This window comes from Pseudomonas sp. xss_4, assembly GCF_043104125.1.
Taxonomy (GTDB): domain Bacteria; phylum Pseudomonadota; class Gammaproteobacteria; order Pseudomonadales; family Pseudomonadaceae; genus Aquipseudomonas; species Aquipseudomonas parafulva_B.
In genome coordinates this window covers 1-115,343 of the sequence record NZ_JBICKJ010000038.1, presented here as the reverse complement: position 1 = coordinate 115,343, position 115,343 = coordinate 1, and the positions used below count along the sequence as shown (strand labels likewise).

Below are 115,343 nucleotides of genomic sequence, written 5' to 3'. Positions count from 1 at the left end.
CCCAGCATCATGGCCGGGCTCAATCAGTCGGTGATGATGGCCCTGTCGATGGTCGTGGTCGCGTCGATGATTGGGGCGCGAGGGCTGGGTGAAGATGTACTGGCAGGCATCCAGACGCTGAACGTCGGCCAGGGCGTCGAGGCAGGGCTGGCCATCGTGGCACTGGCCATGGTCATCGACCGGATCAGCCAGGCATATGGGCGTGGACGGCGTTGAAAGGCGTTAGCCAGACCGGTGGGACGGGCATGGCCAAGCGGGTGTCCGGCCGGTAGTCTGTGCAACGTACCCGGCCACGGATCTGTCTCCATGCTGCATGTGCTGTTGACCACCCTGCTTCCGATCATCCTGTTGATCGCCCTGGGCACGCTGCTGCGGGTGCGTGGCTTCGTCGCGCAGAGCTTCTGGCCAGGTGCCGAGCGCCTGAGCTACTACGTGCTGCTGCCCTCGTTGTTCCTCCATGGCCTGGCCACTGCCAACCTGGACGGGGTGCCGGTGCTGGGCATGGTCGCGGTGCTGATGCTCTCGACCCTGTCCGGGGCATTGCTGCTGGTGCTTTATCAAGGCGTTCGCCAGCACGACGGCGCCGACTTCACCTCGCTGTTTCAGGGTGGCATCCGGTTCAACAACTACATCGGCGCGACCCTGGCCGCGGGCATCTATGGCAGTGCGGGTATCGCCTTGGCAGCAGTGGCCAATGCAGCCATCGTGCCACTGGTCAATCTGCTCTGCGTGCTGGTCTTCGCGCGCTTCAGCGCCCGGCACAGCTCGCCGCTGGCGGTACTGCGGGCAATCCTGGCCAACCCGCTGATTCTAGGGTGTGCGGGGGGCATGCTGTTGCGGGTGACGGGGCTTGGGTTGCCAGCTGGTATCGAACCTACCCTCGGCGCGCTGGGCCATGCCGCGTTGCCGCTGGGGTTGCTGTGCGTTGGTGCGGCACTGGGTGGTGCACGTATCGGTGATCAGGCCCAGCCATTGATAGCGGCTTCTGTGTTCAAGTTTCTGGTAATGCCAGCGACGACATGGGGCTTGTGCCGCCTGCTCGGTCTCAATGGCCAGGCCGCTGTAGTGGCGGTGATTTTCCAGGCGCTGCCAACGGCATCGTCTTCCTACGTCATGGCCAGGCAAATGGGCGGCAACGCGCCCCTCATGGCAACCATCATCGCGGTACAGACGGTGGTGGCGGCGGCCACGCTTCCTTTGGTCCTTTCATTGTTACTGGGCTAACCCCCGCGCAAACCCAGCATGGCCCACGTCATGCTGGGTGCAAGTCGGGCCCAGGCCCGCCACGCGCTTACTACCAACGTTTGGCCTGGACATTACCGCACTTTTTGCCCGGGCTGCGGTCTACTCTCCCTTACGACCGACAATGATTGCATGCGTTTTCAATGCGTTGCACAGCTCGGGTCAAAACCATCGGGCTTGTGTAGGATAGGCAGCGCCTACTCGCCGCTGCCAGCCTCAGGGAGAACCATATGCGCGTCCTGTCATCTGTCGCTGCCTTCACGCTTGGGCTGATCGTTTCGTCCCAGGCGCTGGCTGTCACGGGCGAAGAAGCACAGCTGATCGCGTCGATCAACGCATACCGCAGCCAGGCGCAGCCCTGCGGCGAGCAGGCTTCGCTGGAACTACCGCCGCTTAACAGCGACACTCGCCTGGCGCTGTCTCCCGAAGGCACCCGTGACCTTCAGCAGGCCATGACCCGCGCCGGTTACCCGATGGTCAATGTGCAGGCGATCAGCCTCTCTGGTCCCCGTGATGCACGCGCAGCCATGCACGCCATCGAAGAAAGCTTCTGCCAGGTGGTGCTCGACCCTCAGTTCGTCGACATCGGCGTCAGCCAGGAAGGGCGGGACTGGCGCGTTGTGCTGGCTCGCCCCCTGCTCTCTGGCCGCTTGGGCGACTGGCAAGCGGAAGGGCAGAAGATGCTCCAGGAAATCAACGCCGCGCGTCAGCAACCCCGCCAGTGCGGCGGCCAGCCCTACGCCGCCGCCCCTGCACTTGGCTGGAACACGATGCTGGCCGGGGTGGCGGCCAGCCACACACGGGCCATGGCCAACCAGAATTTCTTCGATCACATCGACAAAGAGGGCCGCACCCCAGGCGACCGGGCTGAGCTTGCCGGTTATCTGTACCAGCAGATTGGCGAGAACATCGCCGCCGGGCGCGACACGCCGCACAAGGTGGTTCAAGGCTGGCTGGACAGCCCAGGCCACTGCGCAATCCTGATGAGCGCCGACTTCCGGGAGCTCGGCGCAGCCTATGCCGTAGACCCGAAGAGCGATGCCGGCATCTACTGGACGGCCCTGTTCGGCTCGCCGCAGTAGCGCCAGCTTTCACCAGCAACAGCCAACACCCGCAGTGTTGGCCCCGGGCTTTTTGCAGGCCGGATCAGAAACCCAGCGTGGCGGACAGCATGTAGGTGCGTGGCGTCGACAAGGTCAGCCCCGGCTCGGCGTCATCCGGCGCGCCTGCTGAGCTCCAGTAACGATCATCGAGTACGTTTTCGACGCTGGCGCGCAGGGTCACCTGCGTGTCGTCCAGCTTGAACGCATACCGTGCCCCCACGTCATAGCGCTCCCAGCCGTCGATTTTCTTGCTGTTGTTCTGGTCCAGGTACTGGGAGCTCGAGTGCGTGCCACGTGCCGTCAGGGTCAGCCCCTGCACCCCCGGCACATCCCATTCGGCACCCAGGTTAACGTTGTACGCGGGCGTTGCAGGCGCACGGTTGCCATCGTAGGCACCTGCGACGGTATCGGTCAGTTCGCTGTCGATATACATCACCCCGCCCAGCACACGCACCCCTGTGGCGGGTTCACCGAACACGTTCAGCTCCACACCGCGGTTGTTGCGCTTGCCATTGGGGCCGAAGACCCGGGAGCCGGGGTTGGTTTCATAGGCAGGCTGACGGATTCTGAAGGCGCTGGCCGTAAACGCCACTTTGCCCAGGTCATACTTGGCACCCACTTCCACCTGGCGGCTGGTGAAAGGTGGGAATATCTGGTCCTCGTTGATCGACGTGGACGGTGCGATCTTGCCTTGGCTCAAGCCCTCCATGTAGTTGGCATACACCGACAGCTCGTCCGTGACCTTGTACAGCACGCCACCGGAGGGCGAGACCTTCTTCTCGTCATACGCCGTATCGCCTTTGACCCCATCACTCCAATCGTCCACCTGCACCCGCTGCCAGCGCAGCCCTAGGGTCAACAGCAATCGGTCATCGAAAAAGCCGAGGGTGTCGGACAACGCCAACCCGGAGAACCGGTTCTCGGTGTAATCCTTCGAATCGAGCCGCGTTGGGGTACCTGGCGTCGGCGTAGCCGTAGGATGGTAGAGGTTGCCGGGTGAGGAAGCGTAACGAGCCCCCCCATTGGTGAAGTCCATGTAGTAATACGTTGCAGCCAGGTTGACCTCGTGGCTGACCGGCCCAGTGTGTAACCAGGTCCTCAAGCCCGCCAAGGCGGTGCGCACCGATTCATCCCTGCTGAAATCGCGGGGCTGGATGGTGAAGTCGCCAGCATTGTTAATCAGAGAAACGTTATGGCGCAGGAAATCGTGCCGGCTCTCCCTGGCACCCACTGCGCCATAGGCCAGCACAGAATCGCTGAGATCATATTCGGCGTGCACTGCCCCGAAGGTATCGTTGGTACGCGCCTTGCTCCACGCCTGGGCGTAGTTGCGGTGCACACCGCCAGCACGCGGTACCTGGGCGCGGGGCCCAACCAGCACACGTTCCTGGGGGGCATCAGTATCACGCTCGGTATGCCCGAGGTCGGCCGAAAGCCGCAGGCGCTCGCCGCGAAAATCCAGCCCCAGCACGGCCATTTCGCGGTCCACTTGCTGGTGGTCCCACTCGGTATCGCCGGACTGTTTCACCGCATTCAGACGCATGCCGAACTGCTGCTGGTCGCCGAACCTTCGCCCTACGTCAACGGCCCCGCCTACCTGGCCCGCCGAGGCGTAGCTGCCGGTGAACTCGGTGATCGGCGTGTCACCGGCGCGTTTGGGTTGGATGTTGATGCCGCCGCCGACGCTGCCCCGTGGTGCGATGCCGTTGATCAGTTGGCTAGGGCCCTTGATGATGTCGACCCGTTCGGCCATCTCCATATCGATCGAGTAGGTAGGCAGCAAGCCATAGAGGCCGTTGTAGGACACATCACTGTTATACAAGCTGAAACCGCGAATGGTGAACTGCTCGAAACGCCCACCGGCCGGGTTGGTGGCACGAACCGAAGGGTCACTGGCGACCAGTTCGCTCAGGGTGCGCGCCTGTTGGTTCTTCACCAGATCGCTGGTGTAGCTGGTGATGCTGAACGGCGTTTCCATGAAATCGCGCGCACCCAGCAAGCCTTGTGCGCCCTGGCGAGCGACCTGACCGCCTGCATAAGGGAGCGCCTCGTCGGTGGTCGGTGGGCCGCCGACGATGCTGGTAGGGGCTATTTCCAGCGCGCCCCCTTGCTGCGGCGACGGCACGAGCGTAAAGGCATCGTGGCCCACAGGTACCCATTGCAGACCGCTGCCGCGTAGTAATTGCCTGAAGCCTTCATCGACGCTGTACTGGCCGGCCAGCCCTTCACTACGCAGGCCCTTGACCAGCGCCGGGTCCAGCGACAAGCTGACCCCTGCTTGATCGGCGAATCGGGTCAAGGCCGCCCCCAGGCTCGCCGCTGGCACTTGGTACGTGCGCCGGACTGGCTCGTCGGCCCAGGCGGGAATGCCCAGTAGCAGGCTCATGGCGAACAATGGGCGAGCTGCGCGCACCCATGGGCGCAGGTGAATGGACTTTACTGCAGGCATCGATGAGGCTCCCCTTTATGGTGTTCTACGGGTAATGACAGGCGAGCACGAAAAAAGGGGACAGCATCGCGTTGATATCACGTGCAATGCGCCGCAACGCAGCGCTCGGGTTCGAGCCTCAGGCAGTCGTTGTTCGCGGCACCAGCGTGATCCAATAGCGGGTACGGGCCACCACCTGCACCGGCAGGCTCGCGGCGAGCAGCGCCAATACCCGGTCGGTGTCATCCAGGCGGAAGGTGCCGGTCACCCTGAGCCTGTCCAGCGCCGGATCCCAGCGCAGCACGCCTGGGCGATAGCGGCTCAACTCCACCAGCAGGTCGCCTAGACGTTGATCGTCCAGGCGCAACACGCCATCTCGCCACCCCAGTCGCCAAGCTTGAAGAGGACCGACATTTCGCAGACCTGACGCCAGAACGGCAGCTTGCTGGCCGGCGGTGAGGCGCAGGCGATCTCCCTTCAGCGGCTGAACGTCTGCCCGGCCCTGGACAACTGCAACCTGACACCCTGGTTCGACCAGGCGGATGCACACCTGCCCCGGGCCAAGGGTTGCACCACCCACTGTCACCTGACCTGAAGGTACCTGGATGGTCAGGGGTTGAAGGCCAGGCGTGTCGACTGAAACTTCGCCGCGTCGCAACCACAGCCTGTGATTGGCAGCGTCCACGTCGACAGCGCTGTCGGTGTTCAACTGCACCTTAGTGCCATCCCCCAGCGTCATGAGCCGCCGTTCACCCACACCCGTACGCAGATCAGCAGCCCAGGCCTCAAGGGGCAATTCGCGGCTCAACCACCAAGCCGTAGGCACCAGCGCTGCCAAACCGAGCATTTGAACAAGCGCGGCACGTCGGCCGTGATCGGGACGGTCAAGGGTGGCCATGGCCAAACTGGCAGGCAACCCGGTAAAGCGCTCACGCAAGCGCAGCGCTTGCTGCCAGGCAGCCTCATGCACAGCGCTTTGCCCCCGCCACTGCTCAAGCCCGGTCAAGTCCGCCTCGCGGGTATCGCCTGAATCGATGAGCACCAGCCACTGGGCGGCCTCGCGCAACGCCTCCCGTTGGTGCACAGGCGGGCTCACTGAAGTTCGGCCAACAGGCAGTGCTCGTAGGCCTGCGCCATGTAGCGCTTGACCGAACGCTCACAAACACCAAGCCGGCTGGCGATTTCGGCGTAGCTCAGCCCTTCGAGTTGGCTTAGCAGAAAAGCCTTGCGCACGACCGGCTTCAAACCGTCCAGCAATTGATCAAGCGCTTGCAGCGTTTCGAGCAACAACCAGCGCTGTTCGGGCGAAGGCGCGTGCTGTTCGGGCAGGTGCACCAGGGCCTCAAGGTAGGCTTTCTCGAGGCTGCGGCGTTGGTGAAGGTTGCTTAGAAGTCGCTTGCCGACCGTCAGCAGGTAGGCGCGTGGCTCGCGGAAGTCGGTCAACGGCTGGGCGCTGGCCATCACGCGAAGGAAGGTATCCTGACTCAGGTCGGCCGCATCCCAGGCATTGCCCATGCGCCGTCGTAGCCAGCCTTCGAGCCAGCCACGGTGCTCCCGGTAAAGGTCAGGGAAGCTTTGCGTGGGCGGCGGCGCGGCTTCGAACATGGACAAGTCCCTGCGATGATGTAAATAGGATTAATTCTAATTTACATCTCATCGCAGGGCCAAGCCCTTTATCACCGCTTACGCAATGGCCGCATCCACCAGCACCTGGGCTTCCTGAACCAATCGTTGCAAGTGGGCTTCGTCGACAAAACTTTCCGCGTAGATCTTGTAGATGTCCTCGGTGCCAGACGGGCGGGCCGCGAACCAGCCATTAGCGGTGATGACCTTAAGACCGCCGATCGCCTGCCCATTACCCGGCGCGTGGCTCAGGATCTGCAGGATCGGCTCTCCAGCAAGCTCGGTAGAGGTCACTTGCTCAGGCGCAAGCTTGCTCAACAACCCTTTCTGGCGGGCGTCGGCCTTGGCCTCGACGCGGGTAGCGAACGGCTTGCCAAGCGCCTGGGTCAGCTCGGCGTACGCCTGGCTCGGGTTACGTCCCGTCCGGGCGGTCATCTCCGCAGCCAGCAAGGCCGGGATGAGGCCATCCTTGTCGGTTGCCCATACCGAGCCGTCGCGGCGCAGGAACGAGGCGCCCGCACTTTCTTCGCCACCAAAGCCCAGCGAGCCGTCGAACAGGCCTTGGGCAAAGTACTTGAAGCCCACGGGTACTTCGTACAGCTCGCGACCCAACCGTTTGGTCACCCGATCGATCAGGCCGCTGGACACGACCGTCTTGCCGACGGCCGCGTCGGTGCGCCACTGTGGACGGTTGCGGTACAGGTAGTCGATGGCCACGGCCAAGTAGTTGTTAGGTTGCAGCAAGCCGTCGGGCGTGACGATGCCATGGCGATCGTGGTCCGGGTCGCAGGCAAAGGCCACGTCGAAGCGCTCGCGCAGGCCGATCAAGCCCTGCATGGCGTAGGGTGACGAAGGGTCCATGCGAATCTGGCCATCCCAGTCGACGCTCATGAAACGGAACGTCGGGTCGACCTCGGTGTTCACCACTTCCAGGTCCAGTTGATAGTGCTGGGCAATGGCCGACCAGTAGCGCACCCCTGCCCCACCCAGCGGGTCCACGCCCAAGCGCAGCTTGGCTGCACGGATGACCTCGAAGTCGATGACGTTTTCCAGGTCTGCCACATAGTGGCTGATGTAGTCGTGACGATGGGTGGTAGGGGCCTGCAGCGCCTGGGCGTGGTCGATACGCTTGACCCCTGCCAGCCCGGCTGCCAGCAATTCGTTGGCCTTGGCTTCAATCCACTTGGTGACGTCGCTGTCGGCCGGGCCGCCGTTGGGTGGGTTGTACTTGAAGCCACCACTTTGCGGCGGGTTGTGCGAGGGCGTGATCACCACGCCGTCGGCCAGGCCGTCCTGGCGCCCACGGTTGTAGCAGAGGATGGCGTGGGACACCGCCGGTGTCGGGGTGTATTCGTCGTCCTTGGACAACATCACCTGTACACCGTTGGCAGCCAGCACTTCCAATGCACTCGCCGCGGCAGGCGCCGACAGCGCATGGGTATCAGCACCGACGAACAGCGGGCCATCGATGCCCTTTTCCTGGCGGTACAGGCAGATGGCCTGGGTGATGGCCAGCACATGGTGTTCGTTGAAGCTCAACTCGAGCGAAGTACCCCGGTGCCCCGATGTGCCGAAAGCGACACGCTGGCTCGCCACGCCAGCATCCGGCCGACCGGTGTAGTAGGCCGTGAGTAGGCGGGGAATATCGACCAGCACGCTGGCTGGAGCCGGCTTGCCTGCCAAAGGACTGAGCGTCATGCATTAACCTCGAGTTCAGCGAAATGTGGGGGTTAGAGCGTGCAGTGTACTGAGAGTTGCAAGTGCGCGCGATGCAGTGCACGAAAGAAACCGTGGGTATCGCTCAAGGGCAATTCGACGCCTACCGCCGTCGCTGCCCAGGGAGCGTATCGAGGCCCTGCCCATGCGGATCTTGGCACACGCCAGGCGGTCAGAAACCTTGTCGAGCACACCCCCTGCTGTGAGGCAACATGGCTCTCCATCGTCTAACGCGCACCCATCCTAGATTGAGCTTGGCCACAGGCGTAGGGTTGCTGGGCGCCTGGCTGGTCCCTGTCACTGACCCTGTGCAACGCCTGCTGGCGGGTTGGAACATTGGCGTTTGGTTGTACCTGATGCTGGTACTCTGGCTCAGCTGCACCGCAAGCCCTGCAAAGGTTCGCAGGGTGGCCCACAGCGAAGACGAAAACGCAGGCCTGGTGCTGCTTACCGTCTGCATCGCGGCAATCGCCAGCCTGGTCGCCGTGACGCTGCAACTGGTGTCCAGCCGCGGGCTGCATGGCAGCGCATTGACGGCTCACTACTTGTACACCGGGTTCACCGTCGCAGGCTCCTGGCTGCTGATCGGCTGCATCTTCAGCCTGCACTATGCGCGGCTGTTCTATGCAGAGACGGCCACGGCGCCGCCTTTACGCTTCGCCGATGGAGAAACCCAGCCGGACTACTGGGACTTTCACTACGTGTCGTTCACCATCAGCGTGGCCGTTCAGACATCCGACGTGGGTGTAGCCGGTAGAGCGATGCGGCGGGTGGTACTGGCCCACTCGCTCGTGGGGTTCGTGTTCAACACCGCCATCCTCGGTTTCACCATCAATATCGCGGCTGGATTGCTTGGGTGACCTTCCGCCGGTCGGATTTCACGAATTCAAGCCATACTAGGCCCATCAGGTTCCAAGAGCCGTCGCGCGTACCCACGCCGGGTCTGGATCAGGGCGCTCGGTGCGCTCGCCAGAGGGGCAAAAATGTGAAGATGCGCCTTGACCTGCTTCTGAAAGTCCTCTGCGCTGTGATGCAGATCATGCCCTGCAACATTTGTCACATTTGCAAGTGAGAATACCGTCAACCAGATGCTATGGTTACTTTCCCGGCAGCCACAGTACGCGGCCGCCCTTCACCAGCTTTCAGTCACGTACAAGGAGGCTCGGATGAACAAGATGACCTTCCCCAACGCCTGCCAGGTCATGCGCTGGCACTTCCATCCGCTGGGCTTCGAAGCCAACATGGATGCGCCGCGCAGCATGGTGGCGCGGCTGTTCGACAGAAGCACGGGCGAAACCTTGCTGGCCATAGCGGGCATCCCCTGCATGGCCATCATGGCTGCCAGCGATGTCGAGCGCATCATCGAAGCGGTCGAAGCCGAACTCGAAGCCTTCCAGCCCCCGCCCCTGCTGCGCAACGCCAGTTAACCCATGACCGGGCCCGGGCTCGACCCCAGCAACTGCTCGGCCGGCACGGGTCGGCCGAGCAGGTAGCCCTGAAGCGCATCGCAGCCCAGCCGCGTCAGGAAGGCTTGCTGACTTGAAGTCTCGACCCCTTCTGCGACGATTCGCAATCCCAGTGCGCGGCCCAACGCTACGATGGCCGACACGATGGCCGCATCCTCGCCCTCATCCTCCAGCTCGCGTACAAACCCTCGGTCGATTTTCAGCTCGTTGGCCGGCAAGCGCTTGAGGTACATCAGGCTGGAATAACCTGTACCAAAGTCGTCAATTGACAGGTCTACGCCCATGTCCGAAAGCTGCTGAAGGACAGTCAGGCTCACCTCCACGTCCGACATCGCCGTGGTTTCGGTGATCTCCAATGTCAGGCAGTTGGCGGGCACTGCATGGCGTTCCAGAGCGCGCGCCACGCTATCGAGCAGCCCCGCGTGGCAAAACTGGATGGCCGACAGGTTGACCGCGATCCGCCAACCCTCGATACCTTCATCCAGCCACAGGCGCATCTGGCGACATGCTTCGTCCAATACCCAGTCACCGATGGAAATGATCAGGCCGGTCTTTTCCGCAAGGCTGATGAAACGGTCAGGGCCCAAGAGCCCGTGCTGCGGATGCTCCCAACGCAGCAGCGCCTCGGCGCCGATCGGTTGACACTGTTTGGCGTCGAACTTGGGTTGGTAATGCAGACGAAATTGCCCCGCCGCCACTGCCAGGCGCAAATCCTGCACCAACTGCAACTGCTGCCGGGCATTGCTGTTCATCGAGGCGTCGAAAAAGCTGTAGCCATTCTTGCCTACCCGCTTGGCGTGATACATGGCAGCGTCGGCGTTGCGCAGCAGTTCGTGCTGGTCCTGACCGTTGCCGGGGTACAGGACGATACCCAGGCTGGCCGAAAGCTGCAGGTCATGCTCAGCCACCTTGAAAGGCCGCGAAACCAGGTTTACCTGTTTGATGGCAACGTTCATGGCGTCGCTCGGGTCTTGTAACTCGACCAACAGCACAAACTCATCCCCGCCGATGCGCGCCAGTGTGTCCTGGCTGTGCAGGTGCCCGCGCAATCGCGTCGCCACAGCTTTGAGCAGCAGGTCTCCGGCATGATGGCCAAAGGCATCGTTGACCGGCTTGAACCCGTCCAGATCAATGAACATCAGCGCAAAGCAACCGCCCTGCTCGGCTACCTTGGCGATGGCCAGTTCGATGCGGTCAGCCAGCAGGCTGCGATTGGGCAGGCCTGTGAGCGTGTCGTGCAATGCCAGCTGAGTCAGCTCCTGGTTGGCCAGGGTCAGCGACCTGGCCAGCGCCGCCGTGCGGGCCTCGAGGCGCGCGTCCAGTACGGAGGTCAGCAAAGCCACCAGCAGCACCGCAAAGGTCGTGATCAGGACAAGCGATATCAGGCCATCCCCCTCAAGGCCATCGGGCAGCGCACCGCAGAAACTGCCCTTGGGAAACCCAGCGGCCGCCATACCGGTGTAGTGCATGCCGACGATGGCGATCCCCATGAGCACCGCTGCCAGCCCACGGATTTGACGCACGTAGGGGGTCTGTCGGCGCAACCGGAACGCGATCCACAACGCCGCCGCCGAAGCGCCCACCGCGATCAGCAGCGAAGCCAGAAACAGGCTCGGGTCGTAGTCGATGCCGGGTGTCATGCGCAGCGCTGCCATGCCGGTGTAATGCATGCTGGCGATACCGGCTCCCATGATGAGCGCGCCGAGGGCAAGCTGCAGGGCGGGCAAGCTGGGCTGGCTGACCAGCCAGAGGGCGAAGCCCGAGGACAGCACCGCAATCAGCAGCGAGCATGCGGTCAACGTCAGGTCATAGCCCAGCTCGATTGGCAGTTGCAAGGCGAGCATGCCGACAAAATGCATGGACCAGATGCCGGTTCCCATGGCCAGCGCCCCGCCGATCATCCACAGGGAGGCGGCATACCCCCTGGCGGTGGCAATGCGTCCGGCAAGGTCCAGAGCCGTATAGGACGCAAGGATGGCCACGCACAAGGAAATCAACACCAGCGAAGAGGAGTAGCTAGCGGTCAGCATTTTGCGAAGTACCAAGGAGCCGGCAGAGGTAGGCACGAAAGGCCGACCATTGTACTCAAGCTTTGGTAAAACGCACGGTGTTTCGGCATATCAAATGGCCATGTCGACGGTAGGTCTGTACGTCGACATAGGTCAAAGGTTACGCATCAATCCTGGTCGGCGAACGCCCCTCGTGCATCCCAGCCACCGCCCAGCGCTGCCACCAATTGGACACTGGCAACCAAGCGGCCCTGCAACAGGTTGAGCACACTGCGCTCGTTGCTCAGCGCGGTGGCCTGAACATTGACCACATCCAGATAGCCGATCAAGCCGGCCTTGTATTGATTTTCCGTAAGCCGCAGCGATTCGCGGGCGGCCTCCAGGGCCTCCTGGCGCACCACGGCTTCGTCCCCGTACACCTTCAGTTGCACCAGCAGGTTCTCCACCTCCTTGAAACCATCCAGCACGGTCTGGCGGTACTGGGCGACCGTCTGATCATATACGGCTACGGTACGGTCCACCTCGGCGCTGCGCCTGCCTGCATCGAACAGGGTGAGCGCAAGCTGTGGTCCGACCGACCAGTAACGGTTGGGCAACTCGATCCAGTTGTTGAAGCTGCTGCTCGAGTAACCGCCGTTAAGGCTCAGGCTAAGATCCGGAAAATAGGCCGCGCGCGATACGCCGATATTGGCGTTGGCAGCCATCACATTGCGCTCGGCAGCGGCGATGTCGGGCCGCCGCTCGAGCAGTTGCGATGGCAGCGCCACCGGAATTTGCGGCAATGCAGGAATCGCCTGGCTGTCGGCCAGGGCAAATTGCGCAGGCGTCTTGCCCAGCAGCACGGCAATGGCGTTCTCGAACTGGGCGCGCTGCCAGATCAGGTCGATCAGGTCAGCCTCGGTGCTCTTGAGCTGGGTGCGCGCCTGGGCCACCGCGTCGGGGCCGGCGATGCCTGCGCGGTATTGGTTCTGATTCATCCGCAGCGAGCGCTCGTATGCGGCCACCGTGGCTTGCAGCAGGCGCTTCTGCTCATCGATGACGCGCAGTTGCAGGTAGTTCTGCACCAGCTCCGACTGCTGGCTCAAGCGCATGGCGGCAAGGTCGGCCAGGCTGGCCTGGGCACTGGCCTGGTTGGCATTGAGCGTCTCGCGCAACTTGCCCCACAAGTCGATTTCCCAGCTGACTCCCAACTGGGCGTTGTAAGTGTCCCGAATGCCGCTGCTGTTATTGGACAGGCTTGAGCTGGAACTGCCAGTGCCCTGGGCCGACCTGTTCTTGGCCACGCTCAGGTCGAGACTTGGAAACAGTCCGGCGCGGCTGCTGCGCACCAGCGCCTGGGCCTGGCGATACTGCGCCTCGGCTTGCGCCACACTCTGGTTGTTGCGATTGAGCTCATCGACCAGTGCGTTGAGTTGCGCGTCGCCATAGATCTCCCACCAGGCACCACGGGCGATGGCGTCAGAAGGCGTTGCCTGCGTCCAGCCTTCGGCATGCTTGAATTGCGCCGTGCCGGTCATTTCCGGACGGTGGTAGTCCGGGGCCAATGTACAGGCGCTGAGCAAGGCGGCCCCCAAGGCTGCCCCCAGCAAACGCGAGCCGCGAACACGGCTGAGCACTTGCAGGGCACGATGAAGCGGAGTCTGGGCAAAAGTCATAGCGGGTTTTCCAAGGCCGCGTCGGTGCGCACACCGCGCCAACGGTTGTAGCGGTGACGCAAGCGGTCCAGATACAGATAGACCACAGGCGTCGTGTAGAGGGTCAGAACCTGGCTGAAGACCAGGCCGCCGATGATGGTCAGCCCCAGCGGCTGACGCATCTCCGCCCCTTCTGCCTGGCTCAGCAGCAGCGGCAAGGCGCCGAGAATGGCCGCCAGCGTCGTCATCAGGATTGGGCGCAGGCGCAGCAGGCATGCGCGGCGAATGGATTCCTCAGGTGACAGCCCCTGGTGACGTTCAAGTTGCAGGGCCAGGTCGATCATCAAGATGGCATTTTTCTTTACCACCCCGATCAACAGGAACAGCCCCAGCAGGGAGATCAGGCTGAACTCGCCACCGGTCACATACAGCGCCAACAAGGCACCGACGCCGGCCGAGGGCAGCGTGGACAAGATGGTCAGGGGGTGGATGTAGCTCTCGTACAGAATCCCGAGCACCAGGTACACAAGCACCAGTGCGCCCAGAATCATGAAGGGCTGCCCCTGTGCGGTCTTGGTGAAGGCATCGGCGGTGCCGCCAAGCTTGGCGATCACCCCTTCCGGAAGGCCGAGCTTGGCCACGGCACGCTCGACTGCCGCCAGCGCCTGGTCGGTGCTGTAGCCTTCGGCGACGTCGAAGGCGATGTCCTCGGAGGCGAACTGGTCTTCGTGGCTGACCCGGTCGTTGGCCAGGCTGTTCTCATAGTGCGCGATGGTCGACAGCGGCACCCGTGCGCCCTCGGCGGTAATCACCTGCACCTGCTCCAGGGTACTGGGGTCCCAGGCGTATTTCGGGTTGATCTCCAGCACTACCTGATATTGGTTGAGGCTGTCATAGATGGTGGATATCTGCCGCTGGCTGTAGGCATTGTTCAGCACGGTGGTGACCATCTGCATGTCGATGCCCAGGCGCTTGGCCTGGTCGCGGTCCACCACCAGCGTCACCTGCTGGGTGCCCGCCCCGTCGCGTGCGTCGATGGCGGTCAGCTCGGGCAAGGCGCGCATGGCCGCGACGACCTTGGGGAACCACTGGCGCAAGGCTGCCAGGTCGCCGCTCTGCAAGGTATACAGGTACTGCGAGGACGATTGATCACGCCCGCCACCGCCCAGTTGCAAGTCCTGATCGGCCATCAGGAACAGCCGCCCGCCAGGCACCTTGGGCATTTCCTTACGCAGGCGTTCGATCACCTTCTGGGCATCGAGCTTGCGTTCGCTGATGGGCTTGAGCCTGACCAGCACCATGGCGTTGTTGGTACCGCTGTTGCCGCCGATGAAGCCTGCAACACTCTGTACGGCAGGGTCTGCCAGCAAGGCGCGCCGGTAGGTTTCCATCTTGGGCTGCATGACGCTGAACGACAGGCCGTCATCACCGCGGATGAAACCCATGAGCTGGCCGGTATCCTGCTGGGGCATCAGTGTCTTGGGCACCACGACGTACAGCGCCACGTTGACCGCAATGGTCACCAGCAGGCTGATCAGGGTCAGGCGCCGATGCCGCAGCGCCCAGCCCAGGCTGCGGTCATAGCCGGCAACCATGCGCCGGTGCACGGCATCGCTCCACCGTTGCAGGCGAGTCTGTTCGGCCTGGTGCGCAGTCAGCCAACGGGCACACAGCATGGGGGTAAGGGTTAGCGACACCAGCAACGAAACCATGATGGCGGCCGCCAGGGTGATGGAAAATTCCTGGAACAAGCTGCGCACGATGCCGCCCATGAACAGGATCGACACGAACACGGCCACCAGTGACACGTTCATCGACAGGAGGGTAAAGCCGACCTCCTTGGCGCCCAGGAAGGCCGCCTTCATCGGTGGCTGCCCGTCCTCGATATGCCGGGAGATGTTCTCCAGCACGACAATGGCATCGTCCACCACAAGCCCGGTCGCCAGGATCAGCGCCATCAGCGACAAGTTGTTGAGCGAGAAGCCGCACAGGTACATGACCGCGAAGGTGCCAACCAGCGACACCGGCACCGCCAGGCTGGGAATCAGTGAAGCACGCAGGCTGCCGAGGAACAGGTAGACCACCAGGATTACCAGCACCACGGCGATCAGCAAGGTATGCTCCGCCTCCTTGAGTGTGGCCTTGATCACCGGCGAACGGTCCATGGCCACGTTCAGCTCGACGCTCGCCGGAAGTAGCGATTGCAGGGCAGGCAACTGCGACTTGATCTGCTCCACAGTGGCAATGATGTTGGCACCTGCCTGCCGATTCACGACCAGCAATACCGCGCTCTGGTCATTGAAAAAGCCACTGTTGTAGCGGTTTTCGACGCCATCGGTGATGGTTGCCACATCCGATAGCCGAAGAACCGTGCCGTTCTCCTGGCGAATCACGAGCGGCCCGTAATCCTTGGCGCTTTCCAACTGGTCGTTGGCCCGCACCTGCCAATTACGCTCGGCATCTTCGACAAAACCCATGGGCCGGCGCTGGTTGGCATTGGCCACCGCGGTACGCACCTCGTCCAGCGCCAGTCCGTACTGGTTCAGCAACTGTGGCTCGACCGAAATGCGCACGGCCGGCAGCGAACTGCCACCGATCTGCACCTCGCCCACGCCCGGCACCTGGGCCAGGCTTTGGGACAGGATGGTATCGGCCAAATCGTACAGCTGCCCTTTCTGCAGCACACTGGAGGTCAGCGACAGGACCATGACCGGCGCCTGGGACGGGTTGATCTTCTTGTAGGTCGGCATGCTGCGCATGCCGCTGGGCAGCAGGTTGCGGGTGGCATTGATTGCAGCCTGCACCTCGCGCGCAGCGCCGTCGATGTCGCGGCCAAGTTCAAAGCCAATGATGACCCGCGTTGAGCCCTGGTTGGAACTGCTGGTCAATGTGGTAACCCCGGCAATGCTGCCCAGCTTGCGCTCAAGCGGCGTTGCCACGGTCGAGGCCATGACTTCGGGGCTCGCACCCGGCAGGTTGGCCGACACCACGATTACCGGGAAATCCATCTGCGGCAGCGGCGAGACCGGCAACAGACCGAAGCTGACCGCGCCCAGCAGCATGATCGCCAGGCTCAACAGCATGGTTGCCACGGGCCTGCGGATGAATGGCGCAGACAGGTTCATCGGGCCGCCCCTACTGAAGCGCTGCGCGTATTCATACCGGTTCCTGCGCCAGGTCGCGCTTGCCGAAACGACGCCCCAGCCGGTCGAAGTACAGGTAGATGACCGGCGTGGTGAATAGCGTCAGCACCTGGCTCACGAGCAGCCCACCCACCATCACCAGGCCCAGGGGTTGGCGCAGTTCGGCGCCGGACCCGGTGGCCAACATCAACGGCACGGCTCCGAACAGGGCCGCCAGCGTGGTCATGAGGATTGGCCGGAACCGCAGCAGCGCGGCCTGGTAGATGGCATCGCGCGGGCTCATGCCCTGGTGACGTTCGGCTTCGAGCGCGAAGTCGATCATCATGATGGCGTTTTTCTTGACGATACCGATCAGCAGGATGATGCCGATGATGGCGATCATGCCCAGGTCGTTGCCACTGATCAACAGCGCCAGCAAGGCGCCCACGGCAGCCGAAGGCAGCGTCGAGAGGATGGTCACCGGGTGGATGTAGCTCTCATAGAGCACACCCAGCACGATGTACATGGTCACCACCGCCGCGAGAATCAGCAGCAAGGTGCTCGACAGAGATGCCTGGAACGCCTGCGCCGCGCCCTGGAACCGGGTCTGGATGCCCAACGGCATGCCGATGTCCTGCTGAACCTGCTCGATCACCTGCACGGCTTTGCCCAGCGAGGCGCCCTGCCCCAGGTTGAATGACAAGGTGACCGCCGGGAACTGACCGATGTGAGAAATGGCCAGCTGCGCCTGGCGCTGCTCGATGCGCGCCAGCGCCGACAGACGCACCTGCCCGCCATCACTGGCCTTGACGTGGATCGACTCCAGTGCCTGGGGACCGATCACGGCCGCGTCTCGCGACTGCAGCACCACCCGGTATTGGCTGGCCTGGGTGTAGATAGTCGAAATCTGCCTCTGGCCGAAGGCATCGTAGAGCGCGTTGGTGATCTGCGACACGCTGACGCCCAGCCGGCTGGCCATGTCCCGGTCGATCACCAGGTACACCTGCAGCCCATTGGCCTGCAGGTCACTGGCCACATCGGCAAGCTCGGGGCGCAGGTTCAGGGCCTGGACCAGTTTGCCACTCCACTGCCCCAGCAGTTCGGCATCGGGCGATGACAATGTGAACTGGTACTGCGTACGGCTGACCCGGTCCTCAATACTCAAATCCTGCACCGGCTGCATGAACAGGCGGATGCCCACCAGCTTGTCGAGCTGGGGTTGCAAGCGCTTGATGACATCGCTTGCAGTGACATCGCGCTCCCCATGAGGCTTGAGGTTGATGAGCATACGGCCGCTGTTGAGGGTGGCGTTGTCGCCGTCCACGCCAATGTAGGACGAGAGGCTCTGCACGGCAGGGTCCTGCAGGATGACGCGGCTCAGGGCCTGCTGCCGGTCGCTCATGGCCGCGAACGAGGTGGACTGGGGTGCTTCGGAGATGCCCTGAATGACGCCCGTGTCCTGGACCGGGAAGAATCCCTTGGGCACCACCATGTACAGCAGCACCGTCAACGCCAGGCTTGCCACCGCCACCAGCAGGGTCAGGGGCTGGCGCTTGAGTACCCATTGCAGGGCGCTGGCGTAGTGCTTGATCAACCAGTCGATCCAGGCACCGCTGGCCCGGTAGAAACGGCCTTGCTCATCTGGGGTGGGTTCGCGCTTGAGCAGGCGCGCGCACATCATCGGCGTCAGGGTCAGCGAGACCACCAGGGAAATCAGGATGGCCACCGCCAGGGTGATGGCGAACTCCCGGAACAGGCGCCCTACCACATCGGCCATGAACAACAGCGGGATCAGCACGGCGATCAGCGAGAAGGTCAGCGAGATCAAGGTAAAGCCAATCTGCCTGGCGCCTTTGAGCGCCGCCTGCAGCGGCGTTTCGCCTTCCTCGATGTGCCGTGAAATGTTCTCCAGCATCACGATCGCATCGTCCACCACAAAACCGGTGGCGATGGTCAGCGCCATCAGGGTGAGGTTGTTGATGGAAAACCCTGCCAGGTACATGACGGCGAAGGTGCCGACCAATGACAGCGGCACGGCGATCGAAGGAATGATCGTAGCGCTGACCCGCCGCAGGAACAGGAAGGTGACCATTACCACCAGGGCGATGGCGATCAGCAGTTCATGCTGAACGTCGCGCACGGCGGCGCGGATGGTCTGGGTACGGTCGGTGAGCACGGACACGTCCAGGCCGGCGGGCAGGTTGTCGGTGATCGAGGGCAGCATGTCCTTGATGCGGTCCACCACCTCGATGACGTTGGCACCTGGCTGACGCTGAATGTTCAGAAGCACGGCGTGATTCTGGTTGGCCCAGGCCGCCAGCCGTTCGTTTTCCGCGCCGTCGACGATCTGCGCCACATCCTTCAAACGCAGCGGGGCGCCGTTGCTGTAGGCCAGGATGAGGTTGGCGTATTCCTCGGGCGAGCGCAGTTGGTCATTGGCGTCGAGCATCGAGACGCGTGTAGGGCCATCGAAATTGCCCTTGGGCTGGTTGACGTTGGAGGCCCCGATCAGTGTGCGGACATCCTCCAGGTTGAGCCCGTTGGCCGCCAGTGCATCCACATTGACCTTGATGCGCACAGCCTGGCGCTGGCCCCCTGCGATGCTGACCATGCCCACCCCGCTGGTCTGGGCCAGCTTCTGGGCCACGCGGGTGTCGACCAGGTCGTTGAGCTTGGGCAGCGGCATGGTCTTGCTGGAGATGGCCAGCGTCAGCACTGGCGTATCGGCCGGGTTGACCTTGTTATAGACCGGGGGGGCCGGAAGGTCGCTGGGCAGCAGGTTGCTGGCGGCGTTGATCGCGGCCTGCACTTGCTGCTCGGCCACGTCCATGTTCATGTCCAGGTTGAAGCGCAGGGTCAGGACCGACGCGCCCCCTGAACTGGTCGAGGCCATCTGTTCAAGGCCGGGCATCTGGCCGAACTGACGTTCAAGTGGCGCGGTGACGGCACTGGTCATCACCTGGGGGCTTGCCCCGGGGTACAGGGTCATGACGCGAATCGTGGGGTAATCGACCTGCGGCAGCGCGGCGACAGGCAGCATGCGGTAGGCGATCAAACCGGCCAGCACCAAGGCCAGCATGGTCAAGGTCGTTGCGACTGGCCGCAGGATGAACAGGCGCGAGAGGTTCATGCGCCCGCCTTGCCTGCGGTGCTATCAGCCTGGCCCGGCGCATTGCTTTCCTGGCCCTGCAAATGCTGGCCTGGCGTGGTGGGCACCTGGGCGCTGTCATCGACCACTTCCACCTTGGTGCCTTCACGCAGGCGGTCGGTGCCTTCGAGCACCAGGCGATCACCGGCCGCCAAGCCGTCGAGGATCACGCTGTTTTCACCGTCGCTGGGGCCGACCTTCAGCTTGCGCACGTTGACGGTATTTTCGCCGTTGATCACATAGGCGAACGTTCCGTCGTTACCGAACTGAATGGCGGCGGCTGGCGCCAGCACCACCTGCTTGAGCGTATCGGCAAGCAGGCGCACGTTGACGAACTGGTTGGGGAACAGGGCCAGGTCCTTGTTCTCGAAACGGCCCTTGAACTTGAGGGTGCCAGTGGCAGTGTCGATCTGGTTGTCGATGCTGCCCAGCACGCCGGTGGCCTGCAGCTTGCTGTCGCTCCGATCCCACGCCTCCACAGGCAGGCTAGCGCCGGTGCGATAGCGTTCAAGAACGGTACCCAGTTCGGTTTCCGGCAGCGTGAACGCCACGTTGATCGGCTCGGTCTGGGTGATCACCACCAGCGCTGTGGTGTCGTTGGCGGCCACCAGGTTGCCCAGGTCGAGCTGGCGCAGGCCGACGCGGCCGCTGATCGGCGCGCGAATCTGGGTGAATTCAAGGTTCAGGCGCGCATCGTTGACCTGTGCCTGGTTGGTCTTGACCAGCCCCTGGAACTGGGCCACCTGTGCCTGAGCGGTGTCCAGGGTTTGCTTGGCGATACTGTCCTCGGCATACAGCCCTTTGTAGCGAGCGACGTCGACCTGGGCATTCTTCAGTTGCGCCTGGTTCTGGGCCAGGGTGCCCTCGGCCTGTTGCAGGGCGATGCGGTAGGCACGCGGGTCGATTTCGGCAAGCAAGTCACCGGCCTTTACCTGCTGCCCTTCCTTGAAGTGAATCTTGACCAGCTCACCGCCTACACGGCTGCGCACATTCACGGTATTGGTCGCGGTCACCGTGCCAAGCGCCTTGTAGTAAAGCGGGAAATCGCCCACCCGTGCAGGTTCCACCCTCACCGGGACCGGGTCAGTAGACCCGCCGAAACCGGGCCGCCCGCTTTTGCCGCCCGGCCCTCCAGCAGCCTGGTCGGTGGCTGGCGTGGCAGGCCATAGCCACCAGGCCAGCACTGCGACCAGCAACACGATCAGCAGCGTGACGAGCCAGCGACGGGGAGAACGGGATTTTGGCGCTTGCATGGGTTGAACGAACCTTGTTCGGATTGACGATTCAGGAGGGTGAACGATAAGCACTGTCGACGGCCAAGCAAAGCGCCTTTACCAGAGGTTTACCTTTGCCTGACGTTGCCAAGACCCTGAACTTTAAACGAAAACGGCCCGGAAAAGCGTTCCGGGCCTTTACAGGTTATAGCTTGGAGCGATGGGCAGGCGGAAGGTTCGATCCCTGCCCGGCGCCGTCACTTCAATGCGGCAAGGGCTGCCTCGTAGTCGGGCTCGTCGGCGATTTCAGCTACCAGCTCGCTGTGCAGCACCTTGTCGTGCTCGTCCAGTACCACGACGGCGCGGGCAGCCAGCCCAGCCAAGGGGCCGTCGGCGATGGCCACACCATACTGCTCAAGGAACTCACGGCCACGCATGGTGGACAGGTTCTTGACGTTTTCCAGGCCTTCGGCGCCGCAGAAGCGAGCCTGGGCAAATGGCAGGTCGGCGGAAACGCACAGTACGACAGTGTTGGCCAGGTCATTGGCCTGGGCATTGAACTTGCGCACGGACGTGGCGCAGGTAGGCGTATCGACACTTGGGAAGATGTTCAGCACCTTGCGCTTGCCGGCGAAGTCCTTGAGCGACTTGTCGGCCAGCCCCTCGCCTACCAGGGAAAACGCCGGCGCCTGGGCGCCAACCTGTGGCAGCGAGCCATTGACCTGGACGGGGTTGCCTTTGAGAGTCACTTGAGCCATGACGAAATCCTCGATCTTGGGTTGGGAAAAGGATCACGAGTTAACCATGACGGCCAGCATGTGCCTATGGGGCAAGGTGAATTTGTTGCCGGTGTGGCAACGGCCCGCCCTGGCGCACTTGCCGGGCACCGGGGCGGGCCTGCTGCTGCAGGCTTAGGCCAAGAGGCCGTAGACGACCGAAGTCAGGGCGACCAGGCCGATCACGGTGACGAACACGTTCGACAGCGCCCCGCTGTACTTGCGCATGACAGGCACGCGGCGAATGGCATACATGGGCATCAGGAACAGCAATACTGCGATGATCGGGCCGCCGAGGGACTCGATCATGCCCAGGATGCTGGGGTTGAGCGTGGCAACGATCCAGCACACCACCAGCATCAGCGCCGCCACCACGCGGTCCAGGGCCTTGGCACCCGGGCGCGCGCCAGTCTTGCCGATGATGCCCTTGAGGCCTTCGCTGGCGCCGATGTAATGGCCCAGGAATGACTTGGCGATAGCGACGAAGGCGATCAAGGGCGCGGCAAAGGCGATGGTCGGGTTGCTGAAGTGGTTGGCCAGGTACGACAGGATCGACAGGTTCTGCGCCTTGGCTTCGGCCAGTTGCGCACTATCGAGGGTCAGCACGCAACTGAAGACGAAAAACAGCACCATGGCCACCATCAGCAGGTGCGCACGTGCCAGGATCTGGCCGCTGCGGGCGTCGGCATGATCGCCATAGCGGCGTTTCTGGTCGACCGCGAAAGCCGAGATGATAGGGGAATGGTTGAACGAGAACACCATGACCGGGATGGCCAGCCATACCGTGTGCAGGAAGGCCGAATTGCTGGGCACCGTGTGGGCGCTGTCGAGAATACCACCGGTCCAGTGCGGGATCAGGTACAGGCCCAGCAGCGCCAGGGCCACGATGAACGGATAGACCAACAGGCTCATGACCTTGACCGTGGCCTGTTCGCCGCAGCGTACGATCGCGAGCAGGCCCAGGATCAGCACGAATGACAGCAGCGCACGGGGTGGAGGTGCGATGTGCAGCTGGTGCTCCATGAAGCTGCTGACGGTATTGGTCAGGGCCACACTGTAAATGAGCAGGATGGGGAAGATGGCAAAGAAGTACAGGACTGTGATCAAGGCGCCAGCCTTGATGCCGAAGTGTTGCTCGACCACGTCGGTGATATCTGCCCCTTCGCGCCCCGAAAGCACGAACCGGGTCAGCCCGCGGTGGGCGTAGTACGTCATCGGGAAGGCAAGCACGGCCAGCACCAGCAACGGCCAGAACCCGCCAAGGCCGGCATTGATCGGCAGGAAAAGCGTACCTGCGCCAATGGCGGTGCCAAATAGTCCGAGCATCCAGGTGGTGTCCTGCCGGGCCCATTTGCCGAGGCTGGCGGCGGTCGTTTGTTCGTAACGCTGTTCTACGCTTGAGGCCTGCTCATTCATCCGGGTGACGCTCCACTCGCAAGACTGCAACAGGCTGAGAATGACGAAGCGTTGGCTGCGCCCTACTCAACCGGAAAAAGAGGGGCGCGATTGTGCACGGAAAGGTTGCACTTGCGAAGCCTTTTTCGGAGGGGCGGTTGCACTTGTCTGTACAAGCGGTAGGTGCAGCCGGGGGGCCCAGCACGCTCCGCGTGGAGAAGGCCCTGGCTGGCACAGGCGTCCGTGAGCACGGAATGCGGAAATGGAAAGGCAATCGCCGAAGCCACAGGGCGGCCTCGGCGAGGGTTGCTGCAAAACGTCAAGCCTGGGGTGCTTACTGATGTACAGCCGCGAAGGCCTCGGCAACCCGCTGCAGGTTCGCCGGCCGCAGGCCTGACATGCACACGCGGCCACTGTCGATCAGGTAAACGCCAAACTCATCGCGCAAACGGCGCACCTGCTCCACGCTAAAGCCGGTGTAACTGAACATGCCCCGCTGACGCAGCAGGAACTGGAAATCACGCCCCGGCAGCAGCACACCCAGCGCATCGACCAACGCCTGGCGCATGTCCAGGATGCGGGTGCGCATCACCTCTACTTCCGCAGCCCACTGGGCATTGAGGGCGGGATCGTTGAGCACGCCTGCGACCAGTTGGGCGCCGAAGTTGGGCGGGCTGGAATAATTGCGGCGCACGGTGGCCTTCAGCTGGCCGAGCACGCTCTGCGCCGTGGCTGCATCGTCGCAAACCACCGACAGGCCGCCCACACGCTCCCCATATAGGGAGAAGATCTTGGAGAACGAGTTGCTGACCAGGCATGGCACGCCTGCGCTGGCCATCTCGCGGATGGCGAACACGTCTTCGACCAGACCCTGGGCAAACCCTTGGTAGGCGATGTCCAGGAAGGCGATCAACTGGCGGGCCTTGACCACCTCTACCACTTGCTGCCACTGGCCCTGATCCAGGTCGGCACCCGTCGGGTTGTGGCAGCAGGGGTGCAGCAGCACCACACTGTTGGCAGGCAAAGTGTGCAACGTGGCAAGCATGCCCTCGAAGTCCACGCCACGGGTGGCCTGGTCGAAGTACGGGTAGGTGTTAACGGTGAAACCTGCACCCTCGAAGATGGCGCGATGGTTGTCCCAGGTAGGGTTGCTGACCCAGACTTGCGCCTGCGGGAAATAACGCTTGAGGAAGTCGGCACCGACCTTCAGGGCCCCGGAACCACCGACGGTCTGCACCGTCGCCACGCGACCGCCAGCAACCGCCGGATGGTCGGCACCGAACAGCAGGGCCTGAATGGCCTGGCGGTAGCTGGCAAGGCCTTCCATCGGCAGGTACAGCGAAGCATCGTGATCCTGACCTGCGATGCGCTTTTCCACTGCATCCACTGCAGCGAGCTGCGGCACTACTCCGGCTTCGTCGTAGTACAGGCCGATGCTCAGGTTGACTTTGTCGGCGCGCGGATCGGCCTTGAAGGTTTCCATCAACGAGAGGATCGGGTCGCCGGCGTAGGCTTCGACATGTTTGAACACAGCGTGCAGCTCCTTGGGATCAGGGCGAGTCAAAAAGGCAGCCAAGAGCATACCCGTACTGGCTGGGAATGGGCACCAACTATCGTGCAAGGGGGATATGCAACACTGCATGATCGGGCGCGGGTCCGCCTACCCTGCCCGGCCGCGATCAGGTGAGCAGATCGCGCAACGCCTGCAGGGCACTGGCGGTGATCGCCACCCCTTCGCGCTGCGCCCGCTCACGCTCCAAGTGCCGCCGCGCACCTGGCATGCGGCTGACACCGGCCGCCTCCATTTGCTCCAGCAGCAGGCGACTGCGCTGGGCGAACCGTTGACCTTGTGCAACCTGCGGGTCGATGACGATCAGCAACTGCCCCGTCCACGGCGTCTTGGCCCCGGGATGGCCGGACCAGTCGAACTCCCACGAAAAATGCCCGCCGGTGAGTGCAGCTGCCAGCAGCTCTACCATCATCGACAGGGCTGAGCCCTTGTGCCCGCCGAACGGAAGCAGGGCACCGCCGTCCAGGATCTTGGCCGGGTCCTGAGTCACCTGGCCCTGCCCGTCCACGCCTACCCCCAGGGCCACTGCCTCCCCGGCGCGGGCTGCCAGCTGCACATCGCCATGGGCCATCGCGCTGGTCGCCATGTCGAATACGATGGGCGGATGCCCTTCGCAGGGCGCAGCGAAGGCGATCGGGTTGGTCCCGAATACCGGCTTGCGTGCACCGTGAGGTACGACGCAGGTCATGCTGTTGACCACGCTCAGGGCAACCAGGCCCTGTTCGGCGAACGGTTCCACGTCCGGCCACAATGCGGCGAAATGGTGGGAATTGTGGATGGCCAGCACTGCGATCCCAGCAGCACGCACCTTGGCTACCAACAAGTCCCGGGCAGCCGCCAGTGCAGGCTGCGCAAAACCACCCCGCGCATCGACGCTAATGTAGCCGGCCGCCAGATCACTGATCTCGGGCGTAGCCTTGCCGTCCACCCAACCGCTGGCCAAGGTCGAGACGTAGCCGGGCATGCGGAACACGCCATGGCTATGGGCGCCATCACGCTCGGCGCTGGCACAGTTGGCGGCCAGTACCCGAGCCACTGCCGGTGTGCAGCCATGACGTTCGAAGATCGACTCAAGCAAGGCTTTGAGCTCAGCAAAGGGAACATGCACGACGGGCTCGCGGGTGGGAATGGCCATCAAACTATCCTTCTTCTGATCATGGAGGGTTGAGCTGCACCGCAACAGCTCAGCAGACTAACCCACGCATGCTGGCAGGGCCACGCGATCCGGTCAGATCAACCTCACAACCTCAACGGCTAGCACATGAAACCCGTGGATCATTGCGCCGCTGCAATGAGTCGACTGCGTCGTTAAGTATTATTGACCCTCGCCCCAGCCAAACCCACGCCGGCGCTGACTTATAGCCCGGTCGACCCCGCAATCCGGGCTTAGAGACCGGCTGCGGTCGTTTGACATATTGAACGGCTCTGGCAATCTAACACCAAGTCCCGACCGACATCGTCGACGCCGACGAGTCGGCAGTGCTCGGGGCCCCAGGTTGCACCAGCGCAGCGCGCCGTGCACCTGCACAACAACGACAGGTTCAACCTGTCCCAAGGTGACATATGTCCAACAGCAACATTGGCAACAAGCAACCTTCCCTGCGCAAACCCATCGTTCTGATGACCATGGGTACCCAAGAGCGCAAAGGCCATGACTACCAAGTCATGACCCACAAATACATCACCCCGCTGGTCGACTTCGCCGATTGCGTCCCGGTCCTGGTGCCCACCTGCTGTGGCACCGAGGCACTGGAGACCTACCTGGACATGGCCGACGGCGTGTACTTGACGGGTGCGGGCAGCAACATCGACCCAGCGCTGTATGGCCAGGAGAACGAGACCCCGGGCAAGGGCCAGGACAAGAACCGCGACCTGTTCGACATTCCGCTGGTCAAGGCCGCAATCAAGCGCGGCCTGCCCATCTTCGGCGTGTGCCGGGGCATGCAGGAAATCAACGTGGCGCTGGGCGGGGACATCTATCAAAAGGTCTACGCCGAGCCTGGCTTCAATGATCACCGCGAAAACCCCGAAGACCCTGTCGAGGTGCAGTACGCGCAGGCCCACAGCGTGAAGATCAAGCCCGGTAGCTGGCTGCGCGACACCCTTGGCACGGATGAGATTCGCGTCAACTCCCTGCACGGCCAAGGGCTGCGCAACCTGGGCAAGGGCATCGAAGCTATTGCCCACGCCGAAGACGGGCTCGTCGAGGCCATTCATGCCCCGAGCCTTTCGCCCTTCCTCTTTGCCGTGCAATGGCACCCAGAGTGGCAAGCTGCCAAGAATCCTGATTCGATCAAGATCTTCCAGGCGTTTGGCGATGCGTGTAGAGCGCACGTGCGCAAGGTACAGGGCAAGCCTCAACAGGCTGCCTGATCACTCGCACGCATCCGAGCAGTAAAGCATGGGGCGGCGCAAGGCCGCCCCAGTCGTTTGTGGATGCAACTGCCCAACCCTAGAGATACGATGACCTGACAGCAGAACCCGCTGTCCACGGCCCCTGCCGCACGCTATCACCCCGCCATGGCGAGTCATCGACGCCACCCTTAAATCAGCCCGACCAAAAAAACCTCCCTAAGGGACTGGTCTTGAAAGAGGTTGTACGATAACTTACCTCACATACACCGCATCACTCCCACCCAAGCGTCTGGATGCCTATAACAATGAACCCACAAGAACTGAAATCCATCCTCTCCCACGGCTTGCTGTCGTTTCCTGTCACCGACTTCGATGCGCAGGGCGATTTCAATCAGGCCGGCTACATCAAACGCCTGGAATGGTTGGCCCCATACGGCGCAAGTGCGCTGTTCGCCGCCGGGGGTACGGGCGAATTCTTCTCCCTGGCTGCCAGCGAATACAGCCAGGTCATCAAGACAGCGGTGGACACCTGCGCCACGTCGGTACCTATCCTGGCGGGCGTTGGTGGTGCAACCCGCCAGGCCATCGAGTATGCGCAGCAAGCCGAGCGCCTGGGGGCCAAGGGGTTGCTGTTGCTGCCGCACTACCTCACCGAAGCCAGCCAGGATGGCGTCGCCGCCCATGTAGAGGCCGTGTGCCAGTCGGTCAACATCGGGGTGGTGGTCTATAACCGCAACGTCTGTCGCCTCAACGCCACCTTGCTCGAACAATTGGCCGAGCGGTGCCCGAACCTGATCGGCTACAAGGACGGCTTGGGTGACATTGAACTGATGGTGTCGATCCGCCGCCGGCTGGGTGAGCGTTTCAGCTACCTGGGCGGGCTACCGACTGCCGAAGTTTACGCTGCGGCGTACAAAGCGCTGGGCGTGCCGGTGTATTCATCGGCGGTATTCAACTTCATCCCCAAGACCGCCATGGACTTCTACCACGCCATTGCCCGGGACGATCATGCCACCGTGGCCAAGCTGATCGACGACTTCTTCCTGCCCTACCTGGACATTCGTAACCGCAAGGCCGGTTACGCCGTCAGCATCGTCAAGGCGGGTGCCCGCATTGCCGGCCATGATGCAGGCCCGGTTCGTGCCCCACTGACCGACCTGAGCCCCGATGAGTACGAAATGCTTGCGGCCCTGATGGACAAGATGGGGCCGCAGTAAACCCTCGCGGCGCCTGCCAGCGCCGCGTCCGGAGTGGGCTCGTCTTACTCCGGCATAAATCGAAGACCCCGCACAACAATAACTAGTGGGAGTACTACCAGCATGCAAGCGACGAAGAAAACGCATGTGCGCTACCTGATCCTGTTCATGCTGTTCGTGGTGACCACGATCAACTACGCCGACCGCGCAACCATCGCCATTGCAGGGTCGAGCCTGCAAAAAGACCTGGGCATCGACGCCGTCACCCTGGGCTACATATTCTCGGCCTTCGGCTGGGCCTATGTGGCCGGACAGATCCCCGGCGGATGGTTGCTCGATCGCTTCGGCTCAAAAAACGTCTATGCATTCAGCATCTTCACCTGGTCACTGTTCACCTTGCTGCAAGGCTTCGTCGGCGGCCTGCCGGTGGCCTGGGCAGTGGTCACTCTGTTTACCCTGCGTTTTCTGGTCGGTTTTGCCGAAGCGCCGTCGTTCCCCGGCAACGCCCGCATCGTCGCCGCCTGGTTTCCGACCCAGGAGCGCGGCACGGCCTCGGCGATCTTCAACTCGGCGCAGTATTTTGCCACTGCCCTGTTCGCACCGCTGATGGGCTGGATCGTGTTCAGCTTCGGCTGGGAGCATGTGTTCGTGGTCATGGGCGTGCTGGGCATCCTTTTCTCGATCATATGGCTCAAGACCATCTACAACCCCCGCCAGCACCCGCGTATCAGCCCCGCCGAGCTTGAACACATCGAGCAGAACGGCGGCTTGGTGGACATGGACCACAAGCGCGGCAACGACGGGCCCAAGTGGGGCTACATCAAGCAATTGCTGACCAGCCGCATGCTCCTGGGTGTGTACCTTGGCCAGTACTGCATCAACGCCATCACCTACTTCTTCCTGACCTGGTTCCCGGTGTACCTGGTTCAGGAACGGGGCATGACCATCCTCAAAGCAGGGTTCATCGCTTCGCTGCCAGCCATCTGTGGCTTCATCGGTGGGGTACTGGGCGGCGTGATCTCGGACTGGCTGCTGCGCCGCGGCCATTCGCTGACCTTCTCGCGCAAACTGCCCATCGTGTGCGGCCTGATGTTGTCCACCACCATGGTGTTCTGCAACTACGTCGATGCCGAATGGATGGTGGTGGGCTTCATGACCCTCGCTTTCTTCGGCAAAGGCATAGGTGCGTTGGGCTGGGCAGTGGTGGCCGACACCTCCCCCAAGCAGATCGCCGGCCTGTCCGGCGGGCTGTTCAATACCTTCGGCAACATCGCCTCGATCACAACGCCTATCGTGATTGGCTACATCATCAGCGCCACCGGCTCGTTCAAGTGGGCGCTGGTCTATGTGGGCGCCAACGCGCTGGTGGCAGTACTGAGCTACCTGGTGATCGTCGGCCCCATCAAGCGAATCGAGCTGCGCGAAGAGTCGCCTGAGTCCAAGCCGGCGTCAGTGCCGGATGCCCAGCTTGCCAGCCCGCGTCACTGATTGAGCACGTGCGCACGGACTAGCCCGTGCGCACGCACGTACAAAAGCCTGAGAACCTGAACAATAGGGCCCGAACATGCAGCTGATCGAACATTCCGAATCGCCGCGCTACATCCGCCTGCACGAGGACGACAATGTCGTGGTGGTGGTCAATGACGGCGGCCTGGGCGAAGGGGCCCGGTTCGTCGACGGGCTGACCCTGGTAGAAGACGTGCCGCAGAGCCACAAGGTGGCCACCGTGCCTATCCCCAAGGGCCAAGCGGTTCGACGCTATGGCCAGGTGATCGGTTATGCCCTTGAGGACCTGCGCCAGGGCAGTTGGGTGCAGGAGGGGCAGCTGGCCATGCCCGCCCCGCCTGAGCTGGACAATCTGCCATGCTGCGATGCAGTTCCCCAGCCACAACCGCCGCTGCAGGGCCATACCTTCGAAGGCTATCGCAATGCCGACGGCACGGTTGGCACTCGTAATATCCTGGGTATCACCACCACCGTGCAATGCGTCACTGGGGTGCTGGAGCATGCCGTCAAGCGCATCCGCCACGAGCTGCTGCCGCGCTATAGGAATGTGGACGATGTGGTCGCCCTCACCCACAGCTACGGCTGCGGCGTGGCCATCAATGCTCGCGATGCCTATATCCCCATCCGCACCGTGCGCAACCTGGCGCGCAACCCCAACCTGGGTGGCGAAGCGCTGGTCATCAGCCTGGGTTGTGAAAAACTGCAGGCCAGCCAGGTGATGCACGACGACGACCCCTCGGTCGACCTCAGCGAGCCCTGGCTGTATCGCCTGCAGGACGCAAGCCTGGGCTTCACTGAGATGATCGAGCAGATCATGGCCCTGGCCGAAACCCGCCTGAAGAAACTCGACAAGCGCAGGCGCGAGACCGTGCCGGCCAGTGAGTTGATCCTGGGCATGCAGTGCGGCGGCAGCGATGCCTTCTCGGGCATCACCGCCAACCCGGCACTTGGCTATGCGGCAGACCTGCTCGTGCGGGCCGGTGCAACGGTGCTGTTCTCAGAAGTGACCGAGGTGCGCGACGCCATCTACATGCTTACCTCCCGCGCCCAGGACCGGCAGGTGGCCGATGCGCTGGTACGCGAAATGGACTGGTACGACCGCTACCTGCACCAGGGCGCTGCCGATCGCAGCGCCAATACCACGCCAGGCAACAAGAAAGGCGGCTTGTCGAACATTGTCGAGAAAGCACTGGGGTCGATCGTCAAGTCAGGCAGCGGCGCCATTCAAGGTGTGCTCGGGCCAGGGGAACGGGTGAGCGGCAAGGGGCTTATCTTCTGTGCCACCCCTGCCAGCGACTTCGTCTGCGGCACCCTGCAGCTGGCCGCCGGGATGAACCTGCATGTGTTCACTACCGGCCGCGGTACGCCCTATGGCCTGGCGATGGCACCGGTAGTGAAGGTGTGCACCCGCACCGAGCTGGCGCAGCGCTGGCCGGACCTCATCGACATCGACGCCGGGCGTATCGCCACGGGCCGCAGCACCATCGAAGAGCTGGGCTGGGAGCTGTTCCACTACTACCTGGACGTGGCCAGCGGGCGCAAACACACCTGGGCCGAGCAACACCGCCTGCATAACGACATCACCCTGTTCAATCCCGCACCCATTACCTGATCCCTTGTCCCTGAGGAGTTCCAGATGCCAGAGATTCTTGGCCACAACTTCATCGCCAGCCAGCGCAGCGCAGCCGGCACGCAGCGCCTGCAAAGCCTGGATGCCACCACTGGCGAGCCCCTGCCCTATAGCTTCGCACAAGCCACCGAGCGCGAGGTGGCCGAGGCGGCCGAGGCCGCACAGGCCGCCTTCGCGGGGTTTCGTCAATTGCCACCGGCACGCCGCGCCGAGTTTCTGGACGCCATTGCCGCGGAGCTCGATGCGCTCGACGATGCCTTCGTGGCGATCGTCTGCCGTGAAACCGCCTTACCGACAGCTCGGATCCAGGGTGAGCGCGGCAGGACCAGTGGTCAGATGCGCCTGTTTGCTCAGGTGCTGCGCCGAGGCGACTATCTGGGTGCGCGCATCGACCTGGCCCAACCAGACCGTAAGCCGCTGCCGCGGGTGGACCTGCGACAGATGCGCATCGGCGTTGGTCCTGTAGCGGTGTTCGGCGCGAGCAACTTCCCCCTGGCCTTCTCTACCGCCGGTGGTGACACCGCTGCTGCACTGGCTGCCGGTTGCCCGGTGGTATTCAAGGCGCACAGCGGCCATATGGCCACCGCCGACCTGGTCGGTTGTGCCATCGAACGCGCGGTCGCCCGTACCGGCATGCCCAAAGGTGTGTTCAACATGGTGTTCGGGGCAGGCGTGGGTGAGCCATTGGTCAAGCATCCGGCCATCCAGGCAGTGGGCTTCACCGGCTCGCTCAAAGGTGGCGATGCCCTGTGCCGCATGGCCGCCGAGCGCCCCCAGCCGATCCCGGTGTTTGCCGAAATGTCGAGCATCAACCCGGTGATTGTCCTGCCCGGGGCGCTGGCCAAGCGCGGCGAAGCCATTGCGCGTGAACTGGCAGGCTCCGTTTGCATGGGGGCTGGGCAGTTCTGCACCAACCCGGGGTTGGTGATAGGCCTGCAATCCCCCGCTTTCAGCCAACTCCTCGAAGACTTGGGCACCCATCTGGACCAACAGGCCGGCCAGACCATGCTCAATGCAGGTGGCCTGCGAAGCTATGTCAGTGGGCTGGATCACCTTCACGCCCATGACGGCATCGTGCACCTGGCCGGCCAGCCGCAGACAGGCCCCCAGGCACGTGCACAACTGTTCAAAGCCGAGGCCCGCCTGCTAGTGGCGTCCGACCCGCTTTTGCAGGAAGAAGTCTTCGGTCCGACGACAGTAGCGGTGCAAGCGCGCGACGAGGAACAACTGCGCAGCGCCCTGCAGGGCCTGAGAGGCCAACTGACCGCGACGCTGATCGGCGAGCCGGAAGACTTTGCTGCGTTCGCCTGGTTGGTACCGCTGCTTGAGGAAAAGGTCGGCCGCATCCTGGTCAACGGCTATCCAACAGGTGTGGAGGTATGCGATGCCATGGTCCACGGCGGCCCGTACCCCGCCACCTCGGACGCTCGGGGCACGTCTGTCGGCACGTTGGCCATCGACCGATTCCTGCGGCCGGTGTGCTACCAGAACTACCCCCAGGCGCTGCTGCCCGAGCCGCTGCGCGACAGCAATCCGCTGGGGTTGCGCCGGTTGGTCAATGGCCAGTGGAGTGAAGAAGCGCTCCAAGGTAGATCTTGAGTCGTTAGCCGGGATGAGGGACACCCGGAGGCTGGGGCGGTTAGGTCACGCCCCGCTCACCTGCGCCCGCTCATGGGCTTGGCGCAGCCGCTCCCGACTGTTGCTCAGGTGCATGCGCATGGCCATCTTCGCCCCTTCACTGTCCTGGCGAGCAATCGCCTCATAGATCGCTTCGTGCTCATGCATCAACCGGCTCATGTAGTGGGGCTGGTCGTCGTGGGCCAGGCGAGCAGAGTTGAGGCGGGTTCGAGGGATGATGCTGGTGCCCAGGTGGTTGATGATGTCGGCGAAATAGTGATTACCGCTGGCCTGGGCAATGCGCAGGTGGAATTGAAAGTCCGCGGACACTGCGTCGGTAGCATGTGCTGCTTGTTCATTTAGCTCATCGAGGGCTGCGCGCATCCCGGCCAGCTCTTCATCGCTGCGTCGCTGAGCCGCCAGGCTGGCCGATTCGATTTCGAGGGCGATGCGCAGCTCCAGTACCGCAAGTACTTCGCGCAGCGTCACCACCGTAGCCGGGTCGATGCGCAGCCCCCCGACCGGCGGAGCGTCCAGCACGAAGGTACCGATACCGTGACGGGTCTCCACCTGCCCGGCGGCTTGCAAGCGCGAGATCGCCTCACGCACGACCGTGCGGCTGACCCCTTCCTCAGCCATGATCTGCGATTCGGTCGGCAGCTTGTCACCGCGCTTGAGTTGACCACTGCGGATGCGTTCGGTCAGCACTGTGACCAGTTCCTGGGCCAGGCTGCGCGGCTTGCGCCTGGCCCGTGGCGGTGGTTGTAGATCTGACATGCCCTGGGCTTCACCTTGAAAGACAGCCGCCATGATAGCGCAGGCAGTTGTACGATCACATACGGCTGCAACGCTATCGGTGCTGGCGCTATCACCAGACCGTTTGTTAAGGTCCGGGCTTTCCACGGAAGGATGCCTGCATGAAATTGCTCGATCGATCACTGCTCAGCTGTGGCTTGCTCATTCCATTGTGGCTAGCTCTGGGCGTTACGCTGACCGCCATGGCCTACCCCGGCTACGATCATCTGCAATTGGCCATGAGCCAGCTTGGCGCCGTCGGTGCCCCAACCCATCATCTTTCCCCGCTGGTGAACAATTTCCCGTTAGCGCTACTGTTCGCCTTGTTCGCATGGGGCATTGCCCGGCGCTGGCGCGGATCCCGGCTGGCCATGGTCAGTGCAGCGCTGTTGTTGCTGCACGCCGTTGGCAGCTTGGGCACGGGATGGTTCGCCTGCGACCAAGGCTGCGCGCCTGAACAGCCTTCCACGTCGCAGCAGTTGCACAACCTGTCCGGGCTGTTGATGTTCTTGTCCTTGACCCTCGCCAGTGCCCTGTGGATCTGGCTTGGCGCCCGCATCGCGCACTCGCGCGCCCTGGCGGTCTTCTCGCTGGCCTGTACCCTTGGGGCACTTGTCACAGTCGGGTTCATGGGCCAGGCCATGCAGAGCGGCGAATTGTTCGGGCTTTACCAGCGCCTCAATTATGGGGTGGGCGTGCTGTGGGTAGCGGCTATTGCCTGGTACAGCCTGCGCGAACATGCCAGCACAGGCGCCAAAGCTGCGCTGGCCTGAAGGCAAACTGCTGGCCCCCGGCTTTGGAAGGAGGAGGCAAACTTCCTTCTCCTTCAGAAGCTTAGGACAGGAACATGCGAGTAATTCTAGCAATCACGACGGGCTGCCTGCTGGCTACGGCAGGTATCGGCGCCAGCGCCCGACCTTTGACTCAGAACGATCGCCAAGCCTGCAAGTGGGGCGCGCAGATTGCAGCCCAGGCCCAGCAGGCCAAGCTGTCTGGGGTCACGCTGTATACCGCACGCAAGAAGCTGCAGGCACGCAAGTTTGCCAAGCCGTGGATGCGCATGACCGCCTTCGGCATTACCGAGCAGACCTATAACAGTCGCTCGAGGCTCTCACCTGCTGCCATCAGCAAAACCTACCAGGAGCAATGTGTGCAACATGCGCTGGCACGCAGATAGCTATACATATCAATTAGTTACTAAACATAGTTGATAAAAAATATTAGCAACTACCCTTCCCGCCATGCTTGGTTCAGCCATTTCGAACCTTGCGTTGAATGGCCCAGTCGGGTATCAACGGGCCAGCCCTTCGCCTTAACAGCCGGTCAAGGTCGTCGCGCGACGCTCCCCTGCAAAGAACGCAGGGCGCAGCCGCACCCCGATCACGTTGCCCAGGTAGGCGGCGATCAGCCATAGCCAGCCGTGCACGCTCCCTGAAGCGATGCCGCTGAAATAAGCGCCGATATTGCAGCCGTAGGCCAGGCGCGAACCGTAGCCCAGCAACAGGCCGCCGATGACGGCGGCGATCAATGACGGCAGCGGGATCTTCAGGCTTGGCGCAAAACGCCCGGCAAGGCCTGCTGCAAGCAACGCCCCCACCACGATGCCCAGGTCCATGACGGTGGTCACATCCTGCCAGACCGGCGAAGCCAAGGCTTTGGCATTTGCCGGTGCCTGCCAGAACACCCAGCTGCTCACCTGAACACCCAGGCTGTCCAGCACCTTGGCGCCCCATAAGGCGAAGGCTGAGGTGATGCCCCAGGGCCGTCCAGCCAAGGCCAGGGTGGCATAGTTGAGCACGGCCAACGCGACGGCGCCCCAGAGCAACGGCCAGGGGCCTCGCACAAAGCGTTGCAGACCTGCCCGGTCATGCTGCTCGGGCTGTTCAAGCCTGCCGTGGCGGCGCTTTTCCAGGTGCACAGTGACCCAGGCGATCAGGCCGAACACGCCCAGGCTCACCAGCAAGGCAGGTACCAGGCCCCATGCCTGCACGATTGAGGTCGCAGGCAAGGATGGCAAGGCAAACCACCAGTCGGCGTGGTGCGTGGCGGTCACGGAACCGATGATGAAGAACAGCAGGGTTACCAGCATGCGGGCATTGCCGCCGCCAACGGTGAACAAGGTGCCCGACGCGCAGCCGCCCCCCAGTTGCATGCCGATGCCGAAGATGAAAGCCCCGAACACGACGGACACCCCGGCCGGTGCCACAAGGCCCGTCACGGGGGTGCCGAACAGGTTACCGGCCGCAAGCGCCGGGAAGAACAGCAGTACAGCCAGCGCCAGCATGACCATCTGCGCACGCAAGCCGGCGCCGCGCCGCTCATTGATGAACACGCGCCAGGCAGAGGTGAAGCCGAAGGCCGCGTGATACAACGTCAGGCCCAGCGCAGCCCCCAGCAGCAGAAGCAGGACCTGCCTGAAGCCTGCATTGACATCCAGGAACCAAGCGCCAGCTATCAGTAGACCCAACGCGACAAGGGGTGCGCCCAGACGGCGCGGTTCAGGTGAAACGGTAGCGGAAAGACCCATCGAAATACTCGGAAAAAAATCGAACAGGTGCGCAGTATAACGGCAACCACCGGTGAGGTCGTGTAGTGCCGCCAGCGGTGCAGGCGCGCATTTGTTAGGCTTGGCCCCTGCCCCCTTACGGATCAGACCCACGAACCATGGATCAATTGCGCCGAATCGACCTGAACCTGCTGCTGGCCCTGCACGCCCTGCTTACCGAGCGGCATGTAACACGCGCTGCCATTCGCCTGCACCGCAGCCAGCCGGCCGTCAGCCATGCGCTGGCGCAGTTGCGCGAGCATTTCGATGATCCTCTGCTGGTACGTCAGGGTGGCACGATGACGCTCACCGCGCGGGCTCAGGCGTTGGCCCAACCGCTGGAGGACGCATTGGCCAATCTGGAGGGGCTGCTGAGCACGCCGCAATTCGATGCTACGCAGGCCCGGCGACGCTTCCGTCTCTCGCTGTCGGACTATGCAGCACGGATCATCCTGCCACCTGTGCTGCGCCATGTGCGGCGCGTTGCCCCGGGCATCGACCTGGCGGTCAGCCAGGCCAGTCGCGAGGCAATGGTGGCTCAATTGCTCGATGGAGAACTGGACCTGGCGCTGGGGGTCTTTCCGGAATTACCTCAAGGCATCACCGCCCAGTCACTGTTTGCAGATCGCTTCGTAAGCGTGGCTGACCATCAGACGCTGCCGGCCACGGGCAAATTGAGTTTGAGCCAGTGGTTGGCGCGCCCCCATGTGCTGGTGGCTACGCGCCCCGACGCCTTCGATGAGATTGACCGTGCACTGGCCGCCCAAGGTCAGCGCCGGCACATTGCCCTGGCGCTGCCGCACTGGAGCGCAGCCGTAGAAGTAGTGAAAGATACCGACCTGATTCTGACCGTAGCGCGACGGGCCCTCGCCCCGCTGCCTGCCCATGGGGGGCTGTGTGAGTTCGTCCCTCCGCTGCCTTTGGACAGCATCGATTACCGGCAAGCCTGGCACAGCCGCAAGCAGGGTGATGCAGGGCATCGCTGGCTGCGCGAGACGGTGCTGGCATGCTGTCAGCCAGAGGTATGATCGTGGCTTGAGCGCTCCACCGCGGGCTCGCTTTTGCTGGGGGTACTGGTGGCCCACTGACCCTGCACCAACCACACGCCGGCCAGGATCATCACAAGTCCAAAAATTCGCGCCAGCCCCAGGGGCCTGCCAGGCAGGTTCATGATGGCAAAATGATCAGCAACCACCGCCGTAACGATCTGCCCTGCCACCACCAGCACCAGAAAGCCTGCCGCGCCAAGCTTGGGCGTCAGCGCCGCCGCCCCTGCCACATACAGGGCGCCCAGCACACCGCCGATCCAGAGCCACCATGGCCCCTGCAGCGCCCTGCCGATGTCAGGCGCAGGTACCCGCAACACCAGCAGCGCTGCAATGACAACCACGGCGCTGACGGCAAGCGACGCAAATGCGCCCCACAGCCAGTGACCGAGCGCCCTGCCTGCAGCGGCATTGCCTGCCGCTTGAAACGGCAGAACCGCGCCAGCAATCAACGCCAAAACAATGGGTAACAGCACTATCATCATGGATTTACTGAACATGACCGTTCTCGCTACACAGGACGGGGTTCAGCATGAGGCTATTGACGCCTCGCATGGAAATCGAAAGCCGAGATGGAAACTATTCGTGTGGCGAATAGCGAATCTGCGTGGCTACGCCAAGACGTAATAACCGTGATCCTAGAGAGTAAGCCACAGGGACGGACAGTCCCGCCCCTGCAGCCGATTGCATCAGTTGCGGGTCACCCGCCATACGGTGTTGGCCAGATCGTCCGCAATGATCAATGCCCCACGCGGATCGACTGTCACACCCACTGGACGCCCACGCGTCTTGCCATCTTCACCTCGAAAGCCGGTGGCGAAATCGATGGGCTCGCCTGCCGGCTTGCCGTTGCTGAACGGCACGAAGATGACCTTGTAGCCAACCGGGTTCGGCCTGTTCCAGCTGCCGTGCTCGCCCACGAACACCCCCTCGGCAAAGCCTTGGCCCATGGCGGCCGTTGAGAAGTCGACACCCAGCGCCGCGACATGCGACCCCAGGCTGTAGTCGGGCTTGATCGCCGCAGCTACTTTGTCAGGATTCTGCGGCCGCACTCGGTCGTCGACGTTCTGCCCCCAGTAGCTGTAGGGCCAGCCGTAAAAGCCGCCCTCACGCACGGACGTCAGGTAGTCGGGGACCAGGTCTGGGCCCAGTTCGTCGCGCTCGTTGACCACTGTCCAGAGCTGCCCGGTACCCGGCTGGATAGCCAGTGCAGTGGGGTTGCGCAGCCCGGTGGCGTAGGGCCGATGTGCGCCCGTCTGGGCATCGACTTCCCACACCATCGCACGGTCGATCTCGACCTCAAGGCCGCGCTCGGTAATGTTGCTGTTCGAACCGATGCCGACATAGAGGAAGCGGCCGTCCGGGCTGATGGTCAGCGCTTTGGTCCAGTGGTGGTTGATCTCGGCCGGCAGGTCGGTGAGCTTGACCGGTGGACCGTCGGCCTTTGTCTGGCCGTCGCGGTAGTCGAAGCGCACCAGCGCATCCTGATTGGCCACGTACAACTTGCCATCGGCAAATGCCAGGCCATAGGGCGCATTCAGGTTGTCGGCAAAAACGGTCTGCAGCTCATACTTGCCATCACCATCGGCATCGCGCAACAGGGTCAGGCGGTTGCCGCCCTTGACCTGGGTATTGCCCTTGGCCTTGATCTGGCTGGCGATCACATCCTTGGGCTTGAGTTTGGCAGCGCTGCCGCCACGCCCTTCGGCCACCAGGATGTCGCCGTTGGGCAGCACCAGGCTCTGACGCGGGATCTTCAAGTCGGTCGCGATGGCCGTGACGCTGAAACCGTCGGGCACGGTCGGCTTTTGCTGCCCCCAGGCCACCGGCTCGGCGATCTTCATGCTGGGCAGCAGACCGCGCTGGGGCTCGGGCAGCTTCGGGTCAGGCCCACGGGCCTGGGTGGGGTCACCCTCACCGCCGCAAGCCGCCAGCAACAGCGAAAGGGACAACAAGCTCACAGCGTGCAGCGCTCTCATGCTTCACCTCCCGAACGCAGGTTGCTCAAGCCAAGCCACGCCGTCACCACAGCGAGCACGGTCACGATCACCGACAGTACCAGCCCGGACGGCATCACAGCCCAGGCGTCCTTGGCATGCTCGAAGGCGTTGACCAACCCCAGCACCCACGTCACCAGCAAGAGCAAGAAGTAAAGGGTTGGCCGCCCGGTCTTGAGTCGAGCGCTAATCAGGTTGGCCAGGGCGAACAGCAGGGCCAGCCCGCAGAACACCAACCCGCCTGCGATCAGCCAGGCGGCAAAGTTGCTCCATTGGATCTGGTAGCTGTTGTAGTAGGCAATGTCACTGATCATTGCCCCCAGGAACAGTGGCACGGTGCCCGCCAACAATAATGCATGCAGCGGGCCAGGTCTGCAGCGGTACAGGGTAGGGTCGGAAACGGTCACGGTGCCTCCTTTTCGTTCAGTGACCGGGGCCGACGAGAGACGGCCCACGGGGATGCGCAGGGTGCGCCTAGCAAATGAGCACCCTGGCGAGCCGATAGTTCAGCCATACATAGCTGAAATATCCTGCAAAAAACCCCGAACCGCTGCCCTTCGTGGCATACGCGGCCTATCCAGGCCCGCATGCCTGCCAGACGTCAGGCCAGTCGCGCCCGAGCGGCGTGCAGCTTCTTGTAGCTGTCGATCAGACGCAGGTGGCGATCCAGCCCTTCGAGCTTCATGCTGGTCGGGGTCAGGCCGTGGAAGCGCACGCTTCCCTTGATCGAGCCCAGCACCGCATCCATGCGCGGGTTGCCGAACATGCGGCGGAAATTGACTTCGTAGTCGGCCATGTCCAGTTCATCGTCCAATTGCACTTCCAATGCCACATTAAGCGCCTGGTAGAACAGCCCCCGTTCCACGGTGTTGTCGTTGAACTGAAGAAACGCCTCGACCAGCTCTTTGGCCTCCTCGAAGCGCTGCACGGCCAGGCAGATGAGCAGCTTGAGCTCAAGGATGGTCAGTTGCCCCCATACCGTGTTGTCGTCGAATTCAACGCCAATCAGCGTGGTGATGGTGGTGTAGTCATCGACATCGCAATTGTCCAGGCGCTTTAGCAGGAGCTTGAGCGAGCGGTTGTCCAGGCGGTGCAGGTTGAGGATGTCGGCGCGGAAAGAAAGCGCCCGGTTGGTGTTGTCCCAGATCAGGTCCTCGACCGGGTAGATTTCCGAATAGCCTGGTACCAGGATTCGGCAGGCGATTGCACCGAGGTTGTCGTACACGGCCATGTAGACCTCTTTGCCAAGGTCTTCGAGGATGCCGAACAAGGTGGCTGCCTCCTGCGCATTGGCACCTTCGCCCTGGGCAGTGAAATCCCAATCGACGAACTCGAAGTCAGCCTTGGCGCTGAAGAAGCGCCACGACACAACACCGCTGGAGTCGATGAAATGCTCGACGAAATTGTTCGGCTCGGTCAGGGCGTGGCTTTCGAAGGTGGGCTGTGGCAGGTCGTTCAAACCTTCGAAGCTGCGGCCCTGCAGCAGTTCGGTCAAGCTGCGCTCCAAGGCCACCTCAAGGCTTGGGTGCGCACCGAACGAAGCGAACACACCACCGGTGCGCGGGTTCATCAGGGTGACGCACATCACCGGGAATTCGCCACCCAGCGAGGCGTCCTTGACCAGTACTGGGAAGCCCTGCTCCTCCAGCCCCTGGATACCCGCGACGATGGACGGATAGCGGGCCAGCACCTCGGCGGGAACGTCCGGCAGGCACAGCTCGCCTTCGAGGATTTCACGCTTGACCGCACGCTCGAAGATTTCGGACAAGCACTGCACCTGCGCTTCGGCCAGCGTGTTGCCCGCGCTCATGCCGTTGCTCAGGAACAGGTTCTCGATCAGGTTCGACGGGAAGTACACCACCTGCTGGTCTGATTGGCGCACGAACGGCAGCGAACAGATGCCCCGGGCGGTGTTGCCCGAGTTGGTGTCGTACAGGTGCGAGCCGCGCAGTTCGCCATCGGGGTTATAGATGGCCAGGCAATGCGCGTCGAGGATTTCGTCAGGCAGGGCATCCCGAGGGCCGGGCTTGAACCACTGTTCGTCCGGGTAGTGCACGAACGCCGCATTGGCCAGCTCCTCTCCCCAGAACTGATCGTTGTAGAAGAAATTGCAGTTCAGCCGCTCGATGAATTCGCCCAGGGCAGACGCCAGCGCCGCTTCTTTGGTAGCGCCCTTGCCATTGGTGAAGCACATGGGCGACTGCGCATCGCGCACATGCAACGACCAGACGTTGGGCACGATATTGCGCCACGAAGCAATTTCGATCTTCATGCCGAGGTCGGCCAGGATGCCGGACATGTTGGCAATCGTCTGTTCCAGTGGCAGGTCCTTGCCAGGGATACGGGTGCTGGTTTCGGCCACCGGCATGAGCAAACCCTGGGCATCGGCATCGAGGTTGTCGACCACCTCGATCACGAATTGCGGACCGGTCTGCACCACCTTCTTGACCGTGCAGCGCTCGATCGAACGCAAGATGCCCTGGCGGTCCTTGTCGGTGATGTCTTCCGGCAGCTCCACCTGGATCTTGAACACCTGGTTGTAGCGGTTCTCGGGGTCGACGATGTTGTTCTGCGACAGGCGTATGTTTTCGGTGGGAATGCCGCGTGTCTGGCAGTAGAGCTTGACGAAGTAAGCCGCGCACAGCGCCGAGGACGCCAGGAAATAGTCGAATGGCCCAGGGGCCGAGCCATCGCCCTTGTAGCGGATCGGTTGATCGGCGATCACCGTGAAGTCATCGAACTTGGCTTCGAGACGGAGATTGTCGAGAAAATTGACCTTGATTTCCATGCGGGTTTACCGTGATTTTAAGCGTGCAAAACACAATGCTCGGCATTATCCGGTTTTTCACAGCGGAAATCCTCCCCGACCGGCATGCGCGTCAATGGCGGCCTCGCGCTTGCGCATTCCGGGGAAATCCTTGCCTGATCCTCTGTATCTGCACAGCCTGGCGCAGGCACCGGTTCAGCGCTGTGCTAGCGTTTCTACACGGGGCGACGCACCCCACGATCATGACAAGAACAGCGCTAACCGATGACTGGCAGGTGAACCATGGAACTACTCATCAACGGCACGACCCACCAGGTCGATGCAGACGCCGACACGCCCCTTTTGTGGGTGATCCGCGACGATCTGGGCATGACCGGTACCAAGTATGGCTGCGGCCTGGCCCAGTGCGGGGCTTGCTCGGTGCTGGTGGACGGCGTTGTGGTGCGCGCCTGCGTGACCCCGGTGTCCGGCGTGGTTGGCCGACACGTGTCGACCATTGAGGCGATCGAGGCGGACCCTGTGGGCAAGCGGGTGGTAGCGGCTTGGGTGGAACACCAGGTCGCGCAATGCGGGTACTGCCAATCCGGTCAGGTAATGGCAGCGACCGCGCTGCTCAAGCATACCCCGGCACCCAGCGCCGAGCAGATCGATGCAGCCATGATCAACCTGTGCCGCTGCGGCACCTACAACGCTATTCATGCAGCCATGCATGACCTGGCGCAGGGAGCCAAAGCCTGATGAGCACGCCTGATCCCGTTGCTGAACTGCATAGATTGCAAGTTGGCGAAACCGTCAATCTCTCGCGTCGCCGCTTCCTCGTCGGCACGGCTGCAGGCGCATTGGTCCTGGGCTTCGGCCTGCCGACGGGCGTTGCGCGTGTGCAAGCTGCTGCCGATGTGCAGCGAGGCACCCAGGTACCGGCGTTCCTGGAAATCCGACCGGATGGCACGGTCCGTCTGCTCAGTCCGTTCATGGAAGGCGGCCAAGGACCGTTCACCGCCATGGCGCAGATTGTTGGCGAGGAGCTGGATGTGGATCCTGCTCACTTCATCGTGGACAGCGCCCCACCTGGCCAAACCTATGTGGTGATGGAAAACGGCATGCGCATCACCGGCGGCAGCATGTCCGTACGCATGAGCTACCCCACCATGCGCCGCCTGGGCGCACTGGCGCGGGCGATGTTGCTGCAGGCCGCTGCGCAGCAACTGGGTGTCGCGGTGGGCGAGCTCACCACGACGCCGGGTACCGTAGTACATACCACGTCAGGGCGCACGCTTGCGTACGGCGAACTGGCCGAACGCGCCATGGACCTGCCGGTCCCCGACCCCGCCACCGTCAAGCTTCGTGATCCTGCCCACTTTCGCTGGATTGGCAAGCCAGTTCGGCGCCTGGATGCATACGACAAGTCCACCGGCAAGGCCATGTACTGCATCGACCTCAGCGTGCCGAATATGCTTCATGCCGCCGTGCAGCATGCCCCTCGCCTGGGCATGACGGTGGGCCAGGTGCGCAATGAGGCACAGGTGGCTGCCATGAAGGGCGTGCACTCGGTGCATCGCCTGCCCGGTGCTGTAGCGGTGGTTGCACCGCGTTGGTGGCACGCCAAGCGTGCGGTCGAGGCACTGCAAGTACAGTGGCTGGAGCCAGCCGCAGATTCCACCGTGCGGGCCATGCCGGCGGATTTTTCCAGCGACGGCTGGCTCCAGCACCTGGCCAGTGCCACGGGTCCAACCCGTGATGAAGAAACGGCCGGAGACGTGGCAAGCGCGCTGGACAACGCCGTGACCACCGTCGAGGCCAGCTACCACAACCAGTACCTGAACCATGCCCAGCTCGAGCCCCCTTCTGCCCTGGCCCGCTTCAACCCCGACGGCACACTGGAGGTCTGGCTGCCCAACCAGGCGCCCGACATGTTCCGCGATGACATCGCCAAGCGTACCGGGCTGTCACCCGACCAGATTACGCTGCACTCGCCGCTGCTTGGCGGCTTCTTCGGTCGACACTTCCTGTATGAGTCCGCCAACCCTTACCCGCAGGCCATCGCCCTGGCCAAGGCGGTAGGCCAGCCCGTCAAGCTGATCTGGAGCCGCGAGGAAGAGTTCCTTCGCGATGTGCTACGCCCTGTCGCCGCGGTCAAGTTCCGCGCCGGGCTCGATGCCGAAGGCTTGCCGGTAGTCCTGGAGGCGGTCAGCGCCACGGAAGGCCCCACCGAAGCCCTGGCCGGCAAGCAAGGTGACAAGGTCGACCCCACGGCACTGGAAGGGCTATCGGGCAAGGCCTATGCCATAGCCAACAAGCGCATCGCACAGGTGTACGTCAAAGGCCCGGCCATGCTCGGTTATTGGCGGTCGGTGGGCAACTCGCTCAATGACTTCTTCTATGAGTCTTTCCTGGACGAGCTGGCGGACAAAGGAGGCCAGGACCCTCTGGCCCTGCGTCGGCACCTGCTGCGAGACAACCCGCGCCTGACCCAGTTGTTGCAAGCGGTCGTCGAGCTTTCAGGGGGCTGGAAACGAGGGCCTTTCACTGCCGAGGATGGCACGCGGCGGGCCCGAGGCTTGGCGATGGCGTCCCCTTTCGGGTCCGAAGCGGCCGTGATCGCCGAGGTCTCCATCGAAGACGGCCAAGTGAAGGTCCACGACATCTGGCAGGCGATCGATCCGGGTAGCATCGTCAATCCGGCCATCATCGAGCACCAGGTCAATGGCGCGGTGGCCTTGGGGTTGTCGCAGACGCTGGTCGAGGAAGCGGTGTACGTCGATGGCATGCCGCGTGCGCGCAACTATGACCTGTACCCGATCCTGCCGCCTGCGCGCATGGCTCGGGTACATGTACGCATCGTTGAGAGTGGCGCGAAGATGGGCGGTATCGGCGAGCCACCGTTGCCCGCGGTAGGACCGGCGGTGGCCAATGCCGTGGCCCAACTGACCGGACAACGGGTTCGCAGCCTGCCCATGAGCCGTCATACCTTCAGCTGACCGACAAGGACGCCGCCATGCACCCTCGTACTGCTAGAACCCTTGGCTGGCTGTTGCTGCCCTGCGCGGTCGCCGCCGGCCTGGCCGGGTGGTACGTCACCCGTGAACCTGCCTCGCCGTTCTCTGATGAGCAGGCACGCGCCACCGACGACCCGGCATTGATCAGTCGCGGGGAATACGTCGCAAGGCTGGGCGATTGCGTCGCCTGCCACAGCCTGCCTGGCGAACCGCCGATGGCCGGGGGGCTCGAGATGGCTACCCCGCTTGGCACGATCCACGCCACCAACATCACACCCGACCCGGAGACAGGCATCGGCGCCTACTCGCTGGCCGACTTCGACCGGGCCGTGCGCCACGGTGTGGCGCCTGGCGGGCGCCGCCTTTACCCCGCCATGCCGTACCCCTCCTACGCCAAGCTCAGCGATGACGACATACGTGCGCTTTACGCCTTCTTCATGCGCAGTGTTCAGCCTGCACGACAGCCGAACACGCCTGGCGACATACCTTGGCCATTGAACCTACGCTGGCCCATCGCCCTGTGGAACGGCGCGTTCGCACCTGCGAGCCCTTACGTGGCGAAGGACGACCAGAATGCACTGTGGAATCGCGGCGCCTACATCGTGCAGGGGCCTGGGCACTGCGGCAGCTGCCATACCCCCCGAGGCCTGGCTTTCAATGAAAAAGCCTTCGACGAGTCAGGCGCCCCGTATCTCGCAGGCGCCTTGCTCGACGGCTGGTACGCGCCCAGTTTGCGCAATGACCCTAACACCGGCCTTGGCCGCTGGAACGAAGCTGAGGTGGTGCAGTTTCTCAAGACCGGTCGCAATCGACATGCCGTGGTCTTCGGCTCGATGACCGAGGCATTCAACAACTCCACGCAGTTCATGACCGATGACGATCTACAGGCCATCGCCCACTACCTCAAGGCACTGCCCGGCGATCCATCCCGAGATGGCAAACCCTGGCAGTACCAGCCTGAGCCGACGCTCGCCCAGCTGGAGCGCCCAGGCGTACGCACGTACATGGCGCGCTGTGCTACCTGCCACGGCATGGACGGCAAGGGCCAGGGTGAGTGGATGCCGCCCTTGGCCGGCGCCACTTCGTTGCTTGCAAAGGAGGCTGCTTCAGCCATCAACATCACCCTGAACGGGTCGCAGCGGGCCGTGGCCGATGGCAGGCCCGATGCCTACCGCATGCCCGCCATGCGTGCACAACTGAGCGATCAGGAAACAGCAGAGGTGCTGAGCTTTATCCGAAGTGCCTGGGGTAACCACGGCAATGCCGTCGAAGCCGCGGCAGTGGCCAAGCTGCGCAAAGATACGGATCCTGCCAGCCCTAGTCCGATCATCCTGCAGATGCGCTGACCCATGCCGCGCATTCGAGCACCGGAAGGCCTTAGCGGCTGCGTTCCAGGTTGAGTTTGAGCAGCTGCTGCGGTACCTCCTGCGCGTTGAGCTGCTGCATCGCCCGGCTCAGGGCTTCGCGCAGCGCCGGCTGATTGCACGGCGAAGCCTTGGACAGGGCCAGGTACAGGCCTTCGCTGGAGACAGGCGGCTGCAGGACCAGCACCTGCTGGTCGATGCCCAAGGTGCGCGCCAGGGCTAGGCCTGGGTACTGCTCATAGATCACATAGTCACTGCGCCCGTGCATCAGCTTTTCGAAAGCCTGCCTGGCGCTGGGCACCGCTTCGAGCGTCAGGTGCTGCTTGGCGTAAGCATCGAACGGCTGGCCGTGACTGTTATTGACCAGCGTTCCACCCTTGAGCCCCTGCAGGTCCGACCATTGCCCGTAGACGAAGCCATGCCCCTGACGGGCCCAGATCACGCTCGGTGTGTAGAGGAATGCCGGCAGGATGAAGTCCATCTGCTGCTGGCGGGCGTCGGTGATGAAGTAGCCGGCCATCAGGTCGACCCTGCCGGTACGAACCTCTTCCTGGGCCCTGGACCAAGGGCCTACATAGAGGACGTCGATTTCCAGGCCAAGGCTGTTGGCCAGGCGCGTGATCAGATCCGCACTGGCCCCAATCAGATGGTGCGGGTCCAGGGGGTCACGCCAAAGGTAGGGGGGATATTCCGGGTTTCCAGTGGCGGTAAGCCGTTTACACGGCTCGGCAGCCATTGCCAGCAGTGGCAATAGCCCAAGGCACAACAGGCCAACCCAACCCTTGATCATGCGAGACCTCCGGCAGACGACGCTGTGATACCTCGTTCCCTGCGCTGGGCCCTAGACAATAAGCTGCTTCAGGCGGTCAGTTCCAGCCGCGCGCGCGCCCCTGCCCGCTGGAACACCTCGCGCACCTCGTCGGCCTTGGCCTTGGTGACCGACTTGCCGCTCAGCAGCTCGTCGACCACGCGCAGGCCTTGCTCGACGGCAGTGGCCAATTGTTCAGCATCGGAGGCGTCGGCGATATCACCCAGATAAGGCGCGATGAGGTAGACATAACGATCCTGCAGTTTCAGCGTTTCCAGGGCGTCGAGGGCCTGCTGGAAGCGATCGGCCGCAGCGGGGCTCATGCTCAATTTATCGAAATGAATCAGGCTCACACGATCAGTGGCCATGTTGACGAATCTCCGTTTCCTGATGCGGCGCAGGCCACGAGCAGCAGCGTGTCCACGCTACTCGGACAAGCAGGCCCGGGTGATGTCGATCAGGTTAACAGAACACGGCACAGAAAGGGTCATCCGCCCAAGAACTAAAAGTGACCAGCAGGTCGCGCAATGGAAGCCCCACGGCGCAACCGGGACAGGCAGCGGGATTTGACGCGCAGGATAATCGCCCGGCAAACCACCCTGCCGAGAACGCCACCACGCGCTCGCCTCTACAACAACAAGCCTGTTTCAGCAGGCACGCCACACAGGGCTCCCACTTCATGGCAAAGGAACACTCCGCAGAGACACCCGATCTTGGCGTTACCGACCCCTCCAAAACCGACGAAGCCCGACAGGACCGGCGCCTGGAGGGCAAGCTCGACTGGGTCGTATTCGGCTTGACCAGCCTGTTGGCCATCGCGTTCGTGCTGTGGGGTTTCCTCAACCAAGTCAATTTGGCCAGTAGCGCGTCCAGTGCGCAGTCGTGGGTCATTCTCAACTTCGGCTGGTTCTTCGTACTGACCTCTACTGTGTTCGTCGTGTTCGTGCTGTGGCTGGCTGCCAGTCGTTATGGTCGCGTGCCGCTGGGCCGGGATGGAGAACTACCTGAGTTTCGAACGGTGTCGTGGGTGGCGATGATGTTCAGTGCCGGCATGGGCATCGGCCTGATGTTCTTCGGCGTGGCCGAGCCGTTGTCGCACTACGTTTCCCCGCCGCCGGGCTCGACCACTGGCCAGTCGAGCGAAGCGATGCAGGTGGCCATGGCCACCACCCTGTTTCACTGGACGCTGCACCCTTGGGCGATGTATGCCATCGTCGGGCTCGCCATCGCTTACGGCACCTTCAGGCGCGGCCGCTCCCAACTGATATCCGCAGCCTTCAGGCCCTTGATCGGCAAGCATGCCAATGGCCCGCTCGGCCGTCTGATCGACATGATGGCAATCTTTGCCACGCTGTTCGGCTCGGCCGCCTCGCTGGGGCTTGGTGCGCTGCAAATTGCAGGCGGCCTCGAATACAACGGCTGGATCGAGCACCCCGGCAAGCTGTTCTACATCGCACTGATCACCGTACTGACCGTCGCCTTCGTCACCTCGGCCGTGTCGGGCATCGGCAAGGGTATCCAGTGGCTGTCCAATACCAACATGGTGCTCGCACTGATGCTCGCCGTGTTCGTGTTCCTGGTCGGGCCTACCTTGCTGATGCTGAACCTGCTGCCGACATCGATCGGCATCTACATCAAGATGCTGCCGGAAATGATGGCGCGGACCAATGCAAGCGGCGGCGAACCCATGAACGCCTGGCTGGCTGGACGGTGTTCTATTGGGCGTGGTGGATTTCCTGGACGCCTTTCGTTGGCATGTTCATCGCCCGTATCAGCCGGGGGCGCACCATTCGCCAGTTCGTCACCGGGGTGTTGCTGGTGCCGAGCCTGGTCAGCCTGGTGTGGTTCACCATCTTCGGCGGGGCGGCCATCGATGCCTTGCGCGAAGGCGCCTTCGTACTGGCGGATGGTGCGGTCAACAGCAACCATGCGCTGTACCAATTGCTCGCCAGTTACCCGTTGGCCTCTGCCACGTCGGTCCTGGTGATGATCCTGGTCGGTATCTTCTTCGTCTCCGGTGCCGACGCGGCGTCACTGGTCATGGGGACGCTGACCGAACATGGCACCACTTCCCCTTCGCGGCGCACGGTGATTTTCTGGGGAGCGCTCACCGGCACGGTCGCAGCCATCATGCTGGCCATCGGTGACCCCAGCGCGCCAGACAAAGCCCTGACCGGGCTGCAGAACCTGACCATCGTAGTGGCCCTGCCCTTCGTACTGGTCATGGTGCTGCTGTGCCTGGCGCTTTATCGCGACCTGCGCAAGGACCCCATGATGCTGCGCCATCTTCGCGGAACCGAGCTGATCGAAAAGGCCGTGTTGTATGGCGCAGTCAAGCATGGCGAAGAGTTCTACATCGTCGTTCAGGAGAAGAAAGCCTCGGTGAAAGGGGTTGCAACCAAGGAGCTGACCGAATCGTGAGGTCAGCAGATCGGTCGCTCTGATACCTACCCGCGAAACTGGTAAAAGTGCCAGTTTCGTATTGCCAGCGACCGACGCAATATCGTCAGCGCCTCCCAGCCGAATGAGCGCAGCGCCCATGAATGGCCTTCTGCAAGGTAGAGTCGCCTGGTTCGATAGCGACCAGGCGTTTGGCTGCATTGTGGGAGCCAACGGCGTCAGCTTTCTACTTCAGGGGCGGCACCTGCTAGACCCTGGTACACCGCCCTGCCGCGGGCAGGTTTACCAATTCGCACCGGTGTACAGAAAAAATGCCTGGTGGGCCCTGCAGGCCTCGCCCTTACTGCCCCTGCCTGACGAATTGACGGTCGGCGTGCCGGACGATCATCCAGATTGACCTGATGCACACTGCTGCGCAGCTCATCCATTTGCGTAACATGTTGAAGACTTTTCGCGATGCTAACGGTGAACCAGCTTACAAAAAAACGGTCTTTCGCTGACGGTTCACTCCCCGACCGGTTCGCGGCCCATCCACCGGCCTACATTTGTCCAGTTTCAGCGAAGACCCCAAAATGCCCGACTCCCGCCCAACTGCCTTTGCCCTCACTGCCCTGCGCGGCGGTCTGCTTGCCAGCGCGCTGGCGCTTGTCACGCCCGCGCACGCCGAGGCGCCAGCCAGCGATGCACGCTGGGTCAGTGACAGCCTCAGCACCTACGTACGCAGTGGCCCGACCGACGGCCACCGTATCGTCGGTACGCTAAAGTCCGGGCAGCCACTGACGCTAATCGGTACACAGGGCAACTACAGTCAGGTTCGTGGACAAAACGGTGATGTGGTGTGGATCCTTTCCAGTGACCTGCAATCAGTGCCTGGTCAGAATGAGCGCCTGCCTCAGCTCGATGCTCAGGTGGCCGAGCTGACAGGGCAATTGAAGACCATCGATGACAGCTGGAAAAACCGGGTGCAGGGTATGCAGGAAACCCTGGATTCGCGCAAGCAACTGGTCGATGAACTCCAGGCGCGCAACAAGGACTTGAACGAGCAGCTGGACCAGAGCCAATCGAACCTTCGCGACGCTCAAGCGCGCCTGGGTGACGAGAACAAGCAGGTGATGATGCGCTACATGGTGTATGGCGGCAGCATCGCAGGGGCCGGTTTGTTGGTGGGTCTCATCCTGCCGGCCTTGACCCGTGGGCGGAAAAAGAACGATCGCTGGTTCTAGGACTGTGTTGAGGATTGCCTGTCTTGCACAGACCGGCAGATTCTTAAGTTTCGAAACGGACTTGCCGGCTCGTCGGCCTGGCCGGGGCGAGCTATAGATCCGGGGCTGCTGCGCAGCCCTGCTCCGGTAGATGCTCAACCCGTCATCCCCAGCATTCACCGCTACTGCGCCTTCCCATACTACTGACCAAGCCGCTCTAGTGCCTGGAGCACAAAGGTAGTAGCCCTCTCCTGCCTGGCGTCCCGGCAGGCGATCCCCAACTGCCGCCACAACCCAGGCCGCAAGGGTCGACAGACCAGACGCGGGTCCGCCTCCATCGCTTCACCTTCCTGCGGCAGCAACGTAGCACCGTACCCGGCGCCAACCAGGCGCTTGACCGCGTCGTTGTAGTTCAACTCGATGCGCGGCTGTGGGTGCAGCCCGGCCGCTGCGAACCATTCGGTGCAGACCCGCGACAACTGCGTGCTGCTGTCATTGAGAATCAAAGGCCGCTCGGCCAGCCACTGGGGGGTGACAGCTGCCGGCGGCTGCCAGTCAGCCGGCATGTAGGCCAGGATGGGGTCTCGGCGCCAAGCGGTGACCGCCAGGCCCTTGCCCGCCACTTGTGGTAGCGCCACCAGGCCAATGTCCAGCAGCCCTTCACGCAGCTGCACCAGGGACGCTTGTGAAGTGAGCACTTGCACCTGCACGTCGATGCCAGGGTGTTCACTGCGAAGGTGCTTAAGCGCCTCGGGCAGCAGGTGCGCGATGGCCCCGGTCGATGCGCCCAGCCGCACGCGGCCTGTCAGGCCTTGCACTTGATTGCGCACCTCATCCAGAGCCATTTCGGCATCGGCAAGCAGGCGTCTGGCGCGCACCAGCAGGGTTTCGCCGATGACTGTCGGTCGAACCTGGCCGCGTGTGCGGGTCAGCAGCGTGGCGCCCACCCGCGACTCCAGCTCGGCCACATGCAGGCTAATGGTGGGGGGTGCCAGATTGAGCTGACGGGCTGCCGCCGCAAAAGACCCAAGCTGGCTGATCACCACCAGCGTACGCAGGCGGTCAAGGCTGATTTCACGCACAGGGCTACGGCTTCCTTGAGGTAAACGTCGGAAGATTCAGAATAACTGAACGTGCCAGTCATGAAATGTAAATTTTCTTTATGCCCAGCTTGAGCGACTCTGGTGTCCGACCTACCCGCCTGGACACGTGAACATGCATCTACCTCTTGTTTTCATCGATGGCGATCAAGGCACTACCGGGCTGCAAATCCATGCCCGCCTGCACGATCGCACGGACCTGCGCCTGCTGACACTTGCCGACGCGCAGCGCAAGGACCTCAGGTACCGCAGCGAGGCCATCAACCGTGCCGACATCGCCATACTTTGCCTGCCCGATGACGCTGCACGCGAAGCGGTGAGCGCGATCCACAACCCCGGTGTACGGGTGATCGATGCCAGCTCCGCCCACCGCACCGCGCCAGGTTGGACTTACGGTTTTGCCGAATTGAATCGGGACCAGGCTGCGCATATCGGCCAAAGTACCCGGGTCAGTAACCCTGGCTGCTACCCGACGGGCGCGATCGCATTGCTCGGCCCCCTGATCGCGTCAGGCTTGGTACCTGCCGACTACCCGCTGGCCATCCATGCCATCTCGGGCTATTCCGGCGGCGGGCGCTCAGCGGTGCAGCGGCACGAGCAGCAGGACGGTAGCGCCGCCTCGGCCTTGCTCATGTACGGGCTGGACCTGGCGCACAAGCATGTGCCCGAGATTCAGGCCCACGCCGGTCTATCTGCCCGCCCCATGTTCATGCCCGCCTACGGCGCCTACCGCCAGGGCATCGTCCTCAGCATCGCCCTGCACCTGCGCTTGCTGCCCAGCCAGGTCAGCGCGCAGCAGTTGCAGGCGTGTCTGGAGCAGCACTACCAAGGCGCCCGCCACGTGAAGGTGATGCCGCTGCAAACCCAGGGCACAGCCGAGCGCCTCGATCCGCAGGCGCTCAACGGGACCGATGATCTGCGCCTGGGCCTATACGCCAACCCCTCGCAAGGCCAAGTGCTGTTGACCGCCGTCTTCGATAACCTGGGCAAAGGGGCTGCCGGGGCTGCCGTGCAGAACCTGGACTTGATGATCGACGCCATGCGCGCCCACGGCGATAACGGCAAAAACGGGTAGACTGTACAGCCCGCGCACTCATGTTGCGGGCTGTATTCCATTCGCCGGAGCCTGTTTGTCGATGTACATCCTGAGCCGCCTGTCCAGCGTGCCCCCCGAGTCGTTCCAGAACCAGATCCGTGAACTGGTCATCCACGAAGTGGGTGAGCTGAGCAGTGTCGCCATTACGCCTGATAACCCGTTGTACCCCTTGTACCAGTACGGTGTAGGCATGGAGGTGCACCAGTATCTGCAAGCACTCGATGGTACCCGCGGGCTGCGCGTTGCCCTGACCCTGGCACTCGATGCCGATGCCCCGGACCAGTTACTGGGCTTTGCTCTGGCATTGCCAGCCGACAACGACGACCAGGCCTGTGCCCTGGCATTTCTCGCTGTAGCGCCCACGCACCGCCGCCAGGGGATCGCGCGCGCCTTGCTGGCCGACCTGCAGGCTCAGTACCGCTACATTGAACTGAATGCCTTTGCCCACCAGGTGCCGTGGTTCGAAGTCATGGGCATGCAAGCGGTCTCGGCCAACGGCCCACAGGTACTGATGAGCAGTACCGGGCAAGGCGGTGATGCCCTGATCGGGCGCTTGGACATCGCGCCTATCTACCAGACGACCGAAGTCATGCAAATCCACACCTATCTGCTGAACCAGCACGGCGAAGACGCCATGATCGAGGCCGAACAGCGTCGGGACGAGCATCTGGATGAGCTAGCCCTTCAGGCCCAGGCCTGCGTGCAGCAACGGCTGACGGTACATTGACTCCCCTGCTCCTGCGCCCGTGACAAGGCGCAGGTCGTCCGCACTCAGGCATGCACCCAACGGCGATGCAGGCCGCGGGCCAGCGCATCCAGGGCAAAGCCCAGCACCCCGATCAGCAGCACCATGGCCATCAGCTCGGAATAGGCCAGGCGGTCGCGTGTATCGAGAATGAAGTATCCCAAGCCTGCGCTCACCCCGAGCATCTCGCAGGGCACCAGCACGATCCACAAAATGCCGATGGCCAGCCGTACCCCTGTGAGCACGTGCCCGATCACGCCGGGGACAATCACCTTGCACAGGGTTTCCCAACGGGTGGCGCTCAGGCTTCGGCTGAGCTGCAGCCAGCGCGGGTCCAGTTGCCGCACCCCGGCAGCGGTATTGAGCAGGATCGGCCACAGCGCAGCGAACGCCAGCAGGAAGTAGATGGGCTGATCGCCCACCCCCATCAGCATCACCACGACCGGCATCCACGACAGCGGCGAGATCATGCGCAGGAACTGGAACGCAGGGGTAGTCGCCGCCTCCAGGTGCCGGTAGCTGCCCACCAGCAGCCCAAGGGGCACACCGATCAGCAGCGCCAGCAGCAAACCGATCAGGATGCGTTTGAGGCTGACCCAGATATGTCCGTACACCTCGCCTTGCCCAAGCAGCTCGATCAGGCTGGTAAAGGTGGCCGAGGGCGAGAAGCGTGCCGACAGGCCATCGGGCTGGCCGAAGGCTGCCACCCCTGCCCACCAGACCAGCAGCAACCCCAGCAACCCGGCCAGCCCCAGGCTGGCATGCACCACATGCTTGCGCATCAGACCGCGAACTCCTCGCTGCGCTCGAAGGTGTCGGCAATACCGAAGACCGAAGGCCCCCCGACGCTGGCGATGGCATTGCGCACAAAACGGTCGTCTACCAGGTCACCGGCCACGTGTGCCGGGTCCAGGTCGGCGAGAAACGCGTTGTTGCCTTCGATCAAGGTGCGCTTGAGCCGCGTGACGAGCTCCTGGGTGTAGCTGGGGTACGGATAAGGCTGGAAGTCGATGCGTTTCTCATCCCACTGCTGGTGTTGTATGGCACCGGTGGCGATGTAGTCGGCACGGTCGCTGGCAGCAGGTGCCAGCACCTTGGTCAACACCGCGGGGTCGTGTGGGGTGTACTTGTTAGGGCCTGCCTTGGACAGCAAAGCAGCCGCCTCGGCCCGGTGCTCGCGGGTCCATTGCTGGGCCTTGACGATGGCGTTGACCACCTTCTGCGACCAGTCCGGCCGGTTGTTCAGGTCGTGTTCATGCATGAACACCACGCAGCAGGCGTGGTTGCGCCAGACGTCCCCGGTGAAGCGCTGCACGCGCCCGACCTTGAGGTTTTCGGCCAAGGCGTTGAACGGTTCGGCGACGATGTAGCCGGCGATGCGCTTGCTGGCCAGGGCCGGGGGCATGTCCGAGGGAGGCAGCACCAGCAGGTTCACTTCGTTGGCGGCAAGCGCTGCTGTGGCGGGTTTGGACACGGCGGTCAGGCCACTGTCCGCGAGCATCTGTTGCAGCACAACGTTATGAATCGAATACCAGAACGGAATGGCCACGGTCTTGCCACCGAGCTGTTTCATGTCGGTAATATCTGGCGCCACCGTCAGCCCCGAGCCGCCCACATGGTTCCAGGCCACCACTTTGGCCGGCACCTTGCTTGCGTAACGCGCCCATACCGTCATCGGGGACAACAGATGGATGACGTTGACCTGCCCGGAAATGAACGCTTCGATCACCTGTGCCCAACTGCGCAGCAAGACCGGCCGTTCGGCTTTGATGCCTTCGGCCTCGAACAGGCCATTGTTGTGCGCCACCAGCAGCGGGGTGGCATCGGTGATGGGGAGATAACCGATGCGCACAGGCGCATCGGGTTCGGCGGCGGCGCGTGCCTGTAAGCTGGACAGCAGCGGCAATGCGCCCGCTGCGGTCAGCAGTGCGCTCATCTTGAGAAAATCGCGACGCGAAGAAGCGGCGCAGCAGTCATCCATGCACATGGACAGCCTCCGAGGACAAGGGGGTGGGTTGGGGTTCGACTGTGCGGCTTGCCCGCCGAAGGGTTTTGAGAATCTCGATGCGCAAGGCGCCCAATGCCTCGACCTGCTGCGTCCGGGGTTGCGGCAGGTCGACGAGCCATTGCCCGAGCGTGTGCGCTGGGTGGTCGCCCAGTAGCAATACGCGGTCGGACAACAGCAGGGCTTCGTCGATGTCATGTGTAATCAGGACCGCCGCGGTGTTGTGCGTGGCGATCAATTGCAGCAGCAGTTGCTGCATGTCGGCGCGGGTCACCTCGTCCAGCGCGCCGAACGGCTCGTCGAGCAGCAGCACTTCTGGCTGGCGCGCCAGGCAACGGGCCAATGCCGTGCGCTGGGCCATGCCGCCGGAGAGCTGGGCCGGATACTGGTTGCGTGCATGGTCCAGGCCTACGGCAGCAATGGCATGGTCGACGCGTGCCCGACGCTCGTCTGCGGCAAGCGTTGGCTGGCGGGCGAAGTCCAGGCCGAAGGCGACATTCTTCTCCAGGCTCAGCCAAGGCAGCAGGCTTGGGTCCTGAAAGGCCACCGCCAGGCGCGGATGCGGGCCCTGCAGCGGCTGGCCGTGCAACATTACGTGCCCGCCTTGGGGTTGCTGAAGGCCCGCAAGCACGCGCAGCAGGCTGGACTTGCCGACACCGCTGGGGCCCAGGATGCTCACCACCTCGCCTGGGGCCAGTTGCAGGTCGAACCGGGCCAGTACCTGCTGCCAGCCCTCGGCACGGGGGTAGCCCAGGCTGATGTCCTTGGCTTGTAGCACAACGTGGGTCATGCCGATGCTGCCTGGCGATGAAGTTCAGCGCGCAGTTGCACCAGGCTGGGCGTGACGATGGGCACGAAGGCTGACTCACGCCAGCGCCGCGCGAAGCCTTCGCCATATTCGCACAGGTAAGCTTTGCCGCCGCTGGCCTGTAGCTCAAGCTGCACGGCATCGGCGGCGCACTCGGCCAGGGTGATGCGCAATTTGAACAGCGCTGCCGGCTGCTCCCTGAAGCGCTCATCGAGCAGCCCTTGCTTGAGCTCACTCACGGTGTTCTCCAGGCGAGCACTGAGTACCTGCCTGGCTTCATCCAGGAACGAAGCGCGCCCGTGCAGGTGACCCTGGACTTCTTCCAGCGCCCTGCGCGCCAGGCCGATGGCCATGCCGCACTGCAGCCCCAGGAAAGCCGGCCGGACACGGGGCAGGAATTGGCGGGCGTTGTCGTGCAGCAACCAGTCACGCGACAATTGCACCTGGTGGAAGGCCAGCGCAGCGGTGTTACTCGACTGCAAGCCCATCAGTTGCAGGTCGTCAGAGCGCTCAAGACCTTGTGCATCGGACGGAATGGCCAGCACGAAGGGGGCGCCACCGGCGTCATCCTCGATGGCAGCGGCTACAACGAAGCCGCTCTTGCGCAGGTTGGTCACCCAGTGCAACCGCCCTTCCAAATCCCAGCCATCCTCCTGGGGCCGACCGCGCACCTGTAGCGTCTCGATACCCGAAAGAAACTTCATGGCGTTGGACAAGCCCGTGGCGCCGGCCAGCTCACCGCTCAACAGCGCAGGCAGCAGCCGTTCGCGCAGCCCGGTATTGGGGCTCTGCAGCAGGTATTCGATGAAGGCCCGCTGCCCCCAGCACACGAAGGCCGTGGCCAGTGAACGGCTGGCAATGGTTGCGATGGCCTCCACCGCGTCGGTGATCTGGCCACCTGAACCGCCCAGGGCAGGGTCGATGCCAACGCGCAACAATTGCGACTGCGCTATCTGGGACAGCACCTGTTGTGGCTCGCACTGGCCACGGTCGATGGCTTCGGCATTGGCATCCAGCCACTGTCGAAATGCGCACTCTTGCATGTTTTCTTGCTCCTTTTGAAACGCCGCGGGCGCCTGGCGACCCGTTCACGGCCAATGGCCGTTCCAGTACCGACCGCAGTGCGGCGGGTTGCCTGCGTCCTAAGCAGACGGCTGTTGCCAGCGATACTTACCCAGCTCATCGTTGAGCGGCGTCTGGGCGAACACATTAGCAAAGTTGCACAGGGTTGCGAGGCTGACCCCCAGAATCACTTCCAGCGCATTGCCCTCGGTGAAGCCAGCGTCGCGAAAAGCCTGGTAAGTCGCCGGGCTCACATCGCCGCGGGTGGCGATGACTTCGCGGGCAAACGCCGCCAGGGTTTCGTATCGCGCGTCGGGAAGCTCGCCGCGCGCGCGCAGGGCGTCGACCACTTCGTGGGGCAGCTTGGCTTTGTTCAGGGCCACTGCCGTATGGCCCGCCACGCAGAAGTCGCAACCGTGCTGGGTGGCGGCGATCAACTGCACCACTTCGCGCTCGGCCAAGGTCAGCTCCGACTTGCCGTTCAACGCCGAAACGGTGACATAGGTTTCCAGCGCGGCTGGGGCGTTGGCCAGGACACGCAGCAGGTTGGGGATGAAGCCCGAGTTCTTCTGGGCGTTTTCGAGGAACGGCTTGGCCGCCTCTGGTGCGGTCTGCAGGTCGTGTAGGGTAATGCGCGAGGACATGGGGTACTCTCCTTTGCCGTGTATCAGTACAGTCTGTTGGTTATAAGAAGCACGCTCCATATTCATCAGTCGTTTTTACTTGCTCCTGAGTGTTTGCCTTAGATGATTTCGTCCAGCCATCTCGTCGAGCGGTTATTAGAAAGCCTCGAGCTAGACGCCAGCCTGTTTCATGTCGGCCGTTACTGTGGAGGCTGGCACGCCAGCACCCACGGCATGGGCCACGCCAGTTTTCACCTGGTCGTGCAAGGCGGCTGTTGGCTGCACGCAGAGACCCTCGAGCAGCCGGTGCGCCTGGAGCGCGGCGATGCCGTGTTCCTGCTGCGTGATGTGAGCTATCGGCTTGCCAGCGAAGCCGATGCCGCGCAGGCCTGCGCCCAACCGCGCCAGCCCATGCAGCCCCTTGATGCCGAGGCGAGCGATGGGGTGGGCCTGGTCTGTGGGTTCTTCCATTTCAGCAGCGGCCTTTCGGCGCTGATCATCGACGCAATGTCCGATCTGATCATCCTGCGCGCCGAGGACCCCGCAGGTAGCGCTGCACGCGCCTTGTTCGATCTGATTCTGGAAGAATGCCGGCGCGCCGTCGGGCCCTCTCAAGTCTTGCTGGAGCGACTGACGCACCTGTTGTTCCTGTATGCCCTGCGCCAACAGGTGCATGGCGCTCAGCCGCTGGGTGGGCTGATCGCCCTTGCCCGCCAGCCAGTGTTTGCGGACTTGCTCGAACAGTTGATCAAGGCGCCTGGGGCCATCTGGACGCTGGAACGCATGGCGGCGTGCACGGGCTTGTCGCGGTCGGCGTTCTTCAAGCGTTTCAGCGAGCTGGCCGGGCAGTCACCCGGCCAAGTGCTGTTGGCACTGCGCATGCGCCATGCCAGCCAGTTGCTGCGCGCCGGCCATACGGTCGAACAGGTAGGTGCTCAGGCGGGGTATCAATCGGTAGCGGCGTTCACGCGTGCCTTCGCCAAGGCCGTGGGCGTACAGCCGGGGGCGTATCGGCGTCAGCAAAGTGGACGGTGAGAGGCCGCTTCAAGAACCCAGTGCAGGGGCACCGGCACTCTCATCTCGTTACATTGCATGACTGTCCTACAATAATGGCTTTATGTCATCATCCGCGCGTTCAAGTCCACCGCACTCTCCCTCCCGCCCCTTAGCATCTACAGAGCCTGGCGCCGTCCCGAGTGGCTTGCGCCAACGCGCCTCGCCCCCTGCACGCCATCCCTAGGAGCTTTCGATGCATTTCAGGAACATGAAGATCGGCATTCGCGCAGCCTGCGTGTTTGCCTTGTTGGGCATGCTGATCCTGACCATGGGGCTTGTCGCCCTGTATGAAACACAGCAGATGGATGAGTCCACGGATGAAATCCGCCTGACCTGGATGCCCACCGTCATGTCGCTCAGTGCAATCAACAGCAACCTGGGCCGTACTCGCGCCCTCACCCTGCGCAGTGCATTGGAAGAGAATGCCAGCGAGCGCACCCGCTACCTGAGTACGATCCAGAGTATCGAACGCGAATTGGATGAAGGCTTCGAGGCCTATGTGGCCACCATCGTGTCCAACGAAGACCGCGGGCTGTTCGAAACCGCTCGCAGCGCCTACCAGCATTACCACGAGCTCCAGGAAACGGTCCTGGCCGAGCTTTCGGCCGGGCGCATGGACAGGGCTCGCCAGCTGATCAACGGCCCGCTGACGGCACGTGCCGAAACGATGATGCAAGCCATGTCCACACTCATCGCCTTCAACGCCAAAGGCGCAGAAGCTGCATCCCAACTGAGCAGCGACGTGGCCGATGAGGCATTGGTGGCCATTATCACGGCACTGGTTGTGATCCTGTTGGCACTGGTGATGATCGCCTACCTGCTCACACGCAGCATCATCGTGCCGCTAGCCCAAGCCGTTACCGCCGCAGAGCGCGTGGCGGCCGGTGACCTGACCCAGCCCATCCAGGCTGAGGGCCGCGACGAGCCCGCCTTGCTGCTGCAGGCCTTGGCCCGAATGCAAGCCAACCTGCGCCAGACCATTGCCCGCATTGCGGCCTCGTCGGACCAACTGGCATCGGCCTCCGAAGAGCTGCACACCGTGACCGAAGACACCAGCCGTGGCCTGCACCAGCAAAGCGCCGAAATCGACCAGGCTGCCACGGCCGTCAACCAGATGACCGTCGCCGTGGAAGAAGTTGCCAGCAATGCCGTGAGCACGGCCGATGTTTCCAAAGACGCAGACCGCACGACCCGCGACGGCCGTGACCAGGTCAACCAGGCATTGCAATCCATCGAGCAGTTGGTAGCCGAAGTTACCGGCACTTCGGCGCAGGTGCAGCAGCTGGCCAACAGCGCCAGTGAAATTACCCGGGTGCTGGACGTGATCGGCGCTATCGCAGGGCAGACCAATCTCCTGGCACTTAACGCCGCCATTGAAGCGGCGCGGGCAGGTGAAGCGGGCCGAGGGTTCGCGGTGGTGGCCGACGAAGTGCGCGCCCTCGCCCACCGCACTCAACAATCGACTGCGGAAATCGAACAGATGATCGCGGGCATCCAGAACGGCACCGAACGCGCCGTGACGGCGATGTCCAGCAGTCAGGGTCGGGCGGCCGGTACGTTGGAGGTGGCCCAAGGTGCAGGGCGCGCGCTTGAGGTCATCGCCGAAGCCATCGCCTCGATCAACCAGCGTAACCTGGTGATCGCAAGCGCCTCGGAGGAGCAGGCTCAGGTGGCCCGAGAAGTGGATCGCAACCTGGTCAACATCCGTGATCTGTCAATGCAGACCTCGGCCGGGGCCAACCAGACCAGCGCAGCAGCGCAGGATCTGTCACGCCTGGCGGTAGACCTCAATGCCATGGTTGCGCAATTCAAGGTGTGATCCTGAGAGAGGGGCCGACCAGCGGCCCCTCAACGTGAGGCCACTGGCTCACTTGCTGACGCTGACCACCCGCCCCACGTTCTGCGCTGCCTTGCCACGGGTTGCCAGGCAGTAGTATAGCGGCACCGTTACCAACAAACCGAACAGCCACGACAGATCGGCCCCTTCGACGATGTTCGAGTACGGGCCGACATACAGCGCCGTGTTGGCGAATGGCAATTGCACCAGGATGCCGCAGGCATAGGCAATGATCGCGTGGTGGTTGAAGCGGCCATAGATGCCGCCATCGGCGCTGAAGATCGAGGCGATGTCGTACTGGCCTTTCTTGATCAAGTAGAAGTCGACCAGGTTGATCGATGCCCAGGGTACCAGCACCAGCAGAAGCGCCAGGATCAGCCCGATGAACTGGCCGATGAAGTCGGCCGAAGCATTGAGCGCCACCAGTGCGCAGGCCACGAGGATGACGCTGGCCAGCACCACACGCACCTTGATGCTCGGCGTCCACTGGGCAAAGAATGTCTGGATTGCCGTCACGATCGAAAGCACGGCGCCGTACAGGTTCAGGGCGTTATGACTGATGATGTTGAGCAGGAACAGCACCATCAGGATCGGCCCGAGCCAGCCGGTGGCCTGTTTGACGGCATCCATGGCATCGGTGTCTTCGGGCACGCACAGCACGGCCACTGCCCCGAAGCTGAAGCACAGGATGGTGCCCAAGGTGGCGCCGAAGTAGGTCGCCCAGAATGGACGGGCGATCCCCACCTCACGCGGCAAGTAGCGCGAATAGTCGGAGGTGTACGGCGAGAAGCTGATCTGCCAGATCGTGCCCAGCGACACGGTGGCGATGAACCCGGACAGGTTGAAGGCACCACGGCTGAAGAAGTCGCCCGGCAGTACCTGCATGAACATCATGATGAACCCAGCCAGCAACGCCGAGCCCATCACCCAGGTGCCGATGCGGTTCAGAATGTGGATGAAACGGTAGCCCACGACGCCGATGGCAGTGGCGCTCAAGGCGCCGATCACGATCGCGCCGGGCATGGGGACCGTGGGTGCGATGCCGTGGATCGTCTTGCCTGCCAGCACGATGTTGGAAATGAAGAAGCCCACGTAGATCAGCGCGGTGAAGAAAACGATCAGCAGCGCGCCGTAGCGTCCGAACTGGCCCCGGCTCTGCACCATCTGCGGGATGCCCAGCTGCGGCCCCTGTGCAGAGGCCAAGGCAATCACCACGCCTCCCAGCAAGTGCCCCATGACGATGGCGATCAACCCCCACAACAGGTTCAGGTGGAACACCTGGATCACCATGGCGCCGGTGACGATGGGCAGTGGCGCAATGTTGGTGCTGAACCAGAGGGTAAACAGGTCGCGCGCCTTCCCATGGCGCTCGGCAGGTGGAACGTAATCGACCGTGTGATTCTCGACAAACTGATGTTGCGACGACGGTTGGGACATGGTTTTTAGCTCGAAAGGTCGTTTTTATCGTTGTAAGGAAACCGCATCTAGGCGGCCTCTCAGCTGAAGACCATATTATGGTATTCCAAGGTTTTGACAATACTGATCCGCATTTCAAAATGTCAGCTGATCCGATTCAGCGGCTACCGCAAACCGTCAGCTTGGGCCTATAGGCCTTGAAATGCGCGGCTTTGGACCATTCATCGCAGGGTTGGCCAAGTCGAAAAATGTGCTTGCAAAAAAGGTATTACGGTATACCATCAGACACATCAACGATAAAAAACGCGGCCCACCGCAGCTTTAAGAGGTACATCAGATGATCGACGCAACCGTCTACAAGAACGTCCTGGGTTCCTTCCCCTCCGGCGTTACCGTCATCACCACCCTGGACGACGACGGCTCAGTCGTTGGCTTGACCGCCAGCGCCTTCTCATCCCTGTCGATGGACCCTCCCCTGGTGCTGTTCTGCCCCAACTACACCTCCGACTCCTACCCGGTGCTGATCAAGCACAAACGCTTCGCCATTCATCTGTTGTCCGGCAATCAGCAGGCCGAGGCCTACGCCTTCGCCAAGAAGGGCAAGGACAAGGCCGCCGGCATCGAGTGGTCGTTGAGCGCGCTGGGCAACCCCATTCTCGCCGGTGCTACCGCCGTGATCGAATGTGAGCTGTGGCGCGAATACGAAGGGGGCGATCACGCAATCATGGTGGGCAAAGTGCACAACCTGATCGTGCCGGAGCAAGCGCCGCTGCCGATGGTGTACTGCCGCGGGAAGATGGCCAGCCTGCCTGCACTCGCCTGACCTCTGCCCCCCCTGAACGCACTTGGCGCAAAGCATTGCGCTGTCCGCTGCGATACCCGGCTGTACGCCGGGTGACACTACCCAGTCCGAGGAATGCCCCATGAAATTTTCGTTGTTCGTGCACATGGAACGTTGGGATGAACAGGTCAGCCACCGCCAGTTGTTCGAAGACCTCACCGAACTGACCTTGATGGCCGAAGACGGCGGTTTCAGCACCGTGTGGATCGGCGAACATCACGCCATGGAATACACCATTTCGCCAAGCCCCATGCCATTGCTGGCTTATCTGGCGGCGCGTACCGAGAAGATCCGCCTGGGCGCTGGCACCATCATCGCCCCGTTCTGGAACCCGATCCGCGTCGCCGGCGAATGCGCTTTGCTCGATGTGATCAGCAACGGGCGCATGGAAGTGGGCCTGGCCCGTGGCGCCTATCAATTCGAATTCGATCGCATGGCCAATGGCATGCCAGCCACCGATGGCGGCAAGGCGCTGCGCGAAATGGTGCCTGTGGTACGCAAGCTGTGGGAGGGTGACTACGCCCATGAAGGCGAGGTGTACAAGTTCCCGACCTCCACCAGTGTTCCCAAGCCGTTCAATGCCACTCCACCCATGTGGATCGCGGCCCGTGACCCTGACTCGCATAACTTCGCCGTGGCCAATGGCTGCAACGTGATGGTGACGCCGCTGATGAAGGGCGACGAGGAAGTGCTGGACCTTCGCAACAAGTTCCAAGCCGCCTTGGACAACAACCCCGACGTGCCGCGCCCACAACTGATGGTATTGCGTCACACCCACGTACACAGCCCGCAAGAGCCGGACGGCTGGAAGGTCGGCGCCAGCGCCATCTCGCGTTTCTACCGCACGTTCGATGCCTGGTTCGGCAACAAGACCACGCCGGTCAATGGTTTCCTGGAGCCCAGCCCTGAAGCGAAGTTCGCCGAAGTGCCTGCATTCGAGCTGGAGAACATCCGCAAGAACACCATGATCGGCACTGCGGAAGAAATCATCGCGCGCATCAAGTACTACCAGGAACTGGGCGTCGATGAATTCAGCTTCTGGTGTGACAACAGCTTGCCCCACGCCGAGAAGAAAAAATCGCTGGAGCTGTTCATCAAGGAAGTGATCCCGGCATTCACCTGAATTCCCTTTACCTGATTCTTTGCGGGGCATGCCCGCTCGCGCGGGTCGTCTGGCCATGCGCGAGCGGGTTTTTTTCAGCCCAAATACAGGTACCGCCCCCGCGCGCTCGATACAGATGCGGTGCAGACCTGCACATCAGCACACCTTTCGTCTCGGTGGGATGAGAAAACGCCACGCAGTGCTTGCAGAACAAATATTATGGTATACCATCAGACAACAAGATCTGATCACACCGTACAGGAGCCCCCCATGAGTTTTGAAATTCGCAAGATCGTCACCTACTCCGAAGAGACCCGGATCGAAGGTGGCAAAGCCACTGACACGCCGGTCACCATGGTGGGCCTGGCGGTGGTCATCAAGAACCCTTGGGCTGGCCGTGGCTTCGTCGACGACCTCAAGCCCGAAATCCGCGCGCATTGCTCGGAACTCGGCGCGCTGATGGTCGAGCGACTGACCGCCGCCATCGGTGGTGCCGACAAGATCGAGGCCTACGGCAAGGCGGCAGTGGTGGGCGCTGACGGTGAAATCGAACACGCATCGGCCGTCATCCATACCCTGCGCTTCGGCAACCACTACCGCGAAGCCGTGCAGGCCAAAAGCTACCTGAGCTTTACCAACAAGCGCGGCGGTCCTGGCACGTCGATCCAGATTCCGATGATGCAAAAAGACGACGAAGGCCTGCGTTCGCACTACATCACCCTGGAAATGCAGATCGAGGATGCACCTCGCGCCGATGAAATCGTGGTGGTCCTTGGCGCTGCCGATGGCGGCCGCCTGCACCCACGCATTGGTAACCGCTACATCGACCTGGAAGAACTGGCGGCCGAGAAGGCCAACGCTCAATAACAACAACTAAGCCGGGCCTGGGTGTGGCGATCACTTCGTCACGCCCGACCTCAAAGGAGCGCCCTCCATGATTCAGCCCGTCGCTGAACGCACCCCCGCCGGCACCAGTTACCTGTCCGTCGGTCAGGGTCAACCCGTGGTACTCATTCACGGCGTGGGCCTGAACAAGGAAATGTGGGGCGGTCAGATCGTTGGCCTGGCCAACGACTACCGCGTCATCGCCTATGACATGCTCGGCCACGGCCAGAGTGCCTTGCCCCCGGCCGACGTCGGCCTCGAAGGCTATGCCGCCCAGTTGGCCGAGGTACTCGATCACCTGCAACTGAGCCAGGCCATCGTCGTCGGTTTCTCCATGGGCGGCCTGGTCGCACGTGCCTTCGCCCTGCACTACCCCCAGCGCATCGCTGCCCTGGTGGTGCTCAACAGCGTCTTCAACCGCAGCCCCGAACAGAGCGCCGGGGTTATTGCCCGTGCCGCTCAGGCAGCAGAACTGGGCCCGGACGCCAATGTCGAGGCGGCACTGGACCGCTGGTTCAGCCGCGAGTACAAGGCGGCGAACCCCGCCCAGGTGGCTGCCATCCGTCAAGTGCTGGCCAGCAACGACCCACAGGGTTATCACACCACCTATTCGTTGTTTGCCACCCAGGACATGTACCGCGCAGGTGACCTGGGCAGCATCCAGGTGCCGACGCTGATCGCCACGGGAGAGCTCGATACCGGCTCGACGCCGGCCATGGCCCGCCAGCTCGCCGCCCGTATTCCGGGTGCGCACAGTGTGGTGCTGGCCGAGCAGCGGCATATGATGCCGGTGGAGGCACCGCGCGAAGTGAACAAGATGCTGCTGGATTTTCTCGCCAAAGCCCGCAGCCTGACCGAATCAGCCAAGGGGATTGTGGCATGAGCCTCGTTCGTTTTCAGATGTGCATCGACGGCCAATGGTGCGATGCGCAAAGCGCCAAGACCTTCGACAGCCTGAACCCGGCCACCGCACAGCCCTGGGCGCAGCTGCCGGACGCAGGCGAAGCCGACGTGGAACTGGCGGTTCAAGCCGCGCAGCGGGCATTCGAAAGCCAGGCTTGGCGGGGCATCACCGCCACAGCCCGTGGCAAGCTGTTGCGCCGTCTCGGGGACCTGATCGCCGAGAACAAGGAACACCTGGCCCAGCTGGAAAGCCGTGACAACGGCAAGCTGATCCGCGAAACCCGCGGTCAGGTGGGTTACCTGCCAGAGTTCTTCCATTACACCGCAGGCCTGGCCGATAAGCTTGAAGGCGGCACGCTGCCCTTGGACAAGCCGGATCTGTTCGCCTACACCGTGCACGAACCTATCGGTGTGGTCGCCGGGATCATCCCGTGGAACAGCCCGCTGTACCTGACGGCGATCAAACTGGCGCCGGCCCTGGCCGCTGGCAATACCATCGTGCTCAAGCCCTCCGAGCATGCCTCGGCGACCATTCTGGAGCTGGCCCGCCTGGCGTTGGAAGCAGGGTTTCCGGCTGGCGTTGTCAACGTGGTCACAGGCTACGGCCCGAGCACCGGCGCGGCGCTTACCCGTCACCCGCTGGTGCGCAAGATCGCCTTCACAGGCGGTGCGGCCACCGCTCGCCATGTGGTGCGCAGCAGCGCCGAGAACTTCGCCAAGCTGTCGCTGGAACTCGGCGGCAAGTCGCCGAACATCATTTTTGCAGACGCCGACCTCGACAGCGCCATCAACGGTGCCGTGGCGGGGATCTATGCAGCGTCCGGACAAAGCTGCGTGGCCGGGTCACGTCTGCTGGTGCAGGATGAAATCTTCGACGAGTTCGTCAAGCGCCTGATCGAGCGTGCCCAGCGCATTCACATTGGCAACCCCCAGGACGATGCCAGCGAGATGGGCCCGATGGCCACTGCACAGCAGTTGGCCGTGGTCGAACAACTGGTCGCCGCGGCCAAGGCCGAAGGCGCCAAGCTGCACCTGGGCGGTAAACGGGCCCAGGTCGACGGCGAGGGCTGGTTCTACGAGCCAACGCTGTTCGAATGCGACAGCAACTCGATGAGCATCATGCAGGAAGAGGTGTTTGGACCGGTGGCGGCCGTCATTCGCTTCAAGACCGAGCAAGAGGCGCTGGCCATTGCCAACGATTCACAGTTCGGCCTGGCCGCCGGTATCTGGACCCGCGATTTGGGTCGAGCCCACCGCCTGGCGCGCGACGTGCGTTCGGGGATCATCTGGGTCAACACCTACCGCGCCGTATCTGCCATGGCGCCCATCGGCGGCTTCAAGAACAGCGGCTACGGACGCGAAAGCGGCATCGACTCCGTGCTGGCCTACACCGAGCTGAAAACCGTGTGGATCAACCTGTCCACCGCCCCCATGCCCGACCCCTTCGTGATGCGCTAAGAGGTAACACCGATGATCGAACCTGGCATCTACAAAGACGTGATGGGCTCCTTCCCGTCCGGGGTGACGGTCGTCACCACCCTGGACGCCGAGGGTGGCATCGTCGGCATCACTGCCAGTGCCTTCAGCGCGCTGTCGATCGACCCGGCGCTGGTGCTGTTCTGCCCCAACTACGCCTCCGACACCTACCCGATCCTGCGCGACAGCAAGCAGTTCGCCATTCACCTGCTGTCGGCAGGCCAGACGGCCGAAGCCTACGCCTTCGCGGGCAAAGGCAAGGACAAGGCCAAAGGCGTACAGTGGCACTTGAGCGCCTTGGGCAACCCGCTGCTGGACAACGCCACGGCGATCATCGAATGCGAGCTGTGGCGAGAGTACGACGGCGGCGACCATGCAATCATTGTGGGCGCCGTTAAAAACCTGGTGTTGCCCGCCGACCCGATGACGCCCATGGTGTACCACAAGGGTAAGCTGGGCGCCCTGCCCCCACTGGGCTGAGGCGCGACTTTTTCAGGGGCGCGCTGGCCTCTAACTCTCCTTAGCGCCCCTGTTTTATTCCGGAGTAGCGTACATGAGCAATGAAAAGTACGAAAAAGGTCTGCAGATTCGCACACAGGTCCTGGGCGAAGACTATGTTAACCGGTCGATCCAGAATGCCGACGCATTCACCCAGCCTCTGCAGGAGCTGGTGACCGAGTACTGCTGGGGCCATGTCTGGGGCCGCGAAGGCTTGTCGCTCAAAGAGCGCAGCATGATAAACTTGGCCATGATTTCGGCACTCAACCGGCCGCACGAGCTCAAGCTGCACATCCGCGGCGCCTTGCGCAACGGCCTGAGCCGCGAGCAAGTACGCGAGATTCTGCTCCAGGTCGGCATTTATTGCGGCGTCCCGGCGGCGGTGGACAGTTTCCGCCTGGCCCGGGAAGCGTTCGCCGAGGCCGACGCGGAGTCCACCCGTTAACACCGGGCTGTTCGTACCCACGCAAGGAGCACCCAGGGTCGTGGTGCCCCGTTACGGTCGTGGCCGGGCAGCCTCATTCAGAGCGCACTCGATGAAACGCCAGCCACTGGACGACAGCTTCAAGGTCAATCGCAACCCCGTCACCCTGCGCGAAATCGTGCTCGACAAACTGCGCGGCGCGATCATGAACTTCCACCTGCTCCCAGGCGACCGCCTGGTGGAGCGCGATCTGTGCGACCGCCTTGGCGTCAGCCGCACGTCCGTGCGTGAAGCCCTGCGCCACCTGGAGTCCGAAGGCCTGGTGGAGTTCGCCGACGCCAAGGGCCCCCGTGTTGCGATCATCACCCTTGAAGATGCACGCGACATCTATGAGTTGCGCTGCGTACTCGAAGGCCTGATCGTGCAGCTGTTCACGCTCAATGCCAAGGCCAAGGACATCCGCGCGCTGGAACGAGCCCTGGACGTCAACCGTGAGGCGTTGGAAGAAGGTGAGCTGCAGCAGGTGCTCGAGTCGGTGCAAGGGTTCTATGACGTGCTGCTCGAGGGTTCGGGCAACCAGGTCGCGGCGCAGCAGCTTCGTCAGTTGCAGGCGCGCATCAGCTACCTGCGTGCCACATCGGTATCCCAGGCCAACCGCCGTGGTGCCAGCAACCTGGAAATGGAAAAAATGGTCGAGGCCATCAAAAGCGGCGACCCCCTGGTAGCTCACCAGGCCTCGGTCGATCACGTGCGTGCCGCCGCCAAGGTTGCACTGGACTATCTGCGCCAGAAACAAGACGACAACGCCAAGGTTCGCGAGATCGTCGCTCCCCTGGCCCTCAAGGAACCTCGCATAGGTCGCTGATCATGCCCAGTGCTCCCCGCTACTGCCCTCATTGCACCACGACGCTGGCCCAGGGCACACCTGCGGGGGACACCCATGAACGGCTGCACTGCGCCAGCTGCGGCTACATTCATTACATCAATCCGAAGATCATTGCCGGTTGCATCATTGAGCGCGACGGCAAATACCTGCTGTGCCAACGCGCCATCCCCCCTCGCCCCGGCACCTGGACGCTGCCGGCAGGCTTCATGGAAGCCGGCGAGACCACCGAACAGGCGGCGCTGCGCGAAGTGTGGGAGGAAAGCGGCGTACGGGCGGAGATCGTCTGCCCCTACTCCATTTTCAGCGTGCCGAAGATCAGCGAGGTCTACATCATCTTCCGCGCCTTCGTCACCGAGGAAACGGGCCAGTATGGACCGGAAACCCTGGCCTATCGGTTTTTCGAACCAGAGCAGATCCCGTGGGATGACATCTACTACCCCGCCATCCGGCAGATTCTCGAGCGTTACATTCTCGAGCGTCAGGCCGGTGTCTACGGGATTTACACCGGCAACGATGACGTGGGCAAGGTGCACTTCATTCGCTGACTGGCCAAGCGCCATAAAACGCTCGCCAATTGTGCCTTCAGGGTGCACCCTAGAGCACCCTGTTTCAATGACCGGCAGAGCAGATGGCGAAGTGGCTAGCAGGCGGCGGCGTGATGGCCGACCGCATTCTTGGGCATGACTGGACGTGCACCTCGTTGGGTCCGCTGGAAAACTGGCCCGATACCCTCAAGACCACCTTGGCGCTGTGCCTGGGCTCGCATTTTCCACAGGCTGTGCTGTGGGGGCCCGATCTGCTGACCTTCCACAACGATGCCTTTCTCCCGATTCTAGGGCGCAAGCCGGTGGCGCTGGGGGTACCGTTTGCAGAGGTCTGGCAGGAAGCATGGGACGATATCCGCTGCATGGCCGACAGGGCCCTCGAAGGCGAAGCGGTCTACATCCAGGACTTCCCCTTGGTCATCGACCGTAACAACGGGCCGGAGCGTGCCTATTTCACGTTCTGCTACAGCCCAATTCGTGACCTGCATGGCAATGTGCTTGGAATGCTCGATACCGTCACCGAAACCACGGCCACCGTGCTGGGTAACCAACGCCTGGCGTTTCTGGACACCCTCGGCCGGGCAGTGGCACAAGCGGTAGACCCTGAGGAGATTCTGGCAACGACCACGCGCCTGCTCGCTGAGCACCTTGGGCTATCAAGCTGTATCTATGCGGTCATGCAAGCAGACGATGACACCTTCACGGTCTGTGGCGAAGCGGTGACCGACGCGAGCCCCTCGTTGATCGGAGAGCATCGCCTGGGAGCTTTCGGCAAGCAGGTGAACGAACGACTGCGCAGCGGTCTGACATTGGCGCTCGATGATTGCAGGCAGGCACTTCCCGAGTCCGAGGCGGCTGTATTTGCAGCCCTTGGGATCAATGCCACGTGCTGCGTGCCGCTGATAAAAGGCGCAAGGCTCACCGCCTTGATGGCGGTCAACAGCGCGTCAGCGCGCGCGTGGACCGAATACGAGCGGGTCTTGCTCGGTGACGTGACCGAACGCAGTTGGGCGCATATCCAGCATGCCCAATCCACGGGCGAGACGCAGGCCGCCTTGCTCGCGCTCGAGGCGCTCAACTCCAGCCTGGAGCAACGTGTGCAGACCCGCACCACGCAACTGCTGCACACCGAAGCGGAACTGCGTCAGGCCCAGAAGCTTGAGGCCATCGGCCAGCTTACAGGGGGTGTGGCGCACGATTTCAACAACATATTGACCATCATCCATGCCTCGCTGCATTTCTTGCAGCGTCCGGGCCTGGACGACGATCGGCGCATGCGCTATCTACGCACCATGGTCGAGACGGTCGAGCGCGGCTCCAAGTTGACCGGTCAACTGTTGGCCTTCGCACGGCGCCAGGCCTTGAATCCGCAGGTGTTCGACGCAGCGGCACGGCTGGCAGCCATGGCCGACCTGTTCGATACCGCAGCAGGCGCGAGCATTGATGTCGAGCTGAACTTGCCTGCTTCGCCGTGTCACGTGCGCGCCGACATCAGCCAACTGGAAACGGCGGTTATCAACCTGATGCTCAATGCCCGCGATGCTATGGCCGGTGTGGGCACTGTACGCGTGCGCCTGCAAGCCCACCAGCACCTGCCGGTCAGCCGCGATGAGGTTCCCGATCCGTGCGCGTATGCCGCGATTTCCGTCACCGACACGGGAGTTGGCATCAGCACGGAGCTGTTCGAGCGGATATTCGACCCTTTTTTCACCACCAAACCCGCCGGGCAAGGCACTGGGCTGGGGTTGTCCCAGGTATTCGGTTTCGCCAAGCAGTCCGGGGGGGATATCAAGGTCAGCAGTGTCGAGGGCAAGGGCACGACCTTCACCCTGTACCTGCCGCAACAGGCACCGACGGCCTTGTCCGAAACGGATAGGACATGCAGCGTGCAAGCGGGCTAAAGCTTGCGTTTCAGCCTCGGTTAAGGGCAGTTCCGGCCAGCAGGCGCGCCACGCTCTGGGCGAGTTCGGCGCGTCGATAAGGCTTGCGCAGCACTTCGAAACCGCTTAGCTGGCGCGGCGTCAAATTGGCATAGCCCGTGATGATCAGCACCGGCAGCTCGCTGTGATGCTGGCGCATTTGCTGGGCAAAGCGTACACCGGTCATCTCCGGCATGACGTGGTCGGTCACCAACACATCAGGCAGCCACCCCTTTTCCACCAAGCGCAAAGCGGCCACGGCACTTGGCGCTTCGGTCACCTCATAGCCCAGGTCGCGCAATTGCAAAGCCGTTGCGTGACGCACGATCTCTTCATCGTCTACCAACAACACCCGGCTGGGACGCTCGGCCACAGGTCCATCGCAAGCCTCGGCATCGCGATGGGTGGGCAATGCATCGCTGGCCGGCAGCCATAATGTCGCCTGGGTGCCTTTCCCTGGCGTGGACTGGATCTCGAACCCTCCGCCGGATTGAACCGCCAAGCCCTGGACCATAGGCAAGCCCAGGCCAGTCCCCTTGCCCACCTCCTTGGTAGAAAAGAAGGGTTCGATGCACCGCCTGAGCTGTTCATCGTCCATGCCGCAGCCATTGTCCCTGACCTGAATCCATACCAGACGTTTGCCCGCAAGGTCCTCGAGGGGTGTCAGGCAGTAGGTGTCATCACCGGCAATGATTTGCAGCTGGCCGGCGCCGCCGATAGCATCCCGGGCATTGACCGCCAGATTCAGCAGGGCCAGTTCCAGTTGGTGAGGATCCACCACGACGCAGGGCAACGACGGGTCGATGTTCACATGCACGGCAATGGTGGGTCCGAGCGAACGCGCCATCAACTCGTGCATGTCCTCGACCAGGGCTGCCAAGGACACCGGTTGCGGTTTGAGTGTCTGACGGCGTGCAAAGCTGAGCAGGCGAGCGACCAGATTGCGCGCCCGTTCTGCTGCCTGCAGGCCCCCGTCGATCAGCCGGGGCGCGCGCTCGGCGTGTGGATGCCGGCGCAGCAGCTCGAACGACCCAATGATCGGCGTGAGCATGTTGTTGAGGTCGTGGGCGATACCGCCGGTCAATTGCCCGATCATCTCCATCTTGTGGGCTTCGTGCAGTTGCATCATGACTGATTCGCGCTGGGCCAGCGCCGTGGCAACCCGCTCCTCAAGGCTCTGGTTCAGCAAGTGCAACGCCTGCTCGGCACGAGCATGGAGGATTGCAGCCCACACTTGCTTGGCGGTTTCCTCCACAAGCTGACAGTCCTCCTCGAAGCACCCTCGCGCATCGCTGAAATGAACGCCTAACACTGCTTCGAGTCGCCCACCCCGTAGCACAGGGGCATGCAAGGCGGTGCTTATGCCCGCCAGACAAGGCTCAGGCTGTTCGTACCTGTGCTGAACGGTCCTGCCATCGCTCAATTGCTCATACAGGTCGGCGCCAAACGTCATGTACGAATGGGTGCCCACCAAGGACGCCACGCCATCGGACCAATCATGGCTGACTTTAAAACCGACACCGTCGCCTTTGTCTTCACCGAAGCAGACCCTGGCTGCGCCCAACTCCTGGGCCAGGCGCTGAACGGCATACGACTCGATACGTGCGGCATCACCCAGCCCAGGCAATGTACGGCTCAACTCCAGGAGAAACGCCTGGCGCTGGTGGAAACGCACCCGGTCCGTGGTCTCGGTGACCAGGCACAAGACCCCGCCGACGCTTGCATCAGCCTCGCGCACGGCGGAATACGACACGTCGAAATACACTGTCTCACCGTGCCCTCGGCGCTCAATGTAGAAGGGACGGTCCTTAGCCGAAAACGTCTGTCCTGTTTCACGCACACCGCGCAGCAACGGTTCGAGGTCGTCCCACAGTTCGGCCCAGTGCTCGCGCGCCGGGCGCCCGAGGGCTTGCGGGTGCTTATGACCAATAGTGGGCGCATAGGCATCGTTGTACAGCGCGACATAATCCGGGCCCCAGAACAACACGACCTGGGTCTGTGCTGGCAGCAATGTGGCCATGGCGGCCTGAAGGTGCGGGGACCAGCCATGCGGCGTCCCAAGTGGCGAATTCTCCCAGTTCATCGTTTGGAGCAGACGGCCAATCTCACCGCCATTGAGCAGGAAGCTCAGCGGTGTGGAGGCGTCGTCGATTAGAGGGGTTTGAAGCGATCTCATGTCAGGGGAATCCGCGGCACAGGCCAGCCATCTCTGGATAAGAGGCATTGATTCGCGGTTCGTTCCACTGAGATTGATCAGTCGTTCAATGTCAGTGTTGACCGCCCCGCGCACTCAATCTGCCAGAAGGGACGCTTAACTGCCCTCCGGCAGCAGGCTACGGTCGAACATGAATGGCCCCTGCCCTTGCGCCATGTATTGGTACAGTTGCTGCGGACGCCCCATGGGTGGCTGATTCTTTTCGCCTGTGTCCCTGACCCAGCCGAGCACGCGCAAACGCTCCAGGCGCTTGCGCAGCGACGTTGCATTTACAGGCTGGCCCAGACAGGCCTGCATGGCCCCCAGCGCGTCGAGCACGGTGAACCGGGTGTCGAGCAGGTACAACGGCAAACTGCTGTAGACGGACTTGGCCGCGAGCCGCTCACAGGCTCGGCGCGCCAACAAGTTGTGATCGAATGGCAGCAGCACCCTGCTATCTACCACGTCGGCGAGGTCGAAAAAGGCTAGTTGCTCATCCTCGACTTCCTGGCGGGCGGGCAACAGCGCCAAATAGCAGGTGCTCAATGACCAACCCCGCGGATCCCGAAAGGCATTGCCTTCAGTGCCGACTTGCTCCAGATAGTGTGGCTGTACGCGCGCTTTTTCGCTCAAGGCGCGATGGGCTGCGCTCTGGAGGCTGGTATCAGGCGTGCGCCCATTGATGATCACCCCAGGCAGTGCCCATTGGCCCTGATGCGGTTCTCGCTCACGGCGATGCAAAAGCACCTGTAGGTGCTCGCTGCCGGGCGGCAGGCGCAGCGCGACGATGTCGACGCTTGCCAGGACTTCAGCTGTACTCACTCGTAACTCCTTGACCGAAGCCTTTTATAGTTCACCAGAGCGAATAAGTAAATCGGCCGTAACGTCCAGATAATGGATGCTTGACACATATACAACACCAGGTGGATTATGTAGCCATTCCAGCGAGGAGAACCTCCATGAAAATCGCCAGCTTCGATGTCGACGCACAAATAGGCTTCACGTGCCATGCGCCCCAGGAACTCCCAGTCCCCGAGGGTCATGAAATCGCACCAGACCTCAACGTCATGGCACAGCGGGCCGACCTGCGACTGGGCAGCAAGGATGCGCATCCCGCCAATGCCGCGTGGGTAGTGGCCCAAGCCACGCAGATGCTGCAGCCGCTGACCCTGGCCAACGCGGACCTCACTTGGGTCAGCCATTGCGTCCCTGGCACTCCCGGTTTCGAGCTGCTGCCAGGCCTGCCTGCCCCCATCGAGTACGACTATTTCGTGTGGAAAGGCGTGGAGCCCGACCTGCATCCCTATGGTGCCTGCTACCACGACTTGGCCGAGCGCCGCTCCACCGGCGTCATCGAATACCTCAAGGTGCATCAGGTGGGTGCTGTGATCGTTGGCGGGCTCGCACTGGACTACTGCGTGCGCACCACTGCCCGACAATTGCGCCAGGCCGGGTTCGAGGTGCTGCTGTACCTACCGGCCTGCCGCGCCCTGAGCCAGGCCGGTGCGATAGAGGCCTGCGGCGCCCTGGCTGCCGACGGTGTGAAGCTATGCGGCGACGAGTCGGCCCTCGACCATCAACTGGCCCTGATCCAGGAGCAAGCAGCATGAGTGACAGCGTATTTGGCCCCCGTATCGTTCAGAACTTGCTGGACACCGACTTCTACAAGATCACCATGATGCAGGCGGTGCTGCACAACTACCCCAATGCCGAGGTGGAGTGGGAATTTCGCTGCCGCAACGGTGAGAACCTGGCCCCGTATCTCGCAGAAATCCGCTACCAGGTCGAGCAACTCGCCGAAGTCACCGTCACCCAGGATCAGCTTGCTTACCTTGAGAAGATTCCCTTCATCAAGCCTGACTTCATTCGCTTTCTTAGCCTGTTCCGCTTCAACTTGCGCTACGTGCATGTTGGCCTGGACGACGCCGGCCAGCTTGCGATACGCGTACGCGGCCCCTGGTTGCACGTCATCCTGTACGAAATCCCGTTGCTGGCGATCATCAGCGAAGTCCGCAACCGTTACCGCTACCGGGAGGTGGTGATCGAGCAGGTACGCGAACAGTTGTACCGCAACCTCGACTGGCTCAAGGCCCAGGCCAGCAGTGATGAATTGGCGGGCTTTCAGCTGGCGGATTTCGGCACTCGTCGACGCTTCTCCTATCGGGTGCAGGAAGAGGTGGTGCACATCCTCAAGCGCGATTTCCCAGGCCGCTTCGTCGGCACCAGCAACGTGCACCTGGCCCGGGAATACGAGCTACGGCCAATTGGTACCATGGCCCACGAATGGTTCATGGCCCACCAGCAGCTGGGTCCTCGCCTGGTGGACAGCCAGGCTGCAGCCTTGGAGTGCTGGGTGCGCGAGTATCGCGGCCTGCTCGGTATCGCGCTGACCGACTGCATCACCATGGATGCCTTCCTTGGGGACTTCGACCTCTATTTCGCCAAGCTCTTCGACGGCCTGCGCCACGACTCGGGCGACCCGCTGGCCTGGGCGGAGAAAGCCATCGCGCACTACCACCGGCTCGGTATCGACCCGAAGACCAAGACCCTGATCTTCTCGGACGGCCTGGACATGCCGAAGGCGCTTGGGCTTTACCGCGCGCTGCACGAGCGCATCAACGTGAGCTTTGGCATCGGGACGCGCCTGACCTGCGACATCCCGGGGGTCGAGCCGATGAACATGGTGATCAAGATGACGGCCTGCAACGGTGCACCGGTGGCCAAGATTTCGGACAGCCCAGGCAAGACGCAGTGCCGGGATGAAAATTTCGTGGCCTATTTGAAGCACGTATTCAACGTAGGCGCGTGACTTTCTGCAGGTGGCATTGCTAGGCCCGTGTACGTATCATGCTGCCCGGTTCAACAATCACCTGCCCTTTCAGCACACCAGGAGAAAGATCGCGATATGGACATCAAATTGGCAAAGCTGGTCACGGCAATGGGCTTGGCAGCCTTGCTCGCAGGCTGCAGTGAAGAAACGGTGCCCGAGCCGACCGCTGAGAACTGCACCCCGCAGATGCAGAAGAAAATTCTGGCGGATTTGTCCAAAGAGGCCAATCGCAATACCTTTACCGCCAACTGCAACAGCTTCCTCCAAGCCCGCAAGCATACCGACTGGACCTTCAAGAAGAGCCCGAAAGACGACTTCTGATGAGGTAGCGGCGGCCCTGACAGCACACGTGCCGCGTGGCAGTCGGGCTGCCTTGCGGCGATGTCTGCAGGGACGGGCGCATGTTTCATGAATTGCCGGTGGTGCGTGAAACATGGGTCGAAGCCCCGGAGAAGGCCACACAAAGCTCGTGAAAGCGGGCAGCCGCTCGAGAGGGTGAACCTGCGTGGGGCAGGACTATCGAAAACCGGCGAAGCAGTGAACGCGGCCCCACCTGGACCTTGCGCAAAACCATCCCTTCGTGACGAATCGACATGGCAGACACGAAACCTACGCCCATACCGGCGCGTACTGCTTCCTTCACCCCCTCCACGCCGGCGATCTCCAGGCCAATCCGCATCTGTAGTTGACTGTCGGCAAACGCTTGCTCGACGACCTGACGCACGCCCGAGCCCTGCTCACGCAGCACTATTGGGAAGTCGGCCACCTCCTTCAAGGCGCGAGGACCGGCGCAAGCCAAGAAGTGTGCAGCCGGGACGATGGCGACGATTTCGTCCTCCAGCCACTCGGTCACGCCAGTGCCCACGGGCAGGTCTCGCCCCGGCGGCCCTTCGATCAACGCCAAGTCCACGTCACCCAAGGCGGCGACGATTTCGGCGGTGTTGCCCTGGATGGTGGTGATCACCACCTCAGGGTAGCGTGCCTTGAATTGGGCGATCAGGTACGGCAGCGCGTAGCTTGCAGGCGTAGTGCTGGCACCGATCCGCAATGTGCCGCGCTGAAGGCCGCGCATTGCTTCGCGAAGTGACCGCGCCTGATCGAACGTATCGCGCAGGCGGGTCGCATGCGCCAGTAGCTGTTCACCTGCTGCTGTCAGGCGCACCCCGCGCCCTGCCCGATGATAAAGAGGCTCGCCAAACGCCTCCTGAAGGAGTTTAAGTTGGCCAGACACCGCTGGCTGAGACAGATGCAGGGCCATTGCGGCATGGCTGATGTTGCCGTGCTCGGCCACGACGGCGAACGTTATAAGCTGTTCTGGAGTCATCCCGGAAAACTATCAGCTAAGTGGATATTTTTCATCCCTAATTACGATTTTTCATAAGCTTATAACCAACATACCGTGGTGCTCATTGATTCCAGTTGCTGGAGAATTCCATGACACCTGCCCCTTATACGCCATCTGACGCACCTGCCGCGCACCGCTGCGCAACGCTCAAGGGTGTGCTTTTGGTTACCGTTCTTGCGTTGGGCATCAGCCAAGCGGCTGCCCTACCCCTTTTCGTCCAGCTTGGCCTCAGCCCGTTGATCCTCGGCATCGTGGCCGGCGCGTTCGTTGGCAATGTGCTGAAAGATCGCCTGCCGGCCTGCTATGCACAGGGCATACACTTCTGCGCCCGGGCCCTGCTCCGGGTTGCCGTCGCCTTGTTCGGCCTGCGGATCAGCTTGCAGGAAATTGCACACGTTGGCTGGCCTGGCCTGGTGATCTCGCTGCTGGTGATCAGCAGCACATTGGCGATAGGCCTGTGGTGTGGCATGAAACTGCTCGGGCTTGACCGGGAGACTGCTCTGCTTACAGCTGCGGGCAGCGCCATCTGCGGGGCTGCGGCCGTTTTGGCCTTTGAATCGGCACTGCGCAGCGCGCCGCATAAAAGTGCAGTGGCCGTGGGCAGCGTGGTGCTGTTCGGCACGGCGTCGATGTTTTTCTATCCCTTTCTGATTCAGGCTGGCTGGCTGCACCTGGATGCCCAGACCGCTGGGCTTTGGCTGGGCGGCACCCTCCATGAAGTGGCTCAAGTAGTCGGCGCCGCCAGTACCCTTGGCCCTGATGCCAGCCATGTGGCAACCATCGTGAAAATGACGCGTGTGATGCTGTTGGTGCCTGTCTTGTTACTGGTTGGCTTGTGGATCAGCCGAACCCCAAAATCCGGCTTGGCGTCAGGCAAGGGTCGGCTCACGGTGCCGTGGTTTGCGTTCGGGTTTCTGGCACTGGTAGCGGTCAATTCGCTGGAGGTTCTACCTTTGAGCCTGCGCGAAGCCGTCAACGGCCTGGACACCTTTGCGTTGACCATGGCCATGACGGCATTGGGCATGGAAACCCGCTTCGAACAGATACGCCACGCCGGGCCTCGCGTGCTGGCAACGGGGGCAATCCTCAACGTGTGGCTGTTTGGGGGCGGCTTGGCCATTACCCTGGCCGTGCAGCGGCTGCTGGGGTGATTGTTTCGCAACGCGCGCCGCTGAGGCCGCCATGAAGTGCCGGGCTTTTTTTGCATGCCTCTCGTTGCCGCTTCCATTTCTCGGTATGGTGTGGTCAAAGAAGGATGTTTTACCCGCACAGGAAAGACTTAGATGCCCCAACGCCATGTCATCAATGCATCCGTCAGCCCCAAAGGCAGCCTAGAAACGCTGTCCCAACGTGAAGTACAGCAACTGAGCGAAGCCGGCTCCGGCACTCTTTACACCCTGTTCCGCCAGTGCGCCCTGGCCATCCTCAACACCGGCGCCCATGTCGACAATGCCAAGACCATCCTCGAGGCCTACCAGGATTTCGAAGTGCGCATCCATCAGCAGGACCGAGGCGTTCGCCTGGAGCTGCTGAACGCCCCGGCAGATGCCTTCGTCGATGGTGAAATGATCGCCAGCACCCGGGAGATGCTCTTCAGCGCCTTGCGCGATATCGTGTATACCGAAAGCGAGCTGGCCAGCCAGCGCATCGATCTGGAAAGCTCCCAGGGCATCACCGATTACGTGTTCCACTTGCTGCGCAACGCCCGCACCCTGCGTCCTGGCGTCGAGCCGAAGATGGTGGTGTGCTGGGGCGGTCACTCGATCAGCACCGAGGAATACCAGTACACCAAGAAGGTGGGCCATGAGCTGGGCCTGCGTAAGCTGGACGTGTGCACCGGTTGCGGCCCTGGCGTCATGAAAGGCCCGATGAAAGGTGCCACCATTGCCCATGCCAAACAGCGCATGCAGGGCAGTCGCTACCTGGGCCTGACGGAACCGGGCATCATTGCCGCCGAGGCGCCCAACCCGATCGTCAACGAACTGGTGATCCTGCCAGATATCGAGAAGCGCCTGGAGGCGTTCGTGCGGGTTGGTCACGGCATCATTATCTTCCCGGGCGGTGCAGGCACGGCAGAAGAATTCCTGTACCTGCTGGGTATCCTGATGCATCCGGATAACCAGGATGTACCCTTCCCGGTCGTGCTGACGGGCCCACGCAGTGCAGAGCCCTACCTGCAGCAATTGCATGCCTTCGTCGGCGCAACGCTCGGCGAGGCAGCGCATCGGTTGTACGAGATCATCATTGACGACCCGGCTGAAGTGGCGCGCCACATGGTCGAAGGGCTCAAGCAGGTCAAACAGTTCCGTCGCGAGCGCAACGATGCGTTCCATTTCAACTGGTTGCTGCGGATCGAAGAGAGCTTCCAGCGACCCTTCGACCCCACTCACCAGGCCATGGCTGACCTGGATCTGCGTCGCGAGTTGCCACCTCACGAACTGGCGGCCAATTTGCGCCGAGCGTTTTCCGGGATTGTGGCGGGTAACGTTAAGGACAAGGGCATTCGCCTGATTGAAGAGCACGGGCCCTACCAGATTCGCGGTGACAGCGCTGTATTGGATCCGCTGGGGCGTTTGCTGCAGGCATTCGTTGACCAGCATCGGATGAAGTTGCCGGGTGGGGCGGCTTATGTGCCTTGCTATCAGGTTGTGACTTGATTCACGCTTGACGGATAAAAGGGGCGCTGCAATGGATGGCGCAGCGGCCCCAGCCTACAAACGTCCCAGCCCTTTTGCCCGGACACTGCGGCCCACTCCGGCCGGTGAGGCCTACAGGGCTGCACACGTAGATCAATGACGAGGCAGGATTAGCCGAACAACCACACCCCTACCTCGCTCAAGAAAACTCGCCACCTGTCACCTGTCGCTCCACAAATCGAATGCTGTTGCGCCCTGCGCGCTTGGACTCGTACAACGCCACATCCCCCTGCTCGATCAGCGCCGCCAGACTCGCTGGCGCCTGGTCAAACACATTCACCCCAATGCTCAACGTCACCGCTGCAGGTGTCGGGACTGCCCCGCCGGCATAGGCCTGAAATTGCTCCCGTAGTCCCTTGGCCAACCCCAGGACCCCTTCACGGCTAGCCCCACTGAGCAAAATCACGAACTCATCCCCGCCCAACCGCGCCGCCAGGGAGCGCTCGGGCAACACCGCACGGATCATTTCACTCAAGGCCACCAGCAACCGGTCCCCCGCTGCATGCCCATGCAGGTCGTTCACCAGCTTGAAATTGTCGATATCGATCAACAACAACGCTGCAGGCCGGACATTGCTGACCTCCTTGAAGAAAGGCCCCGCACGCACTTCCAGGGCACGCCGGTTGTACAGCGCAGTCAGCGGATCCCGTGCGGCCAGCCGAGCGATGCGTTCTTCGCGGCGGTAGCGAACCGTGCCTGTCATGGACAGCGCGATCAGCATGATTGCCATGGCACCCTCCACCAGGGAGATCTGGATGATCAATCCCCCGAAACTGGCCAGGTCAATCAACGTGCCCGGCGCAATCGCAATGATCGCCTTGATCACGTAGAACAACCCATGGACCAGAAGCACGTACCGCAACTGGACTGCACCTACGCTCAGCGACTGCCCATGCGGCTGCAGCAGGCTACTGGCCTTCAAGGTCAGGGCGGCAACCAGCAGCGAGTTGGCCATCAGCATGACTTTCGACCACTCTGGGCCTGCAGGCAGCAGTAACAGGGCAAACCAGATCAGCACGATCACCAGCCAGGCCCGCGAAATCCGGTCCTGGGTGAAGCGCAGCACGCCTAGCAGGAACAAGCCATGGGCCACGACCAGCAGGCCGTTCGCGAACCAGATGCCGATGAACAAAAGGCCAACGCCTCGCAGCAGCGCCAAGGTGCAACCGACGGTAATGGTCGCGAACCCGGCGCTCCAGTACAGCAACGATGACTCGCGGACACTGCGCCACTCTATTGCCAGGTACAACGCCGCCGCTGCCGCCAAGGCGATGGAAATGGTGAGCATGGTAGGTGGGTCTAGCGCCATGGCGGGTGTAGCCTATCGAAGTGGTTTGTAAAGGCGGCGATTGTATGCGCTCGCGCTGGATTTTCAGAGCAGCAGACGACCGCGTGCGCCAGACTTTTCTGCCGCCGTGACTTGCAGCTTCATAGCAGCCCTCTGGTAGGAGCGGCCCTTGTGCCGCGATGGGCCGCGCAGCGGCCCCGGCGATCCGTGGTACAGCGTTCAAATCCCAGGGCCGCTGCGCGGCCCACCGCGGCACAAGGACCGCCCCTACAAGTGCTACGTTAATCAGGGGTATGTGTGGCGGCCGACGCCATCAATGAGATCAACGCCTGGTTGTCCACCGGACGACTCAACCAGTAACCCTGCACCTCATGGCACTGGTCATCACTGAGCAAAGCGAGCTGCTCCGCAGTTTCCACCCCCTCGGCCGTGACCGTCATGCCCATGGCGTTCCCCAGGCTGATGATCGCCTGCACCACACTGCGGTCACTGCTGCTCTTGCCCAGCGACTGGACGAACCGACGATCGATCTTGATGCTGTCGAACGGGTAAGTACGCAGGTAGCCCAGTGACGAATAGCCTGTGCCGAAGTCGTCCATGTTCAAGCGCACACCAAGTTCCTTCAATGCGTTCATCGTCTGCAACGCGCCTTCAACGTCGTTGAGCATCACGTTCTCGGTGATTTCCAACTCCAGCCGGTGCGCAGGCAGCCCGGTGGTGCGCAAGGCCTCGGCCACATCGCGTACCACGTCGCTGCGGCTGAACTGGGCAGGGGACATGTTCACGGACACCAGCACATCGAGCGGCCAGGCTCCTGCCTCCTTGCAAGCCTCCTGCAGCACCCAGTTGCCCAGCAACACGATCACATCGCTTTCCTCGGCCAAGCCGACAAATTCGTCCGGCATCAGCAACCCAAGGCGGGGGTGCTGCCAGCGCACCAGCGCTTCGGCGGAGGCGATCGTTACCCCGTCCACCTTGAACCGTGGCTGGAAATGCAAACGCAGTTCGCCACGGGGGATGCCTTCGCGCAGCTCCTGTTCGAGCACGCGCTTTTCAAGCAGCGCAGCGCTCATCTGCGTGGAGAAATACCGCCATGTGTTCTTGCCCGATTGCTTGGCCCCGTACAGCGCTACGTCGGCATAACGGATCAGGTCGCTAGGGCCACCTGGGTAATCGTCGGAGATGACCACACCCAGGCTGGCGCCTATCTGTACCTTGTGGTGCTCCACCGCCATCGGCTGCTTGAGGGTGTCGATGAGCCGGGCGCAGAACCGGTCGAGTTCATCACGCGTGCCCGGTGCGATCAGGACGATGACGAACTCGTCCCCGCCCAGGCGCGCTACCAGGTCGCTGGAACGGGTCATTTGACCAAGCCGCGTCGCCACCTCCATCAACACTGCATCACCGGCCGGGTGGCCGAGGCTGTCATTGATCGGCTTGAAGTTGTCCAGGTCGAGCATCAGCACGGCCCGCGACACCTTGGCGCTGTCCTCGAGGAAGCGGAACAGCTTGTTACGGTTGGGCAGCCCGGTCAGGGCGTCATGTTGTGACAGGTGCTGAATTCGGGCATGGGCTGCCACCTCATCGGTGATGTCGGTACAGGTGCCGCGGAATCCCTTGCAGATTTTGTGCTCGATGATGGCCCTGGCCGCGATTCGGCACTCGCGTCGCTGCCCGGCCTTGTCCAGGTAATGGCAGCGCAGCGTGCCGGTAGACTCGCTGGCGCCCAGGCTGTGCAGCCAGGTTTCGACATGACCGGTTTCACAATCGAACAACGTGCAGATCGGCTGATTGAGCCAGAGCTCGGCGTCGTGCCCGGTCAGTTCGGCAAAGCGTGGTGAAAGATAGATCAGGTGCTGCTGCGCATCGGTCTCCCAGATCCAGTCGGAAGCCGCCTCGGCCACGGCCTTGAAGCGCGCTTCGCTGGCCTCCAGCGCCCGCTTGGAAATAGCCAGCTGATGGTAGCTGCGGTCAATGTCGGCGCTGGTGCGCATGGCATAGCGTGCAAGCAATACCATCAGCGCCAGGATAATCAGCAGCGCCACCGCCAGCGGTGTGAATACCGTTTGCAACAGATCGCTGCCGGGCTGGTCCATGCGCCAGGTCAAACGATAGGGAACCCCCTGAAGTCGCAAATGCCCCATATCGTCCGCAGCATTGTCGCTTGCAGCGATAGCCAAGTCCGTGAGGCCGGCTGTCTTACCCATCTGACTCAGCAAGTCGGCCTCGATCAATCGAATGAAGACCATCACCGAGTGATGCTTAGCCAGGCCGTCGGCGAGGCCAGGAGGACGTATCACGGCAGAGGTGAAGACCGCAGGCTGGCCAGCAAACATGACGTAGCCCGACGCCGGTTGCTTCTGCGCCATGGCCTGGCGGGCTTGTTGCAGGATGCGATGACCCTCGGGGCTGAAGTGATCGAAACCCAAGTCTGTCAGACGCCCTTGCACTATTGCATAAAGCGTACCCTGATCATCCAGGACGAACACGCCCGCATAGCCATCATCGCTATAGAGCGTGGCACCAACGTTGCCCTCATCGAACGCCCATTGCCGGTCCGCTGGACGCGCCAGATGGTCGTAAGCTGCCTGCCAGGAAGCATGGGTCCACAGATAGGCGCGCTCGGCCTTGTGCAACTGTGCCAAGGCCGCATTCGCATGGAATCGGCTTTGTTCCAGCTCCCGCTGATCGAGCGAAACGGCGATGCGATAAAGCGACACCAGCCCCAGGATCATCGCCAACAAAAGCAGGCCCGAAAAAGCCAGCACAAGGCGGCGAACCATACGGCTGCGCGGCGAATCATTGCCAAAAGCTGCTTCCATTGCTTGAGCGCCTATTGTCGGGGATGCACAGGGTGGACCTACAGCGTGCCCGGCCGATCAACGCTATCGACCATCGGGCAGGCCGCACTACAGCCCCTGCCCTACAGCACCCGCTTGATCAACGGTTCCAACCGACTATAGCGTAGCCTGCGCAGCAGCTTGCGCACGGGTTTGGGGTGTTCGGCCTTGACGCCTAGAGCGTGCGCCGAACCGATAGCCGGGGCATGTTCACGCAATGCGCTCAGCTCCTGCTCGCACGGCCCCCGCCATTGCCCAAGGGGGTCATCGATAAGCAGGCCGTTCTCCAGGTCCAGGTTAAAGCCGCGCGGGTTCAGGTTGTTGCCGGTCAGCAAGCAATAACGCTCATCGACCCACACGCCCTTGGCATGAAAGGTGTGCCCGGGATCGTTCCACAATCGGACCTGCAGCTGACCACTGGCCAGCAGGTGCTCGCGACGGCGCGCAAAGGCCCTGAGGTTGTCCTCATACAGATAAGGCAATGCCCCGCTGGCATGGAACGGCTCCCCCGGAGGGACGTAGAAGTCATTGGCAGTACGATGGCCGACAATGAACTCTACCCGCACGCCGCGTGCCAACGCGTCGTCAATTTCGCGCATCACGACCCGCGGCGGATTGAAGTACGGGGTGCTGATGACGATACGTTCGCGGGCCACGGCCAACAGCGCGCACACCGTCTTGTTCAATGCATTGCGCCTGCCGACGCCGATCAGCGGAATCACTCGCAGGTTCCCCGGCTCGGTTGCAGGGCCTGGTGCATATGTCAGCCGGCGCATCCGTGCCCGCAGACGGCGAATGTCACTGCGCAAATCGGCGGTCGAAGGCGGCGCAGGAAGGTCCAGGCGCGGCGTGGCCTGCGGGTGAAGCAGCCGATGCACCAGGTCGGCCATGCAATCGGCCAGGGCCCTGCTGTGGAACAGGTGGTAGCGATCGAGCCGGTAACGGTCGAACCGATGCAGGTAGACGTTGTTGAGGCTGGCACCGGTGTATATGACGCAGTCATCGATGATGCTGCCCTTGAGGTGCAGCACCCCGAAGAGTTCGCGGGTCTGCACAGGCACGCCATGGATCGCGATGTCCAACTGGCGGCTCTGGCGTTCGGCCTGGTACCAGGCTGCGTTGCCAGGCTGCCTGCCCGCCCCCAGCAGGCCACGCCGGGCCCGGAACCAGTCCACCACGACGGTTATTTCAAGCCCTGGACGAGCCGCCTTGGCCTGATAGAGTGCGTCCAGCACCTCCTGGCCCGCCTCGTCATGTTGCAAGTAGAGCGCCACGATGACGATCCGCCGGGTCGCTGCGCCGATACGCTCGAGCAGGCAGGCCCGGTAGGCCTGGGCATCGGGGAGCACTTCGATCGCATCGGCGGCCAACGGGTAGCCTGGCAACTGGGCCAACAGGTTTTCTGGGTTCACTTGCAGCCACCTTCTGGGCAAACTATGCCCCAGCTTGCACAGGAATCGCCCAATGGTCCACCCCGCTTCGGTAAATCCACACTCCGGCACGGTCAAGACATTCGGTTTTCTGATCATGCCCAATTTCACCACCATCGGCCTGGCATCGGCGGTGGAAACGCTGCGCAAGGCCAACCTGGCCGCATGTAGGCCCGTGTTTCACAGCGTACTGATCGCGGCGCAGGAGGGGCCGGTCACCGCCAGCAACGGCATGCGCGTGCTGCCCGATTACACGCTCGTGATGACCAGCGCTGGACGTACTGTTGGTAGCGGGCCTTAACCCCATCGAGCGCGGCCCTGCCACCGGGGCGCACATCCGCTGAAGTCGTTGCGATCATGGAAGCCAACCTCGAGGAGCCGTTGGCACCCAGCGAGCTGGCCAACCTGACCGGCATCACCGTGCGTCAGCTCGAGCGCCTGTTCAAGCATCAGCTGCAACGTACCCCCACGCGCTATTACCAGGAACTACGGCTAACCCATGCCAGGCAGTTGCTGCTGCAAGGCGACGCGCCGGTTGGCGACGTCGCACTGGCCTGCGGCTTCGGCTCGGCGGCGCACTTTTCCAAGGCGTACAGCCGACTGTTCGGTGTTTCGCCTTCCGCGCAGCGCCGCCTGGCAGCCTTGCGCTGACAGAGCGCTCGCTGCTCATTTGCAGATGACGTTGTGCTGCGGCCCATAGGGGAACTGGGTAATGTTATCGGCCCCCTGCTCGGTCACGACCAGAATGTCATGCTCGCGATAGCCGCCTGCCCCTGGCAGGCCCTGTGGCAGCATGATCATGGGCTCGATCGACACCACCATGCCCGGCTCCAGTACGGTATCGATGTCCTCGCGCAACTCCAGGCCGGCCTCGCGCCCGTAGTAGTGGCACAACACGCCGAAGGAATGGCCGTAGCCGAAGGTACGGTATTGCAGCAGGTCGTGCTGGCGGTAGATTTCATTGAGCTCAGCAGCAATGTCGCAACACCGTACGCCTGGACGGACGAGGCGTTGACCTGCCTCGTGCACCTGAACGTTCACCTGCCACAGGCGCAGGTACTCGTCCGGGCAGTGATCGAGAAAGAGTGTGCGCTCCAACGCCGTGTAGTAGCCGCTGATCATCGGGAAGCAGTTGAGGCTGAGGATTTCGCCCCGGCCCACGCGACGGCTGGTTACCGGATTGTGGGCGCCATCGGTGTTGGGCCCGGATTGAAACAGCGTCCAGGTGTCCATCAACTGGCTGTCGGGATAGCGCCTGGCAATGTCCCGGACCATGGCCTGGGTGGCATGCAGTGCCACCTCGAACTCCGGCGCCTGGTCAGCCAGCGCGTCGATCACCGCCGCACCGCCGACTTTGGCGACCTGTGCCCCCTGGCGGATCAGGGCCTGCTCTTCAGCCGACTTGATCAGCCGCAGGCGCATGCAGGCGGTGCTGATATCGACCAGCCCGGCATGCGGGTAGCATGCCGCGAGTGCGGCATGGGTGTGGCGCGTCAGGTGATCACCCTCCACGCCAATGCGCCCCGCCTGCGGCAGCGCCTGGCGCTGGGCGGTGAAAAAACTGCCCTGCCGCCAGTCGGTGTAGACGATGTTGTCGGTGCCGATCGACCGACGCCATGGCTGACCGCCATCGATGTTGGCACTGATCGGGACGACCTGATCAGGGGTGATCACCACCGCGTAGGCGCGCCCAAACGCGCAATAGAGGTAGTCATTCTAGTAGTTGACGTTGTGGTAGGAAATAAAGACGAGTGCCTCGAGCTGCTGGGCGCTCATCAGGGCGCGCACCTCGGCATGCCGGCGGGCATATTCTTGAGCCGAGAACGTCGCTTCGACCTTCTGGCCATTGCGAATCCTGAGGGTATCGGGCATGTGCATGATCGTGATTCCTTGGGGTTGTGAGCATGCAAGTCAGGCCGGCCGCCTGAAAGCATTGCAGCACGCAACCCACATGCACGTTTGTACCCAAGCGACTTCGAATTGGCAGCAGTACTGCCTTTCACATCTGCAGTGGCACTGGCCAGTGCGCTAACGCCGCCGTTGCATCCAGGCTGCCCCCAGCCCACTGAGGCAGATCACGCAAATCCCGACCAGGCTGAGCGTATCGGGGGTCTGGCCATAGAACACCAGGCCCAGCAGGCCAGCGAAGACGATCTGGCAGTAGCTGAACGGCGCCAACAGCGCAGGCGCTGCGAAACGGAAGGCCTGGGTCAGCAGCAGGTGAGCGGTCATACCGAAACCACCCAGCGCCAGCATCAGCAAGGCATGGTCCCAGCGCGGCGTTTCCCAGAAAAACGGCACCAGCGCACTCATGGCCAGGGTGTTGCACAACCCTGCATAGAAATTGCTGGTGGTCGGGCTGTCGTGCGCCGCCAGGATGCGGGTCAACAATTGGTAGAAAGAGAAGCCCAGCGCCGAGCCGAACGGGTACAGGATGGCGGGCGTGAACAGCGCCCCGCCTGGATGCACGACAATCAGCACCCCCAGAAAGCCCAATACCACTGCCACCCATTGCGCTATCGTGACCCGTTCCTTGAGCAGTGGTACAGACAGGGCAGTGACCAGTACCGGTGCAAGGAAGTTGACCGCAGTCGCTTCGGCCAATGGCAGGTACTGCAACCCAGAGGTGAACAGCAGGCTGGTGCTGAGCAGGCTCAAGGCGCGCAAGGTTTGCAGCAGCGGGCGTCGGGTGCGCAACACGTTGATGCCCGAGCGCGGCAGGAAAATGCCAGCCATCAACAGTGTGTGCACCACGTACCGTGCCCACACCACCATCACGATCGGGTACAGCCCTCCCAGGAACTTGGACAAGGCGTCGTGGCTGGCGAACATGAACGTGGCGCACACCACCAACACGATGCCGCGAAGCGGTTGGTTGACGCCGGACAGCGGGGTACTGGAACTCATGGCTCTCTCGAAGTGGACGCAAAACCGCGCTGCGCCATTATGAAGCCGCGCGCACGCCCCGATTGGGCGTGGCAGCAGGATTCTAGAAGAGATACCGGGCACGCGGAAGTTCAATCATCACCACAGCGTGTTTTTCCTTGGGGCAACGGGTACGGGCGCCACGGTTGTCAGCCCTGCACCACATGCTGCAGCCTGGCCCAGAGACGTTGCACATCCTCCCTCTCAGTGCCCAGGGCGCCAATCGACACACGCACCATCCAGCGTCCATCGAGCACCGCGGGCGTCACATAGGCGTCGCCTGATGCATTCAGGCGCTCGGCCCAGGCTCGGGTATGGGCGTCCAGCGCCTGGCCGGCCATCCCTTCAGGGCAATGCCGAAGGCACAGCGTCTGCAACGGCACAGGGGCGAGCAACTGCCAGTCGCTTGCCGCGCGCACTTGTTCGGCCAGCCACCTGGCATTGTCCAGGTCCCTGCGCAGCCGTGCTTGCAAGGCCTCGACACCTTCTGCGCGCAACATGAACCACAGTTTCAAGGCGCGGAACCTGCGCCCCAAGGGAATGCCCCAGTCGCGCAGATTCTTGACCTGCCCATCGACCGAGGACTGCAAGTAGCTGGGGTTGGTGCTCATCACGCGCACAAGGTGCTGGGGGTCGCGCACATAATAGACCGAGCAATCGAACGCTACCCCCAACCATTTGTGCGCATTGACCACCACCGAATCGGCAAGCTCTATCCCATCCCACATCCAGCGGCACTCGGGCAGTATCATCGCCGAGCCGGCCATGGCTGAGTCCACATGCAGCCACAGGCCATGTTGCTGGGCCAGCGCGCCGATGGCGCGCAGCGGATCGAGGGCCGTAGTGGCGGTAGTGCCGCAGGTAGCAACGATCGCACACGGGCGATTGCCAGCCGCCAGGTCCTGTTCGATGGCCTGCTCGAGCGCAGTCGGGCACAGCGCATAGGCTTCATCGGTCGCGATCAGGCGGATATTGTCGCGGCCAAAGCCTGCCAGCAACGCCGCCTTGTCCACCGAACTGTGGGCATGGGCGCTGACATACACGATCAGGGGCTTATCCTGGCCTTGAAGCCCGTGACGGACCAGGGCGTAATCACTTGAGCGCTCACGGGCGCAGATGAGCGCGACCAGGGTGCTGGTCGAGGCGGTGTCCTGAATCACCCCGCTCCACTGCTGCGACAAACCCAGCATCTGGCGCAACCAGTCCAAGGTCGTTTCTTCCAGTTCGCTCAACGCTGGGCTCGATTGCCACGACAAGCCCAGTACGCCAAGCCCGGTACTCAGGAAGTCCCCCAGCACGGAGGACAGCGTCCCATTGGAGGGAAAATAACCGTAGAAATCCGGGTGCTGCCAATGGGACAGGCCCGGCATGATCAACCCGTCCACGTCCTTGAGAATCGCGTCGAACGGCTCGCCCTGTTGCGGCGCGGCCGGCGGCAGCGCCGCCTTCAGGTAACCGGGCTCGACCTGGGCCATGACCGGGCGCTGCTGCACGGTCTGGCGGTAATCGGCGATCAGGTCGATCAGTTGATGGCCATACTGGCGAAACGCTTCGGGGGTCATGCACGTGCTCCTGTGGTGGGCGCCTCACACGCTGATGGCGGTCAGTGCGGGTCGGCGGCTGGCTGGGAGCAGTGTAGAGCGCGCCGCCTGCGCGAAGAACCGCGCCCTGCGCATAGCTGCTATGGCAAATACGCAACGCCGCCCTGGACACCGAATTGAGATTGGCGCCACAGGTCGAACACCCGGTTTCGAAACCAGCGATGCTCGGCCGACCCATGCAAACGTTCGTGCCACACCACCCAATACCGCTGACTGTGCTCGACGAACCCCAACGGGCGCCATGCCAGCGGATGCAGGCGGCACAATTGGCGGGCGATGTGTTCGGGCACGGTAGCCACTGCCTGGCTGCTGGCGACCACCTTTACCGTTGCGCAAAAAAACGGCACTTGCAGGCTGATGTGCCGTTGCAGGCCCTGCGTACGCAGATGCTGGTCAATGAAGCTGTCCTTGTCCCCGCCACCGGAGATTCGTACATGCCTGCACGCCAGGTAGTCGCTTTGCGAAATCCGCCCATGGGCGGTCAAGGGATGATCCGGTGCCATCAGGCACACCGCCCGATCCTCCCCAAGCAGACGCCCGTGCACATTGGGCGGCGACTCGTCGAACAAGGTGGTGGCAAGGTCGATCTCGCCACTGGCGAGCAGGTCATATTGCCCGGCTTGCCAGGTGCGGTACTCCAGGCTAATGCCTGGCGCTTCCTGCTCCAGCGCCGTCACCAGCAAAGGGAGCATATGCTCGGCGACATAATCGGAAGCAGCAAGGCAAAAGCGGCGTTGGCAGCGGCCAGGCTCGAATACCGCAGGCTGACGAAGCGCCTGCAGCTCGTCCAGCACCTGGCGCAAGGGCTCGCGTAGCATCTGGGCATGCTCGCTCAGCACGTAGCCTCGGCCTTGACGCACCAGCAGCGGGTCGTCGAAGGCCTCGCGAAGTTGAGCCAACTGGCGGCTCAAGGCCGACTGGCTCACGCCCAGCCGCTCAGCCGCCCGGCTGAGGTTCTGCACCTGCAGCAGGTGATCGAGCACCCGCAGGTGCCCAAGGCTGAGCGTGGCAAAGGCAGGATTCACGGCAGCTCCCGCTCGGGGCACGCCCCGGTGCAGCGCTGCCCAGCCATCGCCTGTACGAGACGCCTGGCAATGGGCAGCATCGGCAGATGGGGCTCGCGCTTACTGCGTCAAGCCAACGTAGACGTTCTGGACGTCGTCGTTCTCGTCGATGGCTTCGAGAAACGCCTCGACTTCGGCCAGGGCTTCGGCACTCAGGCTCGAAGCACTCACCGGGTTTTTCGGGGTGTAGCCGATCTTGGCCGACGTGACGGTGAAACCGTGCACCGGCAGGGCCTTCTGCACAGCGTCCAGGTCGGTGGTATCGGTGATGAACAGGGTAGACCCCTCCTCTTCGCCTTCTTCGAAGTCCTGGGCCCCGGCTTCGATGGCAGCCATCTCAGGATCAGCGTCACCGTTGGGGGTGGCTTCGATCAGCCCCACATGGTTGAAGTCCCAGGAGACCGAGCCGCTGGCACCGAGTTGGCCCTTGCGGAACAGCACACGAATTTGCGCGACCGTGCGGTTGACGTTGTCAGTCAGGCACTCGACGATCAGCGGGACCTGGTGCGGGGCGAAGCCTTCGTAGCTGACAGCCGCATACTGCACGGCATCGCCATCCAGGCCAGCACCCTTGCGAATGGCCCGCTCCAGGGTTTCGCGGGTCATCGAAGCCTTCTTGGCCTGTTCGATGGCCAGGCGCAAACGCGGGTTCATGTCCGGGTCGGCGCCGGATTTGGCGGCGATCTGGATTTCCTTGGACAGCTTGCCCATGATCTTGCCCTTGGCATTGGCCGCGGCTTCTTTATGTTTGGCTTTCCACTGTGCGCCCATGTCGACTCTCTTGTTTCAGCGGCCGGTTCAGGAAACGACCGGCACAAAAAGTGGGAGCAGTTTATACGCCTATGGGCAAGGATCGACAACCGTCTGCGCTGCACCGACACTCCACCAGACGACTCAGCGGGTAGCGACTACGAACAAGCGCGGAAACGGCAGCAGCACCTTGCCATCGGAAGCTGGCGGGTAGGCGCCTTGCATCGCCTGCAGGTACATCTGCAGGAAATCATCCTGCTCATGCGGTTGCAGCCGCGACAGGTAAGGCCGCAAGGCCGAACCCTTGAACCACTGCACCACGCCCTCAGCGCCGTCGGCCAAGGGGTGGTGGTAGGTGGTGCGCCACACTTCCACCCGGGCACACAGCGGGCTCAACAGATCGTAATAGAACGCCGCGCCATGGCGCGGCGGCAACTGGAAGTCCTCGAACTTGGCCGCCCACGGGCCACGGCAGGCGATCTCGCGCAGTGCGGTATGCGCGGGCTCCTCCAGGTTGTCGGGCGTCTGCACCGCAAGGCTTGCCCCTTCGCTGAGCTGACGCACCAAGTGCGGGTACAGCCGCCCGTGGTCGGGCACCCATTGCAGCGAGGCGTTGGCCAGAATCAGGTCCTGGGGCTCAGGAGCGGCCCAGCCTGCGATGTCCGCCGTGACCATGTGCACGCGGGGGATGCACAGCCGCTTGCGCTCTCGGGCCTTCTCGATCATGTCCGGGTCGCTGTCCAGCGCGGTCACCTGCGCATCGGGGCAGCGTTGCAGCAGCACTTCGGTGGAATTGCCTGGCCCGCAGCCCAGGTCGGTGGCATGCCGCACCGGGCGCGGCGGCACCGCCCCCAGCAAGTCGCGCACCGCCCGGGTGCGTTCGTCTTCGAACAAGGAATACTGGGTGGCAGACCAGGACATGGCGACGTTCTCCGATGAGCGATGCCCTTCAGCATATGCCATCTGTCGCCCAAAACGCGAAGCGGCCGGCCCCTTGGAGGGAACCGGCCGCTTCGCAGAGCCGATGAGGCTTAGTGTCGAGGCGCGCTGCGCATCTGGTGCACAACCCCCATCGCCACCACCAGCGCCGCCGCGATGCCGGTAGAGATCACCAGGATCTGGTAGTCAGGCATGAACGCCATGGTCACCAGGGCCGCCACGATGAAGGCGATCACCAGGTAGGTGAGCCACGGGAACAGCCACATCTTCAGGCGCACTTCCTTGCCTTCGGCAATCAGCTTGCGGCGCATGCGCAGTTGGGAGAACGCGATCACCAGGTACACCAGCAGGGCAATCATGCCCGTGGTGTTCATCAGGGTATCGAGTACGTCCTTGGGGCGCAGGGTCTCGCTGAAGTTGATCAGCGCACACACCACTGCCACCGCGCACGAGCCCATGATCGCGTACACCGGCACGCCAGTGCCGGCACGGGTGATCTTGAAGAACGACGGTGCGTCACCACGCTGGGCCAGGGAGAACAGCATGCGCGAGGCGGTGTAGTGGCCAGAGATCAGGCAGCTGCTCACCGAGGTCAGCACCACGAAGTTCATCAGCAACTCGGCGTAAGGCACGCCCAGCAGCTCAAGGGTACGGCGATAGGCGCCGTATCCGGAGACGCCCAGGTGCGGGTCGTTCCACGGTACCAGGCAAACGATCAGGAAGATCGAGCCTACGTAGAACAGGCACACGCGCCATACCACCGAGTTGGTGGCCTTGACGATCTGCGCTGCCGGGTCCTTGGCCTCGGAGGCTGCGATGGTCACGATCTCGGCGCCCAGGAATGCAAACATCACCCCCAGCAACGCCCCGATGACTGTGGTGATGCCATTGGGCATGAACCCTTCGGCGGTCAGGTGGGTAATGCCCCGCACCTCGCCGAATTGCCAGATGTTGAGCACCGCTGCGGTACAGACGATCAGGAAGCAGACGATCGCGATGACCTTGATCAGGGCGAACCAGAACTCGAACTCACCGTAGTGCTTGACGTTGAAGAAGTTGACCGTGATCAGCAGCAACGTCGTGGCCAGCACGAACACGTTGACACTCACATCTGGGAAGAACCCGTGCAGGATCTTGCCGGCTACGTAGGCTTCCCAGGCCATGAGAATGACCCAGTACCACCAGTACAGCCAGCCGATGGTGAAGCCGGCCCAGCGCCCGATGGCGCGGTCGGCGTAGGTGGAAAACGAGCCCGTGTCGGGTGAAGACGTTGCCATTTCGCCAAGCATGCGCATGATCAGCACCACGAGGATGCCGCCTGCCAGGTAGGCCAGCACCGCGGCCGGCCCGGCGCTGTGGATCACGCTGCCGGATCCTACGAACAAGGCGCCGCCGATGACCCCGGCGATGGACATCATCGTCAGGTGGCGCGACTTCAGCGAGGCACTGAGCTTGCTCTCATGCCCGCCGTTCGCGGTGGTGGTTGTGGATGTTGCGTCCATCAGTTGTGTACCCCGTGCTTCTTTTTATCCAAGGAAAACCGTGAAACCCCGATGGCTGGCGGTTTCACCTGTACATCAGTGCTAATGCGCGCAGGAGGTGTGAACGAACACACGCAGGCCATCCATGGCGGCCTGCTGACGCGCCCCAGGGCTGAGGCCTGGAGCGAACTGAACATGCTTTGTGTGGCGATATCCGACACCTAATGTAAAAATGTCCATCGCAGAGAGCCATGCACAGTGGCATGAAACTCGCACTGCACTGTACAGGTCGCCAACCCTATACACCGGGCCAGCACCTGGCGTTACACACCTGAAGGTCCCCCATGCTGCAATTGAACCCAGACGCTTCCACACCGTTGGTCAACCAGATCATCGACGGTCTGCGCACCCTGATCGACACACAGACGCTCAAGCCTGGCGCCAAGGTGCCGTCGATCCGCGCCTTCGCCGCCACCTACTCGGTCAGCACCTTCACCGTGGTGGAAGCCTACGATCGCCTGGTCGCCCAAGGGCTGCTGGTAAGCCGTGGCAACGCTGGCTTTTTCGTCAATCGCGCCGCCGCTGAACTGCTGGACACGCACACGGCTGACCCTGATGCAAGCCGACCAACGTTCAACACCGAGTGGTACCTGCAGCAGATCTTCGAAACCCGGCAGTTGCCGTTCAAGCCAGGCTGCGGCTGGCTGCCCAATGACTGGATGTATGAAGATGGCCTGCGCCGAGGGCTGCGGCAGGTGGCTGGCAGCCCACTGGAACTGTCCGGTTACGGCGACCCCATGGGGTTACCCGAACTACGCGCATTGACGGCGCAGAACCTGCAGCAGGATTTGTCGATCGTCGCCAACCCCGCTCAACTGATGTTGACCCACGGCGCCAGCCAGGCCTTGGACCTGGCCGTGCGTACGCTGGTCCGGCCAGGTGACGTGGTACTGGTGGACGACCCTGGCTATCCCAACCTGATGAGCATTCTGCGCACCCAAGGCGCAACGCTACTGGGGGTGGCGCGCACGCCCAATGGCTACGACCTCAATCAGCTTGAGCGGTTGCTGGCGCAACATAGGCCCACGGCTTTCTTCACCCAGCCTCACTTGCACAGCCCGACGTGCTCGCGCACGCCGTTGCCCCAGCTGCACCGCCTGCTGCAACTGGCCAACCAGCATGGTTTCCGGCTGGTCGAAAACAACCTGTACGCCGACATGATCGCCGATCCGCAACCCTGCCTCGCCAGCCTGGACCACCTGCAGCAGGTGGTCTACGTGGGCAGCTACTCGAAAAGCATCTCGCCCAATGTGCGGGTGGGCTACCTGCTGGCCAATCCTGAACTGGCGCAACAGCTGGTACACCTGAAAATGCGCTCGGGCCTGACCACTTCGCAGGTCATGGAGCGGGTCGTCTATGCCGCCATCATCGACGGTCGCTGGCGCAAGCACCTCAAGCGTCTGCGCCAACGCCTGGCCGAGGCGCATCAACGGGTGGGAGAGCATCTGCACCGGCTAGGCTTCGAACTGTTCACCGAATCGGACGAGGGGATGTACATCTGGACCCGGCATCCCTCGATTCCCGACAGCGCGCTGTTGCTCGATGACGCGCTCGAAAAAGGCATCATGCTCGGCCCCGGACAGTTGTTCATGGTCGATGCCAGGGCAACGGGCTGGATGCGTTTCAACGTGGCGTTCAGCCTGGACCCGGTCATGTGGGAACTGCTGGAAAAGGTTTTTGCCCGGCATGCGAGGCGGTTGGATCAGTGAGCCTGCTATTGCGCAGGCGCTTTGGCTCCAGCTTCACAGGTTACGCGGCCCCCTGTAGGAGCGGCCCTTGTGCCGCGATGGGTCGCGCAGCGGCCCCAGGCTTTAAGCTTCGCAGCTCATCTCGCCGGGGCCGCTTTGCGGCCCATCGCGGCACAAGGGCCGCTCCTACAGGGACTGCGTAGACCTTTGGATTGGCGCAACGCCCTGCGCCTTAGACGTGATGCACGACCGCTCCACCTACCGCAAGACCACCCAGGCCCTGACGCCATACGGTGCTGCCGGCAGCCTGCACACCCTTCGATGCGAACACCTTGCGCAATACCCCACCGATCGGCGAGGTCCCAAGGCCCAGGCTGTTCAGGCACTGTTCGACGCTCTGCAAATGGGCTTCCAACCGCTGGCGCACCTGCATTTCGCCACACATCGCCAGCAGGGTCGACTTGCCCTGGTCCAACCCCATGCTCTTGCCACTTTCCGGGTCACGGTCGTGCAAGTCGTCGTGCAACTGAAACGCCTGCCCCAACTCCCCCGCCAATTGCAGCAGGGTGCCCTGCTGGCTGGCGCCAGCCCCCGCCAGCCGGCCGGCCATGCCTAGCAGGGCCGAGAACAAGGCCCCGGTCTTGAGTTGATTGGTCTCGGCAATTTCAGCCGCCGTCCGCGGCCGTGCACCGTCACGCAGATCCTGCAACTGCCCCTTGACCAGCCCATCGGCACCGATGGCCGAGGTGAGGGTCACCACTAGGTCGCTGCGCACATCCGGCCCGACCGTCTGCAACCCCGCCACAACCCCAAACGCACGGGAGAGCAAGGCGATGGCCGTCAACACAGCCACGTCTTCGCCAAAAGCCAGGTGCAAGGTAGGGCGGCCGCGGCGCAAGGCGGCGTTGTCCATGCACGGCAGATCGTCCAGCACAAGGGAAGCTGCATGTACCATCTCGACGGCACAGCCGAGGTCGAGCGCTGCGTGTGGGCATGCGCCCAGACCCTGTGCCGTAAAAAGTAACAACAGGGGCCGCAAGCGCTTGCCTGGCGCCAGGGTACAGTCGCGCATGGCCGCAACCACGAGGTCGCGCTCGTGACCTGCCGATGGCAGCAAGGCTGCCAGCCGGGCCTCTACGGCCGCATGTGCGACGGCCAGTGACTGATCGTGATCAGCGCCAGCGCTGTGCGGGGGGGCGATGGTCGTCATCCTTGCCTCTCGATGTGGGCGGCCCATTGACCGTAGATGAAAAAGGAACGACTGATAGGCGCCGTTGCCTGATGCTGTGCTTTTTATGAGCTTAGCTATACAAAACGGGTAGTGTTGTACAACTTGTCTGTCTTAAGCACACAGACCGCACGTACCTCAGGATGATTCCCTGGCAGTGGAGCCGGCATGAACAAAAGCCCGTTGAGTCAACGCAAGGATGATCACCTGGATATCGTCCTGGCCACCGGCAGTACCTCGCACGGGGTCGACGCTGGGTGGTCAGCGCTGCGTTTCGAACATTGTGCACTGCCTGAAATGGCCCTGGAAGACGTCGACCTGGGTACCGAGTTGTTCGGCATGGCACTGCGCGCACCGCTGTTGATCAGTTCGATGACTGGCGGGGCTGATCGCGCACGGTTCATCAACCAGCACCTGGCCGAAGCTGCGCAGGCTTTGGGCCTGGCCATGGGTGTGGGTTCGCAGCGAGTCAGCTTGCGCAGCGGCCAGGACCAGGGACTGACCACAGAGCTGAGAAGGCTTGCACCCGATGTCCCGCTTTTGGCAAACCTGGGCGCGGCCCAGTTACGCGAGGCCGATGGCCTGGACCTTGCCCGCCGCGCGGTCGATACACTCGATGCCAGCGCCCTGATCATTCACCTCAACCCCCTGCAGGAAGCCGTTCAGCCCGAGGGCGACCGCAACTGGAACGGGGTGCTCGCCTGCATCGAGCAGGTTGCCGGGCAGCTTCAGGCGCCCATCATCGTCAAGGAAGTAGGCGCCGGTATTTCGCCGGGCGTTGCGCGGCAATTGTACGACGCTGGCGTGTCCATGATCGATGTGGCCGGCGCCGGCGGCACAAGCTGGGCCGCGGTGGAGGCCGAGCGTGCCAATGACCCTGCCGAGCGTGCGGTGGCGATGGCCTTCAGCGGCTGGGGCATCCCGACCGCCCATAGCCTGCTTGCCGTGCGCCGCGCCGTGCCGACGGTTGGCCTGATCGCCTCGGGTGGGGTCCGCGATGGCGTGGACGCGGCCAAGGCCATCCGCCTGGGGGCGGACCTGGTGGGCCAGGCTGCCGGGGTGCTGACCTCTGCAATGGCATCCACCGAAGCGGTGGTCTCGCATTTCGACGTGATCATCCGGCAACTGCGTATCGCCTGCTTCTGCACAGGCTCGGCCACGCTGGCGCAGTTGCGCCGGGCCCGACTGGTCAACGCCCAGTTAGACATCAAATGAGCCACTTCGCCCTGATTGCCCCGCCCTACCCTAGCCATTTTGCAGCGATGCAAGCCTTGGGCGGCGAATTGATCGAACGCGGCCATCGGGTCAGTTTCTTTCACCAGCCTGAAGCCGAACGCTGGCTGAGCGACAGGCGAGTGGGCTTCGTCGCCATCGGCCATGCCGAGTGCCCGCCGGGCAGCCTTGACCTTGCCATGCGCCGCGTGGCTGACCCCGCCGGGCCGCTGCGCCTGCGTCGCTTGATCAAACAGCTGGCGCACACCACGGCCATGCTGATCAGCAACCTGCCGCAGGCGCTCAGTGAACATCGGGTCGATGCGATGATTTGCGATCAGATGGAGCCCGCAGGCGGCTTGGTGGCCGAGGCTTGCAAACTGCCGTTCTTTTCAGTGGCCTGTGCATTGCCAATCAATCGCGAGCCAGGCTTGCCATTGCCCGTGATGCCGTTCGGGCTGGGCTTGGATGCGCGCCTCTACGAAGGCAGTGTTCAGGTCCATGACTGGCTCATGCGCCCGCTGCACGACACCTTGCTGCAGGCCTGTCATCGCCACGGGCTGCAACCGCGCAGCGGCGCCCATGAATTTCTCTCGCCACTGATCCAGTTGAGCCAGACACCCCTGCACCTGGATTTCCCCAGAGTGGGTCTGCCCAAACACTTTCACGCCGTCGGCCCGTTACGCAGCACGCCCTCTCAGGCGAGCCCCAACTGGTCTTTCGACCCCGGCAAGCCCTTGGTATTCGCAAGCCTGGGGACGCTCCAGGGCCACCGGTTCGATCTGTTCGCACGTATTGCCAAGGCTTGCCGACGCCTGGATGCCCAGTTGCTGGTGGCGCACTGCGGTGGGTTGGATGGCCATCAGCAGGCCAGGCTGCGCCAGATTGGCGCCACCGTCGTGACCGACTTCGCCCCTCAGCACTGGGCGGTGCGGCGAGCCAATGTGGTGATCAGCCATGGCGGCTTGAACACGGTGCTCGATACCGTGTGCGCCGGCACACCGTTGCTGGTCATGCCGATTGCATTCGATCAGCCTGGCGTGGCTGCGCGGGTGCGCCATCACCGCTTGGGGCGGGTACTCTCCAAACGAGCCAGCGTAGCTGCCATTGGCCAGACGTTGCGTCAGCTGCTTGATGAAGCTGCACCACGTAATGCCGCGCTGGAAGCCGAGCTTGCCGCCTGCGGTGGCGTACAGCGCGCTGCCAGCCTCATCGAAGCCGCGCTGCACAGTGGCCAACCCAGCATTTCGGAGAACACACCGTGCCCTATGACCTGATCCTGGTAGGTGGTGGGTTGGCCAACGGCCTGATCGCCTGGCGACTCCAGCAATTGCGCCCGCAATTGCGCGTGCTGTGCCTGGAACAAGGGCTGGCCCTGGGCGGGAACCACACCTGGTCCTTTCATGACGCCGACCTCACTCTCGAGCAACAACGCTGGCTGGCCCCGCTGGTCGAGCAGCGCTGGCCTGCGTACCACGTGCACTTCCCGGCTTTTTCCAGGCGTATGGAAGGCGGTTATGCGAGCATCACCAGCGAGCGTTTCGCCCGGGTGATCACCCCTGCCCTCGGCCCGAGCTTGCGCACGGGCTGCGCTGTCGCTGAAGTGGGTGCCAGCCACGTCACACTCGCTAGCGGCGAAACCTTGCACGCCGCGGTAGTGATCGATGGCCGGGGCATGCAGCACAGCCCTCACCGGGTGCTCGGCCAGCAAGCATTCCTTGGGCAGATCGTGCGCCTGACGGCCCCCCATGGCTTGGAGGCACCGATTCTGATGGATGCGCGGGTACCCCAGGGCGAAGGCTATCGCTTCGTCTATGTACTGCCCTTCACGGCCGACACCCTGCTGGTGGAGGACACCCATTACGTCGACAGCCAGGCGCCAGAAGCAGAGCAGCTGCGCCAGCACATCGAGCGCTACCTGCAGCAGCGCGGCTGGCACGTCGCCGAGTGCCTGCGTGAAGAACAGGGCGTATTGCCGATCACCCTGGCCGACGACTTTCCTGGCTGGTGGAACGAGCAGCAAGGGCCGCTCGCCGTTGGCCTGCGGGCCGGACTGTTTCACTGCACCACGGGCTATTCACTGCCCGATGCTGTGCGCCTAGCCGACTGGTTGGCGACGCAAGCGCTGGATGATACGGCGTCACTCAAGCCCGCGTTGGGCGCCTACCTCCACCGACGCTGGCGGGAACAAGGGTTCTACCGCCTGCTCAACCGAATGCTGTTTCTGGCCGGCCGGCCGAACCGTCGCTGGCAGGTGATGCAGCGCTTTTATCGATTGCCTGATGGGCTGATCGCCCGTTTCTACGCAGGCCAGAGTACGCTGCGTGATCGTCTGCGGATCCTGTGCGGCAAGCCGCCTGTGCCCGTAGGCGAGGCCATGAAGGCCGCCTTGCGACACTCTCCTGCCCATTTCAAGGACTATCCATGAGCAACGAACGATCCGCCCTGGTCATTGGGGCAGGCCTTGGCGGCCTGGCCCTGGCCATTCGCCTGCAGGCCTCGGGTATCCCCACCACCTTGCTCGAGGCACGCGACAAACCCGGTGGCCGCGCCTACGTCTACAACGACCAAGGCTTTACCTTCGACGCAGGCCCCACGGTGATCACCGACCCAAGCGCCATCGAAGCCCTGTTCACCCTCGCCGGCCGGCCTATGCAGGATTACGTGGAGTTGCTGCCGGTAACGCCGTTCTACCGCCTGTGCTGGGAGGATGGGCGGGCCTTCGACTATGGCAATGACCAGGCCGACCTGGAACGCCAGATCGAGGCCTTCGAGCCCAAGGACGTGGAAGGTTATCGACAGTTCCTGGCCTATTCCAAAGCCGTGCTGCAAGAAGGTTACATCAAGCTCGGCGCGGTGCCGTTCCTGTCTTTTCGCGACATGCTGCATGCCGGGCCGCAGTTGGCTCGCCTGCAGGCCTGGCGCAGCGTCTATAGCATGGTGGCGCGGTTCATCCAGGATGACCAACTGCGCCAGGCGTTTTCGTTCCACGCCTTGCTGGTCGGGGGTAACCCCTTCGCCACGTCCTCGATCTACACCTTGATCCATGCACTGGAGCGCACCTGGGGTGTGTGGTTCCCTAAAGGCGGCACCGGCGCCCTGGTGCAGGGCATGGCCAAGTTGTTCACCGACCTGGGCGGCACCCTGGAGCTCAATGCCAAGGTCGCCGCGTTCGAAACCCAAGGCAGCCGCGTGACCGGCGTGCGCACCCAGGACGGGCGGCGCTGGCTGGCAGACGCAGTCGCTTCCAATGCCGATGTGGTGCACACCTACTCCGACCTGCTGGGCGAGCATCCACGGGGTGAACAGGAAGGCAAGCGGCTCAAGGGCAAGCGCTTTAGCAACTCGCTGTTCGTGGTGCACTTCGGCCTCAAGCGCACCCAGCCGCAACTGCGCCATCACACGGTCTGCTTTGGCCCGCGCTACCGGGAGCTGATCGACGAAATCTTCAACGGTCATGAGCTTGCCGAAGACTTTTCACTCTACCTGCACACCCCTTGCGCCACCGACCCGAGCCTCGCTCCGGAAGGATGCTCGAGCCACTACGTGCTGGCGCCCGTACCGCACATGGGCAACGCGGCCATCGATTGGGAGGTGGAAGGGCCACGGTTCCGGGACAAGATTCTCGACTACCTGGAACGTCACTACATTCCTGGCCTGCGCGAGGACCTGGTCACCTGCCGCACCTTCACGCCGCTGGACTTCCGTGAGGAACTCAATGCGCACCTGGGTTCGGCGTTTTCCCTGGAACCGATCCTGACCCAGAGCGCCTGGTTCCGCCCGCACAACCGTGACAGCCAAGTGAGCAACCTGTACCTGGTGGGCGCAGGCACGCACCCGGGGGCCGGTGTACCTGGCGTGATCGCCTCGGCCAAGGCCACGGCAGGGCTGATGCTCGAGGACCTGGGCGCATGACCGCACCGTCCCACGACCAGTTGCTTGCCCATGCCGAACACAGCATTGCCGTGGGTTCGAAGAGCTTTGCCGCAGCAGCCCGGCTCTTCGATGCGCACACTCGGCGCAGCGCCGTACTGTTGTATGCCTGGTGCCGCCATTGCGATGACGTGATCGATGGGCAGCAAGCCGGGCATGATGCGGTGGTCATCAGCCAGGAAGAAGCGCAAGTGCGCCTGTTGGATCTGCAGCGCCAGACCGAAGCCGCCTGCGCGGACTTGCCCGTGGATCAACCGGCTTTCGCCGCACTGCGCGAAGTGGCCAGGCGCCACGACATCCCACGCGCCGAAGCCTTCGACCTGCTCGAAGGCTTCGCCCAGGACGTGTCCGCCTGCCGCTACCAGACCCTGGATGAGGTCATGGTCTACTGCTATCACGTGGCAGGTGTGGTGGGCCTGATGATGGCCAGGGTCATGGGCGTTCAGGAGGCGCGCGTGCTGGACCGGGCCTGCGACCTGGGCCTGGCCATGCAGCTGACCAACATCGCCCGAGACATCGTCGATGATGCCAAGGTCGGGCGCTGTTACTTGCCCCAGGCTTGGCTGTCGGAATTCGACCTCAGTGCAGACGACCTGGCCGATGTGCGTCACCGCGCAGCCGTCGCCACCCTGGCCAGGCGCCTGGTCGCCCAGGCCGAGCCCTACTACGCCAGCGCCCAGGCGGGGCTGCCGGCCTTGCCGCTGCGCTCGGCGTGGGCAGTGGCCACGGCTGGTCAGGTATACCGGCGCATCGGCCTGAAGGTCGACAGCGCCGGGATCGACGCCTGGGACGGGCGGCTGTCTACGTCAAAACGCGAAAAGGTCGGTGCCTTGGTCACGGGGTTTTGGCAGGCGCTGAGCTGTCGACTGCGTCGCTACCCCCAACGCCCGGCTCGCCTGTGGCAGCGCCCTTCGCCCGCAGCGGCCCGCCATGCAGTGCCCGAAGTTGCTGGCGCAGTCGCTCGATAGTGGGGACATACAGAAAACCGAACGACACACAGCCTTCGCGTCCCTGTACGGCATGATGAAGCCGATGTGCCTGGTACAGGCGCTTGAAGTAACCCTTGCGCGGCACCACTTTGAAAGGCCAGCGCCGGTGCACCAGGCCGTCGTGGGCGACGAAATACAGAACCCCATAGGCCGTCATGCCTGCGCCTACCCATTGCAACGGGTACCAACCGGCATTGCCCAGGGCGATGAGCATGATCGCCAGCACGGCGAACACCGCGGCGTACAGGTCGTTCTTCTCGAAGATCCCGGTACGCGGCTCGTGGTGCGAGCGGTGCCAGCCCCAGCCGAAGCCATGCATGATGTACTTGTGAGCAAACCAGGCCACGCCTTCCATGGCGGCCAGGGTGCCGAAAAAGGTGAGCAACGTCAGGGTCATGCGCAGGCTATCCAGGCAAAAGGGAACATGGGGCAGTCCTTTGGTGCAACAGGGCCGGGTCGGTACAGCATGATCTACCCAAGGCGCTGGCGCAAAGCCTATGAGTGTGCAAGATGGGCTGGTGTTCCATTGCCGACGCGCTACACAGGCCTTTCTCCCGACGCTATTACCCTAAAACGCCATCACAGGATCCCTTATGCTGCCGGGGTCTGCCCTACGAACCCATGTAAAGGCCGGTCATGCACTCCTCAGAACGACTCAAAGGGATCGACGTCTTCGTCGCGGTCGCCGACCTCGGCAGCTTCACGGCAGCGGCCGGGCGACTGAGCCTTACCAGCTCGGCGGTCAGCAAGAGTATCGCGCGCCTCGAGGCGCGCATGGGCGTTCGCCTGTTCGAGCGCACCACCCGCCGGTTGTCGCTGAGCGAGGCAGGCGTGGTTTTCTACCGCACCTGCACCTCGGTGCTGGCCGATCTGGAAGAAGTCGAACACACCCTCGCCACTACGGGTAATGAACCTCACGGACGGGTACGCATCGACTTGCCCGCCTCCTATGGGCGCTTGCATGTGCTGCCGCTGATCCTGGCGTTTACCCGGCAGCATCCGCTGCTGCAGCCGCACGTCTCGTTTTCCGACCGTTTCGTCGACCCGGTGCAGGAAGGCATCGACATCGTGGTGCGCATCGGCGGCCCCGATACCTGGCCCGCTGCCCTGGGCCATCAGTACTTTGGCGCCCAGCGCCTGATGTTCTGCGCAGCCCCCGACTACCTCGACATTTACGGTACTCCGCAAAGCGAGGAGGACTTGGAGCATCACCACTGCGTGGGCTATGGGCACACCGACGGCCTGGTCAGCCCTTGGTTCTTCAAGGGGCGCCAGCCTGGGGAGATGGAGCGTCGCACGGTACAGCCGCGCATCGCCGTGGGCGATGGCGAAGGTGAGGTCGCGGCGGTGCTGGCCGGCCATGGCATAGGTCAGCTACCCACCTGGTTGACCCAGCAGCACCTCGATAATGGACGGATGGTCGAGGTGCTACCGGAGCTGGCAACCGACGGGTTGCCAATGAACCTGGTCTGGCTCAAGCGTCGCGAGCACCTACCCAAAGTGCGTGCACTGCTCGATTACCTGTTGCCCAGGCTCGCCCCTCACGGCACACGTACCGCCGAACCCGTCTGAGGCGCCAGCCTGCCCACTACGGGCACTGCCAGCAGCGCCAGCACGGCGACTGCGGCGGCCACATAGCCCAGATAAGCAACCCCCAGCCCGTCGATGGTCATGCCACCAAGCACCGCACCCAGGCCGATGCCGGCGTTGGCAGCCGATACGTTGGCGGTACCGGCCAGCGCCTTGGCGTGGGTCACCGACGCCATTACGCGCACTTGGCAGACCGGGTAAAGCGCGGTGTTGGCGATACCCCACAACGCCAGCGCCAGGCAGAACACCAGGCCTGCATGGGCCAAGGGCACCAGCGCTGCCATGCCGATCGCCAGCAGCACCAGAAAGCCCGCGGTGGCCTTGAGAACGGAGTGGTCGACGGCGCGCCCCCCGATCCAGTTGCCCAGCAGGCCAACGGCGCCGAAGCCCATCAGCCACCAACCGGTGTGAGCCGGGGCCACACCCGCCACACGCTCGAGCAGGTCGGCCAGGTAGGTGTAGCCGGTGAACATGGCGGTGAACACCAGAATCGACAGCAGCACGTTCGCTACGAAGAAGCGTTCGGTGAAAATCCGCGCCTGACGGGCGAAATCCACCCTGGCGGTGCGGGCTACGTGGGGCATCCAGACGCCCATCGCCACGGCCATCATCAGGGAAAGCACCGCCAGCGCCCCGAAGGCGCCACGCCAGCCCAACGCGTCAGCGGCCAACGTGCCCAGCGGGATGCCCAGCAGCATGGCGGCAGAGATGCCCAGGTAAACCTTCGATACCGCACGCCCTGCATGCTCGGGCCCGGCGAGGTGCCCGGCCGTCTCGCTGGCAGTACCCCAGAACACCGGCAACGCCAATGCCGGTATGACACGTGCAATGGCCAGTACCCAGAAGTTATCGGCCACGGCCGCCAGGGCATTGGCCGCGGCAAAAACCAGCAAGATGGTGATGAACAGCCGTTTACGGTCCAGATGCGCCAGCATGGCCGTGAGGAACGGCCCTGCCAGCATGACTGTGAATGCGAACAGCGTGACCAGTTGTCCAGCCATGGAGATGGACACCCCCAGGTCGCGGCTCAGGGCAGGCAACAGGCCCACAATGAGAAACTCGGTGGTGACAATCAGGAAAGCGGAGAACGCGAGGATGGCAATGCTGATGGCTGCCCGTGGAGCTTCGTCAACGGGTGAAGCGGTGGTGGATGCGGCAGACATGGAAGAACTCTCAAGACATTGGCTGCCAGTTTATTCGATCGCAGAAGTCTTATTTCTGGCCGATTTTCACATATGAGGTGACGCACATTCACAAATACGGTCAATGTATACAAATTGATCATTTCCTGATTACATTGCCGCGTCGCCTACGACGCTGGCCATCGCCGGCGCGTATTGCAACAGGCATCGACCATGTCATCTTCACACGCACCAAGAACGCTCCTGATCAAGCATGCCCAACTGCTCGTCACCATGGATGGCGAGCGCCGCGAAATCCGCGGCGGTGGCCTGTACATCGAAGACAACCTGATCAAGCAAGTCGGCCCCAGCGATACCCTGCCCCAACAGGCGGACGAGGTGCTGGACATGTCCGGCAAGGTGGTCATCCCCGGGCTGGTCAACACCCACCATCACATGTACCAGAGCCTGACGCGGGTGGTGCCAGCCGCCCAGGACGGCGAGCTGTTCAACTGGCTCACCCAGCTGTACCCGATCTGGGCACGGCTCACCCCCGAGATGATTGCGGTCTCGACCCAGACGGCCATGGCCGAGCTGATCCTTTCCGGTTGCACCACCTCGAGCGACCATCTGTACATCTACCCCAACGGATGCAAGCTCGACGACAGCATCCATGCGGCTGCCGAAATCGGCATGCGTTTTCACGCCGCCCGCGGCAGCATGAGCGTGGGCCAGAGCCAGGGCGGGCTGCCGCCGGACTCGGTAGTGGAAAAGGAAGCGGATATCCTCAAGGAGTCCCAACGCCTGATCGAGGACTACCATGATGCCAGCCATGGCTCGATGCGCCGGATCGTGGTGGCGCCCTGCTCGCCCTTCTCGGTCAGCCGCGACCTGATGCGCGAAGCGGCTGTTCTGGCTCGCCAGCATGGCGTATCGCTGCACACGCACCTGGCCGAAAACGTCAACGACATTGCCTACAGCCGGGAAAAATTCGGCATGACCCCTGCCGAGTACGCCGAGGATTTGGGGTGGGTCGGGCCCGACGTGTGGCACGCGCACTGCGTGCAACTGGACCAGCATGGCATCGAACTGTTCGCCCGCACCGGCACCGGGGTCGCCCATTGCCCATGCTCGAACATGCGCCTGGCTTCAGGTATCGCCCCGGTGCGCGCCATGCGCGATCATGGCGTACCGGTCGGGCTCGGGGTGGACGGTTCGGCGTCCAACGACGGTGCCAGCATGATCGGCGAGGTCCGCCAGGCCCTGCTGCTGCAACGCGTGGGATTTGGCCCGGATGCGATGACGGCCCGCGAAGCGCTGGAAATCGCGACCCTGGGCGGCGCCAAGGTGCTCAACCGCGATGACATCGGCGCACTGGCACCGGGCATGGTCGCTGATTTCGTCGCCTTCGACCTGGGCCATGTCGCCTACGCCGGCGGGCATCATGACCCGCTTGCAGCGCTGGTGTTCTGCACCCCGACCCAGGTGCATACCAGCGTCATCAACGGCAAGGTGGTGGTCAGGGATGGCCAGTTGGTCACTGTCGACCTGCCACGGGTACTCGAACGTCACAACCGCCTGGCCCACCAGTTGGTCGCAGGCTGATAGAGGCGGCGTCTCATGGTGCTGGCTGTCTTGTGCCTCAGGGGCTACATGACAGCCCATCACCAGCAAGCCAGCCCCAGCTCACCGGCAGGTTCAACCTGTAGCGTCGCGCTTGCCGCCGGTGGGCCGCAGTGCGGCCCTACCTGACGCCGCCCGGCAATGGCTCACAGCACCATTACCATCTCATGCCACGCCATACCGCCGTGCTCGGAAGGTGAAGGCTGGACGTACTGATAACCCAGCTTGCGGTACAGCGGTACGTGCTGTTCTTTGCACATCAGGTGGATGGTCTGCTTCGCGCAGGCTTTCATTCGCAGAATGAACGCTTCCATCAATCGCTTGGCATGACCTTGGCCCTGATACGCCGGGTCGACCACCACCGACATGATCACTACGTTGGGGGCATCGGGGTCATGCCCCACCAGTTCCTTGAACGCTTCGTCCGACATCACCACCTGATGGGCGCAGCCGCTGTTGATGAAGCCAACGATCTCTCCATCACTTTCGAGCAACAGAAACCCCTGTGGGTACTGACTGATTCGCGTCTGGATCTTTTCCAGCGTGGCAGCTTCGTCTCCCTCGTAGGCACCGATCTCGATGGCGTGGCAGCGGCTGGCGTCCTCAAGGGACGGCGTACGGAACTGAAGCGAAGACATGACCGGCTTTTCCTTGGGTCTGAACGATACGGCGGCCATGATAACCGCGCCTGATGCTTGCTGCGATGCTCACCGCCACGCATCATGGATGCCTTTCTGCCCGCGACGGACTCACCGAATGATCGCAGTACCCGTGTCACCCCTGGAGACAAGCCGTTGCAAACGCCTCAAAGCGGCCACCCACCGCGAACATGACAGTGTCGATCAGTTGGTCATGGCCGCGCACCCCTTTGAGGACAGAGCGCGCTATGGGCGCTTCCTGCTGGTACAGCATCACTTTCACGGCAGCCTCCATGGACTTTACGAGGACCCCCACCTCAATGCGTGGCTGCCGGGCCTCTCGTCGCTGTCGCGGCTCGCTGCGGTCGAGCAGGACATTCGCGACCTGGGCCAACTACCACCTGCCTTGCCGGCGAGGGTGAAGGTAGACCCGGCCCAGGCACTGGGCTGGCTGTATTGCAGCGAGGGTTCGAACCTGGGCGCCGCCTTCTTGTTCAAGCACACCCAGCGCCTTGGCCTGGACGAAGGCCTGGGTGCGCGGCACCTGGCAGCCCACCCGCAAGGTCGCGCCCAGCACTGGAAGGCGTTCGTGTGCGCAATCGACGGCCTGGCGCTCGATGAACAACAAGAAACTGATGTGATCGCCGGCGCCATTGCAGCCTTCGAAGCCTATCGGACGAAGGTCACCGAGGTATTCGCCGCTGACCTGCACACCACTGCGGACACTTCCAAAGGCTGAACGCTTGTGCTGCGCCGGCCATTGACCAGTTTGCGGCCCTGATGCACCGATGGCGTGATCAAAGACGCGATTTGATGCTGGGTTGCATTGCCAAACGTCAAGGGCCGTCTTTACTGATAAGTAACGACCCCAGCATAGGTGTGCGCCCATGAAGATCATGCTCACCCGTATTCTTGTCGACGACCAAGCCAAAGCGCTTGCCTTCTATCACTACGTACTGGGCTTCGAACCTAAACAAGACCTCGCCATGGGCCAGCACCGCTGGCTGACCCTGACCTCACCCAACGACCCCAACGGCGTGCAACTGCAACTGGAGCCAGAGGTGCACCCTGCGTCGAAAGCGTACAAGGCCGCGCTCAAAGAAGACGGCATACCCACCGCAACCTTTGCCGTGCGAGACATACAAGGCGAATACATCCGGCTATCCGCTGCCGGTGTCCAGTTCCATCAGACTCCCGCCGAGGTCGATAACGTCATGACTGCAATCTTCGACGACACCTGCGGCAACCTCATCCAGATTACGCAGTTACACTGATTGGCGCCTGCACACCGCCTGCGCCCGTCCAACATCCCGACTGGCGCAGCCCTACCGATCGTTGCCCAAGGACACACGATGCGTCATGAGTTCGACGAAGTGCTCAACGACCTGGTCGACTACTTCCTGCTAGGTGACATCCAACTGCTCGAGCGCTTCAAGCAGGAGCATGGCCTGCCTGACGACCTGGCCTACGAATTCACCCACCATGACAGCGGCGACAAGGCCGTACGCGACGGCGTCGTGCTGCCTGTGGCCGGCGTTGACAACCTTCCCTACCACGTGGTGTTCACACTCGATGGGCAAACGCCCAAATTGCGCGAGGCGAGCAGCCGTCTCAAGCACCAGCGCGGTGGATATTCGCTGAAGATCGAGCATGGCGCTGTGATGCTGTACACCTGGCGTATCCTCCAGTACTTCACCCCCAAGACCCTGGGCGACTTACTGGCGCGCTACCGTGAGCCGGGCCGCCCTGTGATCGAACTGGGCAACGGCTGGTATGACGTCGAAGTCCTGGCCGGCGCCTGCCTGTGTGATGGCCTGTACGAACCGACCTTCGAGTTCGTCTTGAACAAGCGTGCTGGGCGTGTGGCGAACACCACCGTGGACACTGGGTACAATTTCAGCCTGCGAGGCTACTTTGACTGACACGCCTTCACGGTGGCCATGAACGGTGCAGCGCAGCCAAGTTGGCAGGGCGAGATCTGGCTGGCCGAGGACCACTGCCTGGTGACGGGACGACTGGGGCGCACCGACAGCCACCAGCACTATGCCCACCAGCAAGGGCAGCAACCAAAACAGATAGGTGTTCATCGCCGCTGCCAGGGCAGCGCCTATGAACCCAATGAAAAACACAGGGGCGTAGAGGTAGCGCATGGGCAACTCCAGAATGACAGGAGCCCCCAGTGTCCCCGTACCGGCCGACACCGCGCTTGAACGAACGGCGCAAACGTGTTTAGGCGCTACTCGTTGACCAAGCGCTGCAATACACCGCCTTCATGGCGCGCGAGGATACGCAGCAGTTGATCAACCAAGGCACGGTCCGGCGCATCGAGGTGGAAATGGTGGCCGCCAGGGTGCCAGGACACTTTCGCCTGTGGCGGCAATGCCGCTTCACGGCGGCCGAAGGCCTCGCCAGTGAAAGCGCCCTGCCGGCCAAACATCAGGTACAGCGGGCAGCGAATCTGGCTGAGCAGATCGCAAGCCTCAGGCTCGGTGAGCGGCATGGGCTCAGGCAGCACCAACCGCGGGTCGTGGCGCCAGCAATAACCGTCGTTGAGCTGGAGCAGGTCGCGCAGCGCCAATAACCTCGCAGCCTCTTGCGACAAGTCGGTGTCGAGCCGTTCACGACGCTGAGCCAGCGCGCTGTCCAAATCGTCGAAGCGTTGCACGTCCGGCTCGTTGAAGCCCTGCATCTGCGTACGCTGGACCATGCGCTTGAGGCGATAGGCCCGTGCCAGGTGCTGCACGCGGTCATGTTCGGCCACGGTGAACGGTGCTCCCATGCCGTCGAGGAAGGTCATGCTCGCAATCGCGCTGGTCATGGCCGCCAGCAGCGAAGCCACACCGCTGCCCATGCCGTGGGCCAGTACATGGAATTGCCGCATGCCAAGGCTTTCGGTGACCGACAGCATGTCCTCGGCGTGCTCCCATAGGTAGTAGCCGCTGTCATGGCGCCGATGGTCGGAACGCCCATGGCCGACCAGGTCGGGGGCTACCACGAAACAGCCATCGAGCAGGGGCGCCAGGCGCTCGAACGAGGCGGCGTTGTCCAACCAGCCATGCAAGGCCAGTACGGGAATGCCATCCTCCGGTCCCCAGCAGCGCACAGCTACTTCGATGCCATTGATGTCCAGCGGGTGATCCTTGGGTGTGGTGGTTGATCGCATGGGTATGCTTCCTGATCGGCAGCCTGATGCAGCTACACCAGACCGAACACGCCACCGCGTTCCACGACGCCTGTCGTCTGCGGCAACCCTTGCGCCGGAGCGCGCAGGGCGCCGACAGGTCACCTTGGCGCAAGCCAGTGGCCACCACTGGCCCCTTACCGACAGTGACTTAACCGTCACCGACCCCGGCAGTCTTCGAAACAGTCCTGACGGCCATCCACACGGCTGGAAGCGCGAGCGGCCACGGCGGCATCGCCATTGGCCGGCTCCACGTGCCAGTAGCAATGCTGCACCGCTCGGGTCACGGCCACATAGGCCAAGCGCTGCACCTCCTCCTTCTGGGCGGTATCGAACGGCTGCGGGTCGCCCGCCTTGCCCAGGCCCGCCTGGCGATAGACCTGGTTCTTGTAAGGCGAGCTGGTCAGGTACTGGCAGTCGCCCAGCATGAACACCGCATCGGCCTGCAAGCCCTTGGCGCTGTGGTAGGTGAGTTGCCGAAGACGCCGCTGCTCGGGCGGCACCGCTGCCTCGGCTTGAAGCACAGGCTCCAGGTGTTCGCCCATCGCCGCCCGGTCATTGCCCTTGCGGTAGAGCATCAGCACCGACTCGCCGCGCTGGTAATGCTCGATGAGGGTCTGGCCCAAGGCGGCCTCGTCACGCTCGAAGACCTTGACCGGTGAGCCTGCAAGTTCAGCGGCAGGGCCAGCGGCCCGGGCCTTCTTGCCGGCGATGGTGGACGTGCCCTTGACCAGGTGCTCGGCGGCATCGATCACCTGCTGCTGGCAGCGATAATTCTCCACCATCATTACCCGTGTGCTGGCGGGCGTTGGGAATGCCTTGGTGAATTCGGTGAAGTACTTGGGCGAGCTGCCTCGCCAGCCGTAGATCGACTGCCAGTCATCGCCCACGCACAACAGGGAAGAGTGTTGAGCATGGCGACCGACATTCAGGCCGGGGCCGCGCCTGCGGATTTCACGCAAGGACGCCCGCAGCCAGCTGACGATTTGCGGCGAGACGTCCTGGAATTCATCGATCATCAGGTGGGCCAGCGGCCGCAACAGCGGGTCGGGCAACAGTTGCAGGTTTTCCGGGTTGTTTTCCCCGAACAGCGCGAACATGCGGTTGTAGCTCATGACCGGAGGGAATTGGTCAAGCAAATGCGCTTCGAACGCTTTCCAGTAAAGGGCCAACGCTTCGAAGAACAGCGCGTCGCTGTCGCCTGGCACAAAGCGCATGTCGGCAATAGCCGTGTTCACCTCCAGGCCGAGGTTCTCGATAAAGCTCGCGGCGCTGACGAATGCGTCGAGCAGCGGCGCGGCCGACAGCTCGCCCTTGACCTTGTATTCGAACCCAGGCCCGGCCACGGCGTCACCTGCCAGCGAAGCGGCCAGGCGCCGGGCCATGGCGTAGTTGTCCAGCCAGATCAACGGCTGATCGCAGAATGCCTGCAACAGGGTTCGTTTGACTGCCCACTCTGCGCGTACGGCGAGCTTGGCACCGGGTCGTTGGTACTGGGCGCTCTCGGAAGGGTCGAAGCCCAACACCACCCATGGCCCGGTGGCACCCAAGCGGCCGTGGACATGAAAACGGCACCCACGGATCTCAACGGTGTCACGCATCGGCTCAATGCCCTGGATTGGCCAGGCCCCCGCTGCGAACCAAAGGTCCTCGATCACATCGCACAGCTCTTCATCGCGTTGCGCGGCCAGTTGCGTCACCTGGGCGCGTTTCTGCACCTCGGGGTTGTCCGGGTCCAGTGGCTTGAGTTGCAAGGCTTCGTTGCGCAAGTGGCCGATGAGCTCGGCAAAGCGCGGGCTGTGCGCCAGCAGGGCGCTGTAGCAATGATTGAGCTGTTGGCGCTGGGCATCGTTCAGGCGCAGGTCGAACGGGTTGCTGTCCGCCTCGGCCTCACGCCCGGCGGGCATCTCGTTGCCCAGGGTCTCGAACGCGCGCACCTGCTCGAACCCAGGCAAGCTGCGCACCAGCGGCAGGATGCGGGAGTGGAAGGTGCGGACCAGTTCGCGCGCCTGTGCCGGTTGCAGATGAACGTCCCACAGCGCGAACACCTGCACCAAGCGCTTGATGAAGTCCTTGCGCGACTCACGGGTGAAGGTGACGACCGTCATCGCATCGAGTTCGTAGCCCAGGTAGTGGCGCAGCAGCAAGATTCGCAGCACCAGGGAGGTCGATTTGCCCGCCCCTGCCCCGGCCACCACGCAGGTGGACGGTGTATCGCTGAAGATCAGTTTCCATTGCGCGGCGCTGGGTTGCGCGTGGCTGGGCAGGCGCTGGGCAACGTCGGCCTTGAAGCGTTTCTTCAGCTCGGCGGTCAGGGCCAGGCGCCAGTCTTCGAACAGGTGATCGTCCTGGCCGGGAATGGCTGGGGTGTCGGGGCGGTGGTCACGGATGACCAGCACTTGCTGGCCTGCCTCGTACCCTTGCGCATGGCCACGTTCGAACCCGGCGCGTTCGCCTTCGCCCCGGCCTTGGTGCTGGCCATCGGCATGGCCTAGCCACCAGGAGTGAGGGTGTTGCGCCTGAATGCGGGTCAGACCACGCCCGAGGCACTGGGCGATGAGCCGTTTGAGCCAGGGGAGGCGTGTGGGTGGGGTCAGTTCGGCGAGGGCCTTGGGTTGCTCGTTGGCCACAGTCACTCCGTTGGCAGCAAAATCAGCCGGCAATGTTCGCCGCAATGGCGCAAAAGCGCCAGCGAATGCGTGGGAAAACGTCTGGGGCGGTGGTTGGGTGGGGGGTGCAGGGTAGGTGACCATGGGGCCGCTGCGCGGCCCATCGCGGCACGAGGCCGCTCCCACACGGG

At 62.8% G+C, this 115,343-nt stretch carries 92 protein-coding genes and 4 pseudogenes (1 of these 96 running past the window's edge); 49 read left to right on the top strand and 47 right to left on the bottom strand.

The features are described 5' to 3' along the window. From ACF8GB_RS07520 to ACF8GB_RS07510, 3 genes are all read left to right on the top strand, one after another. Nucleotides 1-216 carry the end of an ABC transporter permease gene (locus tag ACF8GB_RS07520; protein ID WP_392526777.1) on the top strand. The gene continues 633 nt to the left of window position 1, outside the view, so the window shows 216 of its 849 coding nt (coding positions 634-849); its start codon lies off the left edge, out of view; it ends in the stop codon at nt 214-216. Nucleotides 217-306: 90 nt separating this feature from the next. After that, complete coding sequence (locus ACF8GB_RS07515; RefSeq protein ID WP_058638321.1) at nt 307-1,224, top strand: AEC family transporter; 918 nt, start codon at nt 307-309, stop codon at nt 1,222-1,224. A 248-nt stretch (nt 1,225-1,472) separates the two neighbouring features. Then, the gene (locus ACF8GB_RS07510) at nt 1,473-2,324 is read left to right on the top strand and encodes a CAP domain-containing protein (protein ID WP_196185472.1); all 852 of its coding nucleotides are present in this window, start codon (nt 1,473-1,475) and stop codon (nt 2,322-2,324) included. A 64-nt stretch (nt 2,325-2,388) separates the two neighbouring features. Here ACF8GB_RS07510 and ACF8GB_RS07505 read toward each other — a convergent pair whose 3' ends face one another. The 4 genes from ACF8GB_RS07505 to pgm all read right to left on the bottom strand — a co-directional run bounded on the left by ACF8GB_RS07505 (nt 2,389) and on the right by pgm (nt 8,094). Continuing rightward, a complete protein-coding gene (locus ACF8GB_RS07505; protein ID WP_392526776.1) occupies nt 2,389-4,794 on the bottom strand; it encodes a TonB-dependent siderophore receptor in 2,406 nt (801 codons plus the stop codon). Between the two features lie 118 nt (nt 4,795-4,912). Further along, nucleotides 4,913-5,869, bottom strand: a complete 957-nt coding sequence (locus ACF8GB_RS07500; protein ID WP_392526775.1) for a FecR domain-containing protein — start codon at nt 5,867-5,869, stop codon at nt 4,913-4,915. Then, nucleotides 5,866-6,378: a sigma-70 family RNA polymerase sigma factor gene (locus tag ACF8GB_RS07495; protein ID WP_392526774.1), complete on the bottom strand. Its 513-nt coding sequence runs from the start codon at nt 6,376-6,378 to the stop codon at nt 5,866-5,868. Before ACF8GB_RS07495 ends, ACF8GB_RS07500 begins: the two co-directional genes overlap by 4 nt. Before the next feature lie 78 nt (nt 6,379-6,456). After that, nucleotides 6,457-8,094, bottom strand: a complete 1,638-nt coding sequence (pgm, locus tag ACF8GB_RS07490) for a phosphoglucomutase (alpha-D-glucose-1,6-bisphosphate-dependent) (protein ID WP_058605404.1) — start codon at nt 8,092-8,094, stop codon at nt 6,457-6,459. Between the two features lie 230 nt (nt 8,095-8,324). Between pgm and ACF8GB_RS07485 the strand changes: the two genes are divergently transcribed. Beyond that, nucleotides 8,325-8,972 (top strand): DUF1345 domain-containing protein, encoded by a 648-nt coding sequence (locus tag ACF8GB_RS07485; protein WP_392526773.1) that lies wholly within the window; start codon nt 8,325-8,327, stop codon nt 8,970-8,972. 306 nt (nt 8,973-9,278) lie between these two features. Then, the gene (locus ACF8GB_RS07480; protein ID WP_196141795.1) at nt 9,279-9,539 is read left to right on the top strand and encodes a DUF1652 domain-containing protein; all 261 of its coding nucleotides are present in this window, start codon (nt 9,279-9,281) and stop codon (nt 9,537-9,539) included. Here the strand turns inward: ACF8GB_RS07480 and ACF8GB_RS07475 are convergent. From ACF8GB_RS07475 to ACF8GB_RS07435, 9 genes are all read right to left on the bottom strand, one after another. Next, nucleotides 9,536-11,608: a putative bifunctional diguanylate cyclase/phosphodiesterase gene (locus ACF8GB_RS07475; protein ID WP_392526772.1), complete on the bottom strand. Its 2,073-nt coding sequence runs from the start codon at nt 11,606-11,608 to the stop codon at nt 9,536-9,538. The two genes, ACF8GB_RS07480 and ACF8GB_RS07475, sit on opposite strands and share 4 nt — an antisense overlap. 146 nt (nt 11,609-11,754) lie before the next feature. Further along, the gene (locus tag ACF8GB_RS07470; RefSeq protein ID WP_196125812.1) at nt 11,755-13,242 is read right to left on the bottom strand and encodes an efflux transporter outer membrane subunit; all 1,488 of its coding nucleotides are present in this window, start codon (nt 13,240-13,242) and stop codon (nt 11,755-11,757) included. Next, nucleotides 13,239-16,346, bottom strand: a complete 3,108-nt coding sequence (locus tag ACF8GB_RS07465; protein ID WP_058605399.1) for an efflux RND transporter permease subunit — start codon at nt 16,344-16,346, stop codon at nt 13,239-13,241. The genes ACF8GB_RS07470 and ACF8GB_RS07465 overlap by 4 nt, the downstream gene beginning before the upstream one ends. A 31-nt stretch (nt 16,347-16,377) precedes the next feature. Continuing rightward, nucleotides 16,378-19,473, bottom strand: coding sequence for an MdtB/MuxB family multidrug efflux RND transporter permease subunit (locus ACF8GB_RS07460; protein ID WP_392526771.1), 3,096 nt, complete (start codon nt 19,471-19,473; stop codon nt 16,378-16,380). After that, nucleotides 19,470-20,744 (bottom strand): MdtA/MuxA family multidrug efflux RND transporter periplasmic adaptor subunit, encoded by a 1,275-nt coding sequence (locus ACF8GB_RS07455; RefSeq protein WP_058638330.1) that lies wholly within the window; start codon nt 20,742-20,744, stop codon nt 19,470-19,472. Before ACF8GB_RS07455 ends, ACF8GB_RS07460 begins: the two co-directional genes overlap by 4 nt. 218 nt (nt 20,745-20,962) lie before the next feature. Then, nucleotides 20,963-21,463 (bottom strand): thiol peroxidase, encoded by a 501-nt coding sequence (gene tpx, locus ACF8GB_RS07450; RefSeq protein WP_058638331.1) that lies wholly within the window; start codon nt 21,461-21,463, stop codon nt 20,963-20,965. Nucleotides 21,464-21,616: 153 nt separating this feature from the next. Continuing rightward, on the bottom strand, nt 21,617-22,897 hold the full coding sequence (locus tag ACF8GB_RS07445; protein ID WP_392526770.1) for a serine/threonine transporter: 1,281 nt from the start codon (nt 22,895-22,897) through the stop codon (nt 21,617-21,619). Between the two features lie 313 nt (nt 22,898-23,210). Next, nucleotides 23,211-24,407 (bottom strand): amino acid aminotransferase, encoded by a 1,197-nt coding sequence (locus tag ACF8GB_RS07440; protein ID WP_078478532.1) that lies wholly within the window; start codon nt 24,405-24,407, stop codon nt 23,211-23,213. A 148-nt stretch (nt 24,408-24,555) separates the two neighbouring features. Then, nucleotides 24,556-25,581 (bottom strand): Ldh family oxidoreductase, encoded by a 1,026-nt coding sequence (locus ACF8GB_RS07435; RefSeq protein WP_197844048.1) that lies wholly within the window; start codon nt 25,579-25,581, stop codon nt 24,556-24,558. A 428-nt stretch (nt 25,582-26,009) separates the two neighbouring features. On the opposite strand from ACF8GB_RS07435, the gene ACF8GB_RS07430 reads away from it, so the two are divergent. The 5 genes from ACF8GB_RS07430 (at nt 26,010) to ACF8GB_RS07410 (ending at nt 32,732) form a co-directional block, all read left to right on the top strand. Beyond that, the gene (locus ACF8GB_RS07430) at nt 26,010-26,819 is read left to right on the top strand and encodes a gamma-glutamyl-gamma-aminobutyrate hydrolase family protein (RefSeq protein ID WP_058605392.1); all 810 of its coding nucleotides are present in this window, start codon (nt 26,010-26,012) and stop codon (nt 26,817-26,819) included. Between the two features lie 287 nt (nt 26,820-27,106). After that, nucleotides 27,107-28,018 carry a 5-dehydro-4-deoxyglucarate dehydratase gene (kdgD, locus tag ACF8GB_RS07425; RefSeq protein WP_078478530.1) on the top strand — a complete coding sequence of 304 codons (912 nt, stop codon included), beginning with the start codon at nt 27,107-27,109 and terminating at the stop codon, nt 28,016-28,018. Nucleotides 28,019-28,120: 102 nt separating this feature from the next. After that, entirely contained in the window at nt 28,121-29,485 is a 1,365-nt protein-coding gene (locus tag ACF8GB_RS07420) for an MFS transporter (protein ID WP_058638335.1), read from the top strand. 76 nt (nt 29,486-29,561) lie between these two features. After that, nucleotides 29,562-31,115 carry a galactarate dehydratase gene (garD, locus tag ACF8GB_RS07415; RefSeq protein ID WP_144964970.1) on the top strand — a complete coding sequence of 518 codons (1,554 nt, stop codon included), beginning with the start codon at nt 29,562-29,564 and terminating at the stop codon, nt 31,113-31,115. Nucleotides 31,116-31,139: 24 nt separating this feature from the next. Next, nucleotides 31,140-32,732 (top strand): aldehyde dehydrogenase (NADP(+)), encoded by a 1,593-nt coding sequence (locus ACF8GB_RS07410; RefSeq protein ID WP_197844046.1) that lies wholly within the window; start codon nt 31,140-31,142, stop codon nt 32,730-32,732. Between the two features lie 45 nt (nt 32,733-32,777). On the opposite strand, the gene ACF8GB_RS07405 is transcribed toward ACF8GB_RS07410, so the two are convergent. After that, nucleotides 32,778-33,527 (bottom strand): FadR/GntR family transcriptional regulator, encoded by a 750-nt coding sequence (locus tag ACF8GB_RS07405; protein WP_058638384.1) that lies wholly within the window; start codon nt 33,525-33,527, stop codon nt 32,778-32,780. 140 nt (nt 33,528-33,667) lie between these two features. Between ACF8GB_RS07405 and ACF8GB_RS07400 the strand changes: the two genes are divergently transcribed. Together ACF8GB_RS07400 and ACF8GB_RS07395 are read left to right on the top strand one after the other, a co-directional pair. Further along, a complete protein-coding gene (locus ACF8GB_RS07400; protein WP_197844045.1) occupies nt 33,668-34,318 on the top strand; it encodes a DUF998 domain-containing protein in 651 nt (216 codons plus the stop codon). Between the two features lie 74 nt (nt 34,319-34,392). Continuing rightward, on the top strand, nt 34,393-34,722 hold the full coding sequence (locus ACF8GB_RS07395) for a hypothetical protein (RefSeq protein ID WP_058638339.1): 330 nt from the start codon (nt 34,393-34,395) through the stop codon (nt 34,720-34,722). Nucleotides 34,723-34,857: 135 nt separating this feature from the next. On the opposite strand, the gene ACF8GB_RS07390 is transcribed toward ACF8GB_RS07395, so the two are convergent. Further along, the gene (locus ACF8GB_RS07390; protein ID WP_058638385.1) at nt 34,858-36,072 is read right to left on the bottom strand and encodes a YeeE/YedE family protein; all 1,215 of its coding nucleotides are present in this window, start codon (nt 36,070-36,072) and stop codon (nt 34,858-34,860) included. A 137-nt stretch (nt 36,073-36,209) separates the two neighbouring features. On the opposite strand from ACF8GB_RS07390, the gene ACF8GB_RS07385 reads away from it, so the two are divergent. Next, entirely contained in the window at nt 36,210-37,118 is a 909-nt protein-coding gene (locus ACF8GB_RS07385; RefSeq protein ID WP_392526769.1) for a LysR family transcriptional regulator, read from the top strand. On the opposite strand, the gene ACF8GB_RS07380 is transcribed toward ACF8GB_RS07385, so the two are convergent. The 4 genes from ACF8GB_RS07380 to ACF8GB_RS07365 form a co-directional block, all read right to left on the bottom strand. Continuing rightward, the gene (locus ACF8GB_RS07380) at nt 37,103-37,636 is read right to left on the bottom strand and encodes a DMT family transporter (RefSeq protein ID WP_392526768.1); all 534 of its coding nucleotides are present in this window, start codon (nt 37,634-37,636) and stop codon (nt 37,103-37,105) included. The genes ACF8GB_RS07385 and ACF8GB_RS07380 overlap by 16 nt on opposite strands. 189 nt (nt 37,637-37,825) lie before the next feature. Then, nucleotides 37,826-39,115 carry a PQQ-dependent sugar dehydrogenase gene (locus ACF8GB_RS07375; protein WP_392526767.1) on the bottom strand — a complete coding sequence of 430 codons (1,290 nt, stop codon included), beginning with the start codon at nt 39,113-39,115 and terminating at the stop codon, nt 37,826-37,828. After that, nucleotides 39,112-39,540, bottom strand: a complete 429-nt coding sequence (locus tag ACF8GB_RS07370) for a DUF2231 domain-containing protein (protein ID WP_196185458.1) — start codon at nt 39,538-39,540, stop codon at nt 39,112-39,114. The genes ACF8GB_RS07375 and ACF8GB_RS07370 overlap by 4 nt, the downstream gene beginning before the upstream one ends. 194 nt (nt 39,541-39,734) lie before the next feature. Continuing rightward, the gene (locus tag ACF8GB_RS07365; RefSeq protein WP_392526766.1) at nt 39,735-41,921 is read right to left on the bottom strand and encodes an OsmC domain/YcaO domain-containing protein; all 2,187 of its coding nucleotides are present in this window, start codon (nt 41,919-41,921) and stop codon (nt 39,735-39,737) included. 261 nt (nt 41,922-42,182) lie between these two features. Between ACF8GB_RS07365 and ACF8GB_RS07360 the strand changes: the two genes are divergently transcribed. The 3 genes from ACF8GB_RS07360 to ACF8GB_RS07350 are packed head-to-tail and all read left to right on the top strand — an operon-like array spanning nt 42,183 to nt 46,242. Continuing rightward, nucleotides 42,183-42,638, top strand: a complete 456-nt coding sequence (locus ACF8GB_RS07360; RefSeq protein WP_058638345.1) for a (2Fe-2S)-binding protein — start codon at nt 42,183-42,185, stop codon at nt 42,636-42,638. Beyond that, nucleotides 42,638-44,878, top strand: coding sequence for a molybdopterin cofactor-binding domain-containing protein (locus ACF8GB_RS07355; protein WP_392526765.1), 2,241 nt, complete (start codon nt 42,638-42,640; stop codon nt 44,876-44,878). The genes ACF8GB_RS07360 and ACF8GB_RS07355 overlap by 1 nt, the downstream gene beginning before the upstream one ends. A 17-nt stretch (nt 44,879-44,895) precedes the next feature. Further along, nucleotides 44,896-46,242: a cytochrome c gene (locus tag ACF8GB_RS07350; RefSeq protein ID WP_196127554.1), complete on the top strand. Its 1,347-nt coding sequence runs from the start codon at nt 44,896-44,898 to the stop codon at nt 46,240-46,242. A 31-nt stretch (nt 46,243-46,273) separates the two neighbouring features. Here the strand turns inward: ACF8GB_RS07350 and ACF8GB_RS07345 are convergent, their stop codons facing one another. Beyond that, complete coding sequence (locus tag ACF8GB_RS07345) at nt 46,274-47,050, bottom strand: ABC transporter substrate-binding protein (protein WP_145255913.1); 777 nt, start codon at nt 47,048-47,050, stop codon at nt 46,274-46,276. Between the two features lie 68 nt (nt 47,051-47,118). Beyond that, nucleotides 47,119-47,436 (bottom strand): hypothetical protein, encoded by a 318-nt coding sequence (locus ACF8GB_RS07340; protein ID WP_058605375.1) that lies wholly within the window; start codon nt 47,434-47,436, stop codon nt 47,119-47,121. Nucleotides 47,437-47,747: 311 nt separating this feature from the next. On the opposite strand from ACF8GB_RS07340, the pseudogene ACF8GB_RS07335 reads away from it, so the two are divergent. Together ACF8GB_RS07335 and ACF8GB_RS07330 are read left to right on the top strand one after the other, a co-directional pair. After that, nucleotides 47,748-49,489 (top strand): annotated as a pseudogene (locus tag ACF8GB_RS07335) (BCCT family transporter). 551 nt (nt 49,490-50,040) lie between these two features. Beyond that, nucleotides 50,041-50,691, top strand: coding sequence for a TIGR04211 family SH3 domain-containing protein (locus ACF8GB_RS07330; protein ID WP_058638351.1), 651 nt, complete (start codon nt 50,041-50,043; stop codon nt 50,689-50,691). 179 nt (nt 50,692-50,870) lie between these two features. Here ACF8GB_RS07330 and ACF8GB_RS07325 read toward each other — a convergent pair whose 3' ends face one another. Beyond that, nucleotides 50,871-51,752, bottom strand: coding sequence for a LysR family transcriptional regulator (locus ACF8GB_RS07325; protein WP_058638352.1), 882 nt, complete (start codon nt 51,750-51,752; stop codon nt 50,871-50,873). 133 nt (nt 51,753-51,885) lie between these two features. On the opposite strand from ACF8GB_RS07325, the gene argC reads away from it, so the two are divergent. Both argC and ACF8GB_RS07315 read left to right on the top strand, forming a co-directional pair. Then, nucleotides 51,886-52,845 carry an N-acetyl-gamma-glutamyl-phosphate reductase gene (argC, locus tag ACF8GB_RS07320; protein WP_392526763.1) on the top strand — a complete coding sequence of 320 codons (960 nt, stop codon included), beginning with the start codon at nt 51,886-51,888 and terminating at the stop codon, nt 52,843-52,845. Nucleotides 52,846-52,906: 61 nt separating this feature from the next. Then, nucleotides 52,907-53,593: a GNAT family N-acetyltransferase gene (locus ACF8GB_RS07315; RefSeq protein WP_197844037.1), complete on the top strand. Its 687-nt coding sequence runs from the start codon at nt 52,907-52,909 to the stop codon at nt 53,591-53,593. 44 nt (nt 53,594-53,637) lie between these two features. Here ACF8GB_RS07315 and ACF8GB_RS07310 read toward each other — a convergent pair whose 3' ends face one another. The 5 genes from ACF8GB_RS07310 to ACF8GB_RS07290 form a co-directional block, all read right to left on the bottom strand. Next, complete coding sequence (locus tag ACF8GB_RS07310) at nt 53,638-54,393, bottom strand: ABC transporter permease (protein WP_058638355.1); 756 nt, start codon at nt 54,391-54,393, stop codon at nt 53,638-53,640. Next, nucleotides 54,393-55,598: an ABC transporter substrate-binding protein gene (locus ACF8GB_RS07305; protein WP_058605889.1), complete on the bottom strand. Its 1,206-nt coding sequence runs from the start codon at nt 55,596-55,598 to the stop codon at nt 54,393-54,395. Before ACF8GB_RS07305 ends, ACF8GB_RS07310 begins: the two co-directional genes overlap by 1 nt. Continuing rightward, complete coding sequence (locus ACF8GB_RS07300; RefSeq protein ID WP_145255898.1) at nt 55,585-56,406, bottom strand: ABC transporter ATP-binding protein; 822 nt, start codon at nt 56,404-56,406, stop codon at nt 55,585-55,587. The genes ACF8GB_RS07305 and ACF8GB_RS07300 overlap by 14 nt, the downstream gene beginning before the upstream one ends. Continuing rightward, nucleotides 56,403-57,467 (bottom strand): acyl-CoA dehydrogenase family protein, encoded by a 1,065-nt coding sequence (locus tag ACF8GB_RS07295; RefSeq protein ID WP_058638356.1) that lies wholly within the window; start codon nt 57,465-57,467, stop codon nt 56,403-56,405. The genes ACF8GB_RS07300 and ACF8GB_RS07295 overlap by 4 nt, the downstream gene beginning before the upstream one ends. Nucleotides 57,468-57,566: 99 nt before the next feature. Further along, complete coding sequence (locus ACF8GB_RS07290; RefSeq protein ID WP_023535132.1) at nt 57,567-58,130, bottom strand: carboxymuconolactone decarboxylase family protein; 564 nt, start codon at nt 58,128-58,130, stop codon at nt 57,567-57,569. A gap of 102 nt (nt 58,131-58,232) precedes the next feature. Between ACF8GB_RS07290 and ACF8GB_RS07285 the strand changes: the two genes are divergently transcribed. Continuing rightward, complete coding sequence (locus ACF8GB_RS07285) at nt 58,233-59,144, top strand: AraC family transcriptional regulator (RefSeq protein ID WP_392526762.1); 912 nt, start codon at nt 58,233-58,235, stop codon at nt 59,142-59,144. Between the two features lie 214 nt (nt 59,145-59,358). Continuing rightward, nucleotides 59,359-60,984, top strand: coding sequence for a methyl-accepting chemotaxis protein (locus ACF8GB_RS07280; RefSeq protein ID WP_392526761.1), 1,626 nt, complete (start codon nt 59,359-59,361; stop codon nt 60,982-60,984). 48 nt (nt 60,985-61,032) lie between these two features. Here ACF8GB_RS07280 and ACF8GB_RS07275 read toward each other — a convergent pair whose 3' ends face one another. After that, nucleotides 61,033-62,439, bottom strand: a complete 1,407-nt coding sequence (locus tag ACF8GB_RS07275) for a cytosine permease (RefSeq protein ID WP_196185449.1) — start codon at nt 62,437-62,439, stop codon at nt 61,033-61,035. A gap of 316 nt (nt 62,440-62,755) precedes the next feature. Between ACF8GB_RS07275 and ACF8GB_RS07270 the strand changes: the two genes are divergently transcribed. The 10 genes from ACF8GB_RS07270 to ACF8GB_RS07225 all read left to right on the top strand — a co-directional run bounded on the left by ACF8GB_RS07270 (nt 62,756) and on the right by ACF8GB_RS07225 (nt 71,879). After that, a complete protein-coding gene (locus ACF8GB_RS07270) occupies nt 62,756-63,241 on the top strand; it encodes a flavin reductase family protein (protein ID WP_023535123.1) in 486 nt (161 codons plus the stop codon). A 100-nt stretch (nt 63,242-63,341) separates the two neighbouring features. Next, nucleotides 63,342-64,382: an LLM class flavin-dependent oxidoreductase gene (locus tag ACF8GB_RS07265; RefSeq protein WP_058605895.1), complete on the top strand. Its 1,041-nt coding sequence runs from the start codon at nt 63,342-63,344 to the stop codon at nt 64,380-64,382. 249 nt (nt 64,383-64,631) lie between these two features. Next, nucleotides 64,632-65,228, top strand: coding sequence for an amino acid synthesis family protein (locus tag ACF8GB_RS07260; RefSeq protein WP_058605896.1), 597 nt, complete (start codon nt 64,632-64,634; stop codon nt 65,226-65,228). A 67-nt stretch (nt 65,229-65,295) separates the two neighbouring features. Then, the gene (locus ACF8GB_RS07255) at nt 65,296-66,129 is read left to right on the top strand and encodes an alpha/beta fold hydrolase (protein ID WP_100851578.1); all 834 of its coding nucleotides are present in this window, start codon (nt 65,296-65,298) and stop codon (nt 66,127-66,129) included. Next, a complete protein-coding gene (locus ACF8GB_RS07250) occupies nt 66,126-67,607 on the top strand; it encodes an aldehyde dehydrogenase (protein ID WP_392526760.1) in 1,482 nt (493 codons plus the stop codon). The genes ACF8GB_RS07255 and ACF8GB_RS07250 overlap by 4 nt, the downstream gene beginning before the upstream one ends. Nucleotides 67,608-67,619: 12 nt before the next feature. Beyond that, entirely contained in the window at nt 67,620-68,105 is a 486-nt protein-coding gene (locus ACF8GB_RS07245) for a flavin reductase family protein (RefSeq protein ID WP_058605899.1), read from the top strand. A gap of 73 nt (nt 68,106-68,178) precedes the next feature. Next, a complete protein-coding gene (locus ACF8GB_RS07240) occupies nt 68,179-68,568 on the top strand; it encodes a carboxymuconolactone decarboxylase family protein (protein ID WP_058638362.1) in 390 nt (129 codons plus the stop codon). 91 nt (nt 68,569-68,659) lie between these two features. Further along, nucleotides 68,660-69,412 (top strand): GntR family transcriptional regulator, encoded by a 753-nt coding sequence (locus tag ACF8GB_RS07235; RefSeq protein WP_058605900.1) that lies wholly within the window; start codon nt 68,660-68,662, stop codon nt 69,410-69,412. A gap of 2 nt (nt 69,413-69,414) precedes the next feature. Further along, a complete protein-coding gene (locus ACF8GB_RS07230; RefSeq protein ID WP_058638363.1) occupies nt 69,415-69,978 on the top strand; it encodes an NUDIX hydrolase in 564 nt (187 codons plus the stop codon). Nucleotides 69,979-70,061: 83 nt separating this feature from the next. Beyond that, nucleotides 70,062-71,879: an ATP-binding protein gene (locus tag ACF8GB_RS07225; protein ID WP_392526759.1), complete on the top strand. Its 1,818-nt coding sequence runs from the start codon at nt 70,062-70,064 to the stop codon at nt 71,877-71,879. 10 nt (nt 71,880-71,889) lie between these two features. On the opposite strand, the gene ACF8GB_RS07220 is transcribed toward ACF8GB_RS07225, so the two are convergent. Both ACF8GB_RS07220 and ACF8GB_RS07215 read right to left on the bottom strand, forming a co-directional pair. After that, complete coding sequence (locus ACF8GB_RS07220; protein ID WP_392526758.1) at nt 71,890-74,073, bottom strand: response regulator; 2,184 nt, start codon at nt 74,071-74,073, stop codon at nt 71,890-71,892. 135 nt (nt 74,074-74,208) lie between these two features. Next, a complete protein-coding gene (locus tag ACF8GB_RS07215) occupies nt 74,209-74,913 on the bottom strand; it encodes an NUDIX domain-containing protein (protein ID WP_058605904.1) in 705 nt (234 codons plus the stop codon). 137 nt (nt 74,914-75,050) lie between these two features. Here ACF8GB_RS07215 and ACF8GB_RS07210 point away from each other — a divergent pair, with 137 nt between their 5' ends. From ACF8GB_RS07210 to trbK, 3 genes are all read left to right on the top strand, one after another. Further along, nucleotides 75,051-75,701 (top strand): isochorismatase family protein, encoded by a 651-nt coding sequence (locus tag ACF8GB_RS07210; RefSeq protein ID WP_196185444.1) that lies wholly within the window; start codon nt 75,051-75,053, stop codon nt 75,699-75,701. Then, entirely contained in the window at nt 75,698-76,900 is a 1,203-nt protein-coding gene (gene pncB / locus ACF8GB_RS07205; protein WP_058605906.1) for a nicotinate phosphoribosyltransferase, read from the top strand. The genes ACF8GB_RS07210 and pncB overlap by 4 nt, the downstream gene beginning before the upstream one ends. 96 nt (nt 76,901-76,996) lie before the next feature. Then, nucleotides 76,997-77,242, top strand: coding sequence for an entry exclusion lipoprotein TrbK (gene trbK, locus ACF8GB_RS07200; protein WP_078478507.1), 246 nt, complete (start codon nt 76,997-76,999; stop codon nt 77,240-77,242). An 85-nt stretch (nt 77,243-77,327) separates the two neighbouring features. Here trbK and ACF8GB_RS07195 read toward each other — a convergent pair whose 3' ends face one another. Then, nucleotides 77,328-78,245, bottom strand: a complete 918-nt coding sequence (locus tag ACF8GB_RS07195) for a LysR family transcriptional regulator (protein ID WP_392526757.1) — start codon at nt 78,243-78,245, stop codon at nt 77,328-77,330. A gap of 110 nt (nt 78,246-78,355) precedes the next feature. On the opposite strand from ACF8GB_RS07195, the gene ACF8GB_RS07190 reads away from it, so the two are divergent. Together ACF8GB_RS07190 and ppnN are read left to right on the top strand one after the other, a co-directional pair. Beyond that, nucleotides 78,356-79,417 (top strand): YeiH family protein, encoded by a 1,062-nt coding sequence (locus ACF8GB_RS07190; protein ID WP_058605909.1) that lies wholly within the window; start codon nt 78,356-78,358, stop codon nt 79,415-79,417. A gap of 132 nt (nt 79,418-79,549) precedes the next feature. Further along, nucleotides 79,550-80,923 (top strand): nucleotide 5'-monophosphate nucleosidase PpnN, encoded by a 1,374-nt coding sequence (ppnN, locus tag ACF8GB_RS07185; protein ID WP_058638370.1) that lies wholly within the window; start codon nt 79,550-79,552, stop codon nt 80,921-80,923. Between the two features lie 178 nt (nt 80,924-81,101). Here the strand turns inward: ppnN and ACF8GB_RS07180 are convergent, their stop codons facing one another. The 3 genes from ACF8GB_RS07180 to pssA form a co-directional block, all read right to left on the bottom strand. Further along, the gene (locus ACF8GB_RS07180; RefSeq protein ID WP_392515392.1) at nt 81,102-82,250 is read right to left on the bottom strand and encodes a GGDEF domain-containing protein; all 1,149 of its coding nucleotides are present in this window, start codon (nt 82,248-82,250) and stop codon (nt 81,102-81,104) included. A gap of 281 nt (nt 82,251-82,531) precedes the next feature. Further along, the gene (locus ACF8GB_RS07175) at nt 82,532-85,072 is read right to left on the bottom strand and encodes an EAL domain-containing protein (protein WP_392515393.1); all 2,541 of its coding nucleotides are present in this window, start codon (nt 85,070-85,072) and stop codon (nt 82,532-82,534) included. 101 nt (nt 85,073-85,173) lie between these two features. Next, the gene (pssA, locus tag ACF8GB_RS07170) at nt 85,174-86,502 is read right to left on the bottom strand and encodes a CDP-diacylglycerol--serine O-phosphatidyltransferase (protein ID WP_329602594.1); all 1,329 of its coding nucleotides are present in this window, start codon (nt 86,500-86,502) and stop codon (nt 85,174-85,176) included. Nucleotides 86,503-86,554: 52 nt separating this feature from the next. Between pssA and ACF8GB_RS07165 the strand changes: the two are divergent. Beyond that, nucleotides 86,555-87,171, top strand: a pseudogene (locus ACF8GB_RS07165) (helix-turn-helix domain-containing protein). Nucleotides 87,172-87,186: 15 nt separating this feature from the next. On the opposite strand, the pseudogene ACF8GB_RS07160 reads toward ACF8GB_RS07165, so the two are convergent. The 7 genes and pseudogenes from ACF8GB_RS07160 to ACF8GB_RS07130 form a co-directional block, all read right to left on the bottom strand. Continuing rightward, nucleotides 87,187-88,398 (bottom strand): annotated as a pseudogene (locus ACF8GB_RS07160) (M24 family metallopeptidase). A 150-nt stretch (nt 88,399-88,548) separates the two neighbouring features. After that, a complete protein-coding gene (locus ACF8GB_RS07155) occupies nt 88,549-89,427 on the bottom strand; it encodes a DMT family transporter (RefSeq protein WP_058638376.1) in 879 nt (292 codons plus the stop codon). Nucleotides 89,428-89,594: 167 nt separating this feature from the next. Further along, nucleotides 89,595-91,007 (bottom strand): DOPA decarboxylase, encoded by a 1,413-nt coding sequence (locus ACF8GB_RS07150; protein WP_196186743.1) that lies wholly within the window; start codon nt 91,005-91,007, stop codon nt 89,595-89,597. A 119-nt stretch (nt 91,008-91,126) separates the two neighbouring features. After that, nucleotides 91,127-92,071, bottom strand: coding sequence for a LysR family transcriptional regulator (locus tag ACF8GB_RS07145; protein WP_325942713.1), 945 nt, complete (start codon nt 92,069-92,071; stop codon nt 91,127-91,129). A gap of 99 nt (nt 92,072-92,170) precedes the next feature. Beyond that, entirely contained in the window at nt 92,171-92,881 is a 711-nt protein-coding gene (locus ACF8GB_RS07140; RefSeq protein WP_196122013.1) for a YebC/PmpR family DNA-binding transcriptional regulator, read from the bottom strand. Between the two features lie 123 nt (nt 92,882-93,004). Continuing rightward, a complete protein-coding gene (tam, locus tag ACF8GB_RS07135; protein WP_196122012.1) occupies nt 93,005-93,781 on the bottom strand; it encodes a trans-aconitate 2-methyltransferase in 777 nt (258 codons plus the stop codon). 110 nt (nt 93,782-93,891) lie between these two features. Then, nucleotides 93,892-95,301 carry an amino acid permease gene (locus ACF8GB_RS07130; protein WP_027914808.1) on the bottom strand — a complete coding sequence of 470 codons (1,410 nt, stop codon included), beginning with the start codon at nt 95,299-95,301 and terminating at the stop codon, nt 93,892-93,894. A gap of 323 nt (nt 95,302-95,624) precedes the next feature. On the opposite strand from ACF8GB_RS07130, the gene ACF8GB_RS07125 reads away from it, so the two are divergent. Beyond that, the gene (locus ACF8GB_RS07125; RefSeq protein ID WP_058638380.1) at nt 95,625-97,049 is read left to right on the top strand and encodes a PLP-dependent aminotransferase family protein; all 1,425 of its coding nucleotides are present in this window, start codon (nt 95,625-95,627) and stop codon (nt 97,047-97,049) included. 211 nt (nt 97,050-97,260) lie between these two features. Here the strand turns inward: ACF8GB_RS07125 and ACF8GB_RS07120 are convergent, their stop codons facing one another. Further along, on the bottom strand, nt 97,261-98,238 hold the full coding sequence (locus tag ACF8GB_RS07120) for a polyprenyl synthetase family protein (protein ID WP_196127301.1): 978 nt from the start codon (nt 98,236-98,238) through the stop codon (nt 97,261-97,263). Nucleotides 98,239-98,424: 186 nt separating this feature from the next. On the opposite strand from ACF8GB_RS07120, the gene fni reads away from it, so the two are divergent. The 5 genes and pseudogenes from fni to ACF8GB_RS07095 all read left to right on the top strand — a co-directional run. Then, on the top strand, nt 98,425-99,471 hold the full coding sequence (fni, locus tag ACF8GB_RS07115; RefSeq protein ID WP_392526754.1) for a type 2 isopentenyl-diphosphate Delta-isomerase: 1,047 nt from the start codon (nt 98,425-98,427) through the stop codon (nt 99,469-99,471). Beyond that, nucleotides 99,468-100,745 (top strand): glycosyltransferase, encoded by a 1,278-nt coding sequence (locus tag ACF8GB_RS07110; protein WP_392515400.1) that lies wholly within the window; start codon nt 99,468-99,470, stop codon nt 100,743-100,745. Before fni ends, ACF8GB_RS07110 begins: the two co-directional genes overlap by 4 nt. Continuing rightward, nucleotides 100,730-101,896, top strand: a complete 1,167-nt coding sequence (gene crtY, locus ACF8GB_RS07105) for a lycopene beta-cyclase CrtY (protein ID WP_392526753.1) — start codon at nt 100,730-100,732, stop codon at nt 101,894-101,896. Before ACF8GB_RS07110 ends, crtY begins: the two co-directional genes overlap by 16 nt. Beyond that, nucleotides 101,893-103,383 carry a phytoene desaturase gene (locus tag ACF8GB_RS07100; protein WP_100851592.1) on the top strand — a complete coding sequence of 497 codons (1,491 nt, stop codon included), beginning with the start codon at nt 101,893-101,895 and terminating at the stop codon, nt 103,381-103,383. The genes crtY and ACF8GB_RS07100 overlap by 4 nt, the downstream gene beginning before the upstream one ends. Continuing rightward, nucleotides 103,380-104,312: pseudogene (locus ACF8GB_RS07095) on the top strand (phytoene/squalene synthase family protein); the annotation flags it as partial. The gene ACF8GB_RS07100 and the pseudogene ACF8GB_RS07095, both read left to right, overlap by 4 nt. Here ACF8GB_RS07095 and ACF8GB_RS07090 read toward each other — a convergent pair. After that, the gene (locus ACF8GB_RS07090) at nt 104,236-104,787 is read right to left on the bottom strand and encodes a sterol desaturase family protein (RefSeq protein ID WP_145255851.1); all 552 of its coding nucleotides are present in this window, start codon (nt 104,785-104,787) and stop codon (nt 104,236-104,238) included. The pseudogene ACF8GB_RS07095 and the gene ACF8GB_RS07090 overlap by 77 nt on opposite strands. Before the next feature lie 239 nt (nt 104,788-105,026). On the opposite strand from ACF8GB_RS07090, the gene ACF8GB_RS07085 reads away from it, so the two are divergent. Beyond that, entirely contained in the window at nt 105,027-105,962 is a 936-nt protein-coding gene (locus ACF8GB_RS07085; RefSeq protein WP_078478495.1) for a LysR family transcriptional regulator, read from the top strand. On the opposite strand, the gene ACF8GB_RS07080 is transcribed toward ACF8GB_RS07085, so the two are convergent. Beyond that, nucleotides 105,932-107,143 (bottom strand): MFS transporter, encoded by a 1,212-nt coding sequence (locus ACF8GB_RS07080; RefSeq protein ID WP_196127295.1) that lies wholly within the window; start codon nt 107,141-107,143, stop codon nt 105,932-105,934. The two genes, ACF8GB_RS07085 and ACF8GB_RS07080, sit on opposite strands and share 31 nt — an antisense overlap. Before the next feature lie 192 nt (nt 107,144-107,335). Between ACF8GB_RS07080 and ACF8GB_RS07075 the strand changes: the two genes are divergently transcribed. Beyond that, nucleotides 107,336-108,706 carry an 8-oxoguanine deaminase gene (locus ACF8GB_RS07075; RefSeq protein ID WP_058605930.1) on the top strand — a complete coding sequence of 457 codons (1,371 nt, stop codon included), beginning with the start codon at nt 107,336-107,338 and terminating at the stop codon, nt 108,704-108,706. A 164-nt stretch (nt 108,707-108,870) separates the two neighbouring features. Here the strand turns inward: ACF8GB_RS07075 and ACF8GB_RS07070 are convergent, their stop codons facing one another. Continuing rightward, a complete protein-coding gene (locus ACF8GB_RS07070; RefSeq protein ID WP_058638016.1) occupies nt 108,871-109,362 on the bottom strand; it encodes a GNAT family N-acetyltransferase in 492 nt (163 codons plus the stop codon). Nucleotides 109,363-109,480: 118 nt separating this feature from the next. Here ACF8GB_RS07070 and ACF8GB_RS07065 point away from each other — a divergent pair, with 118 nt between their 5' ends. From ACF8GB_RS07065 to ACF8GB_RS07055, 3 genes are all read left to right on the top strand, one after another. Beyond that, nucleotides 109,481-110,101 (top strand): biliverdin-producing heme oxygenase, encoded by a 621-nt coding sequence (locus ACF8GB_RS07065; protein WP_197844901.1) that lies wholly within the window; start codon nt 109,481-109,483, stop codon nt 110,099-110,101. A gap of 148 nt (nt 110,102-110,249) precedes the next feature. Next, nucleotides 110,250-110,636: a VOC family protein gene (locus tag ACF8GB_RS07060; protein ID WP_078478491.1), complete on the top strand. Its 387-nt coding sequence runs from the start codon at nt 110,250-110,252 to the stop codon at nt 110,634-110,636. Between the two features lie 78 nt (nt 110,637-110,714). Further along, the gene (locus ACF8GB_RS07055; RefSeq protein ID WP_326384366.1) at nt 110,715-111,284 is read left to right on the top strand and encodes a hypothetical protein; all 570 of its coding nucleotides are present in this window, start codon (nt 110,715-110,717) and stop codon (nt 111,282-111,284) included. A gap of 314 nt (nt 111,285-111,598) precedes the next feature. Here ACF8GB_RS07055 and ACF8GB_RS07050 read toward each other — a convergent pair whose 3' ends face one another. Both ACF8GB_RS07050 and ACF8GB_RS07045 read right to left on the bottom strand, forming a co-directional pair. Beyond that, complete coding sequence (locus ACF8GB_RS07050) at nt 111,599-112,525, bottom strand: alpha/beta fold hydrolase (protein ID WP_058605934.1); 927 nt, start codon at nt 112,523-112,525, stop codon at nt 111,599-111,601. Between the two features lie 176 nt (nt 112,526-112,701). Then, nucleotides 112,702-115,173 (bottom strand): UvrD-helicase domain-containing protein, encoded by a 2,472-nt coding sequence (locus tag ACF8GB_RS07045; protein ID WP_392526752.1) that lies wholly within the window; start codon nt 115,171-115,173, stop codon nt 112,702-112,704. Between the last annotated feature and the right edge of the window lie 170 nt (nt 115,174-115,343).

Excerpts from the sequence above, each read along its gene's own strand:
- ACF8GB_RS07060 (WP_078478491.1), top strand. The coding sequence starts at position 110,250 with ATGAAGATCATGCTCACCCGTATTCTTGTCGACGACCAAGCCAAAGCG.
- ACF8GB_RS07140 (WP_196122013.1), bottom strand. The coding sequence starts at position 92,881 with ATGGGCGCACAGTGGAAAGCCAAACATAAAGAAGCCGCGGCCAATGCC.
- fni (WP_392526754.1), top strand. The coding sequence starts at position 98,425 with ATGAACAAAAGCCCGTTGAGTCAACGCAAGGATGATCACCTGGATATC.
- ACF8GB_RS07365 (WP_392526766.1), bottom strand. The coding sequence starts at position 41,921 with ATGGAAATCAAGGTCAATTTTCTCGACAATCTCCGTCTCGAAGCCAAG.
- ACF8GB_RS07295 (WP_058638356.1), bottom strand. The coding sequence starts at position 57,467 with ATGCAAGAGTGCGCATTTCGACAGTGGCTGGATGCCAATGCCGAAGCC.
- ACF8GB_RS07270 (WP_023535123.1), top strand. The coding sequence starts at position 62,756 with ATGATCGACGCAACCGTCTACAAGAACGTCCTGGGTTCCTTCCCCTCC.
- ACF8GB_RS07400 (WP_197844045.1), top strand. The coding sequence starts at position 33,668 with ATGAAATTGCTCGATCGATCACTGCTCAGCTGTGGCTTGCTCATTCCA.
- ACF8GB_RS07360 (WP_058638345.1), top strand. The coding sequence starts at position 42,183 with ATGGAACTACTCATCAACGGCACGACCCACCAGGTCGATGCAGACGCC.
- ACF8GB_RS07055 (WP_326384366.1), top strand. The coding sequence starts at position 110,715 with ATGCGTCATGAGTTCGACGAAGTGCTCAACGACCTGGTCGACTACTTC.
- ACF8GB_RS07130 (WP_027914808.1), bottom strand. The coding sequence starts at position 95,301 with ATGGACGCAACATCCACAACCACCACCGCGAACGGCGGGCATGAGAGC.
- tpx (WP_058638331.1), bottom strand. The coding sequence starts at position 21,463 with ATGGCTCAAGTGACTCTCAAAGGCAACCCCGTCCAGGTCAATGGCTCG.
- kdgD (WP_078478530.1), top strand. The coding sequence starts at position 27,107 with ATGAACCCACAAGAACTGAAATCCATCCTCTCCCACGGCTTGCTGTCG.
- ACF8GB_RS07460 (WP_392526771.1), bottom strand. The coding sequence starts at position 19,473 with ATGAACCTCTCGCGCCTGTTCATCCTGCGGCCAGTCGCAACGACCTTG.
- ACF8GB_RS07075 (WP_058605930.1), top strand. The coding sequence starts at position 107,336 with ATGTCATCTTCACACGCACCAAGAACGCTCCTGATCAAGCATGCCCAA.
- ACF8GB_RS07190 (WP_058605909.1), top strand. The coding sequence starts at position 78,356 with ATGACACCTGCCCCTTATACGCCATCTGACGCACCTGCCGCGCACCGC.
- pgm (WP_058605404.1), bottom strand. The coding sequence starts at position 8,094 with ATGACGCTCAGTCCTTTGGCAGGCAAGCCGGCTCCAGCCAGCGTGCTG.
- ACF8GB_RS07280 (WP_392526761.1), top strand. The coding sequence starts at position 59,359 with ATGCATTTCAGGAACATGAAGATCGGCATTCGCGCAGCCTGCGTGTTT.
- ACF8GB_RS07080 (WP_196127295.1), bottom strand. The coding sequence starts at position 107,143 with ATGTCTGCCGCATCCACCACCGCTTCACCCGTTGACGAAGCTCCACGG.
- ACF8GB_RS07240 (WP_058638362.1), top strand. The coding sequence starts at position 68,179 with ATGAGCAATGAAAAGTACGAAAAAGGTCTGCAGATTCGCACACAGGTC.
- ACF8GB_RS07255 (WP_100851578.1), top strand. The coding sequence starts at position 65,296 with ATGATTCAGCCCGTCGCTGAACGCACCCCCGCCGGCACCAGTTACCTG.
- ACF8GB_RS07345 (WP_145255913.1), bottom strand. The coding sequence starts at position 47,050 with ATGATCAAGGGTTGGGTTGGCCTGTTGTGCCTTGGGCTATTGCCACTG.
- ACF8GB_RS07475 (WP_392526772.1), bottom strand. The coding sequence starts at position 11,608 with ATGCTGACCGCTAGCTACTCCTCTTCGCTGGTGTTGATTTCCTTGTGC.
- ACF8GB_RS07300 (WP_145255898.1), bottom strand. The coding sequence starts at position 56,406 with ATGACCCACGTTGTGCTACAAGCCAAGGACATCAGCCTGGGCTACCCC.
- ACF8GB_RS07480 (WP_196141795.1), top strand. The coding sequence starts at position 9,279 with ATGAACAAGATGACCTTCCCCAACGCCTGCCAGGTCATGCGCTGGCAC.
- ACF8GB_RS07175 (WP_392515393.1), bottom strand. The coding sequence starts at position 85,072 with ATGGAAGCAGCTTTTGGCAATGATTCGCCGCGCAGCCGTATGGTTCGC.
- pncB (WP_058605906.1), top strand. The coding sequence starts at position 75,698 with ATGAGTGACAGCGTATTTGGCCCCCGTATCGTTCAGAACTTGCTGGAC.
- ACF8GB_RS07260 (WP_058605896.1), top strand. The coding sequence starts at position 64,632 with ATGAGTTTTGAAATTCGCAAGATCGTCACCTACTCCGAAGAGACCCGG.
- ACF8GB_RS07315 (WP_197844037.1), top strand. The coding sequence starts at position 52,907 with ATGTACATCCTGAGCCGCCTGTCCAGCGTGCCCCCCGAGTCGTTCCAG.
- ACF8GB_RS07250 (WP_392526760.1), top strand. The coding sequence starts at position 66,126 with ATGAGCCTCGTTCGTTTTCAGATGTGCATCGACGGCCAATGGTGCGAT.
- ACF8GB_RS07405 (WP_058638384.1), bottom strand. The coding sequence starts at position 33,527 with ATGTCAGATCTACAACCACCGCCACGGGCCAGGCGCAAGCCGCGCAGC.
- ACF8GB_RS07510 (WP_196185472.1), top strand. The coding sequence starts at position 1,473 with ATGCGCGTCCTGTCATCTGTCGCTGCCTTCACGCTTGGGCTGATCGTT.
- ACF8GB_RS07230 (WP_058638363.1), top strand. The coding sequence starts at position 69,415 with ATGCCCAGTGCTCCCCGCTACTGCCCTCATTGCACCACGACGCTGGCC.
- ACF8GB_RS07100 (WP_100851592.1), top strand. The coding sequence starts at position 101,893 with ATGAGCAACGAACGATCCGCCCTGGTCATTGGGGCAGGCCTTGGCGGC.
- ACF8GB_RS07390 (WP_058638385.1), bottom strand. The coding sequence starts at position 36,072 with ATGGGTCTTTCCGCTACCGTTTCACCTGAACCGCGCCGTCTGGGCGCA.
- ACF8GB_RS07245 (WP_058605899.1), top strand. The coding sequence starts at position 67,620 with ATGATCGAACCTGGCATCTACAAAGACGTGATGGGCTCCTTCCCGTCC.
- ACF8GB_RS07470 (WP_196125812.1), bottom strand. The coding sequence starts at position 13,242 with ATGACTTTTGCCCAGACTCCGCTTCATCGTGCCCTGCAAGTGCTCAGC.
- ACF8GB_RS07515 (WP_058638321.1), top strand. The coding sequence starts at position 307 with ATGCTGCATGTGCTGTTGACCACCCTGCTTCCGATCATCCTGTTGATC.
- ACF8GB_RS07435 (WP_197844048.1), bottom strand. The coding sequence starts at position 25,581 with ATGGCCATTCCCACCCGCGAGCCCGTCGTGCATGTTCCCTTTGCTGAG.
- ppnN (WP_058638370.1), top strand. The coding sequence starts at position 79,550 with ATGCCCCAACGCCATGTCATCAATGCATCCGTCAGCCCCAAAGGCAGC.
- tam (WP_196122012.1), bottom strand. The coding sequence starts at position 93,781 with ATGTCCTGGTCTGCCACCCAGTATTCCTTGTTCGAAGACGAACGCACC.
- ACF8GB_RS07050 (WP_058605934.1), bottom strand. The coding sequence starts at position 112,525 with ATGCGATCAACCACCACACCCAAGGATCACCCGCTGGACATCAATGGC.
- ACF8GB_RS07150 (WP_196186743.1), bottom strand. The coding sequence starts at position 91,007 with ATGACCCCCGAAGCGTTTCGCCAGTATGGCCATCAACTGATCGACCTG.
- ACF8GB_RS07445 (WP_392526770.1), bottom strand. The coding sequence starts at position 22,897 with ATGAATGAGCAGGCCTCAAGCGTAGAACAGCGTTACGAACAAACGACC.
- ACF8GB_RS07065 (WP_197844901.1), top strand. The coding sequence starts at position 109,481 with ATGATCGCAGTACCCGTGTCACCCCTGGAGACAAGCCGTTGCAAACGC.
- trbK (WP_078478507.1), top strand. The coding sequence starts at position 76,997 with ATGGACATCAAATTGGCAAAGCTGGTCACGGCAATGGGCTTGGCAGCC.
- ACF8GB_RS07395 (WP_058638339.1), top strand. The coding sequence starts at position 34,393 with ATGCGAGTAATTCTAGCAATCACGACGGGCTGCCTGCTGGCTACGGCA.
- ACF8GB_RS07455 (WP_058638330.1), bottom strand. The coding sequence starts at position 20,744 with ATGCAAGCGCCAAAATCCCGTTCTCCCCGTCGCTGGCTCGTCACGCTG.
- ACF8GB_RS07430 (WP_058605392.1), top strand. The coding sequence starts at position 26,010 with ATGTCCAACAGCAACATTGGCAACAAGCAACCTTCCCTGCGCAAACCC.
- ACF8GB_RS07085 (WP_078478495.1), top strand. The coding sequence starts at position 105,027 with ATGCACTCCTCAGAACGACTCAAAGGGATCGACGTCTTCGTCGCGGTC.
- ACF8GB_RS07285 (WP_392526762.1), top strand. The coding sequence starts at position 58,233 with ATGATTTCGTCCAGCCATCTCGTCGAGCGGTTATTAGAAAGCCTCGAG.
- ACF8GB_RS07465 (WP_058605399.1), bottom strand. The coding sequence starts at position 16,346 with ATGAACCTGTCTGCGCCATTCATCCGCAGGCCCGTGGCAACCATGCTG.
- ACF8GB_RS07195 (WP_392526757.1), bottom strand. The coding sequence starts at position 78,245 with ATGACTCCAGAACAGCTTATAACGTTCGCCGTCGTGGCCGAGCACGGC.
- ACF8GB_RS07090 (WP_145255851.1), bottom strand. The coding sequence starts at position 104,787 with ATGACCCTGACGTTGCTCACCTTTTTCGGCACCCTGGCCGCCATGGAA.
- ACF8GB_RS07110 (WP_392515400.1), top strand. The coding sequence starts at position 99,468 with ATGAGCCACTTCGCCCTGATTGCCCCGCCCTACCCTAGCCATTTTGCA.
- ACF8GB_RS07380 (WP_392526768.1), bottom strand. The coding sequence starts at position 37,636 with ATGTTCAGTAAATCCATGATGATAGTGCTGTTACCCATTGTTTTGGCG.
- ACF8GB_RS07310 (WP_058638355.1), bottom strand. The coding sequence starts at position 54,393 with ATGCGCAAGCATGTGGTGCATGCCAGCCTGGGGCTGGCCGGGTTGCTG.
- ACF8GB_RS07495 (WP_392526774.1), bottom strand. The coding sequence starts at position 6,378 with ATGTTCGAAGCCGCGCCGCCGCCCACGCAAAGCTTCCCTGACCTTTAC.
- ACF8GB_RS07210 (WP_196185444.1), top strand. The coding sequence starts at position 75,051 with ATGAAAATCGCCAGCTTCGATGTCGACGCACAAATAGGCTTCACGTGC.
- ACF8GB_RS07120 (WP_196127301.1), bottom strand. The coding sequence starts at position 98,238 with ATGACGACCATCGCCCCCCCGCACAGCGCTGGCGCTGATCACGATCAG.
- ACF8GB_RS07340 (WP_058605375.1), bottom strand. The coding sequence starts at position 47,436 with ATGGCCACTGATCGTGTGAGCCTGATTCATTTCGATAAATTGAGCATG.
- garD (WP_144964970.1), top strand. The coding sequence starts at position 29,562 with ATGCAGCTGATCGAACATTCCGAATCGCCGCGCTACATCCGCCTGCAC.
- ACF8GB_RS07155 (WP_058638376.1), bottom strand. The coding sequence starts at position 89,427 with ATGAGTTCCAGTACCCCGCTGTCCGGCGTCAACCAACCGCTTCGCGGC.
- ACF8GB_RS07355 (WP_392526765.1), top strand. The coding sequence starts at position 42,638 with ATGAGCACGCCTGATCCCGTTGCTGAACTGCATAGATTGCAAGTTGGC.
- ACF8GB_RS07220 (WP_392526758.1), bottom strand. The coding sequence starts at position 74,073 with ATGAGATCGCTTCAAACCCCTCTAATCGACGACGCCTCCACACCGCTG.
- ACF8GB_RS07330 (WP_058638351.1), top strand. The coding sequence starts at position 50,041 with ATGCCCGACTCCCGCCCAACTGCCTTTGCCCTCACTGCCCTGCGCGGC.
- ACF8GB_RS07505 (WP_392526776.1), bottom strand. The coding sequence starts at position 4,794 with ATGCCTGCAGTAAAGTCCATTCACCTGCGCCCATGGGTGCGCGCAGCT.
- ACF8GB_RS07375 (WP_392526767.1), bottom strand. The coding sequence starts at position 39,115 with ATGAGAGCGCTGCACGCTGTGAGCTTGTTGTCCCTTTCGCTGTTGCTG.
- ACF8GB_RS07180 (WP_392515392.1), bottom strand. The coding sequence starts at position 82,250 with ATGCTCACCATTTCCATCGCCTTGGCGGCAGCGGCGGCGTTGTACCTG.
- ACF8GB_RS07235 (WP_058605900.1), top strand. The coding sequence starts at position 68,660 with ATGAAACGCCAGCCACTGGACGACAGCTTCAAGGTCAATCGCAACCCC.
- ACF8GB_RS07485 (WP_392526773.1), top strand. The coding sequence starts at position 8,325 with ATGGCTCTCCATCGTCTAACGCGCACCCATCCTAGATTGAGCTTGGCC.
- ACF8GB_RS07385 (WP_392526769.1), top strand. The coding sequence starts at position 36,210 with ATGGATCAATTGCGCCGAATCGACCTGAACCTGCTGCTGGCCCTGCAC.
- argC (WP_392526763.1), top strand. The coding sequence starts at position 51,886 with ATGCATCTACCTCTTGTTTTCATCGATGGCGATCAAGGCACTACCGGG.
- ACF8GB_RS07275 (WP_196185449.1), bottom strand. The coding sequence starts at position 62,439 with ATGTCCCAACCGTCGTCGCAACATCAGTTTGTCGAGAATCACACGGTC.
- ACF8GB_RS07410 (WP_197844046.1), top strand. The coding sequence starts at position 31,140 with ATGCCAGAGATTCTTGGCCACAACTTCATCGCCAGCCAGCGCAGCGCA.
- ACF8GB_RS07290 (WP_023535132.1), bottom strand. The coding sequence starts at position 58,130 with ATGTCCTCGCGCATTACCCTACACGACCTGCAGACCGCACCAGAGGCG.
- ACF8GB_RS07305 (WP_058605889.1), bottom strand. The coding sequence starts at position 55,598 with ATGTGCATGGATGACTGCTGCGCCGCTTCTTCGCGTCGCGATTTTCTC.
- ACF8GB_RS07070 (WP_058638016.1), bottom strand. The coding sequence starts at position 109,362 with ATGTCTTCGCTTCAGTTCCGTACGCCGTCCCTTGAGGACGCCAGCCGC.
- ACF8GB_RS07420 (WP_058638335.1), top strand. The coding sequence starts at position 28,121 with ATGCAAGCGACGAAGAAAACGCATGTGCGCTACCTGATCCTGTTCATG.
- ACF8GB_RS07265 (WP_058605895.1), top strand. The coding sequence starts at position 63,342 with ATGAAATTTTCGTTGTTCGTGCACATGGAACGTTGGGATGAACAGGTC.
- ACF8GB_RS07225 (WP_392526759.1), top strand. The coding sequence starts at position 70,062 with ATGGCGAAGTGGCTAGCAGGCGGCGGCGTGATGGCCGACCGCATTCTT.
- ACF8GB_RS07350 (WP_196127554.1), top strand. The coding sequence starts at position 44,896 with ATGCACCCTCGTACTGCTAGAACCCTTGGCTGGCTGTTGCTGCCCTGC.
- ACF8GB_RS07125 (WP_058638380.1), top strand. The coding sequence starts at position 95,625 with ATGCTGCAATTGAACCCAGACGCTTCCACACCGTTGGTCAACCAGATC.